The sequence below is a fragment of the Edaphobacter sp. genome, from assembly GCF_028283685.1.
GTDB lineage: Bacteria > Acidobacteriota > Terriglobia > Terriglobales > Acidobacteriaceae > Edaphobacter.
On the sequence record NZ_JAPWKF010000010.1, the window covers coordinates 115,344 to 230,686 of the forward strand.

Consider the following 115,343-nt stretch of genomic DNA (forward strand, 5'->3'; position numbering starts at 1 on the left):
TTCCCGCCGACTCGCTGCAGCCACTCGAGATCTCCGCCTCCGCCGCCATGACACCGGTCAGGCCAGAACTCTCGCTCGACGTCGTCTTCCCCGTCCTGCACGGGACCTTCGGCGAAGATGGCACCATCCAGGGACTCTTCGAGCTGGCCGACATCGCTTATGTCGGCTCCGGCGTCCTCGGCTCCGCCGTCGGCATGGACAAGGTCGCGATGAAGCAGGCCTTCGCCGCCGCAGGCATCCCGCAGACGCCTTACGTCGCCATGCTGCGCTCCGAGTGGCGCGACAGCCCGAAGAAGGCCGTAAAAAAGATTGAAGCCGAACTCAGGTACCCGGTCTTCGTGAAGCCCGCGAACCTCGGCTCCTCCGTCGGCATCAGCAAGGTGCACGACCGCAAGGAGCTGGCCCCCGCGATGGATCTCGCCGCCAGCTTCGACCGCAAGCTCATCATCGAGCAGGGCGTCGGCGGCCCCGGCGCCAAGCCCCGCGAGCTCGAGGTCGCCGTCCTCGGCAACGACAATCCCGAGGCCTCCGTCGTCGGCGAGATCGTCCCCGGCGCCGAGTTCTACGACTACGAGGCCAAGTACCTCTCCGACTCCTCCATCCCCATCATCCCGGCCCGGCTCTCAAAGGCCGAGTCGAACGAGATCCGCCGCATGGCCATCGCCGCCTTCAAGGCCTGCGACTGTGCCGGACTCTCCCGCGTCGACTTCCTGATGGAGCCCGCGCAACCGGCGAAGAAGGGCAAACCCGCCAAGAAGGCGAAGATCTACCTCAACGAGATCAACACCCTGCCGGGCTTCACCTCGATCAGCATGTACCCCAAGCTGTGGGCCGCCACCGGCCTGCCGTACAAGAAGCTGATCGACCGCCTGATCGAACTCGCGCGCGAACGCCACGGCGAGAAGCAGCAGACCAGCTTCAGTCGCAGCTGACAGTCACAACCGCCATCGCTTAGTACCTCCCTCGATACGGATGCGGTGCCCCACGTCTCGCCTCTGAGACGTGGGGCACCCACAAATCCCCTCCCGCCCACCAGATCCACCTCCAAAACCGTGGTCATCCCGGCCGAAGGCGCTTTAGCGCCGCAGTGGAGGGACCTGCTTCTCTACCGAAGAATCGTCTCAGCCACGCAAAGCACCCCATCCCAGCCACCGCTCCGGGAGCCAGAGCAATCGTCCTCGCAACAAACGCAGCGACCAATCGCCGCCCGCACCGTCTAAACTGGCACCAGACGAAGCGCCGGGAGAGGATCATGCCATCCATCGCCACATCCGCGCAGCAGAAGAGCTATCGCGGAACCGCCATCTCTGCCGTGCTCCACCTCGCCGTCTTTGCGATCATCATCCATCAGGCGCGTCACTTCATCGCGCCTGTCCGCCTTCCGGGCACCGCCAACGGCCACAATCTTGTGCTGAGCTATCTTCCCGGCCGCGCGCCCAAGCCAGCCGTCGCACCACCGCCCAAGGCGAAGCCGCTGGAGATCAAGTCGAAGATCGCGTTGAAGCACGAGCCCGACAAGATCGCGCCCACTCAGACCTCGCCTAACCGCACCTCGCCCGAGTCCGATCACCCCGACGCCGCCAGCGGAGCCGACGCCCTTGGCTCCGGCAACATCAGCATCGCGCTGGGCAAGTACTTCCCTCGTCCCAAGCCCGATCTCTCCAGCCTGCCTGACGGCACCAGGGGCGACGTCGTGCTCGACGTCACCATCGACGAGACCGGAAAGATCTCCGACCTCAAGCTGGTCCGCGGCATCGGCCGGCCTGTCGATGAGTTCGTTATCGCCACCGTCCGCCAATGGACCTACACCCCCGCCAACCGCGACGGACAACCCATCGCCAGCGAGCAGGAGCTGCACTTCCACTACGAGAAGGGCTGACGGACGAGCTTCGGCATCGGTCGTAACGCGCTTGCCTGCGACCCGTGCATGGCCGCTGACTTCATGGCCGCAATCTAGACCACCCGCGTGTGCTCGAAGCCGCCCTCGTTCAGCGCCGACAACAGCTCTTCCACCTGCTCGCGCCCGCGAGTCTCCAGCGTGATGTCGATCGTCGTGTTGCCCAGGTTCACACCGTAATAGGCACGGTTGTAGAGCGTGTCGACGATGTTGGCGCGATGCGCCGCGATCAGCCTGGTAAGCTCCGCCAGGGCGCCGGGCTTGTCCAGCAGCGTGATGCGCAGGCGAATCATACGGCCGTCCTGCACCAGGCCGCGTTCGATGATGCGGCTCAGCAGCGTGACGTCAATGTTGCCGCCGCCAATCACCACTGCGGTCCGCGCACCCTGCAACGACGTGCGCTTCTGCAGCAGAGCCGCAAGACCAGCAGCGCCCGCGCCCTCGGCCAGAGTCTTCTCGCGTTCCAGCAGCGTCAGAATCGCCGATGCGATCTCGTCTTCATCCACCGTAACGATCTCATCGACGTAGCGCTCGACGACCGGCAGCGTCACTTCGCCCGAGCGTCGCACCGCGATACCATCCGCGATGGTTGTCGCTGCGGGAATCGTCACCGGATGATGCTCCTCCACCGCGCGCGCCATCGAGGGCAGCCGCGAGGTCTGCACACCCACGACCTTGATCTTCGGGTTCGTCTCCTTCACCGCGCAGGCGATGCCGCCGATCAGGCCGCCGCCGCCGATAGGAACCACCACGGCTTCCAGCCCCTCCACCTGCTCCAGCAGCTCCAGGCCGATCGTTCCCTGCCCCGCCATCACCGCCGGATCATCGAAGGGATGGATGAAGGTCATGTCCTCGGCGGCGCAGATGCGGCGCGCCTCTTCGTAAGCCTCATCGTAGTTGGCGCCGTGCAGCACCACCTCGGCGCCGAAGTTGCGCGTGGAGGTCACCTTCACCAGCGGAGTCTGGATCGGCATCACGATGATGGATCGAATGCCGCGCTTGGTCGCGTGATACGCCACGCCCTGCGCGTGATTGCCCGCGCTCGCAGCCACCACGCCGCGCTTCGCCTGTTCCGGCGTCAGCAGCACAAGACGATTCAGTGCGCCGCGCTCCTTGAAGGCACCCGTCATCTGCAGGTTCTCGAGCTTCAGGTACACCTGCTGGCCCGTAATCGAGGAGAGCATCTGCGAGTACGCACACGGCGAAAGGTAAATGGAGCCGCGGAGCCGCTCCCGCGCGGCCAACACGTCTGCCAGGCTGATGCTCACTTCGCTCTTCAACTCCGTCGCGCCCAAAATACGCTCCTCACAATCACTACCTGCTGAACCACCAACAACCGCGTCATCCCGACCGAAGCGGCGAAGCCGCGCAGTGGAGGGACCTGCTTTTCCTACTGCCGCCGCACACGAAACTTGTTCGCCAGCGAGAACTCCTCGCGCAGCTCCGGCGTGCGCAGATTCTCGCGCACATGCGTCAGCCGCTGCTCCAGCGCCAGCAGCGTATCGGCGATCGGACTGGTATTGGTCATCGCCACATCACGCCACATGCTGTAAGGGCTTGCGCCGAGTCGCGTCGTCTCACGCAGCGCGCGTCCGCCGATCGCCGCAATCTCCGGCGCATCGCCGAAGCGTTCTTCCAGCAGCGCAGCCAGTGCGGTCGAAAGCATCTGCGGCAGGTGGCTCACCCAGGCGCACATCTCATCGTGACGCCCCGGCTCCATGTCGAGCGAGCGCGTGCCGAAGAGGCCCACCCACATGCGCCACTCCTTCTCCATCGGCGTAGGCTCTTCGCTCGCCGGGGTAAACAGCCACATCGCGTTCTGAAACAGCGTCGACTCCGCCAGCATCGCGCCGCCGGACTCCTTGCCCGCCATCGGATGGCCTGCAAGAAAGACAGCGTGCTCGTTGCTGCTGCCGATCGGAAACAGCTTCTCCGCCAGCTCCGTGATCTCGAGCTTCGTCGAGCCGACGTCCGTGATCAGCTGCCCGGCGCCGGTGACGCCCGCCAGCTTCTCCATCCAGTCCTTGATGGCGAGCACCGGCACGGCCAGCACGATCACGTCGGCCTGCCGCGCCAGCTCCAGCGCGCCCCACTCGTTGCCCGCCACGCCGTCCAGCGCGCCCACCGCCGTGGCCGTATTCAGCTCCAGCGAGCTCTGGTCCCAGCCATCGATGCGGCCAGCAAAGCCCGCGGCACGCAGCGCGAGACCGACCGATGCTCCGATCAGCCCCGTTCCGATGATGAGTACGCGCTCGATCACCTGCGTCCTTTCTTAAGCCGGCACCGGCGCGGCCACGGAACGGCCAACGACCGGAGCAAGCTGTCCCAGCTGCTTGATCAGTTTCTCCAGCTGCTCCGGATACATGCTCTGTGCGCCATCGCTCATCGCCTTATCCGGGTTTGGATGCATCTCCATCAACAAACCGTCAGCCCCTGCAGCAACCGCAGCCAACGCCATGGGCGGAACCAGATCGCGGATGCCCACACCATGCGACGGATCGCCCAGCACAGGAAGATGCGTCAGCTTCTTCAGCACCGGGATCGCCGAGATGTCCATCGTGTTGCGTGTCGCCGTCTCGTACGTGCGGATGCCGCGCTCGCACAGCATCAGGTCGTAGTTGCCGCCCGAGAGAATGTACTCGGCGCTCAACAGAACCTCTTCGATGGTGGCCGCGATACCGCGCTTCAGCAGGCAGGGCTTGCGCACATGGCCAAGCTCGCGCAGCAGGTTGAAGTTCTGCATGTTGCGCGCGCCGATCTGGAAGACGTCGATGTACGGCAGCATCACTTCAATCTGCGAGATCTCCATCACCTCGGTGATCACCAGCAGGCCGGTCTCGTCAGCGACCTCGCGCAGCAGCTTCAGGCCTTCCACGCCCATGCCCTGGAAGCTGTACGGCGAGCTGCGCGGCTTGTACGCTCCGCCACGCAGGAACTGTGCGCCAGAGGCGGCAACCTGCCTGGCCGAAAGGAGAATCTGTTCGCGCGACTCCACCGAGCACGGCCCCGCCATGATGACGACCTCGTCGCCACCTACGACCACACCGTTCTTGAACTTGATCTTCGTGCCCTCGGGGCGGAAGCTGCGACCCGCGAGTTTGTACGGCGAGGAGATGCGGTATGCATCGTGCACACCCGTCAGCACCTTGAACTCGGCCACGTCGAAGTGGTCCGGTGTTCCGACGCCGGCAAGAATCGTCTGCGCAGCTCCGGTGGTGCGATGCACGTGGAAGCCAAGCTCCACCATGCGTTCGATTACGGTTTGAATATTCTCTTCGCTTGCTTCGCCCAACATGGCTACGATCATCGTCTTCGCTTCGCTTTCTTCACTCTGGTACTGAAAACCTTCTCAAATCGCGGTCTACTGATCCTTCTTCTGCAGCGTCCGCATCACGTCTATGATCCGCTCATAGATGTTTACGATCTCGCTGTCGGTGAGCGGTCCCTCGTTGACCTTCCGCACCCGCGCAAACACAGTCTCCTCGCGATGCGGTTCGTAAACCGGCAGACCTGCGTTCTGCTTGAGCTTTCCGATCGCCCTTGCCGCTGCGGCACGCTCGTTGATAAGGCGAACGATCTGCTCATCGAGCACGTCGATCTTGTTCCGCCAGTCAGAGATCTCCATCGCTTGTCCTCTTGAAGCAGCCAGGCACCGCCCTGCAACGCCCGCCGCTGAGTTTTCGTGTACGCCCCATGATAAACGGCCACTCTCTGCCGCTCCGATAAGCTACTGAATTCAGGTCTCATGCACGCAGACCCGCGACGAACCTTCCGACTGCCGCCGCGGCCTCCTTCGCATCCGTCTTTTCAATCAACTGCACAATCGCCGAACCGATCACCGCCGCATCGGCAAACTCACCCACGGCCTTTACATGCTCCGCGTTCGACACGCCAAAGCCCACCGCAATCGGCAGCGTCGTAAACTTCTTCAACCGCGTAACGATCTCCGAAGCATCGCTCGTCAGACTCGACTGCGTACCCGTAATCCCCACCCGCGAGATCGCATACACAAACCCCTTCGAGTTCTCCGCAATCGCCTTCAGCCGCACATCCGGCGACGTCGGCGCCGCCAGAAACACCGGCGCTAACGAGTTCGCCTTCATCTCCGCGAGATACTCCCCGGCCTCTTCGACGATCATGTCCGTCAGCAGCACGCCATCCGCGCCCGCCTCCGCCGCCTTCGCCGCAAACTCCTTCATCCCCAGGCGAATCACAGGATTCAGATAGCTGAACAGGATCAACCCCGCCTCAGGCCGAGCCGCGCGAATCTCCTTCGCAATCCCCAGCACATCGGTAAGCCGCGTCCCCTTCGCCACCGCACGCTCACTCGCCCGCTGAATCACCGGGCCATCGGCCAGCGGATCGCTGAACGGCACACCCAGCTCAATCACATCCGCGCCGTTATCAATCGCCGCGAGAGCAATGTCCCGCGTAGTCGCCAGATCAGGATCGCCGGCAGTGAGATAAATAACCAGGCCGGGCTTCTTCTCAAACTTGATCGCCATAACTAAGCCTTGACCTCCGCCTTCGCACCCTTCACATCCAGCTCCTTTGACAAGATCCCCATATCCTTATCGCCGCGCCCGGAAAGATTCACCATCAGCACGGCGTCTTTGCTCATCGTCGGAGCCAGCTTGATCGCCTCGGCCACAGCATGCGCGCTCTCGAGCGCCGGAAGAATCCCCTCCGTCCGCGCCAGCGTCACCACAGCCTTCAACGCCTCGTCATCCGTAGCCGACGTATACGTCGCGCGACCCGAATCATGCAGCATCGCATGCTCCGGCCCCACGCTCGCGTAGTCCAGCCCCGCGCTCACCGAGTGCGTCAGCGCAATCTGCCCCGCATCGTCCTGCAGCACGTAGCTGTACGTCCCCTGCAGCACACCCGGAACACCGCCGCCGATCTTCGCAAACCGCGCCGCATGCTCGCCAATCGCCGAGCCACGCCCGCCAGCCTCAACACCAATCAGCTTCACATCCGCATCGTCGATGAACTCGTAGAACGCGCCGATGGCGTTCGATCCGCCGCCAACACACGCCACGACAGCGGTCGGCAGCTTGCCCTCCTGCTCCAGAATCTGCTGCTTCGCCTCGATGCTGATCACGCGATGAAAGTCCCGCACCATCGTCGGGTAAGGATGCGAGCCCAGCGCCGAGCCCAGGATGTAGAACGTCGTCCGCACATTCGTCACCCAGTCGCGCATCGCCTCGGAGATCGCGTCCTTCAGCGTCGCCGAACCCGCGCTCACGCCGCGCACCTCCGCGCCCAGCAGGCGCATGCGGTAGACATTCAGCTCCTGCCGCCGCATGTCCTCTTCGCCCATGTAGATCACGCAGTCCATGCCCAGCAGGGCGCACACCGTCGCCGTCGCCACGCCATGCTGCCCCGCGCCCGTCTCGGCGATAACGCGCTGCTTGCCCATGCGCTTCGCCAGCAGCCCCTGCCCCAGCGCGTTGTTGATCTTGTGCGCACCCGTATGCAACAGGTCTTCGCGCTTCAAATAAATCTTCGCGCCGCCCAGCTGATCGCTCAGCCGCTTCGCGTAGTACAGCGGCGTAGGCCGGCCGCAGTAGTTGTGCAGCAGGTCGGCCAGTTCGGCCTGAAACGACGCATCGTCCTTGGCCTCGTTATACGCAGCCTCAAGCTCTTCGAGCGCTGCCATCAGCGTCTCCGGCACATACCGCCCGCCGTACACCCCAAACCGCCCCACCGCCGACCTCACCGGGCTGACAGATCCCCCCGGACTCACCATCGCTGCCGTCGTGCTGCTCATACACGCTCCTTACAACGCCTTCTACCGCACAAAACAAAAGCCGCAACCTTATCGGGTCGCGGCTCGTGTGGACTTTGAATCTTGTCTGAACTTCAGCTTGTGCTGCTCAGCTAATCCGTCAGAAGACCCTACTCCGCCGATGCCGCTACCGGATACCAGTAGCGGTCAATAAAGCTAATAAAGCGGCTGGAGTTCGAGATCATCTTGCCCTCAAGCATACATGCGCACCCCGCTGACTGCAACCTGCTTGCTCAATCGAGCCGTCTCCCTCCGAAGAGGTCACATCTCCCTCGCAGCCCAGCATCGCGCCCGACGACCCGCCACCTTCGCTCAACATCTCACGGAATCACAATCGCCGTATCACTCTTCACGCGATCCAGCGCAATCAGCGTCCGAAAGCTCTTCACCAGCTCGTTCTCCGAGAACAGCCGCCGCGTCAGCCCCTCGTAGCTCCGCATGTCCGGCGCAAGAATCAACAGCACGAAGCTGACGCCGCCCGTCACATAGAAGCACTGCTGCACCTCGGCCGTCCCGCGAAACAGCGCCTTCGCGCCATCGACCGTCGCCGCCCGCTCGTCCCACAGCTGCACCTCGACGATCGCCGTAATCGTCGCCGAGACCGCATCGGGATCGACGATCGCGACGTTCCCTGCGATCACCCCGGCCTCCTCCATCGCTGCGACTCGGCGCTGCACCGCGGCGGCCGACAGGTTCACCTCCTCCGCAATCACTCGCTGCGGCGTCTTGTTATCGCGCTGGAGGATCCGAAGGATGGCCCGATTCTGTGGATCGAGCGCAGAGCCAAGATTGTTTGATTTCCTAGGCATAAACGATGATTTGTTGCGTATAACTCCCAAAAATCGAACGCATGGCCCGCATCGTCGAGAATATCCTTCGATCATGACATCCGTCACGTCCCACAGCAGCGCCTCCACCTCCTCCCGGCAGGCCACGCTGACAGGAGTTGCCTGCGGCATGGGAGCAGGCGCGCTATGGGGACTCGTCTTCCTCGCGCCAAAGCTGGCGGCAGAGTTCAGCCCGCTGCTGCTCTGCATCGGACGCTACCTCTGCTTTGGACTCATCGCCGCCGCGCTCGCCGCGCCGCGTCTCCGCTCGCTGCTCGTCCACATCCCACGACGTCAGTGGCTGAACCTGATCTGGCTCTCGCTCGCCGGCAACACCCTCTACTACATCCTTCTATCAGCGGCCGTGCAGACCGGCGGCATTGCGATGACCTCGCTCGTCATCGGCTTTCTGCCCGTCGCCGTCACCATCGTCGGCAGCCGCGACGAAGGCGCAGTCCCTCTCGTCAGACTGCGATTCTCTCTGTTGCTCTGCGGTTTGGGAACCATCTGCATCGGCTGGCAGGCGCTCGCCTCCCCCGCGCCGGGCGGGCGGCAGATCCTCGGCCTGCTCTGTGCCATCGGCGCCCTGGCCTCGTGGACCACCTACGCTGTCGGCAACTCCCGCTGCCTCGCCCAGCTGAAGCAGGTCTCCGCGCACGACTGGAATCTCCTCACCGGAATCGTCACCGGGCTGCAGAGCCTTCTCTTGATCCCTCTCGCGCTTGTCCTCGAGAAGGCACATCACAGCTCGCAGGGTTGGGCGCGATTCGCAGCCGTCTCCCTCGGCGTCGCCGTCCTGGCCTCCATCACCGGAAACTCGCTCTGGAACAGGATGAATCGCCTGTTGCCGCTCACGCTCGTCGGCCAGATGATCCTCTTCGAGACCGTCTTCGCGCTGATCTACGGCTTCCTCTGGGAGCGGCGCCTGCCGACGTTTCTGGAGATCGCAGCCCTTACTCTCGTCGTGATGAGCGTGCTCACCTGCCTCGCCGCCCACCGTCAGCCGGCTATGGCCGAACACAGCGCCTGAGCGAGGAGCCAGCCTCTACGGCTCCAGCACAAACTTCTTCACCGCCACCTTCGCGCCCATCCGCCCGCGCTCCGGCGCCGTCCGCATCACCACCGTAATCTCGTCGAACAGCGTGCCGTCCATCGCCGACGGCACAGGAAAACGCAGCGTCTCCTCCTGCACCTTGCCCGACGCATTCGGCCGCTGCGCGATCGGCAGCTCGCTCGACGGAATCACCACCGTCCCCAGGTAATGCGGCGCGGCCTCAGGAGCCACCGCGTTGATCCGCGCCTTCGCCGCCGTCTTCGCATCCGCCTGCTTCTTCACCCACAGCTCCAGCGAGATCGCCCCGCTCAGCTGATCGTTGTTCTCCACCACCAGCGCCATCGCGCTGCAGCAGCCAAGATCCAGCGGCTGCGCCAGCTTCTGGTGCGCCTCCATCGTCAGCGGGTAGCGGTCGCTCGAGCTCACCTGCGTCTTCGTCGAACTGCCCCGCACCACACGCGCCGTGGGCCGCGGCTTCTTCTCCGGCCACTTGAAGTACCAGTACTGCCCGTCGAACGGAATCTCCATCGGCTCCGCGATCTTCACGCCAAAGTGCGGCTCCAGATCGCGCTTCACCGGCGGGGCGATAATCTTCTTCTGCATCTCCGTCAGCGGCAGCAGGATCACGCCCGTATATCCGCTGCTCGGCGCGGCGCTCTTCGCTGCAACGGGACTCTTCGTCTCGATCCCGGAAAACGGATTGGCGAAGCCGCCTCGCGTCGACACCCTCAGATACGGCAGCAGCGCAACCAGCGTCACCATAAACGCCGCCACCGCGAGGATGTTCTGTCGCCCGGTCGAAAGAATCGCCCGCGTCTCCACTCCCGCAACGCTTGGACGAGCCGCACGCCACCCCAGAACCCCCGCAAAGACTCCCGCCGCAACCGACGACGCAATAAACCAGCGCGTCGCCACCAACGCAAACACGATGTCCAGCACCAATACCAGCACCAGCGACGGCAACAGCGCGCGAGCCAGCAGGCCCTCCTTGAAGAAAAACGGCGTCCCCGCGATGTGCGGAGCCGACTGCACACTACTCTCGGCAGCCTCCACCTCGCACTGCTTCAGAAAGACGCCCAGGCAGGCCACGCAGATCGCTGCAGCTGCAATCATCAGCAGCGAAGAGGTCTCCACGAACAGCACCCACGCCGGAACCCACAGCGCGGCCACGCACGCCGCGCGCACCACCGGCGTCGTCACTCTCCGCATCTTGTAAATCTTTGCGTAGATCGCGCGCACCACGGCTCCGCTCACCATCACCGCGACGAACATCAGCGACAACGCGATGAGCACCAGCCCAGTGCGCGGCATCGATCCGCGCCGCAGCCACGGCACCAGCATCTCCAGCGTCAGCCATGAAGCTCCGACGCCTGCCAGCATCGGCCAAAGCGCAACTCTTTCCAGGGAAACGTCTTCGTGGTCCAACGCATCGTGCAACGGCATACCAACCGCCTTTCGAACGCGAGATGGGACAAGGGAAGCATCGCACACTTAGTCGGAAACCGACTATCCCCGGGAAAATATTTTTTGCCCTCAGCCAACTCTTTCTCGATCTCCCCGAATTTTTCTTTTCACGGCACCACGGATGCAGACCAACCCAATGCATCCAATTTCCGAAGAGTGCGTTTCAGGAGAACCTCCCCAGATGTTCACCAGCCTGAACCGCGCAGCTGCACCAGACCGCACCGTCGGAACACGACCACATACGTTAGTCCGCTGACGGTGCAGTAGGCCTCGCGATTCTCAGAACCGATTGCCTTAACTTTGGCTTTCAATTTGCCGCCTGCCCAGGTTCTCTGCAGACAAATCCCTCCCATGGAGGTTTTACAGAATGGGAATGTATCGCGACACCATGCTCGGCAATGCACGCCCCGGCGTCACCACGTCGAAGGGCAAGCCCACATCTGCGAGCGCCTCAGCCGCGACGCCCAGGAGCAGGACCAGCGGGCGCTTTCGCCACGAAAATATTAAGTCGGAAAAACCCGCTAAATCTTCTGAACGCGATGAACCTCGCGTACCCCGGGCACGCGCCGCAGACGCTCCACCATCTTGTTCAGATGACGCACATCCACCGTCTCCACCACAAAATCGACGATCGCCGAACCGTCGGCCTCGCCCTTAGAGTCCATGCTGCGAATGTTGGTACCGTCTTCGGAGATGATCGCCGTAAACTCCTTCAGCATGCCGGAGCGGTCGTCGCACACGATCGTCACCTTCACCGGATAGGTCTGCTGCTTCGCCGCTGATCCAGCCTCCGACGGCATCGGAGCCCACTCCACCTGGATGCGACGGTCTGCTTCATACAACAGGTTCTGCACGTTAGGACAGCTTCTTGCGTGGACCGCCACGCCCTTGCCGCGCGTGACGTAGCCGATGATCTCTTCACCGCGAATCGGGTTACAACAACGTGCGCGGTACACCAGCAGGTCGTCCTGCCCCTCTACCTGCAGCGACTCCGAACCGCGCCCGAAGAAGACGCGCTTCACCGCGTCCGACATCTGGCCCAGCGTATTGCTGACCAGTCCAGGCTCAGCCGGTGCAGGCTCGGCGGCCATCGTCGATCCCGGCTCCAGCTTGTTCAGCACCTGCCGCGACGACAGCTTGCCGAAGCCGATCCCCGCCAGCAGTTCAGCCTCGCTCGTCAGGCCGTACTCCTGCGCCAGCTTGTCGTAGTCCGCTGTCGTGTACTTGCCCATGGAAAGCTTGTACTTGCGCGCCTCGCGGTCCAGCAGCTTCTTGCCGATCTCCACCGCGCGCTGGCGCTGGTGTTCGTTCAGCCAGTGCTTGATCTTGTTGCGCGCCTTCGAGCTCTTGGTGAAGCTCAGCCAGTCGCGGCTCGGCGTGTGGCCGGTCTGCGTCGAGATCTCGACGATGTCGCCGTTCTTCAGCTTCGTCCGCAGCGGAACGATGCGGCCATTCACCTTCGCGCCCGTCGTCGTGTTGCCCACCTCGGTGTGGATCGCATAGGCGAAGTCCACCGGGCTCGCGTCCTTCGGCAAAACGACGACCTTGCCCTTCGGCGTGAAGGTATAGACCTCCTCCGGGTACAGGTCGATCTTCAGCGTCGACATGAACTCGTTGGGATCGGTCATCTCGCGCTGCCACTCCACCAGCTGCCTTACCCACGCCAGCCTCTGCTCGTCCTTGGCGCTGACATTGTCGCTGGCCTTGTACTTCCAGTGCGCCGCGATGCCTTCCTCGGCGACGCGGTGCATGTCCTCCGTGCGAATCTGCACCTCGAACTGATGTCCGCCTTCGGCGATCAGCGTCGTATGCAGCGACTGGTACATATTCGGCCGCGGCATCGCGATGAAATCCTTGATGCGACCCGGCACCGGCCGCCAGATCGAATGCAGCAGGCCCAGCAGCGCATAACAGTCCTGCATCGTGTGCGTGATCACGCGGATCGCCAGCAGGTCATACACCTGGTCCACCGGAATCTTCTGGTCTTCCAGCTTCTGCTGAATCGAGTACAACCGCTTGATGCGCCACTCCACGCGGCCCTCGATGTGGAACTCCTTCAGCTTCGCCTCCAGCTTTTCGACGATGCCCTTCAGGAACTCTTCCCCGGCGCCGCGCAGCGCGTCCACTTCATGCGAGACCTGCTCGTACGCGTACGGATCGGTGTAACGAAATGCCAGATCTTCCAGCTCGCCGCGCAGCTTACCCATGCCCAGCCGGTGCGCCAGCGGAGCATAGATGTCCAGCGTCTCCTTGGCGATCTTCTGCTGCTTCTCCGGCTTCAGGTGCTCCAGCGTGCGCATGTTGTGCAGCCGGTCGGCCAGCTTGATGATCACCACGCGAACGTCCGTCACCATGGCCAGCAGCATCTTGCGGATATTCTCCGCCTGGTGGTCTTCGCGATTCGCGAACTTGATCTTGTCCAGCTTCGTCACGCCTTCGACGATGTGCGCCACCTGCTCGCCGAAGCGCTGCGCAATCTCCGCCGAGGTCACGTCCGTGTCTTCGACCGCATCGTGCAGCAGACCCGCCGCGATCGCCGTCGAATCCATCTTCAACTCGGCCAGCACCTGCCCCACCTCAAGCGGATGGATCACATACGGCTCGCCCGAGGCTCGCTTCTGCCCCTCATGCTGCTGCAGGCAGAACGCCCACGCCTTGCGAATCAGCTCAAGGTCGTCCCCGGGACGGTTCTCGTGCACCGTCTCCAGCAGCTTATGGAACTTTTCGTCGATGACCTTGACGTCTTCCGGCGCATAGCCGCTCAGGTGCGCGGCTGAGGATTCATTGGCCACGATAATCGCCCCAGGCACACTGCTCTCCGTACCCGCCGTCTCCGCAGAGGCCGCGACAGCCGGAGCCTTCTCAGGCTCACCAGCCGTGCTCGAAACAGGGCTCTCCGGTTGAACGTCAGGTTGGTTCTTCGACATGTGCTGCGGACCAGCCTGCGAAGAGGCCGGTTGAGCGGGTGCCATAGCTCATTATAGGCGGCAGCACGGCCCGCGTGCCGCACGGAGTAACCTCCACCGTTTATCAACTTTGTCATTCCACAACTCATGAAAACTAAAGCGCCCATCGACAATCAGAGATTGCCATTCCGTAGCGCAGAGGACGAATCTGCTTTTCTCGATCCCCCCCGGCTCAACGGCACGGCCCAACCCCCTCCCGGAAGGAACTCTCCTTCTCAACAAAAAACCTTGTTTTCCCCTTGCGCTCCATATCGGACTAAGTTAGTCTTACTTCATAATTCAGGGATCCCCGACCGGCTGTCTTTTGGCGAAGCGCTGGTCGTGTGGGTCCGAGATCGGCAGCCGCGACTTCCCCATCATGCAATGGTCGCGGCGGTGAAGGATGACGGACCATGAGCAACCGCACGAAGTTCAAGATGCAGCGCGCCCTCGGTATCGAGCTGCCCGGCCTGGGCAAGCCCGGCGCGCTTGAGAAGCGCAACTACCCACCCGGCCAGCACGGCAAGGCCTCCGTCCGCCGCAAGCTCTCCGAGTACGGCACCCAGCTCAAGGAAAAACAGAAAGTCCTCTTCCACTACGGCCTCCGCGAGGAACAGCTGCGCCGCTTCGTCCGCGACGCCCGCCGCATTCAGCCCATCAACTGGGTGGAGAGCCTGATCGGCCTGCTCGAACGCCGCCTCGACAACGTCGTCTTCCGCCTGGGCTTCGCCCGCTCCATGGCCTCGGCGCGCCAGCTGGTCTCGCACGGTCACGTCATGGTCAACGGCCGCATCCTGACCATCGGTTCAGCCGTCCTGCGCGTAGGCGACTTCGTTCGACTCACCGAGTACGCCTCCTCCATGCAGGCCACCGTCGACTCGCGCCAGAACCCGCGCCTGCCCCTGCCCGGTTACCTCCAGTTCGCCACCGAAGGCGTGACCGACCACGGCGTCGTCCGCATGCAGCCCGATTCTCAGCACGTTCCCTTTGCCTTCGACCCTCGTCAGATCGCCGAGTACTACGCCCAGCGAGGCGTCTAGCACCACGGCATTCACGGGCGGCGGGATTGTCTCCCCCGCTGCCCCGTCGAAGACACACCGCCACGCACAACCCACCCTGTTGGAGTGCCATCATGTGCGATGAACAGACCGTCCACGAAACCCTCGCCACCTGCCCTGGACTGGGCAGCATCACCGTCTGCCCCTGCGGCACCGTCAGCCTCCACGTCGGCGGCGTCTCGGTTCGGATGGAGATGACCGCCTACATGCAGGTCGCCAGAATGTGCCACCTCGCCATGCTCTCGCTCGACAACCAGATGCGCACCGTCGCCCAGGCCATTACCACCTCGGCCGTTACGCACTGAACGTTGTCGTTTAAAGAAGAGAAGGCCCCCCGCAGCTGTCTTTTTGGCGAAGCACCGCGAGGGACCCGAGATCGGCAACCTGAAAGGCTGACGACTGTGTTCAGTATAGATGCCGCCTTACGCGCATCCACGAAATTCCGCACGTCGTGCAGGTCTGCGGCCCGGGTTCTACGGCCAGACCCAGCGCGGCAGCCTCACGACGGCGCGGAATGCTCCTCCGCGAGCTCCCGCAACACCCTCCCGCCTCATCGAGCTGGCGCCCGGCCCCTGTTCCCCACCCTCCGCGACAGGCTATCGGGCGCCGGAGGCAGCAGCACCCGCTGAGACCGTGCTGCTGCCTCTTTTTCTCCTCCAACCTCTCCATCGCAGGCTCGATGCTTCGCCGTCTCCTGGAACACCGTTCCTCACGGCACCAGCAAACAAAGCCGACTGGCGATAAGCCTGCTTATCGGTACCAATCTGGGCTAGACGCCCACGTGGCAAGACAAGTAAGCGGGAGCAGCAGGAGAGGCACGCTGGAACATGCAACTTCCTCCTGTTTCCTAGTCTTTCTCCCGGATGGCGGACCATTGGCCATCCGCACGGCCTTCCACCTTCATACGGCCGGCAGCCTTGTCGTCGTCGATCCATCCAGCCAGCCTCGCCACGACAGGAACCAGGGTGGACGTTGCATCTTCCTGCCAGCCTCCCGTGAAGCTAAGTTCGACATAGCCGTCACGCCAGGTTCCGGTGACTGCCAGTTCTTTTCCGAACGCTCCACTCCATGTGCCAGCGATCTTCGTGCCATCGCGATGCAGCTTCATCGTGCCTTCGAAGCGCCCGTAGTCGCTTGCGAACACGGCGTGCCATATCCCGTCAGGTTCGGCGCCGTTCTTAATCGGGAGCGGATTCGAGTGAGAGATTTGAAGATTCGAGAAGTAGGACTCCTCGCCGGGATAGCCCCATAACGCAACACCGCCCCGTAGGTCCTCGCCTTTGAGCCCATTAACGACAAGGCTGGGAGAATTCGACCCGTTCAGGAATAACTGTGCGGTCCGTCCGTGGATTTCGATCTTCACATGTGTCCATGTTTCAGGTTTGAGGTCGGCCCAGGATTCGTAAACCCACGGCCACTGGCGGCGAAGCGGATACCAGTCGTAGTCGGGCTTGGCCACGTACTGGACCGAGTGATTGCGCATGGCCTGGTCGTCGGATTGGGCGTTCCGGGGACGAAGATAAAACATGTCATATTGCAAGCCGCCGGGGCGTGTACGGAAGGCGAGGCCCGTGAAACCTGGCATGCGAACGCCGGGAGGCGTGGTGATCTTGACCGCGATATCGACCTCGATTACGCCGTCTTGAATGGAAGAGCCGTTGACATAGGCAAAGATGTCGCTCTTGGCCTCTGTCGTGAGGCGAACGGCTCTTCGACCAAGGTATTCGACAGGTTCAGCTTTGCCGCCGACAACGGAAAGGGCGGCAGTGTCAGTTAGAGCAAAATTCTGCTGGGCAGGTGGAGCAACGCCGGAAGAATTCTGGGAACGGCAGGGACGCGCTGCCAACAGAAGAAACAGAAGAGCAAGAGTCAGAGCAAACCTACTCTCAAGCTGGCAGGAGAAAGCAGAACCAAAGAACACCACACGATGAATTTTCATTTTGCCTCTGAACCGACAGGAACTAAACCTAAACCGGTGCAGGAACCATGCCATTGGGCGCAAAAGATAAGCTGCTGATTAGATAAGGCTTGTTCGATCCGGCACACAGTGAGAACGCATACAGGTGTGCGATCCTGCACAGAACTGTTCAGAATTGAACAGAGACGAAGTGACCGGGCTTGTGCGCGCTGGGATCGTCATTCGTCTCGTAAACACCGTTGTCGTCATCGAGTGAGCCGAATCCCCGCGCCACAAAAAAAGGCCCGCCAGAGCGGGCCTTTCTCAACACAAACAGCCTTATCCCTTCGCCAGCAGCTGACGCAGCACGTACTGCAGAATGCCGCCGTTCTGGTAGTAAAGGATCTCCTGCGGGGTGTCGATGCGTACCGTCGCAGAAAGCTCCGTCGTCTTGCCCGAGTCGCTCTCCGCATACACCGTGATGGTCTTGCCATTGGCGAACTTCGAGTCCAGCATCGCCTTCAGCTCGCCCGCATCGCCCACGCGGAAGATCTCCTCGCCCGTCAGGCCAAGCTCTTCCACGTTCTGCCCCGTCTGGAACTGCAGCGGAAGGATACCCATGCCGACGAGGTTGGAGCGGTGAATACGCTCGTAGCTCTCCGCGATGACGAAGCGGATGCCCAGCAGCCGCGGTCCCTTCGCCGCCCAGTCGCGCGACGATCCCGAACCGTATTCCTTACCGGCAAGGATCGCCAGCGGCGTACCGCGGCGCGCATACTCGACCGATGCGTCGTAGATCGACATGCCCGTGCCCTCGGGCAGCAGGCGCGTCACGCCGCCTTCGGTTCCGGGAGCCAGCTTGTTACGCAGCCGGACATTGGCAAACGTACCGCGCACCATCACCTCGTGGTTGCCGCGACGGCTGCCGTACGAGTTGAAGTCCGCGGGCTTGACGCCGTTCTCCGTCAGGTACTTGCCCGCCGGTCCGTTCAGCTTGATCGAGCCTGCCGGAGAGATGTGGTCCGTCGTCACCGAGTCGCCCAGCACCGCCAGAACGCGAGCGCCGGAGATGTCCTTCACCGCCGAAGGCTCCTTCGTCATGCCGTCGAAGTAAGGCGCCTTGCGGATGTAGGTCGAGTTCGTCTCCCATCCATAGGTCTGCCCCGCGGGGAACTTCAGGTTCTGCCAGTTCAGGTCGCCCTGCGAGACAGTGCTGTACTCCTTGTGGAACATCGACGAGTCGATCGAGTTGGCCACCGTTGTGGCGACCTCCTCCTGCGTCGGCCAGATGTCCTTCAGGAACACCGGGTTGCCGTCCTTGTCCTTGCCCAGCGGATCGGTGTCGAAGTTGTGGCCGATGTGGCCGGCCAGAGCGTACGCCACCACCAGCGGCGGGCTCATCAGGTAGTTCGCGCGAACCTCCGGCGAGATGCGGCCCTCGAAGTTGCGATTACCCGACAGCACCGAGACCGCCACCAGGCCGTGATCCTCGATCGCCTTCGAGACGTCGGTGGGCAGCGGGCCGGAGTTGCCGATGCAGGTCGTGCAGCCGTAGCCGACGGTCTGGAAGCGCAGCTGATCGAGGTACTTCATCAGGCCTGCCTTCTCGTAGTAGTCGGTGACGACACGCGAGCCCGGCGCCAGCGAGGTCTTCACCCACGGAGGCGTGCGCAGACCCTTTTCAACCGCCTTCTTCGCCAACAGGCCCGCGGCAATCATCACGTACGGGTTCGAGGTGTTGGTGCAGCTCGTGATCGCCGCGATCACGATGGAGCCGTGATCGAGATACGGCTCCGGATCGACGCCGAACCTGCTGCGAATCGAGACTGCGGGAGCCTCCAGCACCGGAATGCGGCCACTGTCGGACTCCAGCGTGGCTACCGGAACTCCCGGAGAGACCACCACGGGAGACGGCGAACCCTTGGCTCCCGTTACATCGCCGGTCGCCGAGGCGTGTCCGCCCTCACCCTCCCAGCGCATCATCTGGCGCACGCCGTTACTCTGCGCGTTCGGTCCCAGCAGCGAAGGCAGCTGCTGCTTGAAGCTCTCTCCGGCCTCCGACAGCAGAACCTTGTCCTGCGGCCGCTTCGGTCCGGCCACGCTCGGCTGCACCGTAGCCAGATCCAGCGAAATCGTCGCCGAGTACTCCGCCTCAGTCGCGTCGGCCGAGTGGAACATGCCCTGCGCCCTGTAATACTCCTCCACCAGCTTGATCTGCTCCTCGGGACGGCCCGTCAGGCGCAGGTAGTTCAGCGTCTCCTTGTCGACCGGGAAGATGCCGCACGTCGCGCCATACTCAGGAGCCATGTTGGCAATCGTCGCGCGGTCGGCCAGCGGAAGCTCCGAGATGCCCGAGCCGTAGAACTCCACGAACTTGCCGACGACGCCCAGCTTGCGCAGCATCTGCGTCACCGTCAGAACAAGATCGGTTGCCGTCGTTCCCTGCTTCAGCTTGCCCGTCAGCTTGAAGCCGACGACCTGCGGCACCAGCATTGAAACCGGCTGGCCCAGCATGGCGGCCTCCGCTTCAATGCCGCCGACGCCCCAGCCCAGCACGCCCAGGCCATTGATCATCGTCGTGTGCGAGTCCGTGCCCACCAGCGTGTCGGGATACGCCAGGCCGTCATCGGTCGTAAAGACCACGCGCGCGAGATACTCCAGGTTCACCTGGTGGCAGATGCCCATGCCCGGAGGCACAGCCGAGAAGTTGCGGAAGCCCGTCTGTCCCCACTTCAGGAACGCATACCGCTCGCGGTTACGCTGAAACTCCAGCGCGGCGTTCAGGTCATACGCGCGCGTCGAGCCGAACTCATCCACCTGCACCGAGTGATCGATCACCAGCTCCGCCGGCTGCAGCGGATTGATCAGCTCCGGGTTGCCCCCCAGCGTCTTCATCGCATCGCGCATGGCCGCCAGATCCACAACCGCGGGAACGCCCGTGAAGTCCTGCATCAGCACGCGGGCAGGCATGTAGGCGATCTCGCGCGAAGGCTCGGCCTTGGCGTCCCAGTTGACGAGAAACTTGATGTCGTCCGCCGTCACGCTCGAGCCATCCTCGTGCCGCAGCAGGTTTTCCAGCAGAATGCGCAGCGAAAACGGCAGCCGCGAAAGCTCCACGCCCTCGGACTTCAACGCGTCCAGGCGGAAGATGGTGTAGTTTTTGGACCCCGACGTCAGGGTCGCTTTGCTCTTGAAGGAATCAGGATTATTCAAAGAAGTCGACATCTTTTTCTCCAATAACTGCCGCGTTGTGGGCGCGAGTTGGGAAGGCCCAAAGCCTCGAAGGCTCGGGGGCCGGACATGAAACAAGTGAGATGTGCGAGAGAGGAAGAGCGCCGGATCAGCGTCCGCGATCGGGCCGGCCGTGACGAAAGCGCTTGAGAATTGTGCATCGTGCTGCCATCGCCCTCCATTTTACGTCCAGAATTCTTGCCCCCTCAAGCGGATTTGTCTTTCTCTTGCCCGGCCCGGCCTTAATCGGGAGGATTTCGCTCGCCGACATGAATGCTCACCGTCTGGCGCGGCTCCGCCGTCACCATAAAAGTCGCCAACGTTCCCTCCACCTTATTCGGCTGTGGGTCCGAGTCGATCTGCCAGCCCTTCGGCACCGCCTGCTCCAGCACAAAGACCACCCGCTCCGTCGTCGGATTATGCAGCGTAAAGGTGTGCTCCTGAATCTTCACGTGGATGCGCTTTCGCTGCGTCGCCGAGATGTCCGTCTCCGTCCGGCTCGACATTTGAACCGCATCGACAGAGCATATCCCTCCATCCCGGTAGACATGTTCCCTCGATCCCTGCGGCGTCGCCACCATCTCGTGGATCCGGCATCTGCCATCCACGTGGAACTCGTTCGCCGAAGGGGTCTCCAAAACAGAGGCCGGCACAGAAGCCTGCTGCGCCCGCAGCAAAGTACAGCAGCAACCGACCAGCAGAAATTTCGCCATCTGCATGCTCATCCCATCCCTCTCCACGCACCCGCTCCACGCAACCAGGTGCAAGCATAGTAAACGCCCGCCGATGACAATCCCTTGAAGGATGCCTCAAGACCCGCAAATAGCCCTTTTGTGATCTCTCCCTGAGAAAATTGCGCATCTCATGCCTTGTACCTGTGTTAATGGATACTGAGGAGTTCAAAGGCACGATGCACACTTCCAAGGAACACAACCGACCGGGCGACCAGCCCGGCACCTCCCCCCGGCCCCGCAGCATCGTCTCCCTGGCGATTTTGACCTTCGGACTCGTCTTTGCAGGTGTAGCGCTGACCACGGGATGCCACCCTTCAGTCTCTGCCGCGCAGCAGGCAGCAGACGACTCCGGCCCAGACCCGGCGCTGGCCAACATGGCCCCCGCCGATCAGGCCGCAACACAGGCCGCCAGCCAGCAGCAGGCAGCCACGCAGCAGACCACCACCACGCAGCAGGCCGCTCCCATCGTCCGCCAGGCCCCCAGCGGCACCTCGAACGAGAGCCAGCAGCGCGCACAGGAATATCAGCAGACCGGCCAGCAGGCTGGCGCTCCTGACCAGTCCCAGCAGCAGGATCAGTCGCAACAGCAGGCAGACGACCAGTCCCAGCAGCAGGCCTACGACAACGGCGATGATTCCGTCACGCCCGACGAGAACGCCGCCTACGACGAGCTTGAGGCCGACCAGCCTCCCCCGGCACTGCCGCAGTACGACCAGCCACCCGCACCTGACCCGAACTACATGTGGACACCCGGCTACTGGTCCTACGCCACCGCCGGCTACTACTGGGTTCCCGGCGTCTGGGTCGCCGCTCCCTGGACCGGCGCCCTCTGGACCCCCGGCTACTGGGGCTTCTACGGTGGCCGCTACCGCTTCCATCGCGGCTACTGGGGACGCTACGTCGGCTTCTACGGCGGCGTGCCGTATGGCTTCGGCTACACCGGCTATGGCTTCTTCGGAGGCTACTGGCACGGCAACAACTTCTTCTACAACCGGTCGGTGACGCGGATCAACAACGTACGGATCACCAACGTCTACAACCGCACGGTCGTGATCAATAACGTGACCCGTGTCTCCTACAACGGCGGCCCGCGCGGCATCCAGGTGCGTCCGCGCCCGTCGGAGATCGCAGCCGGTCGTCAGCCCCGTCTCGCCCCGATGCAGAGCCAGATGGCAGTCCGCCAGCAGGCCATGCAGAACCGCAACCAGTTCTACAACTCCAACCGGGGACGTCCATCCATGGCCGCCGCAGCACGGCCGGTAGCAGCCGATCGCGGCGTCCAGCAGCCGCAGGCAAGGCCGGCCATGCAGCAGCAGGGTCGGCCGGGGGGCCAGCCCGGTCAGCAGCAGAGTCGGCCTGGTGGTCAGCCGGGCCAGCAGCAGAATAGGCCGGGTGGCCAGTCGGGTCAGCAGCAGGGTCGGCCTGAGGGTCAGCCCGGTCAGCAGCAGGCTCGACCCGCACAGCAGCAACACACAGGCACGCCCACAGCAGCAGGAGCAGGCACGTCCACAGCAGCAGGAGCAGGCACGTCCCGCCCAGCAGCAGGCACGTCCGGCGCAACAACAGCAGCAGGCAAGGCCGCAGCCTCAGCAGCAGTACCGCTCTGCGCCGCAGCAGCAGACCAGGCCTGCCCCCCAGCAACAATACCGTTCCGCACCGCAGCAGCAGTATCGCTCCCAGCCACAGCAGGCCCCACGCTCTGCACCCCAGCAGCAGTATCGTCCGGCACCGCAGCAGGCTCCCCGCTCCTCGCCTCAGCCCGGTGGCGGACAGCCCCGCGGTGGCGGTGGGGGTGGACAGCCTCACGGCGGCGGTGGCGGCGAACATCACGGACGCTAACCGAAGCCGCATCCCCGGCAGGCCCGTCTCCCTTGGAGCGGGCCTGCCTCATTTTGCGAAAGACGAACCGGCCCAAAATCCTGTCAACTCCCACCGGCTCTCTCACCCAATCCCCAACCCCCGATCCACCAACGACTTCCCGCCCCAATAAAAACCCGGCCAAAGCGCCGATTCCCTCCCCTCACTTTGTTAACCTGAATAGAGGGCATTTGCTCAAATAGAGGGCGTTCGCTCAAAAACAGCAGCTCGGCAGCAAGTGCCCTGAAATCAAGATTTTCCCGTCAAGTCCTTTTGATGGAAGATTTTACGAAACACTGCCTCCGCAAGCTTTTTACAATCAATAATTTACGTAAAAAGTACCGGGGGGAGGGGTCTATAAAGCAAGGAGCAGACAGCGACATGAAGGTTCTGGTTATCGGCGGCGGCGGACGCGAACACGCTCTCATCTGGGCACTCACAAACTCACCCTCCGTCACCGAGATCGTCGCCGCGCCCGGCAACGGCGGCATCGTCCAGATCGCCCGCTGCACCCCCGTCGACGTCAACAACGTCGAAGCCATGGTCAACCTCGTTGCCCTCGAGCAGCCCGAACTCACCGTCGTCGGACCCGAGGTCCCTCTTTCGCTTGGCCTCGTCGACCAGCTCCAGTCGCGCGGACTTCGCGTCTTCGGCCCCACGCAGGCCGCAGCCCAGCTGGAGTCCTCCAAGGCCTTTGCGAAGGCCTTCATGGATCGCCACGGCATCCCTACCGCAGCCCACGCCCTCTGCACCAACATGGACGAGGTCAACCGCGAGCTCGACCGCTTTACCCTGCCCGTCGTCGTAAAGGCCTCCGGCCTCGCCGCCGGCAAGGGCGTCGTCATCTGCAACGCCCGGCTTGAGGCTGAGCGCACCTGCGCCGAGATGTTCTCCGGCGCCCTGCTCGGCGCGCAGGAGACCGAGATCGTGCTGGAAGAATTCTTGACCGGCGAAGAGGTCAGCTTCTTTGCGCTGTGCGACGGCAAGCGCGCCGTGCCTATCGCCGCCGCACAGGATCACAAGCGCGTGGGCGAAGGCGACACCGGCCCCAATACCGGCGGCATGGGAGCCTACTCCACCGACGGCCTGGTCACCCCGGCCATGCGCCAGTGGATCACCGCCCACGTCGCCCAGAAGACCGTAGACGGCATGGCGGCGGAGAATAACCCCTTCCGCGGCATCCTCTTCATCGGCCTGATGATGACGCCACGCGGCCCCATGGTGCTCGAGTTCAACACCCGCTGGGGCGATCCCGAGACCGAAGCCATCGTGCTTCGCCTCGAAACCGACATCCTCGATCTCTTCAACGCCTCCATCGACCAGACCGCCGACTCGCTCGTCATCCGCCTCAAGCCCGGCGCCTCGGCGACCGTCATCGCCGCCTCCGGCGGATATCCCGGCAAGTACGCCTCGGGCAAAATCATCCACGGTGCCGAAAATAAAGAGGACGGCGTGATGGTCTTCCATGCTGGAACTGCCATCAAAAATAGGGAGCTTGTCACCGCCGGAGGCCGCGTGCTTGCCGTCTCCGCCGCCGCGCCCGATCTCAGGGAGGCGCTCGACAGGATTTATCGGCGCATGCAAGACATCTCGTTTGACGGGATGCAATATCGCCGCGACATCGGCCACCGCGCACTGGCCCTGTAGCGAACGACTCTTCCCGAGGTATCCCGCTTTGAGCACGGTTGTTCTACGCCAGGCAGACCGAAGCGATATCCCTGCCCTCGCCGCCATCCGTGCCACCGACTGGGGCACCACCGATTTCTGGACGCAGCGTTTCGCCTCCTACCTCGATGGCCTCTACAATCCGCTCGACGCCCTCGCGCCGCGCGTTATCTATACCGCCTCCCTGGGTGATGACGATCCGGTCGGCCTGGTCGCCGGGCACCTCAGCCGCCGCTACGACTGCCACGGTGAGCTGCAATGGATCAGCGTACTGCCACCCTATCGCGGTCTCGGCATTGCCTCGCGGCTCTTTCATCAGCTCGCGGCGTGGTTCGCCGAGCACGATGCCTTTCGCATCTGCATCAACTGCGACACCGACAACGAGAACATCGTGCGCTTCCTCAGCCGTCACGGAGCCGTTCCGCTCAGCCGCAACTGGCTCGTCTGGCCGGATATTCGCGTGCACCTCACCCTATAATTTGAGCCAGCGAAGGGAGGACCGCCCTGGAGACAACCTCGAACGCGGAAGCCGCAGCCGCACATACCCTGACCGCCATCCTGCCCTGCAACGATCTTGATGCCTCGGAGGCCTTCTACAACCGCCTCGGCTTCACCCGCGGCGATGGCGCCGTCTATGCGGAATACCGCATCCTCTCCGACGGCAAAGGCGCCCACCTGCATCTGAACCCCGCCGTCGAAGGCTGGGTGCGCCCCGAAGAGAATCCCTTCGGCATCTATCTCTACAGCGAAGAGGTCGATGCGCTCGCTGCCAGCTTTGTCGGCGAGATCCTCGGCTCCACGGGAGGCCCCGAAGACAAGACCTGGGGCATGTACGAATTCGCACTCTCCGACCCTGACGGCGTGCTGGTGCGCATCGGCTGGCCTACCCATCTACGGAAGGCGCCAGCGGCAGACAGACAATCAACGACACGCTAAGCTCCAGGTCACCACTACGCCCACAACGACATCGAAGGGCGTCAGAACCATCGAGATTTGCGAGCTACCGCAGAAGTTAGGCTCGGTTGACGCCCGCATATCAGCACCGCTAAAGTTTGCGCGTGAAAACTCTTTTCTTCTGCACGCTTCTCGCTGCGTGCGCTCCTCTCGCTGTAGCGCAGAAGCGGCCCGCCATCACCGGCGTCGCCTTCGTCCGCTTCTACACCGCCGACGCCACTGCCTCCGACGAGTTTTACGCGAAGACCCTCGGCTACAGCTCCAGCAAGGCCGGCGACATCACGCGCTACCCCGTCAACGATCTGCAGTGGATCGAGGTCGCGCCGCTGCCCTCGCCTGCCCCTGTCTCGCGCCAGGCCGCAGTCGGCTTCATGACGCGCGATGCCCGCTCGCTCGAGCGCTATCTCAAGGCTCATCACATCGCCATCGTCGACGAGCTTCACGACGGCCGCTTCAGCGTGCTCGACCCCGAAGGCAATCTCATCGTCTTCGTGCAGCAGGTCAAGCAAGCTGCCGTACCTCCGCCCGTCCCCGCAACCGCCGTCTCGCGTCGCATGATCCACGCCGGCTTCGTCGTGCAGGACCAGGCAAAAGAGAACGCCTTCTACCGCGAGCTGCTCGGCTTTCGGCCCTACTGGCACGGCGGCCGCGACGACACCAGCACCGACTACGTTGCCCAGCAGGTGCCCGACGGCTCCGACTGGCTGGAGTACATGCTCAACAACGGCCCGCACCCTTGCGCCCAAACAGCTCGGCTCCAGCGACCACATCTCCCTCGGCGTCGCGCATATGGCCGACGCCATCGCCGCGCTCGAGCGCAACGGCTGCACCGGCACCAACTGCACCGCCAGCCGCCTTGGCCGCGATGGCAAGGTCCAGCTCAACCTCTTCGATCCCGACCTGACCCGCATCGAGTACATGGAGTTCACTCCCTCGGGCAAGACCTGCTGCTCCGAGTACACTGCATCGCATCCCACTGCCACCGAGACCCGCTAACATAATGACCATGACCACACGCCGTGATTTTCTTCGTCTCTCCGCCGCAGCAGCAGCCGCCGGCTGCACCCTTCGCGCCACCAGCGCCTTCGCCGCCGGAGCCCACGACGGCATCGATTACGGTGTGCAGCTGTACATGGTGCGCAAGGAGGCTCCAAAGGATCTTGCCGGCGTACTGAAGAAGATTCGCGCGATAGGCTTCACGCAAGTCGAGCTTTACCCCATCGCTTACACGCACCAGGCCGCGGAGCTGAAGGCCATGGTCGAAGACGCCGGTCTCGGCCACGACTCCGCGCACTTCGACTTCGACAGCATCCCGGCGAGGATCGGCTATGCCAAGGAGCTCGGCCTCAAGTACATGGTCTGCAGCATCCTGCCCGAGAAGTACTGGGGCGGACCGGGCAACTTCAAAGCCGCGGCCTACAACCTGAACGAGTGGGGCAAGCTGGTACGCAACGCCGGCATGAAGCTCGTCTTTCACAACCATAACTACGAGTTCAAGCGCCTGCCCGACGGCGAAACCGGCTTCGACGTCCTGATGAAGAACACCGACGACGATCTGGTGAAGCTGGAGTTCGATCTCTACTGGCTGATCCAGGCAGGCCAGGACCCGGCCATGATGATGAAGAAGTACAGGAATCGCCTGGTGATGATTCATCTGAAAGATCGCGTCGCCGACTCACCCGTCAACTATCGTCCGCAGGACGAGCAGCACATCACCGAGCTGGGCAAAGGATCGATCGACTGGGCGCCGCTCATCTCGCAGGCCCGTGCGCAGGGCGTCAAGCTCGCCTTCGTCGATCAGGATGAGACCAAGCTCCCCACCTTCGAAGCCATGAAGATCGACTTCGATTACCTGAATGGATTGAAGCTGCGCTAAACGGTCTTACGCACACCACAAACAGAAAGGCCCGGCGGGAACATTCTCCGCCGGGCCCTTCTCGATTTACAGCCTGCAACTAAACCGTGGTCACCGCAGGCAGAATCTCACGCACATCCACCCAGTCCGTCGGGTAGTCGCCCGTGTAACACGCCGTGCAGAAGTCGCCCGGCGACAGGCCATCGACAGGCTCGCCCGTCGTGCAGGCGTGCGTCAGATCCGACCAGCGAGATGTACGCGAGCGAATCCGCTTCGATGAATTCGCGGATCTCTTCGACCGACTTGTTCGCCGCGATCAGGTCCTTCTTCGAAGGCGTATCCACGCCATAGAAGCAGGGCGAGATAGTCGGCGGGCACGAGATGCGCATGTGCACCTCGGTCGCACCGGCCGCCCGCACCATGCGGACGATCTTGCGCGACGTCGTCCCGCGGATGATCGAGTCGTCGATCAGGATCACGCGCTTGCCTTCGAGCAGCGAACGCATCGGGTTCAGCTTCATGCGTACGCCGAAGTCGCGCACGCGCTGCTCGGGCTGAATGAACGTACGGCCAACGTAGTGGTTGCGGATGAGGCCGAAGTTGAATGGGATGCCCGATTCAGCGGCGTACCCAAGAGCAGCCGTCACACCGGAGTCCGGCACCGGAACCACGAGATCGGCAGGTACGCCCGACTCACGTGCCAGCTGTCGGCCCATCTCGTCGCGGCTCTTCTGCACCCAACGGCCGAAGATGCGCGAGTCGGGACGCGCGAAGTACACGTGCTCGAAGACGCAGCTGGCCTTAGGCGTCGACGACTTGGCGAAGTGACGCGATGTCACGCCGTCCTCCGACACCATCACCAGCTCGCCCGGCTCCACGTCACGCTCGTACTTGGCGTGCAGCAGGTCGAACGCGCAGGTCTCCGACGCAAACACAAACGTATCCGGCTCGCCGTTTTCACCCTTGATGCGGCCCATCGAGAGCGGTCGCAGACCGTGGGGGTCGCGCGCCGCGAACAGACGGTTGCGCGTCATCATCACGATCGAAAATGCACCCTCCACCTGCGACAGCGAATCGGCGATGCAGTCCACCAGCGTCGTCGCCTTGGAGTGCGCGATCAGCTGAATGATGATCTCCGAGTCCGAGGTCGTCTGGAAGACCGCGCCATCGCGCTCCAGCCGCTCACGCGAGTTGCCGAGGTTCACCAGGTTGCCGTTGTGCGCAATCGCAATCAGGCCCTTGGTCGACTCCACCGAGATGGGCTGCGCGTTCAACAGCGCCGAGTCGCCGGTCGTCGAGTAACGCGTGTGGCCGATGGCAATATGCCCGGGCAGCTTGGCCAGCACGGGATCGGTAAAGATCTCCGAGACCAGGCCCATGCCCTTCATGTCGTTCACATTGTGACCATCGGCCGTCGCAATGCCCGCCGACTCCTGCCCGCGATGCTGCAGCGAGTAGAGGCCCCAGTAGGTCATGCGCGCCGCATCGGCGTGGTTGTAGATGGCCATCACGCCGCACTCTTCGCGGAGCTTGTCGAACGGGGTGGAGTCGTCTTCGTCCTGCGCGTCGATAGAGAGCGCGTTGTGATTGCACGCCGTCACACCAACCGTGGTCATGTCATTCCGTAGCGAAGCAGAATCTGCTTCCAGCCCCAACGCCATAAGCTTGTCCTGATTCAAAACGTCGCTCATGCCATCACCACTTCTTCTGCCAGCTGCGCATTCAGAGCCCCAGACCACACCGACTTCAGCTCGCTTACCGGAGCATGAATCAGTGTCTTGCCGTTCACCTCGACGGTGTAATCGCTACCCGTCACTTCGCCGATGGCGAAGGCCCAGACGCCTCCAACTTCCTTCAGCGCTGTCTGAATCTCCTCAACCTTCGCCGGATCCGCCGTTGCGATCACCGAGGAGCCAACCTCGCTGAACAGGCGTTCGACCAGAAGGAATGGATCATCCGACTCCATCTTCATCGCGACCTTCACGCCCAGGTTGCGCGTAAAGCAGCTCTTGGCAAACGCCGTCGCACAGCCACCATCGGAAAGATCCGTCGCCGAGTTGAGCAGCCCCTTCTTCGACAGAGCCACCAGCGCCTTGTGCAGCGCGGCCTCTTCACTAATGTCGAACGCGGGGGGAGCGCCCCAAAGCTCGCCCAGAACCGTCTTCGCGAAGTCGGTGGATCCCAGGTCCTGCTTCGCGCTGCGGCCTTTGCCCGTCAGCGCAGAGAGGAACAGCACCGTGTCTCCCGCCTTTTGGAATGCAGCCGGCACAGCCTTTGTCACATCATCGATGATGCCAACGATGCCGAGCACCGGAGTCGGATAAATGCCGACGCCCTTGGTCTCGTTGTAGAGCGAGACGTTGCCGCCGGTAATGGGTGTGCCCAGAGCGGTGCAGGCTTCCGCGATGCCGTCGATGGCGTTCGAGAGCTGCGCCATGATCTCCGGCTTTTCGGGATTGCCGAAGTTGAGGCAGTTCGTCGCGGAGACGGGTGTTGCGCCGGTACAGGCGACCTTGCGAGCGGCCTCGGCTACAGCATGCATCGCGCCAAGCTTCGGGTCGAGGTACGTCCAACGACCGTTGCCTGCGAGAGCCATCGCGAGACCGCGCTCGTGGCCCTTGGTGCCGGTGCCCTTGATGCGCATGACGCCGGCTTCGCCGCCGGGGCCCTGCACCGTGTTGGTCTGCACCATGCTGTCGTACTGCTCGTAGACCCAGCGCTTGTCGCAGATGTTGGCCGAGGCCAGCAGCTTCTTGAGGTCGGCGGTGTAGTCGCGCGGCTTCTCGAGCTCGGCCAGAACCTCTGCCGGAGGATCGAGCGGCACCGGAGCCTTCCACTCGCCCACAGGACGGTGATACACCGGAGCATCGTCGGTCAGGAACTGGTTCGGAATGTCGGCTACAAGAACGCCGCCCTGCGTGATGTGCATGTTCGGCGTCTGCGTGACGTGGCCGACGATCGATGCATCAAGCCCCCACTTCGAGAAGACGTCCAGCACTTCGGTGGCGCGGTCCTTGTCGGCCACCAGCAGCATGCGCTCCTGCGACTCCGACAGCATGATCTCGTAGCTGGTCATGCCGGTCTCGCGCTGCGGCACACGGTCGAGCTCCACGGTAAGGCCGAGGCCGCCGCGTGCGCCCATCTCGCAGGTGGAGCAGGTGAGGCCAGCCGCGCCCATGTCCTGAATGCCGAGGACGGCGCCTGTGGCCATCGCCTCGATACAGGCCTCGAGCAGCAGCTTCTCCAGAAACGGATCGCCCATCTGCACGTTGGGGCGCTTCTGCTCAGAGCCTTCGGTGAACTCTTCGCTGGCCATCGTCGCGCCGTGGATACCGTCGCGGCCGGTCTTGGCGCCGACGTAGATCACGGGGTTGCCGATACCGACGGCCTTGGCGTAGAAGATCTCGTCCGTCTTCACCAGCCCAAGCGCAAACGCATTCAGCAGAGGATTGCCGGAGTAACAGGGCTCAAAGCGCGTCTCGCCGCCGAGGTTCGGCACGCCGAAGCAGTTGCCGTAGCCTGCGACACCGTGAACCACACCCGTCGCCACCTGGTGGTTCTTGGCGCGGAGCACCGGGTCGGTCTCCGTCTCATCGAGCGGGCCGAAGCGCAGCGAATCCATGACGGCCAGGGGGCGTGCGTTCATCGTGAAGATGTCGCGCAGAATGCCGCCCACGCCCGTCGCCGCGCCCTGGTAGGGCTCGATGTAGCTGGGGTGGTTGTGGCTTTCGATCTTGAAGGCGCAGGCCCAGCCATCGCCCACGTCGATAATGCCGGCGTTCTCGCCCGGCCCCTGCACCACGCTGCCCGGTCCGCTCGTACGCTCGCCGCTGGTGGGAAGCCGTTTCAAATGAACGCGCGAGGACTTGTACGAGCAGTGCTCGGACCACATGACCGAAAAAATACCCAGCTCCGTAAGGCTGGGTACTCGGCCAAGGGCCTCTTCAATCCGTTTGTATTCGTCCGGGGTAATGCTGTGCTGCTTCAACAGCTCCGGGGTGATGGTCGCTGGAGTCGGTACCGTCTTGGGCTGTTCTGCCTGAAGATTTGCCATGATCGCTTACCTTCATTGTACGTGAGTTGGCAAGGACAAATGCCCTGCCCCCGGTGCACGCCAAACCCCGCTCCCATCCCCGGTTTTTCTTCGTCGCTCTCTACCGCAGTCCTGTGCTGCCGAACCCTCCAACGCCGCGCGTGGCTTCGCCGATCTCGTCCACCTCGACGAACTCCGCCTCGATCCGCCGCACGATCCTGAGCTGCGCGATGCGGTCGCCCTGCTTGATCTCCATCGCCTGTGCGCTCAGGTTCGTCACCACAATACGGATCTCGCCGCGATAGCCGGGGTCGATCACCCCCGCGAGCGTCGTAATCCCCTTCACCGCCAGCCCCGAACGGTCTTCTACCAGCGCCCCGTGGGTCGACGGAAACTCCATCGCAACGCCCGTCGGCACGGGTACTGTCGTTCCCGGCTCCAGAATCATGCCTTCGGAGGCATACATGTCGGCTGCCAGGTCACCATACTCGTCTGTATGGGCATAGCGCGGCAGCTTCGCCTCCGCCACCAGCCTCTTCACGCCAATTCGTACGTCGCTCAAAATCTTTACTCCTCTTCTCAAAAGAAACCTCTTCCATCATGTCAGAGACCGCCTATGCGCCCCGGTAGAATCAAAAGTGTGAAGCTCGAACGACTGTGGGCCTGGATGAAGGCCGGGGACGACTCCGAGGAAGGCTCCCGCCGCCTGCGCTGGCGTCTGTTCTGGGTCGGCCTCGCCATCCGCATCCTCTATATCCTGGTCGTACGGCCCTACCACGTCCGCCCGCTCAACGATCACTTCCAGTTCGGCTGGGAGGCCGGGCGCATCGCCCGCGCCCTGGTCACTGGTTACGGCTACGCCGACCCCTTCACCGGCCACTCCGGCCCGACCGCCTGGCTGGCGCCGCTCTATCCGCTGCTGATGGCCGCCGTCTTCAAGGTCTTCGGCGTCTATACCGCGCTCTCCGCCTTCGTCCTGCTGGCGATCAACAGCGTCCTCTCCGCCGCCATGGCCCCGGCCATCTACGAGATCGCCCATCGCTGCTACGACTCCCGCGGGCTCGGACGCCGCGTCGCCCTCTGGTCCGGCTGGATCTGGACTCTCTACCCCGCCGCCATGCAATACGCTGTGCGCTGGTTCTGGGAGATGTCGCTGACCACCTGCGCCTTCACCTGGATCATCGTCATCGCGCTGCGCCTGCGCCGCATCGGCGAGGACGACGAATCACAACGCCACAACGACCTCCTTCTCTGGAGCGTCTTCGGTCTCCTCTGGGCGGCCATCTTCCTCGCCAACCCCTCCGTCATCCTGGTACTGCCCGTCACGGCTATCTGGATACTGATGGGCTCGCGCAGCGGCTCGCAGCTGACCCAGGGCCTGGGTCGCGCCGCGCTGGCCGGAGTGCTCTTCCTCGCCTGCGTCACCCCCTGGGTCTATCGCAACTGGGTCGTCTTCCACGCGTTCATCCCCACCCGCGGCAACCTTGGCGCGGAGATGTACCAGTCGATGCTGCCCTCCAACGAGGCCTTCTCCTGGGGCACCACCATCCCCGCCGAGGTCGATGCCCCTGAGTACAAGCGCTACCGGCAGATGGGCGAACTGGCCTACGTCCGCGAACGCAACGTCGAAGCGAACGCTCTCATCGCCGCCAACCACGGCCGCTTCGTCCGCTACGCCATCAAGCGGGTCTACTTCTTCTGGTTCGGCGTTCCCAAGCCGGAAGACCACGGCATCCTCGTCGAGGCCACCCGCCGCCTGAACTATTGCTTCATCTGCACGGCAGCATTGATGGGACTCGCCCTCTCCCTGCGCCAGCGCGTTCCGGCCTCCGGCCTCTTCACCGCCATCTTCCTCATCCTGCCCGCGCCCTATTACATCGTCACGGTGCAGGCGCGCTTTCGCCATCCCATCGAGCCCATCATGACGGTGCTGATCGTCTTCCTCTTCCAATCGGCAACATCGTCAAAGAAACAGTCCCCGTCGCACGAAGCCACCGGAGCTCTCGCACGCTAATGCAGAAGCAGAAAAACATCCTCGTCACCGGCGGCTCCGGCTTCTTCGGCGGCGTCCTCAAGCGCCGTCTCCTCGCCGAAGGCCACACCGTCACCAACATCGACCTCGTGGCCGACACCGACACCCACCCCGCCCTCACCAGCATCCAGGGCGACATTCGTGACGCCGCGCTGCTCGACTCCCTCTTCGCCAAGGGCCGCTTCGACGCCGTCCAGCACTGCGCCGCCATGCTGGCGCACGACACCATCAGCGACCAGGAGCTCTGGAGCTCCAACGTCGACGGAACCCGCAACATCGCCGAGGCCTGCCGCACCCACGGCGTTCGCCAGCTCGTCTTCACCTCCACCAACTGCCTGTGGGCATCCAACCTCGGCCACGAGGTCCGCGAAGATGAGATTCCCGCGCCGGTCGAACTCTACGGCCGCTCCAAGCTGGCCGGAGAGCAGGCCCTGCAGCAGTTCCAGGCCGATCTCAATATCATTACCATCCGCTGCCCCACCATCATCGACAGCGGCCGCCTCGGCCTGCTCGCCATCCTCTTCGAGTTCATCGACGATGGGAAAAAGGTCTGGGTCGTCGGCTCCGGCGGCAACCGCTATCAGTTCATCTACGCGCAGGACCTCGCCACCGCCTGCATTCAGGCCATGGACTACCCACAGTCAGACCTCTTCCACATCGGCTCGGAGAACGTCTGCTCGCTGCGCGAGGTCTACGAGGCAGTCATCCAGTCGGCCGGCACCAAAGCCCGCGTCGCCCAGCTGCCTAAAGCGCCGACCATCGCGGCGATGAAGCTTGCGCACAAGCTCGGCGTCTCCCCGCTGGGGCCATATCACTACCGCATGATCGCCGAGGACTTCATCTTCGACACGACCCGCATCCGCGAGCGGCTCAACTGGCTCCCCACCGTCACCAATCAACAGATGATGGTCGAGGCCTACCGCTACTACTCCACCCAGCGCCAGGCCATCCACTCCCGCAAGGACGTCTCCGCCCACTCCAGGCCCGCCGAGATGGGCATCATTCGCCTGCTGAAGTGGCTTTCGTGAATCACGCCTGAGCTTTGCCTACGGCTCCATCTTTACGATGCGATAGCCCTCCGGCACCACGAACAGCTTCGGGTCCGGCTCGCTTTGGCTGATGCCGCTCAGGATGATGTTCTGCGCGCCGCTGCGCGGATCGAACCGCTTCGTCACCACGTTCAGCCCCAGCCGCTCCGAGTACCAGAACTCCTTCACCACCGGCTCCTCGCGCTCCAGCCCATCCACGCCCGCGTTCAACGTCGTGATCTCGCGTGAGCCCTCCGCGTCCACTCCATCGATCGACCGGTGGCCCAGGCTCTCCTCTTTCACCGATCCCCGGCCGCCGGGCAACGCCCCCGAGGCCATCGGCTTCGTCGCGGGGGGCTCCCGATACGAGCGCTCGTAACAGACCTTCGGCTGAGGACGGCAGACCTCGATCTCATGCCGGTTCGGGTCGACGTAATCGACCTCGTTCAGCGGCGTCGTCACCTTATCGCCGTCCGGCATAAAGTAGCGCCGCTCCTGAAAGACCCGCCCCGAGCTGTCGCGGGCGATCAGCCGATGATTCCAGCTGGTCTGCTTGCTTCCATCCACCAGGATCGTCGTCCACTCCGTGGTCACGGTGGCCGAGAATGGAGCGTTCGGCGTGGCGGGCACCGTCAGGCTCTCCAGCATCCTGCGCACGCCGCCGTCCGGGGCATGGGTCACCGCCTGCGGCTGCTGCGCCGCCAAGCCGCAGGAAAAAACCAGCGTTATCATGGAGATACGAAGAAATGGCAACGTTCGCCTCCTGCAACCACAGCAAAACCAATAGCGCCAACAGGCTCGGCTGATCGTCCAGAAAATCTTCTAGAAAAATCCGAACAGGAGTATATACTGTTATTGATCGTCGGATACTGACGTGGTTCTTGCTAGTTCTGGCTGCACCGCTCTACTCGCAAACAACACCACATGAGTTCAGCGGTACATTAATTCAGCAGCAAAGGAATAATCAACATGGAACAGGGAACAGTTAAGTGGTTCAACGACGCTAAGGGTTTTGGCTTTCTGAGCCGCAACGGTGGTGAGGATGTATTCGTTCACTACTCCGCAATCCAGACGAACGGCTTCCGTTCGCTCCAGGAAGGCCAGGCCGTTCAGTTCAACGTGGTCAAGGGACCCAAGGGCTGGCAGGCTGAGAACGTTCAGGTTCTCTAATCTCCTGAAATTGCAGTAAGAAAAGGGCGGCTATCGAGCCGCCCTTTTTCGTTCTTCGGTGATTTCTTCCGGGCACCGCCGCCCAGTTCGCATCTAACTTAGTAAAGGAACACACCGATGCCCATCATCCCTTCAGGTAAGTACCAGCTCAGGACGCTTCACGAGGAGATTTCACTCCTCGACCGAAAGCTGGCGCATGAACAAAACTTCGGGACATTCGCGTCGGAGGATGACAAGACGACGGCGATCGACAAGCTGAACTCCAAGCGCAGCCTGCTCATTCGCAAGGCGCAGCAGATGATCGATGAGGGCATTGAGTTCAACGCCGTCGAGCGACCCAAGTCGCTTCGGCCGGAGGAAACCGTCGAAGAGGAAGGCACGCCCATCCATGCGGAAGCCGTCCCCGAGCCCCCCGTCATCGCAGCAGCACAGGAAGAGATCCCCTCCCCCTATGCCGGTACGGCACTGGACTACAAATTTGGCATCGAGGCCTACAGCAAGCGCTCCAAGAGCAAGGCCAGCTAAGTTCCTCGACAGGCCATAGGCAACACGCAAGGGCGACCCAACGGGGTCGCCCTTGTCATCTTCAAGCATTGTCTTCTATGTGGCCGATATAACTGTCGTACTCGTCGCGCGGCCAGCTCGGGTCGCTCACACTCGACGAATTTCAATCCGTACTTCGCATGATCTTTCTTTCGGCATGATGGGAGAGCGAGCGCTGATGCTCTACGCCAGCCCGGTCGACTCCGCCTGCTCCTGCGCGTGGTAGCTCGATCGCACCAGCGGTCCCGACTCCACATGCTTGAAGCCCATCGCCATCGCCTCATGCTTCAGGAAGGCGAACTCCTCCGGCGTGTAGTAGCGGGCCATCGGCAGGTGATCGCGCGAAGGCCGCAGATACTGCCCGATCGTCAGGATATCTACCTTGCGGTCGGCGAGATCGCGGAAGACCGCCAGCAGCTCGTGCATCTCCTCGCCCAGACCGACGATGATGCCGGTCTTGGTGACGATCTGGTCGCCCTCGCGGTCGTTGAACATCTCCGCCGCAATCTCTTTGGCGTGCTTCAGGAAGTGCAGCGACTTCTCGTAGCGTCCACCCGACTTGGCCACGCGATACAGCCGCGGCACCGTCTCGATGTTGTGGTTCAGAATCTCCGGCCGCACGGCGACGACCTTGCGCAGCGACTCCTCGTTGCCCTGGAAGTCCGGCGTCAGGATCTCCACGCGGCATCCCGGAGCCTGTGCGCGAATCTCTTCCACCACTCTCACAAACGCCTGCGCTGCGCCGATGTTGTCATCGTCGCGGTTCACGCTGGTGATTACGGCGTGATTCAGTCCCAGCTGCGCGACCGCATAGGCCACGCGGCGCGGCTCATCCTGGTCGATCGGCTCCGGCCTGCCCTTGGGCACCGCGCAGAAGCCGCAGCGCCGCGTGCACAGGTTGCCGAGCATCATGAACGTCGCGGCCTTCTGGTTCCAGCACTCGCCGATGTTGGGGCACTGCGCCGACTCGCACACCGTGTGCAGGTTCAGATCGCGCGCCATCTTCTTCAACGAGTGGAAGGTCTCGCCCATCGGCGCCTTCGCCTTCAGCCACACCGGCTTCGGCGAGGGCTTCCTGGGCGAAAGGTCGATCTGGATCAGCTCGGATACGGGCGCCATGTCGTCTTTTATTGTAGCTGGCCGGTCAACAAAGGGCGTTTATCGGACTTCGGGGACGAGCCTACCCCAGCTCCCGCTCCGCTTCCAGACGCGCCTTCCGCAATCCCTCCACCGGATCGCCATCAGGGTAGAACTCCATCGCCACCATGCCCTTATAGTTCAGCGCCTTCAGCCTGCGGTAGATCACCGGCCACGCCATCTCGCCTGTTCCGGGATCGCTGCGCCGCGGCACATCGGCCACATGCACAAGGTCCACCTGGTCGATCACCTTCTCCAGCTTCTCCAGCAGATTTCCTCGCGTGCGCTGCTCGTGATACAGGTCGTAAAGCACCCGCACCCGCGGGCTGCCCACAGCGCGCGTGATTGTCGCCGCCTCCTCCACGCCATCCATCCAGTACGTTGGATTTTCGAGATGATCGATCGGCTCCAGCAATGCAGACATGCCCTCTGCCTCCAGCACCTCGGCCGCACGCTTCAACGTCGCCACCGACGCTGCCCGCTGCGCCGCATCTCCAACCGGCAGCACCTTGCCCGACATCAGAATCAGCCGCGAGCACCTCACCTGCTTCGCCGCCACGATCAGCTTCTTCAGCTCCGCGATATACGCATCGCCTGTTGCCGGATCAGCAAAGCCCAGCTTCATCCCCGTCGTTGCATCGACCGTGATGCCCAGCGCCGCCATCTTCGCCATGTAGCGCTCACGGTCGGCATCGCTCCACTGCCAGAACTCGCCGATCAGCTCGATGTGCCGGTAGCCTGCCTTCGCCACCGTCTCAAGGTTCTGTTCGAAGCTACCGCGCTTGCGCAGCACCCAGATCATCACGGAAAGACGATTTACCAGCGACGATCCCTGCGCCATCCCTACACGCGTCAACAACGCCGATGCGGCCAACACTCCGGCAAATTCTCTACGACTGAGCATGCGCCTCCTCTTCCGACGACAACACTCTAATCGAAGATCACCGTCTTGTTCCCATAGCGCAGAATCCGCCGGTCCAGATGCCACCGCACCGCGCGCGACAAGACCACGCGCTCCAGGTCGCGGCCTTTCGCGATCAGATCCTCCACCTGGTCGCGGTGCGAGATGCGCGCCACATCCTGCTCGATGATCGGGCCGTCATCCAGCTCTTCCGTCACATAGTGGCTGGTCGCGCCGATCAGCTTCACGCCGCGTTTGTACGCCGCGTGATACGGCCGCGCACCGATAAACGCCGGAAGAAACGAGTGGTGCACATTGATCACTCCGCCGGGATAACGCCGCACAAACTCCGGCGAAAGAATCTGCATGTAACGCGCCAGCACCACCAGCTCCACGTCCGCGGTCTCCAGCAACGCAAACTGTTTGGCCTCGCCCTCCGCCTTATTCGCAGCGGTCAGCGGGACATGATGGAACGGGATGCCATAGAACTTCGCCAGCGGCTCGCCGTCGGCGTGATTGCTGATGATGAGCGGAATCTCGCACTCCAGCTCGCCCATCTGGTGACGATGCAGCAGGTCCGCCAGGCAGTGCAGATGCTGCGAGACGAACAACGCCACCCTCGGCCGGATCTCGCTCACATGCAGCTGCGAATCCATGTTGTACTGCCGCGCCAGCGGAGCAAACGCCTCAGAGAAGGCCTGCAGATCGAACGCCTGCTCCTGTGCGCCCAGCGACCACTCCACCCGCATGAAGAACAGGCCCTCATCGTGATCGCGGTGCTGATCGGCGTGAATGATGTTCGCGCCAAAGCGATACAGCTCGTTCGACACAGCAGCCACCAGACCCTTCTGGTCCGGGCAGGTAATCAGCAGAACAGCAGAGTCCTTCATTGGTGGCAGCGCTTCCCTCTTTTGCGGATCGCGGCGGCTCACAAAAAATTAGCCGGGCGCATGCGGTCGATTCTACCTGTCCGCAAGCACCCGGCTCTCATCAGCAGCCTGCTTCCATCAGCCATTCGCCTTTTGCAGCAACACATCGATCGCCGCCGCGATCTCCTCCACGTGCGTCTCCAGCGCGAAGTGTCCTGTGTCCAGCATTGTTACGGTGGCGTTTGGATTGTCCTTCCTGAAAGCCTCGGCGCCCGGAGGAATGAAGAACGGATCGTTCCGCCCCCAGATCGCCAGCGTCGGCGGCTGGTGCGTGCGGAAGTACTCCTGGAACGCCGGGTACAGCGCAAGGTTCGAGGCGTAGTTCAGCATAAGGTCGAGCTGGATATCCGCATTGCCCGGCCGCTGCATCAGCGCCACATCGAGAGTCCAGGTTGCCGGATCGACCGGCCTGTCCGCAGGCGCACCGTGCGTGTACTGCCACCGGGTAGCCTCAACGCCCAGGAAGGCGCGCAACGTCTCGCGATGCTCCTCGGTCGGCTCCTTCCAGTACGCCTTGATCGGGTCCCAGGCATCGCCCAGCCCCTCAAGATACGCATTGCCGTTCTGCGAGACGATCGCCGTCACCCGCTCCGGGTGCGCCAGCGCCAGACGTAGCCCGGTCGGCGCGCCGTAGTCGAAGATATAGATCGCATAGCGCTCCAGTTTGATCGCCTCGACGAAGGCGTTGATCGTCTTCGCAATCGCGTCGAAGCTGTACCGGTAGCCGCGCTCCGCAGGCACCTCGGTAAAGCCGAAGCCCGGCAGGTCGGGCGCGATTACGCGATACTTCTTCGCCAAACGCGGAATCAGCTCGCGGAACATCGTCGACGACGTCGGATAGCCATGCAGCAGAAGGATCGCAGGCGCGGCCGCGTCGCCCGCCTCGCGGTAGAAGACGTTGACACCGTCGGCGCTGACGGTGCGGAGAGAGACGAGAGGAGCGGAGACGGGGCTTACGGCAGGTGTGGACATGATGAAACTCCTTCAGGCGATCTTTCAGGCAATTTTTATGTAACCATTAAATTTCTTTTACGCAGTTACAGATGCAATAAGCCCGGGAAAAGATGTAACTTTTAAAGTTGTTTTCAGGGGTTACAATAAAATTGTTGCTGGAGCCGGGTATTTCGAGGTCACAGAACTTTAAGATCAAGACCCCGGCAGCAGAAGGGCCCACGATGCCGTATCTCCCTGAAAATCCGCCTGTATTTCTCGCTGATCATCCGGTGCTCGATCTGTTGAACACCGTCTTCATCCCCGAGGCCACCGCGGTCGACGCACTCCAGAGCGACGCGGACGTCCTCTATTGGCTGGAGGAGGCAGGCATGGCCCCTTCGCAGACTCCCGCGCTTCCCCGAGGCGCACTCGTGCAGGCCGCGCATGAACTGCGCAGCATTATCCGCGCTCTCGTGGAGCGACGCAAGGCAGGCAAGCGCCTCGACCTCGGCCCACTGAACACGATCCTCCGCAACGCCGCGAGCTATCCGCAGCTTGCCGGTGCAGGCGCGAGCCTGCGTCTCGAACGCCACCGCCCCGCGCAGGCCGCCGAAGATGTTCTCGCCCCTGTCGCCGAGGCCGCGGCCGAGTTCCTCGCCACCGCGGACTTCGACCTCGTCCGCCCCTGCGAGGGCAAGGACTGCATCCTCTGGTTCTACGACCGTACCAAGAGCCATCGCCGCCGCTGGTGCAGCATGCAGGTCTGCGGCAACCGTCACAAGGTCGAGGCCTTCCGCGAGCGCCAGCGCGCCTAGGCCTCATGCCCTAGCCCACCTCTCCTATCATCGAGAGCATGACTTTGAAATCCGTGGCGGCTCTGCTCGCCGCCACCACGCTGCTCTCCTCCGCCTTCGCCCCCACTGTCGCCATCGCGCAGAGCCCAGCCTCCGACCTCATCTTTCAGACCGATAAGGGCTGGTCGCCCCGCGTCAACGTCGAGGCGCAGACCGTCATGGTCTACGGCATCGACCCCACGCTGCCCGACCGCATCAAGAGCTGGCGTGACCATGGCTACAACGTCGCCGTCATGACCGGCGTCGCCTGGGGACGCTACGCCGACTACCTGCGCGGCGACTTCGACGGCAAGGAGCACTGGAACGAGACCCAGCAGGAGAAGTCCGGCAAGCTCATCCTGCACACCGGCCGCGAGGTGCCCTACATCTCGCCCACCGAGAGCTACGGCAAGTACCTCAGCAAGGGCGTCGAACGCGCACTCGACGCCGGAGCCACCGCCATCTATCTCGAAGAGCCTGAGTTCTGGGCCCGTGCGGGCTGGTCCGACGCCTTCAAGGCCGAATGGCAGGCCTATTATCACGAGCCCTGGCAGGCTCCCGACAGCTCGCCCGACGCGCAGTACCGCGCCTCCAAGCTGAAGTATTTTCTCTATCGCCGCGCACTCGCGCAGGTCTTCGACTTCGTGAAGCAGTGGAGCGCAGCCCACGGCAAGGCTATCCCCTGCTACGTGGCCACGCACTCGCTCATCAACTACGCGCAGTGGGAGATCGTCTCGCCTGAGTCGTCGCTGCTCTCCGTCGGAGCCGACGGATACATCGCGCAGGTCTGGACCGGCACCTCGCGCCAGCCCAACTACTACGAGGGCGTCCGCAAGGAGCGCACCTTCGAGACCGCCTTCCTTGAATATGGCGCGCTGCAGAACATCGCCCGCTCCTCCGGCAAGCGCATCTGGTACCTCAACGATCCGATTGAGGACAATCCGAACCACTCCTGGACCGACTACCGCTCCAACTGGGAGTCCACCCTCGTCGCCTCGCTCCTACAGCCGCACGTCTCCAGCTACGAGATCCTCCCCTGGCCCGACCGCATCTTCAGCGCCCGCGGTCTCTACCCCACCACCGAACCCACTGCTGAAAATCCCACGCCGCAGCGTGCGCCCATCTCGCCCGACTATGAGGCCGAGCTGCAGACGGTCTTCCACGCTCTCGGCGAGATGAACCAGCCCGGCACGCGCTGGCAGACCGCAGGCACCGAGGGCATCGGCGTGCTCGCCAGCGACACCATGATGTTCCAGCGCGCGCAGCCCAACCCCTCTGACGCCGACCTCGGCAGCTTCTACGGCCTCGCGCTGCCTCTGCTCATGCGCGGCATCCCCGTTGAGCCCGTGCAGATTGAGAGCACCTACAAAGGTGAAGGCGCGACCGGATTCCTGGATAACTACAAGCTCCTGCTGCTGACCTACGAGGGACAGAAGCCGCCCTCACCTGCCTTTCATGAGGCGCTGGCGGCGTGGGTCAGCAAGGGCGGCGCTCTCGTCGTCGTCGACGACGACAAGGACCCCTACAACCGCGCCAGCGACTGGTGGAACTCAGGCAACATGCACCTCGCCACGCCGCGCGAAGACCTCTTCCACTCCCTGGGTATCGACGCCAAGGCCGAGGGCCTGCACCGCGTCGGCAAGGGTGTCGTTCTGTACGTGGCCAAGTCGCCCGCCGCGCTCACCCACGAGCAGACCGGCGCCGACAGCATTCGCACACTGGCGAAGCAGGCAGCCGACGCCATCCATCTGCCGTGGAAGGAGTCCGACACCTTCGTCCTGCGTCGCGGCCCCTTCGTCGTCGCCGCAGGTCTCGACCGCAGCGACGCCAAGCCGCTTGCGCTCAAGGGCAGCTTCATCAACCTCTTCGACGCGCACCTCAACGTCGAGCACAACCCCGAGGTGAAGCCCGGCAGCCGCATGCTTCTGATGGACACGAAGTTCTATCCCACCGCGAAGCCGCGCGTTCTGGCGTCGAGTGGAAGGGTGAGCGATCTGGCGGTCACGGCGCACAGCATCGCGTTTTCCGTCTCCTCGATCGACGGACGCGACGACCACGACCGCGCCTCGGTTCGCGTGCTGTTGCCTCGGAAGCCCGGTGTCGTCAACGTCAACGGCAGCCCCTTCGCAGCCGATGCCTCGAGCTACGACGACAACATGCTGCTGGTCGAGTTCCCCGCGCACTCCACACCGCAGAAGATCAGCATCACCTTCTAACCTTTCCGCACACGCCCGAGACAGACGAGCCGTTCGAAGCTTCAGAGCGCGCCTCGTCTGCCTCGGGCAGCAGCATGGAGGAGCGCCTCTCCTTTGAGCCGCGACCTCGACCATGCTACAAACCACTCAGGGAGAATGATCTTGTCGACCGGTAATGTGGAACTCGTCAAAAGCGTCTACACCGCAATGAAGGCTGGCAACATCCTCAGCCTGTTCACCAAGCTCTCGCCCGACATTCGCGTGTGGCAGACCGACGAGCTGCCGTGGGGTGGAACCTACGTCGGCCTCATGCAGGCCAAGACCTTCTTCGGCAAGGTCAGCGCGCACCTCACGCCCGAGGTGACGCTCGAGCGCTTCATCGACTCGGGCGACTACGTCATCGGCATCGGCCGCACGCAGGGCACCACCAAAGACACAGGTAAGCCCTTCGACGTTCCGCTGCTCCACCTGTGGGAGGTGCGCGGAGGAAAGGTGATCGGCCTGCAGGTCTTCCTCGAAAACGCACCCATGCTGGCGGCGCTGACCGCAGGCTGAGGCAGACGAAGCCACGCTGCTCCGCTGCCACGTCTCAGCCATTTACCATGACACGATGCCGATGTTGACGATGCTGGTATTGACGATGCGTTCTCTCTTTCCTTCCGTTGGTCTCCGCCGCCGCACGTCTCTTCTCTTCCTGCTTATGGGCGCAGCCGCGCTGCCACAGGCAGCAAACGCGCAGACCATGACCGCCGGTGAGGCGTGGCTGAAGATCCAGCACAGCTATGCCCCCGCCCCGCCGCCCGACACCGTCGACACGCTCAAGGCAGGCGATCCGTCGACGCCCGTCACCGGCATCGCCACCACCTTTCTCGACACCATGGACGTTCTCCGCGAGGCCGCCAGCCGCAACGAAAACCTCATCATCAGCCACGAGCCCACCTTCTACAACCACCGCGACGACACCAAAGACTTCACGAACGACCCCGTCTACAAGGAAAAGCTGGCCTTCATCCAGCAGCACCACATGGTGGTCTACCGGCTGCACGACGAGATCCACTTCTCGCCCTCCGGCGACCACATCCTGCTGGGCCTCTACAAAGCGCTCGGCTGGCAGAGCTACCCGCACCCTGCTGGCCCCTTCGGCGCCTACTTCGTTACCATCCCGCCCACCACGCTGGGCCAGCTCGCCGAGACCCTGCGTCAGCAGCTGCACATTCAGACCATGCGCGTCGAAGGCAATCCTGACCTGCCCATCGCGCACGCCGCCGTCCTGCCGGGAGCATCGGGCCTGTCGAAGCAGGTGATGGCGCTCAACCAGCCGCAGGTCGATGTGCTGCTCGCCGGTGAAGCCAGCGAGTGGGAGACGGTCGAATACGTCCGTGACGCCGTCGCCCAGGGCCGTCCCAAGGCGATGATCCTGCTCGGCCACGAGGTCTCGGAAGAGCCCGGCATGGAACAGTGCGCCGAAGAACTCCGCGTGCTATTCCCCGGCGTGAAGGTCGATCACATCGTCGCAGGCCAGCCCCTCTGGAACCCGGAGCATCAGCCGAAGAAGTAACCTCTTCGGCCGATCCTTCCAACCGAAGCGCGAAGTGGAACCTGCTGTTCGCGCCGACGTCCTCCAGACAAAAGCAGGGCGACCTCAATCAGAGATCGCCCTGCCACCACATCATCAAAGAAGACGCTTAGAAGGTCTCGCCGACCAGCTCCTCGCTCTTCTTCCAAAGAGCCTCAGCCTTCGCCGCATCCAGCGCATACGAGTAGACGCCGCCCGACATCAGATCCTCGCTGGGCGAGACCAGCTTCGCCACATGGCAGTCCTCGCAGTAGTGTGCGCCGACGGCATCGGCATCCGCCACAACCGCGGCCCACACGCTCGTCGCCGAGCCTTGTGGAATCGTCTTGAACTCGAACGGCGGAAGCCCCGCGGCCTCACGCTGCTTTCTCATGTTCTCCAGAAAGCCGTCGAAGTCCGCCTGCGACATGTGCCGCCCAAGCTCCGTCTGAATACCGCCGGGATGCACCGCGGTCGCACGCACGCCGCGCGCCTTGTGACGGGCATCGAAGCCTACCGCGAACTGGATGTTCGCCGTCTTCGAACGCCCATATGCCAGAAACGGGACGTACTCGCTCTTCTCGAAGTTGATGTCATCCAGGTTCACATCGGAGAAGCGATGTCCTGCCGACGACAGGTTCACCAACCGCCCGCCGTCCTTGATCAGCCCCGCAATGCGGTTCACGAAGACGAAGTGGCCCAGGTGGTTGGTGCCAAACTGCGTCTCGAAGCCGTCACTGGTGAAGCCCTTGGGAGTCGCCATGACACCGGCGTTCGCGATCACCACGTCGAAGGTGTCGCCCTTGGCGTTCAGGGCGTCGGCGCACTTGCGCACGCTCGCCAGGTTGGCCAGGTCCATCTCGACCACGGCAAAGCTGCCGCCATTCTCCGCCGCAGCCTTGCGCACCTCCGCCGTCGCGCCTTCAGCCTTCTTCAGGTCGCGTGCCGTGCCCACCACATCCGCGCCGTGCGCGGCGAGCGCACGCGCCGTCTCCACACCCAGGCCAGCCGAAACACCGGTCACCAGGATGCGCTTGCCCTTGAGGTTCACGCCCTCCAGAACCTCGTCCGTCGTCGTCTTTGCACCGAATTCCTTTGCCATCTTCTGCTCCTTTGCGGTCGCTCTCGGCTGCCTGCCTGCAAACTGCCACCTTGACCGGCAGCCGCAAAAGCGGTAGAAACGGAGAGCGTCTCCGCAAGGTGGATAATAAGCGGAGACAGTCTCCGCTTGCAAGCTGCCCCGTGTTAAAAGATCAGAAACAGACCGCCACCCCTCGGAAGCCGCGCGCAGATGCGCAGCGTAACCGCTCCCATTTGCTGGAGATAGCCCGTCAGGCCTTCACCCGCTCCGGCGGCGATGCCAGCATGGACGAGATTGCAAAACTGGCAGGAGTCGGCCCCGGAACCCTCTACCGTCACTTCCCCAACCGCGATGCTCTGCTCGAGGCCGTCTACATCACCGAGCTGCAGAAGCTGGCCGTCGCCGAAAAGGAGTTCGCCGCGACCCTGCCGCCGGTCGAGGCGCTGCGTGCGTGGATGAAGCTCTTCGTCGACTACATCGCTGCCAAGCAGATCATCCACTCGGCGCTCGATGCCCTGGTCTCTCGCGGGTCGAACGTCTTCGACTGCAGCCTCTCGCTGATCCAGGGATCCATCACCGGACTGTTAAGCCGAGCCGTCGCCAGCGGAGACATACGCGGCGACATCGACGGGATGGACCTGCTGCGCGCGCTCTTCGGCGTCTCCAACACGGCCTCCAACCCGGACTGGCCGGTGAGCGCGAAGCGGCTGGTCGATATCCTCATCCTCGGCTCAAGACCAGTGGAATAGTCGTCGCTACCGCAACCGGTCCCTCACCGAACCGCGCACCAGGTAGAGGAAGAAGACCAGCACCAGCAGGGCGCGGATCAGGAAGAAGGCCACCTTCGTCCTCTCGAAGAAGTAGAAGTCGCCGGAGCTCAGCAGCAGGCAGCCCGCCGTGACGATCGCCCATCCCCACTTCCTCAGCGTCAGCAGTCCGAAGATGCCCACGCCCAGAATGGTGCAGACGCCCAGCACGCTGTACTTGGCCGTGCCCATGCCAAAGGTGCCGCGCAGCGCGGCGAAGACGTTGAGGATGGTCATGAAGATCATGAACATGCAGATACCGGCGATACCGGGCAGCATGCCGCCGGCGCGGGCCTCCAGCCGACGGATCTCGGCGGCGTCCTTCGAATCGATCTGGTTCTCGTCGTTCATAGCGTGTGCAGGTATGCCAGCAGGTCGCTCAGGTCCTCGTCGCCAAGGACGTTGGCCTGCGCCGGCATCATACCCCTTCCGTGAAGAATCGTGGCCGTGACGCGCTCATCGGTGGCTGCTGCGCCGCTCGGCAGGTACTGCTTCTTGTACACGCCCATCAGCGGAGGCCCAACGATATTGCTGTCGTTGCGGTCCGCATGGCAGATGACGCAGTGCTGCTGAAAGACGTTGTAGCCGCTCTTCTCATGGGCGGTCAGCTGGTTCAGAGGCTTGGGCTGAGGCCCGGAAGGCTTACATCCCGCAAGGCCACAGGTCATCATCAACAGCAAACACAAACGACGCATATCGTTATTCTCTCACTTATCCGCGCGCCGCCTGAGCAAGCAGCAATGCCGCGATGCCGATAAGGCCGGCATAGACATAGCGAAGAAAGTGATCTCCGTGCATGCGGTGATTCACGGCTCGGCCGAGCCAGATCGCCGGCCAGAGCACCGGCAGGCACAACAGGTAATAGCGGGTGACCGCCGGCACCCACAGGCCAGCCAGCCAGTAGCCCACCATGCCGACGATGCTTGCGGGGAGAAAATATCCCTGGAGCGTCGCGCGAAACTGCTGCGCCGTCCAGCGTCGCATGGCGCCGTAGATCACCAGGGGCGGTCCATTCATCCCCCAGGCTCCGCCGAGTACACCGGCGAAGAATCCGCAGCCGAACAGCAGGCCTCGATGCTCTTCCTTCAGCTCCGGCGGCCGGCGGCCGAGGAGCGAGTAGAAGGAGAACGCCAAAATAAAGATTGCCAGGCAGACCTTGACTGCGCGTTGGTGGCTGCTGGTCAGCAGCAGGAGGCCTGCCGGAATGCCTAACAGGGTGGAGGCGAACAACCACCCCGCACTACGCACGTGGATCTTGCGCCAGTCCTGCACCACCACCACGGCAGCGATGGTAATGGAGACAAGGACCGCTAAGGGTGCTGCCACAGTAATCGGGATATAAAGCGCAAGCAGGGGGACGGCAACCAGCGCCTCGCCAAACCCAAAGGCGGAGCGGATGAATGTGGCAAAGAACACCACGCCCACCACCTCCAGCGCGACGCCGCTCACGACACTCGCGATCACTACTGGAAGACCTTCCGCATGCTTCTATTCTAAAGGATGCCGGACCATCATAAACCTTTTATACGCAATGATTTAGAAGGACAAATTTCTCTGATTTCGTGCCGGATTTATGCCATCTAGTTCGCTGCGGCGATCAGCCCGACGATCTTATCCATCGCCTTCATGTCCTCACTCGAGTGCGGCGAGTGGGTCGAGTCCATGATGGAGAAGATCACCGTCTTTCCGCTGGCGCACTCGATGAAGCCGCCCAGGGCACGTGCCTCTCCCAGCGTACCGGTCTTGGCGAAGACGTGATCCTTGAGCGCTGTCCTGCCGAAGCGCGCGACCAGCGAGCCGTCTTCGCCGCCGATCGGCAACGTCTTCTTCCAGTCGGCGAACCAGGGCTGCGTCGTCGCATAGTGCAGCAGCTTCACCGTCGCCCGTGGGGCCAGCAGATCGTGGCCGCTGAGGCCCGAGCCATCGAAGAAGACGAAGTCGTCGGGGTCGATGCCGACGCGCGTCGTAAGGAAGGCGCGGACCACGCGGGCTCCGTTCGCCGTCGAGCCATCACCCAGCACGGCAGCGCCGACGTTGTGCAGAAACATCTCGGCATGCAGATTCTGGCTGACCTTGTTGGTTACGGTCATGTCCTCGATCAGGGCGGGCGAGGTGTGCGTAGCCAGCACGGTCTCCGGCGCAGGCGCAGCGCAGTTGCTGACGCATGCGGTGGGCGTGCCCTTGGCGATGGCGTAGCTGCGGTCTTCGAGCGTCACGGTCTCGTGCGAGGCAGCATAGTAGCCGCGGGAGTCTGTCGGGAGACGGTGCTTCGCCTTCGCCACGCCGGTGACGAGGATGCCGCGCTGCTCCAGCAGCGATTTGAAGACCATCGCGGCGTACTCGGCGGGATCGTGGATGGCGATCTCCTCATCGTCCGGCTGCGCGTCAACTGCAATGGAGCCGTAGAGCCGCAGAGCCTTCGAACCCATCGCACGGTCGATCTGCACATGGCTTCCACTTTTTGCTGGACCGGTGATCAGCGCCGTCGCATCGACGGTGTAGTAGGGCGCGATGGGATCGAGCGTGATGACGGCAGGCTGGCCCGGAGCCGCTCCGGGAGCGACCTTGAGCACGAGCTGATTGTCGGTGATGGTGAGCGCGGAGACGGGCGCGCCATAGCCCCACAGCGAATCGTCGATCGACCATTCCTCGGGATAGGGTTCCCACGGATAGAGCGTGTCGTCGCCGACGATGTCGCCGTTGACCACCTTCAGGCCGGTCTTCGCAACATCGTCGGCCATCTGCTTCAGGTAGCGCAGAGCGTCGGGCTCAGGCAGCGCAGGGCCGCCCGGTGTGGGCTTGGGACGAAGTGCAGGCGGAACGTACGGGATGGTGCGTCCGGAGAGGTTGGCGTCGCCGCCACCTACCAGCACGACATCGCCTGCAAGGTTCGCGGGCGTGTTGAAGCTGCCACGCGCAACCACCCTGGTCTCAAACGTCGCCTGCGAGCCGAGCAGGGCGAGCGCGGTAGCCGTGGTGAACATCTTGGTGTTGCTGGCGGGCTGAAAGAGCTGGCCATCGTTCAGCGAATAGATCGGTGTACCGTCCATCGCCGTGACGTCGATGCCCCAGTGTGCGCGAGCGACTGCGGGCGCGGAGAGCACCTCGTCGATCTGCTTCGCCAGTGGCGTGCACGGGCCGCTGCGTCCCGCCTTCGCCGCTACCGCACCATCGCATCCCACGTCGGCTGTCTGCGCCATCAGAGGACACACCGCCGCCGCCAAAGCCGCCACCACCAGCACTTTGTTCATATCCGCGCAGTCTAGCATCTTGTGGCGGCGTGGTTGTGGATGGCGGATGCTTTGGGAGCTGTGGCTAGCAGAGTGCATTTAGGGCTGGGAGGCATTGCGGCCGAAAAGCAGGTTCCTCCACTGCGCTCTGCGCGCTTCGGTCGGAATGACAGTTTTTGGGTGGCGTGCTGTGAAGAAAAGCAGACGCCTCAACTGCTCTGCGAAATGGCAACGGGATTTAGAAGGAACGAAATCGAAGATGCAACGGGCATAGACTTCTGTTAATGCCTTTTGCTCCTCGATCCTCGTTCGTGTGGAAGCTGCGCTCGCGCTCGCTGGAGCTTGGCGCACGCACGCTGGTGATGGGGATTCTGAACGTGACGCCGGATTCCTTCTCCGACGGCGGGCACTTCTATGACGCGGCCTCGGCCCCCGAACGCGCGCTGGACCACGCGATCCACATGCTCGACCACGGCGCGGACCTGCTGGATACAGGCGGCGAGTCGACACGTCCGAACGCGACGCCGGTCTCGACGACAGAGGAGCAGCAGCGCGTGCTGCCGGTGATCGAAGCCGTCCTGCGCGAGAGGCCGCGCACCGTCATCTCGATCGACACCTTTCATGCGGAGACGGCACGCGCCGCAGTGGCAGCAGGAGCCGAGATCGTCAACGACGTCAGCGGCCTGATGTGGGACGATGCGATGGCGGCAATCTGTGCTGAGCTGCGCTGTGGCGTGGTGCTGATGCACGCACGCGGAACGCCACAGCAGTGGAGCACACTGCCTGCTCTCGACAAAGCGGAGATTATGCCGACGATTACGCATGGCCTGGAAGAGTGCCTTGCGAAGGCCTCCGCCGCAGGGATTGCGCGTGAGGCGATCGTGCTTGATCCGGGCCTTGGCTTCGGCAAGCGCGGCGATGAGAACTACACGGTGCTGGCACGGCTCGACGAGATGAGGCACTTCGATCTGCCGCTGCTGATCGGCCTGTCGCGCAAAGGCTTTCTGGCACAGACGCTGGCGACAGCACCGGGGCTTGGCCAGATTTACAAAGAACTGCCCGCGCCTGCTGACCGCCTGCATGCGACCGTTGCGGCAGATGTGGCAGCGATTCTCGCAGGGGCGCATATCGTGCGCGTGCATGACGTGCAGGCGGCAGCAGAGGCGGCGGCGATCGCGGACAGCATCCTGCGTCGCGGCTGAGCCAGATCCCAGATCAATGATGCGTGATGGATCGCAGCACGCAGATCGAATAGAGTGGCTGGCATGCCTTTCACTCGCAGACAGTTGATCGCAAACACGGCTCTCGCCTCTGGCTATTCCCTGATGCCCCGCACGATGCATGCTTTTCAGCAAGGCGCACCTGCCGGTTCCCCCGATGCCTACGCCACGCCGCTGCCCGATCTTGCAGGGCCGGTGCAGCCGACGTGGGAGTCGCTGCGCGAGAGCTGGCACGTGCCCTCGTGGTTCAACCAGGCGAAGTTCGGCATCTTCATTCACTGGGGGCTTTACTCGATTCCGGCGCACGGGAGCGAATGGTACGAGCGCCATATGTATAAGGATGCGGACGGCATCGCGTGGCACGCCAAGACCTATGGTCCGCAGGACAAGTTCGGATACAAGGAGTTCATCCCCCTCTTCAAGCCGGACAAATATCACGCCGAGGAGTGGATCTCGCTCTTCAAACGCGCCGGTGCAAACTATGTCGTTCCCGTAGCGGAGCACCATGACGGCTTCCCGATGTACGACTCCAGGCTGACGCCGTGGTGCGCGGGAAAGATGGGGCCGAAGCGTGACCTGACGGGCGAACTGGAGGCCGCGGCACGAAAGCAGAACATGATCTTCGGCCTCTCGTCGCACCGCATGGAGCATGCCTACTTCGCCTATCCCGCGAAGGGCCTGAAGAACGACCAGTTCGACCCGAAGTATGCGGGCTTCTACGGGCCGCCGATCGACCAGGAGTTTAACTCCGGCAACAACTCGAAGATCTTTCAGATGGACTGGCTGGCAAGGGTGCAGGAGCTGGTGGATAAGTTCTCACCGCAGCTGCTGTACTTCGACAACGGCGTGAACTCGCGCGCCTACGACGAGGTAAAGCTGCGTGCAGCGGCGTATCTGTACAACCGCGCCAGCGAGCGCGGGTACGAGACGACGCTGGCGACCAAGGATGACGCATTTCTTTATGGCACGGTGCAGGACTTCGAAGGGACGCACCATGCTCCGAAGTGGCCGTACGCCGGGGCGTGGCAGTGCGACAGCCCTATCGGCAACTCATGGGGCTACATCGAAGGCCTGAAGGTTGCGAGCGGCCTCTCGCTGATTCACCAGTTCATGGCGGTAGCCAGCTGCGGCGGCAATCTTCTGCTCAACGTCTCGCCCAGGGGGGACGGTTCCATCCCGGAAGACCAGCAGGCGTCGCTGCGTACGCTGGGCGACTGGCTGGCAGAGAACGGCGAGGCAATCTACGGCTCACGCGCCTGGATCAGGCCGGGGGAAGGGACGGGAGTGACTGCAGCTCCGAATGGCGACTGGAAGGGCCGCTCGACGGCCATCCTCGACTGGCCGCGAGTCGAAGCGGAGAAGCAAAAGCCATATACGGAGGCCGACTTCCGCTTCACCACCAAGGACAGCAAGCTCTACGCCATCGGCTACAAGTACCCCACGGGTGAGGCAACGCTGAAGAGCTTTGCCTCCGGCAACGCGAAGATCGAGCGCGTCTCACTGATCGGCAAGAAACCCATAACGGTGAAGTTTCGGCAGACGGTCGACGGGCTGGTATGCCCTCTGCCCTGCCCGCACTGCGGCAGCGGACGAGCCTTATGTGCTGCGGATCGAAGGGACGATGCCGCTAGGACTTTGATTGCCTATCGAGTGCTGCCTCGTCGCCGTAGATGACTTCAAGCAGCTCGGCGGCGAGCTTGTGTAGAGGGCGAAGGAAGGGATTTCCCGCGAGCTTGATGCCGGTCATGACCATCTTCAGCGTCTTGTCATAGAGCACCATAGTGCGCCTTTGCCCGGCGCTGCGGTCGTAGACCCAGAAGAGGATCAGGCCCATCTGGTACATCCAGAGGAGGCGGGGAAGGTAGGGGGTGAGGTTGGAGGGCAGTTTGATGCCGGCCTGCGTAACTGCCTTTTCGAAGAAGGCGATGTCCTGCTCGCGGATCGCCGCGGTTTCCTTGCTGAAAGGCGAGAGAGGATGCTCAGGATCGGCGTGTGCGGAGAGGGCGCCGAGAAGCTTGCGGTTAGGCGCAAAGACCTCGAACTTGGTGGAGATGATGGCGCGGAGCAGCGGTTCGAGCAGCTTGTTCTTGCCCATCTGTTCCGCGATGAGTGACAGCATCTCTGCCTGGGAGCGCTCGTAGAAGGCCATCACGATGGCCTCCTTGGACTCGAAGTAGTAGTAGGCGGCGCCAGCGGCGACACCGGCGGCGGCTGCGATCTCGCGCATGGTGGCACGCTCGAAGCCGCGCTCACGGAAGATGTTCAGCGCGGCATCGAGGATGCGGGTTCGTGTCTCTTCTGATTTTCTGGTCTTCATGCTTCAGGGTTCATCTTAGCTCTGACGACCTGGCGTACCGCGGCTCTAACGATCTGGCGTGCCTCATCCTGCTCCCTTTCTTCAACGTTGCCAGGACCAGCAGGTCGAAGGAGAAGAGGACGCCGAGCAGCATCAGGCCAAAGCCCAACTTTATTAGCACCATATCCACCAGCTGCGTGCGCGAACTGAGATAGTCCTGCGTCAGCAGCGTGACGCCGAGATAGCCCGCACTGACGATTACCAGTCCGGCGATCAGCAGCCTGCCGACCCAGGCTTCCACGGATGGCCGATCGCCTGACGAGGGCTTGCCGGCAGGCTCACTTGCCAGATACAGCATGCGTGCCAGGAACGCTGTCACGACAAACAGAAGAATCGGGTAGGTCCAGTAATAGGCTTCGAGACTGATTCTCATGATGGTTCTCCCTTCTGCTTTCTTGAACCGGCATTTGTTATTCAGGCGATGCGGGGCGGCGGGATGACTTCCGGCTGCGTGGAGCGGTGGCGCATCTTGGCGAAGATGATGATGTTGAAGAAATGCATGCCGCCGAGGATGAGCAGGACGACGCCGATCTTGGTGCTCTCCAGCTCGATGGCCTCGCGGAGAGTCGCCAATGGCGCATGCGTGGTGAGGGCCAGGGCAATGTAGCCAATGTTGATGAGGTAGAAGCCGACGACGAGCAGGTGGTTCACGGAGTCGGCCAGTTCGGCGTTGCCGTGGAAGGCGTCGACCAGGAAGACACGGCCGTTTTCATGCAGCGTGCGCGCGACCCAAACAGTAAGTGCAACGCTGATGGCGAGGTAGACGAAATAGCAGGCTGCAACATTCATAGCTGTACTCCTTCTCTATTTTTGAACGCGTTCGAAAATAACCTATCTCAATAGATACCAGCTTTCCAGCCCGGGTTGCAGATATTTTTGAACATGTTCGAAAATATTTAGGCTGACGTTCTGGCTCATGAAATAACGCGATGCTTCGCTTTCCACATGGCGGATAGCGGCTGGCTAACGGGTCGGTGCTATTCTTTGGCGAAGGAAAGACGAATGTTCATCATCCTCATTGCCTGCCAGATCGTGACGCTTCTTGCCGTTGTTGTGCTTTTGCTGCGTAAGCCTGCGGCTCCGGCGGTCGATCCGCGGCTGGCGCAGGTACCGGACCAGCTGACGCGGATGGACGCACGCAGCGAGGCGTTGCAGCGCAGCTTCGAGACGCTGGACCGCGGCCTGCGCGAGTCGCAGGGGCAGATGCGCGGCGAGATGGCGGTCGAGGCACAGCGGACGCGCGAAGCAAATGCGAAGGACTTCGGCAGTCTGCGCGGCGAGGTGACCGAGAACATCGCCGCTCTGGGCAGGACGCTGCAGGAGGGGCTGGGTGGCTTCCGCGCCGACAATAAAACCTCGGACGACATGCTGCGCAAGGCCGTGCTGGACCAGATGGACGCGATCGCGCGGCGGATCATGGCGTTTACGACAGAGATGAATCAGCAGCAGCAGGAGCTGCGCGAGGCGCTGAACGCGCGGCTGAAGGAGCTGATGGCGAGCAATACGCTGCTGCAGGAGCAGCTGCGGACGGCGGTCGAGGGGCGGCTGAACAAGCTGAACGAGGACAACAGTAAGGAACTCGAAAAGATGCGGCAGACGGTGGACGAGAAGCTGAACTCGACCCTGCAGACGCGGCTGACCGAGAGCTTCGGCCAGGTGACCGACCAGCTGAACAAGGTGCACACCGGGCTGGGCGAGATGACGAAGCTGTCGGATGGCGTGAACGATCTCAGCCGCATCTTCACCAACGTGAAATCACGCGGCGGCTTTGCCGAGGTACAGCTGGGGATGCTGCTGGAGCAGATGCTGGCTCCGAGCCAGTTTCTGCGCAACGCCAAGGTGAAGGACGGCTCGCTGGAGGTGGTGGAGTTCGCGGTGCGCTTCCCCAGCCATGCGGGCGAGACGCTGCTGCCGATCGACGCGAAGTTCCCGCGCGAGGACTGGGAGCGGCTGGAGTCGGCGTATGAGAGCGGAAAAACCGATGAGATTACTGCCGCGGGCAAGGCGTTCGAGCAGGCCATCCGCACCGAGGGTGACCGCATCTCGTCGAAGTACATCAACCCGCCGAAGACGACGCCTCACGCGATCATGTTTCTACCCACCGAGGGCCTTTACGCCGAGGTGATGCGGCGCGACGCGCTGCAGGCGGAGATCCAGTCGAAGTGCAGGGTGACGATCGCCGGGCCGAGCACGCTGTCGGCGATCCTCACCAGCTTCCAGATGGGCTTCCACATGCTGGCGATCCAGGAGAAGGGCGACGAGGTGTGGAAGGTGCTTGAGGGGACGAAGAAAGAGTTCGGCAACTTCGAGCAGCTGATGGGCAAGATGGAGGCGCAGGTGGGCACGGTACAGAACACGATTCAGAAGCTGGGCGTGCGGACCCGGGCAATCAACCGGACGCTGCGCGAGGTGGGCGAGACGGACAAGTCGCTGCCCGGCGCGATGCCGATCGATTTTGACCAGGCGGCAGGCATCACAACGTTTCTTGCTGCATCGAATGACGAGGATTGACAAATGGCTTTTTGCCATGAATTCATGGGCGGGGCGTAGCTTTACACGCTGGTAGACCGTCAGTATGCTTTAGATTGGTTCAGCGGAAAGGCCCCCGGGCCAAAACGCGACAGTTTTGACCCAAAAGGTACATAGGAGAACGTGATGGCAGCAGTTGATGAAAAGGTGAAACAGATTATCGTCGAGCAGCTTCAGGTGGATGAGGCCGAGGTCACCCCCGGCGCCTCCTTCCAGGAAGATCTTGGAGCTGACTCTCTCGACGTTGTAGAGCTTGTCATGCAGTTCGAAGAGGCCTTCGACATCCAGATTCCCGATGAGGATGCGGAGAAGATCAAGACTGTTAAAGACGCCATCGACTACATCGAGAAGAACCAGAAGGCGAAGTAACCCATGCTTGAACGTCGTGTCGTTGTAACCGGCCTCGGCCTTATCTGCGGGGTCGGTAATACTGCGTCTGAGGTTTGGGACGGACTGTTAGCTGGCAAGAGCGGTATGGCGGAGATTACAGCCTTCGACCTGACCGGTCATCCGGTGCGGTTCGCAGCCGAAGTGAAGAACTTCGATCCGCTGCAGTTCGTCGAGAAGAAGGAGTCCCGCAAGATGGGGCGCTTCATCCACTTTGCGCTGGCGGCATCGGCGGAAGCGATGAAAAGCTCCGGGCTTGAGGTGACCAACGAGATCGCCGATCGCTTCGGTGTGCACATCGGCTCCGGTATCGGTGGATTCGACGTCATCGAGCGGGAGCACTCTGCGATGCTCGCAGGGGGACCGCGCAAGATCTCGCCGTTCTTCATTCCCGGTTCGATCGTGAACCTCGCCGCCGGTCACGTCTCCATTCGCTACAACGCGAAGGGGCCGAACGAGGCCACGGCGACGGCCTGCACCTCGAGCGCGCACTCCATCGGCGACGCCTTCCGCATCATCCAGCGCGGCGATGCCGACGCGATGATCGCCGGAGGCACCGAGGCCGCCATCACTCCCATGGGAGTCGGCGGATTCGCTGCGATGAAGGCACTCTCGACGCGCAACGATGATCCCCTGCACGCCTGCCGCCCCTTCGACAAGGACCGTGACGGGTTCGTGGTCGGCGAGGGCGCGGGAATCCTGATCATGGAAGAGCTGGAGTTCGCCAAGGCTCGCGGCGCGAAGATTCTCGCCGAGGTGATCGGCTACGGCATGTCCGCCGACGCCTATCACATGACCGGCATGGCACCCGAGGGCGAAGGCTGCTTCCGCGCGATGTCGGCCGCGATCAAGGTCGCGGGAATCTCACCGGACCAGATCGACTACGTGAATGCGCATGCCACGTCGACGCCTTTGGGCGACGCGCTGGAGTCGCAGGCGATCGAGAACGTCTTCGGCGAGCGCGCCAGGAACGGCACGCTGCTGGTGACGCTCCACCAAGTCGATGACCGGCCACCTCCTGGGCGGCGCGGGCGGACTTGAGGCAGGCATCACCATTATGGCGATGCTTAACCAGACGGCGCCTCCGACGATGAATATCGTCGAGCTGGACCCGCAGTGCCGGTTGAACTACGTGCCGAACAAGCCGCAGGCAGCGAAGATCGACTACGCGCTGTCGAACAGCTTCGGCTTCGGCGGAACCAACGGCTCGCTGGTCTTCAAGCGCTGGATGGAATAAGCCACCAATACCGTTACATACCAGCAGGGGCGCGGAATTATCCGTGCCCCTGCTGCTTTTAAGGCACTTTTTGGCCTGGAGCAGAGCGACTGGGCGTGGGCTGCGGAATGCATGGTTCGCCGCAGACTGTGCGTTTTTCGCACATCGTATAGATCTATCGATCCATAATCGTCGAAAATCGTAGCAAGGGATACTCCGACCTCGTCTCCCCATGAGAGCGATGCAGTGAGGCGGAGATCTGACGAATGGGCCGCCAAGCGCCCAGAAGTAATTGCACAACTTATTGGAGACGGGATGACCATCACATCGAAGTGGGGCCGGCGCGGGTTTGCGCTGGCCGGAGGAGTACTTGTTGCGGCCTGCGGGCGCTACGGCTCCGCGCAGAGTGCAACAGAGAAGCAGCAGCCGATCCAGGTGAAGAGCTCGGTGACGGTGACGGCGCAGGCGGACGGCTCGGCCGACGCAGCCTATGCGACGCAGGCGGTGGACCCGGGCGTGATGGGGACGCAGCCGGTGGTGAATCAGCCGTTTACCCTGACCACATTGCCGACGCAGATGATGGTGAACACGCAGGTGAAGAGCTTCAAGGACGCGATGGCATATATGCCGCTGGTCTCCTACACGGAGCAGCAGGGTCCGGAGGTGCTGCGTCCTGCGACCCGCGGGTTCCAGGGCTCGATTGCGCAGAACATCCGCATGGACGGCATGGCGATGGCGATCACCGGCGGCAATCCGATGGAGCAGTACCAGAAGCTGCAGGTGGAGAACGGCCTGGGCGCGGCGATGTACGGCCCGGCAAATCCTTCGGGCATGTTCGACTTTGTGCTGAAGCGGCCGACACCGGAGCGCACGACGAACGTGTATCTCGAACAGGACAGCCGCTCGGTGGGCACGTTGTGGCTGGATGCGGGCGGACGGATGGGCGCACGCAAATGGTTTGGCTACCGCACGAATCTTTTATTTGGCGACGGCACGATGTGGGTGGACCAGAGCCGCCTGCGGCGCAGGTTGGCGATGTTCGCCTTCGATGCGCGGATAACGGACCGCACAACGGTGGACGCACACTACAGCGCGTACGATCTGGTGCAGCGCGGCTATCCGGGGTGGTTCAGTTATGGGCAGAACACGGCGGCGGGCGGCACGACGCAGAACCCGGCTCCATCGTTCGTCCTGCCGAAGGCGCCGGACCCGACGGTAGTGGGCTTTGGGCAGGCGTATGCCGGTGTGAACCTGACGACGCAGACGACGAGCGCGCGGCTGCTGCATGAGTTCAATCCCAACTGGCACGCCATGATGGGCGGCCTGGCGCAGCGGCTCGACCGCTTTATCGACACGCCGGTGAACAAGATCACCTCGAACAACGGCGATTACAGTTCGTCGCTGGCGACGGGATTTGCGCCACGCTTCGGCGTGGAGAGCGACCTGGGCTACATCACCGGCACGGTAAACCGCTGGGGCATCCGGCAGGATGTGGTGATTGCAAGCGAGGGCTATCGCTTCAACCAGTACAGCTACCAGACGCCGTCGGCCGCCTCGGTGCTGCTGGGCACGGCGAACGTGAACGCGCCGAAGATCTTTGCTCCTCCGGCGGCGGGACTGCCGCAGAACAAGGGGCTGTATCAATCGGCGGTGGTGCACCAACAGGGCATCAGCGTAGCCGACATGATCATGCTGCCGAAGCGGTTTGCGGTGCGTCTGGGCGCGAGCCAGGACTGGATCGGCGTGGACAACTACAGCTCGGTGACGAAGCGGTCGGGCGGATCGAACAAGAACGGCATCAGCCCATCGGTGAGCGTGATGTACAAGCCCACCGAATCGATGACGGCGTATGCCACGTATGCGAGCAGCCTGCAGCAGGGCGATATCGCTCCGGGCGGCACGGTGAACGCGGGGCAGGCGCTGGCGCCATATCGCAGCAAGGAGTGGGAGGTCGGCTACAAGACGGCGCTCCCGGGTGTGACGCTGACGACGGCGCTGTTCCGGCTGGAGCGTCCGTTTGCGAATACGGTGTCGTATAACGGCACGTCGCAGACGATCTTTCAGATTGTGGGCCAGCAGGTGAACTACGGCGCGGAGATCTCCGGGCAGACGATGATCATGCATCGCCTGCTGCTGAATGGAGGCTTCACGGCTCTCAACGCGCGGCTGAACGACACGGGCGTGGCGGCGACGAACGGCAAGCGGTTTGTCGGCATTCCGGGATACCACTCCAACCTGTACGGCGAGTACCGCATGCCGTGGGTCGCGAATCTTTCGATCACGGGCGACTGGCAGTTTACGGGGCGCAGGACGGACGATGACGAGAACCTGCATACGACTGAGGGCTTCCAGACAGTGAACCTCGGCTTCCGCTACGACCACCGCATCTGGAAGAAGATGGCGACGCTGCGGTTTACGTCGAACAACATCGGCAATGTACGGTACTACTCGACGATTGCAGCGGGAGATATTACGGGCACGAATGCGAGCGCGAACACGGCACACCTGGGGGCGCCGCGGACGATCTCAACTTCGCTGCAGTTTGCGTTTTAAAAGCGGTGGCGACGGGCTGCGGAGGGAAGCGCAGATTCCTCCGCTCTGCTGCTGCGGAATGACAATGTGTACGAAGGAGAAGAGGCCCGGCAAAATGCCGGGCCTCTTCGTTTTGCTGCTGACGGTGCTACCGCTGACGGTGCTTAGAAGTTCCAGGAGACCGTGCCACGGATGACGCGGGGTTCGCCCGGCTTCACGTAGACGTCGCTGTAGGAGCCTGCCCAGTAGCGCTTGTTGCCGAGGTTGTTGGCGTTGACCTGCCACTGCGTTGGGCCGCGGCGGTAGGTCATCGACGCATCGACGACACCGTAGCCGGGCAGCTGGAAGGAGTCGGCGAGATCGCCTCCCTGGGTGGTGTAGTGGCGTCCGCCGATGCCGAAGCCCAGGCCGCGCACGGGGCCGCGCGGGACCTCGTAGGTGGACCAGACACTGAAGATGTTCTTCGGCGCGTTAAGCGTGGGGGTGCCATAGGCCAGCGAGGTGTCATCGGTGACGATGGCATTGATGTAGGAATAGGCAGAGGTAATGTTCCATCCGGCGAGTGGGTGAACAGTGGCCTCCAGCTCGACGCCTCGGCTGCGCTGCTGGCCGGTGACGAGGTAGAAGTTGGGGTGGCCGGGATCGCTGGTAGAAACGTTGCCGCGATTGAGCTGGAAGATGGCCACGGTGGTCATGAGGCGGTTGCCGAGGAAGGCGCTCTTGATGCCGCCCTCCCACTGCTGGCCGCGCTCAGGCGCGATGAAGTGGCCGGTGGTGGTGCCGTCGTAGACCATGCCGGACTGGGGAAGAAAGGACTTGCTGAAGCTGGCGTAGACGGTGGTGGACGGGATGGCCTGCCAGGTGACGCCGATGCGCGGGGTGAGGCCGGTGTCGTTCTGGTTGGCCGTGCCCTTGCTTTCGTTCTTTGCCAGGTCCATGCGGCCTCCGGCTGTGACGGTGATGCTCTTCGGCAGGCGGATGTGGTCCTGCAGATAGATGCCGGTGTACTGGGTGACGGTATCGCTGGAGGTGTAGAGCGAGAGCGCCTGGATGGGGTTGGCTCCGTAGACGGGGTTGTAAAGATCGATGCCCTCGTAGACGGGATTGCTGAAGTCGATGGAGTAGCCGCGCGCGGTGGTGGGGTTGCGGTAGAAGTCGACACCCAGCAACGCGCTGTGGTCCATGTGCAGGAAGCTGCCGCGCGCCTCCACGCTGGTGTCGGCCTCATGCGTCTGCCAGGGGCCATGCCAGCTGAGGGGATAGCGGTAAAGCGTGCGCTGGTCCGCGTCGAGATAAGACGGGTAGTAGATGCGGTTCCAGTCCTGCGTGTACCAGGCGAAGCGGGCGTTCTCGCGCAGGGTGAAGTGCTCGCTGAGGCTGTGGTTCAGCTGCACACCGAACTGACGGTTAGCCTGCGCAAGCTTGTTGGCGTTGGCCTCCAGTTCGCCGTCGTAGGTGCTGATGGCGATGGGGCCATTGATGTTGGGCAGCGCGGTACCAAGCGCGGGCAGCGGCATGCCGTTGCGTCCGTTGTCGCGCTGGATGCGGCCGATGAGCGTGAGCGTGGTGCCGGCACGGGGCTTCCAGGTGAGCGACGGCGCGAAGTAGTAGCGGTGACGGTAGGCGTAGTTCACGTAGGAGTCGGACGAGTGATAGAGCGCCGCGAGTCGACCGTAAAGGGTGTGCGAGGAGTTCAGCGAGCCGCCCATGTCGATGGCAGGATCGACGAAGTTGAACGAGCCTGCGTTGAGCTGCGCGTGGATGAAGCGGTCGGGCACGGGCTTGCGGGTGACGATATTGACGATACCGCCCAGCACGCTCTGTCCGTAGAGCGCGGACGATGGGCCTTTGAGCACCTCGACGGACTCGAGGCCCCAGGTCTCTTCCATCATGCCGTTGCCGCCGCGCAGGCCATCGATGTAGGTGTTGAAGGAGGCGTCGAAGCCGCGGATGCGGTAGTAGTCCCAGCCGTCGTAGTAGCCGCCGGGCATGACGCCGGCGACGTTTTTGAGGGCATCGTCGAGCTTGACCACGTTCTGCGAGTTCATCAGGTCGCGGTTGACGATGCTGATGGCCTGCGGCACCTCGTTGAGCGGGAGATCGGTCTTGGTGCCGCCGCTGGACTCGGTGACGGCGTAGGCATTGCCAGCGGAGACGGTGACGGCGCTCGAGACCTGGCCGACGCGCAGGACAGCATTCAACTCGGTGGCAGTGTCGGTGTTGGCGATGCGAAGCTGCTGCGTGGTGCTGCCGAAGTTGGGCGCTTCGATGCCGAGCAGGTAGGCGCCTGCGGGCACGATGAAGGTGTAGGCGCCGGTGGCAGAGCTGGTGGCCTCAGCGTGGAAGCTGTCGCCGCAGGTGAGCGTGAGATGCGCGTTGGGGATGGCCGCACCGGAGGGGTCTGTGACAACGCCGGTGAGCTTCCGCTGCGGTCCTGTGGAGGTGCTGCAGGAGACCGGCGCCCCCTCAGCACCAGCGGTGCCCTCGGAGCTCTCGGCCGCGCCCGGGAGTTTGCCGTCATCGGCCCGCACGGGGACTGCGATAGCCGCCGTGGTGAAGAGGGAGGCGGCGAGAGCCAGGAAGAGGAGGCGAGTTGAGCGCATGCGTTCCTTTCATTTCTGCCGGCGCGACCGGGATGGCCGCACGAAGGCATGCGCTCATCGGCCGGACGTGCGGCGACGGCGCAGGGGGTTGAATCTGAGGGTTTTATGGAGACGAGGGCGTCAGGTCTCTGCCGGGCGCACGATACTTAGAGCGCCGGAAACTCCTCAGGAGGATCTCCTCAGAGGCGCAGCGCTTCGCCAAAAGACAGCCGCAGAATCTGAGTCATAACTTGCAAATAGGACTAAATAAGTCCGCGTTCAGTGTAACGTGATTCCGCCGATGACGGCAATCCTTTTTGCCGCTGCCTAGTGAGCGGCGAGGTGCTGCCGGAAGAAGGGCAGCACCTCGTTGCGGATGCGTCCGTCGGTGCTCCAGTAGGAGTCGCCGGTGCCGTTGTACTCTTCCGCTTCATGCGGGATGCCGTACTCGTTGAGCAGGTGGGTGAGGGCATGGTTGGAGTAGATGTGGTCGTAGATGGAGTCGTTGCGCGACCAGTCGAACTTGAGGCCGCGGAGGGTGCGGATCTTCTCGGCATTGGCCGGGACCAGCTCGGCGATGAAGAAGTTCGCGCGGAGGCGGCGCGTCTGCGCGGCGTCGATGGTGAGCGTGTCGCCACTCTTTGCAGCGGGAAGATCGACGAAGAGAGGAGGTCTCGAGGCATCGGGCAGGAAGGCCTGAAAGATGGAGAGGAAGAGCGCGGAAAAGCCTGCGTTGCGCACCTGGTCGATGGAGGTGGCGTGACCGAGGAGATCCCAGTCCGGTCGCGAGGTCATGGCCTGGACACCGGAGCCGGTACCGACAGGGTGCATGCCGTAGACGGAGCCGAAGACGTCGGGGTGCAGCATTCCCAGGCGTAGCGCGCCGTAGGCACCGATGTAGTTGCCGGTGATGCCGCGGGATGCGCTCGTGGGCAGGGTGCGGAAGTTGGCGTCGATGTAAGGCACAAGTTCCTTGACGACGTAGTCATCCCAGTTGCCGGTGACAGGCGAGTTCGCGTACCAGGAGGGACCGATGGGCGTGTTGAGATCGGGAGCGACGACGATGCAGGCGGGCAGCGCACCGGAGGCGATAGCTTCGTCGAAGACAGTATCGGCATGGTGCTGGTCGAAGTCGCCGCGAAAGCTGCCTATGGGATTTGGCAGCATGTAAATGACGGGATAGTGCTGCGCCGATCCTTCATAGCCAGGAGGCAGATAGATGGCGACCCGGCGCTCCGTGGGCGTGCCGATGGTGCTGCCGCGCAGGCTTGCAGCGTCGATGTGGCGTTCGATGACTGCCCCATACGCAGCAGGCGCAAGAGTGAGCAGGATGAGGCTGAGAGCGGATCGCGTGATGAGTGCGTTGTGAAGGGGCATCGTCTACTCCGTGCGCAGGCGTTTTATGTGACCCATTACTACTTCAATGTAGAACTAATAGCTCATCCTGTCTACGAAACGACTTTAATAAAGGACTCGAAGACGAGGTATTCTTCCCTGCCCTGTCTACGGGTGACGCTGCTTCGGGCTTTTCAGGGTATAAAGGTTGGCGTTGGAGACATGTGCCGATGATGCTGCGTTCCGCCCTGATGCCTCGATGCTTTCTGATGCTTGCCGCCGCCACCTGCTGCCTCGCCGCTGCTCACGCCGAGGTTACGCTGCCGAAGATCCTCTCGAGCCACATGGTGGTGCAGCGCAATATGCCGATCCATGTATGGGGCACAGCCGCGCCGGATGAGAGCGTGACGGTGACCTTTCACGCGAGTACCGGGACGGCGAAGGCGGGGCCGGATGGGCGCTGGAGCGTCTACCTGCCTGCCGAGCCTGCGGGCGGAGGTCCGTACACGCTGACGGTGAAGGGCACCAACACCATCACGCTCGACGACATTCTGTTGGGCGATGTGTGGATCGCCTCCGGGCAATCGAATATGGAGATGCCGCTGATGGGCTTCAACGGCGCTCCGATCAAGGACAGCGAAAAGGTGATCGCGGCAGCGACCCGTCCGGAGATCCGGCTGCTGTTTGTGGAGAAGGACTCGTCAGAGTACCCGCTGGACGATGCGAAGGCGGTGAAGGGCGGCTGGTCGCAGTGCACGCCGGAGACGGCGAAGACATTCTCAGCGGCGGCTTACTTCTTCGGCCTGGAGATTCAGCAGCGGGAGAAGGTGCCGATCGGGCTGATCGACACGACATGGGGTGGCACGCCGGCGGAGGCGTGGACGAGCCTGGAGACGCTGTCGTCGGATGCGGGGCTGATGCAGGTCTTCGCGGGACGAGCGGCCCATATGAATCGTGAGGCCTCGGAACGCCGCTACGGCGAGATTGCCAAGGCGGCGGTGGCAGCAGGCAGGCCAGCGCCTGCGCCGCGTGGATGGAAACCCGATCCGACGTCGTGGGAGCCCGCGGGACTGTACAACGCGATGATTGCACCCTTAACCCCAATGCCGATTCGCGGCGCCATCTGGTACCAGGGGGAGGCCAACCGCGAGGCTGGTTACGCGGAGACGTACAGCCGCCTGTTTCCGGCGATGATCCAGGACTGGAGACGACAGTGGAGGCAGGGCGACTTCCCTTTCCTGTTCGTGCAGCTGTCGTCGTACAGCATCCCCGGTGACTCCGGCTGGGGACTGGTGCGCGATGCGCAGCGCCGCACGCTGGGCCTCACGCAGACGGGCATGGCCGTGACGCTGGATATCGGCGAAGAGAAGAATATTCATCCGCCGGACAAGGAGACGGTGGGCAAGCGGCTGGCATTGGCCGCACGCAGCGTCTCCTATGGCGAGAAGCTGGTGGCGAGCGGACCGCTGTATCGGCTGGCGTATCCCGTGGGCGACCAGATGCACGTGTGGTTCGACGAGGCCAAGGGGCTGAATGCGAAGGGCGGCGCGCTAACGGGCTTTGAGCTGGCAGGCACAGACGGCAACTTCGTTGCAGCGACGGCGAAGATCGAGGGCGACACGGTGGTGGTCAGCAGCCCGCAGGTGGCGCAGCCGAAGTTCGTGCGCTACGCATGGGAGAGCTACTCGACTGCGAATCTTTACAACGGCGCGGGGCTTCCGGCGAGCACATTCACCTCGTTCCCCGTACCGTAGCGATTAGCTGAAGGCTGTGGCCATACCGACACTAAGCAGAAGGCCGAAGACCCACCATCCGATGATGACGGCGGCGGCCTTGCCGCGTGAGACCTTGGCCACGATGGACGTTCCGAGGATCAGCAGCACGAGCACCCAGATGCCGATGACATCGAAGAAGCCAAGCGCTGCTCTCACCGCCGCTCCAGCGTCGGGCAGGTAGTAGGCGGGGTTCGTGCCGACGGGGTTGCGCAGATCGAAGCCGTCGGGGTCCGCGCCAAAGACGAGCGACAAGATGGAGAGCAGGCCTGCGATGAGCCTGGGCAGCGAGGCGTACACGCAGATGGCAAACATCTGCATGTAGGTGGTGCGCGCGCCAAGACCGAAGTTGAACGAGACCCAATAGAGAAGCGCCGTGATGGCAACGAAGATGAGGATGATGACGGGTGAGGCGTAGCTGGTGTAGCGATATCCACCCGCCATACCGCGAAGCTGCGCGGCGCGCTGCTCTGGTGTCAACTGGCTCAGCTTCTCTTCCTGTTGCGGACTCTGGTGGATCTGGTTTTCGACGACACGCGGCCAGCCGACCTGCTTTTCGATGACGAAGCTATTGGCCAGCGTCATGACGACCATCAACAAAAAAGGCAGCAACCACTTCGCGCTGCGCAGGATGTCGGTGAACGTCTTCGAGGGAGCGATGAAGACATCGACGACGCGCTCCACTTCGCTTAAGCCTTTCGTAGTGCTAACGGCCACGTCTTCGCTCATGAGAGCCTCCGCCTCGCGCTGATCGTAACGACAGATTTTTTACTTTGCGAGGATTGTAGACCCTCCTTCCTGCGGGGACGAAAAGAATATGACTACTCGCTGCGCAGCACAGTGGCGGGATCGACTTGTGTGGCCGAGCGCGCGGGAAGGAGCGATGCCATCATCCCTGTTGCGGCGAGCAGGAGGAGCACGATGGTGTAGCTGAAGGGATCGTGCGGGCCGACATCATAGAGCATGCTGCGCAACAGGTGCGAGAGGCCGAGCGCGGCACAGAGTCCAACGGCAGCTCCGCATACGATGAGACGCAGGCTGCGGCCGAGGATCATGCGCAGGATACTCTCACGGCTGGCACCGAGCGCCATGCGCACCCCGATCTCGCGCTCGCGCTGCGTGACGAGATAGGCGATGACGCCGTAGAGGCCAATGACGGCCATCAGCAGTCCAGTGGCTGCGAAGAAGCCGACCAGCACAGTCGCGAAGCGAGGCTGGTCGGCGAGCTTGCTCACTCTCTGCTTGAGAGTTGCAATATCTACAGGAATCGTAGGATCGAGAGCTGAAACCTGTGCGCGAATCCACTTTGCGGTCTCATCGGTAGTCAGCGAGCTTCGGACAACAATCAATGAAGTCGGGCCCCAGACTCCATGACCGGCCCAGTCCTCTTCGCGGTTCCGTCGCAGATGGTAGTACTCCGGCATCTGCTCGCCCGAGAGCCCACCATTTTTCACGTTGGCGGCTACACCGATAACGGTGTACCAAGGCGCATTAGGATTGTTAACGTGATTGAAGTTCAATCTCTTCCCAATCGCATCATGAGATGGAAACAACATCTCCGCCAGACGCTGACTGAGGACGACGAAACGATCGTTGGAATTCAGATCCTCTTCGTGGAAGCCTTCGCCCTGCACCATCGAGATATCCAGAGCACGGAAATAATCCGGTGAAATCAGGCGATATTTCACAACAACATCTTCTCCACCGATCGTTCGAGGTCTACCCGAGACAAAGATCTCCCCATAACGCACGCCGTCATGCCCATCCGCAGGAGGCAGACTATCGCTTACGGAGACGACACTGATTCCTGGGCCAAAGCGCAGTCGCGTTGCCAGCAACTGGAAGAAGTTCATCTTGCTTACAGGGGTGGAGTAGTTGCGCGCGCCCAGCGTGATGCTGGCTGTGACCGTGTTGTCTTCACGCATTCCAAGCTGCTGGCTCTGGAGACTCCAAAAACTGCGCAACAGCAACGCTGCTCCTGTCAGCAGCACGACGCTCATCGCAAGCTGTATAACAACGAGCCACTGACGAATCGCAGCATGTGACGTCGATGTAACGGAGCGGCCAGTGAGGACATCTTCGCGTGGTCGCTGCAGCGCCGGGATCAATCCGAAGACCAGGCCGGAGATCAACGAAAGAACAACGGTGAACGAGATGATTCGCAGATCGAGCTGAGCCTTGTGAATATAAGGAATACTCGCAGGCGAGAGGGCAATGAACACTCGCAACAGGCCCTGTGCCAGGAGAGTGCCGGCAATGGCACCGGCAGCGGAGAGAAGCAAGGCCTCGGTCAGCGCCTGACGTATTAATCGAGCTCTGCTTGCACCAAGCGCGGAGCGTACCGCAAGCTCACGTTGTCTTACAGCTCCTCGCGCCATCAATAGGCTCGCCACATTCGCACAGGCGATAAGCAGCACCGCAAACACCGTTCCCAGAAGTACCCAGGCCGTTGAATGCACGTTCTGCATCTGACGATCGCGAAGCGATCGAATTCTCAGGTGAAAATCAGCGCGGATCTCTGCTGGAATCCACTTTTGCGTCTGCTCGAAGAGCGGCCCCAGCTGGGCGTATGCCTGCTCCACTGTGACTCCCGGCTTCAGCCGTGCAAAGACGCGCTTTGGAGATCCAATCCCTTCGTTGGATTTACGGTCCGCCGCCTCATCCATGGTCATGGGAAAGATTACGTCGGCCTCTTGCAACCGCGGCATCTCGAAGTCGCGTGGCAGGACGCCGATCACGCGGACGGGCTTCCCATCGATCTCGATAGTTCGGTTCAACACACTGGGGTCGCGGTTGTAATGCCGCAACCATAAGCCATAGGAGATCAGTGCGACATTCGGTCCTCCCGGGCGCCCCTCTTCCGGAAGGAAATTACGGCCCAACACAGGAGAAACTCCAAAGGTCGGAAGATAATTGACCTCGATAGTGGGGCAGCTCAACTGTGCGGGATTGCCCTCCGTCAGATCGCACTCTCTTGTAACAGCTCCCTCCGATGTCATTGCCTCGAAGGGTTGCTGATTCCTCCGCCAATCGTAGTAAAAGCCGCCGAGCATAAATTCTTCCGTCTCCATCGAATGCACCAGTCCCACTGAAACCAACCGGTCCGCATGCGTGTAAGGCAGAGTACGAAACAAGATTCGATCCACAACGCTCAAGACTGCCGTAGTCGCTCCTATTCCAAGAGCCAGGATCACGATGGTAGTAATCGTGAAGCTCCGACTGCGAGAGAAGCCGCGCAAGGCATAGCGGACGTCCTGAAGAAAGATCTCGAGCCAGTGCATGGGACTGACTTCGCGGGAGTGCTGGCGTGTGCGGGAGAGGCTGCCGAAGGCGATCATGGCCTGGCGGCGTGCCTCGTCGGGTGACATGCCGCGGGCGATGTGCTGCGCGGTCTCCTGCTCGATGTGGAAGGCCAGCTCGTCGTCGAAGTCCGTGTCGCTGCGGCGAAAGATCATGCGCAGGCGGGTGGTCCACAGTCGCAACGTCTCTCGCAGCGTGTCCATCGGCTTCAGGCCTCCTTGAGGACGAGGGCGACGGCGACGGAGAGGCGCTCCCAGTTTTCGAGCTCAGCGGCGAGCTGCTTCTCACCCTTCTTTGTGAGCGAGTAGAACTTCGCCTTGCGATTATTTTCGGAGTCGCCCCATTCCGCCTTGATCCAGCCCTTATATTCGAGACGGTGCAACGCGGGGTAGAGCGAGCCCTGCCCTACCTGCAACACCTCGCGGGAGACCTGCTGGATGCGCTGCGCGATGCCCCAGCCGTGCGCCTCGCCGGAGGAGAGCGTGCGCAGAACGAGCAGATCGAGAGTTCCCTGTAATAGATCGGATGATGGCGGCATGCGTCGGCGACTCCCCTTGATGATCGACAAGAGTGCATGCTTTTCCTGTCGATTGTCAAGGGGAGAGTTTTATTCGATGACGACGAGGATATGTCCGGTACCGACGGCGTCTTCTGCTGCCACGGCGATACGGGAGATGCGGCCTGCCCTGGGGGCCTTCAGCTCGTTCTGCATCTTCATGGCCTCGATGACGATGACGCCCTGATGCTCTTCGACCTGCTCGCCTTCAGCGACGAGGATGCGCACGACGCGACCTGGCATGGGAGCCTTGACCGCGCGAGGGCCGGAGGCGGCGTCTGCCTGGCTGCTTCTTCCGCGCAGGGAGCGGGGATCGTCAATGGTGAAGGGATAGGTTCGCTGGCCAATGCGCAGGGTTTCGCCGTCGAGCGTGCAGAGATACTGGCAGCCGCTGACGAGGAGCGAGAGGACGCCGGGCGCGATGAGCTTCGCGTCCGCGAGAATATTGTTGCCGTCGACGAGGCACTCATGCTCGCCGCCTACAGAAAGTTCAGCGGGCAGCTCTACACGATGCTTCGCTCCGGCGATCTCAACCCAGACGGTCATGCGCGCAGCCCTTCTCGCCGTGCCGTGGAGGTCCAGCGGGTGGCAGGTGTCGCCGCAGGCACCGATGCAGTGACGCTTGCGCTGGAGAGGATGGCAGCGGCTAAGGCGACGATCTCCGGCGGCGGGGACACTGACTCTGATGCCTGCTGCTGAACGAGCAGGCGCTCGAGGTAGCCGGTGTCGATGGCGGCGGTGCGGAAGCCTTCGTCGAGCAGGATGCGGCGGAAGAGTGCGATGTTGGTGCGGATACCGCCGATGGTGTATTCGTCCAGGGCGCGCAGCATGCGGTCGATGGCGGCCGCGCGTGTGGGGGCGTAGGCGACCAGCTTGGCCAGCATGGGGTCGTAGTCGAGCGGCACGGTGAAGCCGGCGTAGACGCCGGAGTCGAGGCGGATGCCGGGGCCGGATGGCTCCAGGAGTCGCGTGATGAGGCCGGGCGAGGGGAAGAAGTTGTTGTCGGGATCTTCAGCGTAGATACGGCACTCGATGGCGTGGCCGCGCAGGGCGACGTCGCTCTGCGTAAGGCCGAGGGGCTGGCCCATCGCGACGCTCATCTGCAGATGGACGAGGTCGAGGCCGGTGACCATCTCGGTGACGGGATGCTCGACCTGGAGACGCGTATTCATCTCGAGGAAGTAGAAGTTGCGCTGCGCGTCGACGAGGAACTCGACGGTGCCCGCGTTGACGTATCCGGCGGAGAGCGCGAGGCGCACAGCGGCCTCGCCCATGCGACGGCGCAGATCCTCATCGACGATGGCTGAGGGCGCCTCCTCGATAACCTTCTGGTGGCGGCGCTGCACGGAGCACTCGCGCTCGCCCAGGTAGATGCAGTTGCCGTGCTGGTCGGCGATGATCTGGATCTCGATGTGACGCGGCTGTTCGATGAGCTTTTCGAGGTAGACCTCGCTGGAGCCGAAGCTGCGCTCGGCCTCGCTGGAGGCAGCAGCGAAGGCTGAAGGGAGGTCGGTGGCAGAGGTGACGGCGCGCATGCCCTTGCCTCCGCCGCCTGCCGCGGCCTTGAGCATGACGGGATAGCCGATCTCCTCTGCGACGTGAAGCGCCTCCTCAACGGAGGCGAGGCCGGTGACGGTTCCGGGGACGCGGGGCATCTGCGCCTTGTCGGCGGCCTGACGGGCCAGCGTCTTTGAACCGAGAGCGCGCATCGCGGAGCCGGGAGGCCCAATAAAGTTGAGCTCCGCAGCGAGGCAGGCGTCTGCGAAGGCGGCGTTCTCGGAGAGGAACCCATAGCCTGGGTGAATCGCATCGGCCTCAAGGATGCGTGCGGCAGCGATGATGCGATCGCCGCGAAGGTAGCTCTCTGCGGCAGGCGCGGGGCCGAGGCGGACGGCCTCGTCGGCAGCAAGGACGTGCGGCGCCATGCGATCGACGTCGGAGTAGACGGCCACAGTGGCGAGGCCCATCTCGCGGCAGGCACGGATGATACGCAGAGCGATCTCGCCGCGATTGGCGATCAGAACTTTTTTCATAACCGACGCAATCTTACCGGCCCGGTCGCCGCGCAGCAATACGGCCGCTGCTGGTATGCAGGGTCGACGGTGAAACAATGATGGGATGAAACGACTGCTGAACAAGGTCGCCTTGATTACCGGAGCGGCTGCCGGGATCGGCGAAGGCATTGCACGGGCGTTTGTGGCCGAGGGCGCCAGGGTATGGCTGACGGACGTGGATGACGAGCGCGGTGTGCGGCTGGCTGCGTCGCTGGGCGACAGCGCGAGCTACCTGCACCTCGATGTGCGTCAGGAGGCGGAGTGGGCTGCGGTGACGGAGCAGATCCTCGCACAGCATGGGCGGCTCGACATTGTGGTGAACAACGCAGGCATCACCGGCTTCGAAGGCAACGCGGCCTCGCACGACCCGGAGCATACGGCACTGGCGGATTGGCACGCCGTCATGGCGGTGAATCTGGATGGAACCTTCCTGGGCTGCAAGTATGCCCTGCGGGCGATGCGGACGCAGACCGCGGGGTCGATCATCAACCTGTCCTCGCGCTCAGGACTGGTAGGTATTCCCGGAGCGGCTGCGTACGCTGCGAGCAAGGCAGCCATCCGCAATCACACGAAGACCGTTGCCCTGTATGCGGCACAACAGGGCTGGACGGTGCGCTGCAACTCGATTCATCCGGCGGCGATCCTGACGCCGATGTGGGAGGCGATGCTGGGCAGCGGCGAAGACCGCGAGGCGAGGATGAAGGAGATGGTGAAGGACACCCCGCTGCATCGCTTCGGTACGGTGGAGGAGGTGGCCGCGGTCGCTGTCCTTCTGGCCTCGGACGAGGCGAGCTTTATGACCGGCAGCGAGTTCAATATCGACGGTGGACTGCTGGCCGGATCGGCGGCTTCGCCGGGTCGGGCGGAAGACTGAGACCTGCGCTACATCGTAGCGACAAAAAGAAGGGCCTCCCTTGCGGGAGGCCCTTTGTACTGCGCGATACGGAGGAGATCCGCGGCTACTGCATGGTTACGCCGCCAGAGTTCTTCTCTTCCTTCTTCTTCTCGTTTTCCTTGCGGGCGCCCATCGACTTCTGGACCCAATCGTCAGCCTTGGCGAGATCGTCCTTACGGGCGTTATCGTCAGTGCACTCGAGATCGGCCTTGCGGCGCCAGGTGAGGTTCAGGTACGACATCGCATCGTCATAGTTGGGGTTGATCTCGACGGCCTTGTTGAGGAACTCGAGGCCTTCGCTGATCAGCGGACCATTCTGCTCCTGCAGCTTCTGGCAGGCAGCCTTACTCTTCTTCACGTTGCCGTTGCCGTCATCGGTGACGCCCTCGGCGGCGAGGATGGTGCGGGCATTCTGATAGGCCTGCATCCAGTCGACGACACCGACAGTGTAGTAGGCCTCAGAGTCCTTGGGATCGAGCGAGATGACCTTCTTCTGATAGTCCTTCGCCTCGGAGAGCTTCTTGGTGTTGAAGTAGATCGACGCGATCTGCTTCAACGCCGCGAGATCGTTCGGATCCTTGGCAAGAATCCCCTGGAAGCCATCGAGCGCCTTCTGCGCGATCTTCATGTTCTCTGGCGTGTCGAGATTCGGAACCACCTGGTAGGAGTACGACGTCGCAAGGTACAGCTTGGCCGTCTCATAGTCCGGGTCCAGCTTAATGGCGGTCTCGAAGTGATCGACCGCTTCCTCGTAGCGTGCGTTCTTGAATGCCTGCACGCCCTTGGTGAGCTGGTCACGCGCCTTCAGGCGGCTGCATCCGGTGACAGAACCAAGCATAAGCGCCAGCAGAGCTGCCGTAACCGGAATCCGTGCGGTCAATTTCATGGGACGTGATATCTCCTTCAAATGGGCGCGTATCTACAGACGGGAATAATAAAACAATAAAGCCAGAATGTGGGCTTTCGGGTTGATTGTAACGGTATACAACCCCTGTTCGCCAGAGCAGAACAGCAAATGCTCTTCAGAAATTATGAACCGCACAGAAAATTCATTGGATCGTCTTTGTATACGTCATGCCAAACCCATGCGTATCAAGAGGACCTTCCCCTGTGCAGCAAAGTAATCGGGCGGCCGTTGATAGCCGACCGCCCGAGATGACATGTTGCAACGAACACCGACTACTGGCCGGCTTCGACGCGGGGTGTGATCAGGCCGATATTGTCGACGCCGGCCTGGTGGCCATAGTCGATGACTTCAGCAACCTTGCTGAAGTCAAGATCCTTGTCGCCCTTGACGAACATGACCTTCTCCGAACGTGCAGCGAAGATCTCAGCCAGCTTCGGCTCGAGGTCCTGCTTGTTGAAGGCGTTGTCGTTGATCTTGTACGAGGGCGCGCCAGCGCCGTTCGACAGGACCTGAACCACGATCGTCCGATCGTTCGGCGTATCCTGCGTCTTGTTCTTCGGAGGCTGGGGGACCAGCGTATCCAAGCCCTTCGGGGTGACCGGCACGATGACCATGAAGATGATCAGCAATACCAGCAAAACGTCGATCAGCGGCGTCACGTTGATCTCAGAGACCGCTCCGCCTGTTCCTCCACCGCCCATTCCCATAGCTAATTCTCCTCAATCCCTGTACGACTCCGCCTTGTCGGCGAGTCTTTACTTCTTCACTGGTGGTTCTTCGGTCTCGCGCTTCTCGGTCAGAAGGCCGAGCTGGCTGACGCCGGCGGCGCGAACGCCGTCGACCGCATCCATCACCTTGCCGTAGTTGGCCCGGGCATCGGCGCGCAGGAAGACCTCTTTGTTGGTCTTGTTCTCAAGCTTCGATGCGATCTTCGGACCCAGGTCATCGAGCGTCACCTGGTCGCCACCCAGAAAGGTCCTGCCATCGCGGGTCACGGCAACCGTTACCGCATCTTCCTTGTTAGCGTCTTCCATGACGACTGCCGAATCCGTCTTCGGAAGATCGACGTTCACCTTGTTGTTCAGCATCGGGGTAATAACCATAAAGATAATCAGCAGCACCAGCATGACGTCCACCATCGGCGTCACGTTGATGTTGGAGTTTACCTTTTTACCCTCGTTCCTATTTGCCATTGCCATGTGTCTTTACTCCATCCAGCGTATCGGTCTTGAGGCGATCCGCCCTCTCAGGTCCGATTCCTTCGGTCCCGGATGCCAGCTGACTGGCACCCGGGACGTTCAGGCTGTCATTCCCGCGAATGCGTTTCTGATAAGACACCCGGAGGTTGCCGGGGTGGATCTTACCGGTGGCTCTGCTTGATGAAGTAGTCCAGCAGCTCGGAGGAGCTGTTGTCCATCTCGACGTCGAACGACTCAACCTTGTTGGTGAAGTAGTTGAAGGTCATAACGGCCGGGATGGCGACGAGCAGACCGAAGGCGGTCGTTACGAGAGCCTCAGAGATACCGCCGGCGACTGCGCCGATACCGGAGGTCTTCTGGGTAGCGATCTGCTGGAAGGCGTTGAGAATACCGACCACGGTACCGAAGAGGCCGATGAACGGAGCCGTCGAACCGATGGTGGCGAGACCGCCCAGGCCGCGCTTCAGCTTGGCGTGAACGATGGCCTCGGAACGCTCAAGGGCGCGCTTGGAGCTTTCGATCTGAGCTTCGGTGATGGCGCCACCGGAACCGAAGCTGCGGAACTCCTGCAGACCAGCGGTAACAACCTCAGCAAGGTGCGACTTCTTGGAGCGGTCGGCAACCTTGATCGCCTCGTCCAGACGGCCGTCCTTCAGAGCGCCGGCAACCTTGGGAGCGAACTCACGCGACTGCTTGCGGGCAGCCGAGAAGTAGAGCGCGCGATCGATGATCACGGCCAGCGACCAGATCGACATAATGAACAGGATGATGACGACGGCGCGGGCCAGATTGCCCATGTTGCCCCAGAGCTGGAGAGGGCTGAAGCCGACCTGGCCGCCCTCCTGGAAGAAGAGAGCCAGCGTTGCGGGAACATGAGCGGTTGATGCGAGGTGAGCGAGAATCACAGAATTTCCTCCTGATTAGGAACTCTAAACTTACGAATGTCTTAGCCGATACTCCCCGAAAGCGTCACGCTCGCGGGTCATGGATTCATGCGCAGGGTTCGGTCTGGGGTCGCACCATCTTCCCCTAGGAAAGATGGTGGAACCTCGGATCGAGTTAGCTGCCGAAGTTGAAGTTGACCGTGATCGTCGTCTCCACCTCAGTGGGGTCGCCGTTCAGGACGTAGGGCTTGTATCTCCAGTTGCGCACCGCGTCAAGGGCGCTGGCGCGAAGCATTTCAGGACCGCTGATCACCGACAGCTGCTCGATGGTGCCCTGCTTGTTGATGACGGCGTGCAGGACGACGGCACCCGAGACGTGCGCTGCACGGGCGATCGGCGGATAGACCGGGTGTGGCTGCGAGATCGCGTTACCAGCGACGACACCGCTCGATACGCGAACCGGCCCCTTGGGCTTTTCAACGGCCTTGACGACCGGAGCGGGAGCATTGCCCATGCCGCCCATGACACCACCGGGGACGCCAGAACCGGAGCCCATGCCCGACATACCGGCTACGCCGGCTACCTGCGGCGGAGGTGCGGCATCTTCCTTCAACATCTTGATGTCCTTGGGGATCTTGGTCGGGGCATGGAGGCCCTGATCGATCTCAGACACCATCTTGATCGGCTTAACAATCTGCGCCGGGGGTGGAGGTGGCGGTGGGGGTGGCGGCGGAGGCGGGGCCGAAAGCATGGCAGTCATCGCCGTCTTTGGCAGCGCCTCGGGATAAAGCAGCGGGATCAGGATCATCGTCCCCAGGATGGCACCGTTAAAAACAAAGGTGCCGATCATCCAGTACTTGGACTTGGTCTTGAGCTTGCCGCCGGACTCCATCAACGAATCTTCAAACATATCCAGCCTCGGTAAAGAAGAGCTATTTTGAGTTAGACACCGCGACTTTTTACTTTGTTCCCGGTTTGGAGTCTGTTCCCTAAAAAGATTTCCACCGAATGTGGAAAAGGCGCCCCCGACTGTGGGAGCGCCTCTCTAACCTTTTGCAGCTTAAGGACTACGCGCGAGCCTTGCGGCTGGCAGGCAGCTGCGCCGACTTGCCGTTCTTCGAGCGCCACTCCTGATAAGCCACCAGCATGGGGGCGGCGACGGCGATCGACGAGTAGGTGCCGATGAGGATGCCGACGACCAGGGCGAAGGAGAAGCCGTGGAGCACCTCGCCGCCGAACAGGTACAGGCAAAGGACGGTGAGGAAGGTCAGGCCGGAGCTGAGCACGGTTCGGCTCAGAGTCTGGTTGATGGACCTGTTGACCACCTGGGCCAACGTCTCGCGGCGGCTGGTGACCAGATTCTCGCGGATACGGTCGAAGACGACGATGGTGTCGTTCATCGAATAGCCGATGAGTGTCAGCAGCGCGGCGATCACGGTGAGGGTGATCTCCTTGTTGGCCAGGCTGAAGGCTCCAATGGTGATCAGCGTGTCGTGGAAGACGGCGACCACGGCAGCCAGACCATAGATCAACTCGAAGCGGAACCAGAGGAAGATCAGCATACCGAGCAGCGAGTAGAGGGTCGCGAGCACGGCCTGGTTACGCAGCTGCTTTCCGGCGGTCGGCCCAACAGTGTAGGAGTCTTCGATCTTGAAGGAAGAGTCCTTGTAGTTGTTGGTGAGCGCATTGATCACCGCCTGGCGGGGCGCGTCGTTGCCGGCGTCGGTATGGGTCTCAGGCAGGGTGACGACGACCTGATTGCCGGCGCCCGTGAGGCGCTGAATGGTGAAGTCCTTGACCCCGGAGGAGTCCATGGCCGAGCGGAGATGGTCTTCATTGGGCGTCGAGGGGAAGGAGACCTTCACCTGGGTGCCGCCCTTGAAGTCCACGCCGAGCGGAATGTGATTGATGAACAGCAGGCTGATGAGGCCCGCGATTGAAAAGATCAGCGAAAAGCCGAGGAAGTACCACTTCTTCCCCAGCCAGTCGATGTTGGTATTCCGAAATAGTTCCACGATCCCAATCCTCAGGCGGCGGCCCTTCTGGCCACCGCGCTCTCTAAAATTCCACTAAATCGACAGAGCGGCTCCGCGCTCCTTGCCCTTCAGGTGCGAGTCGAAGATGACGCGCGAGACGTAGACGGCCGTAAACAGGTTGGCCAGAAGACCGAAGGCCAGCGTGACGGCGAAGCCGCGGACCGGTCCGGTTCCGAAGACGAACAGGATCAGTGCCGAGACGATGGTGGTCACGTGGGTGTCCATGATGGTGATCCAGGCGTGCGCGAAGCCCTCCTGCACGGCCATGGCGGCGCTCTTGCCGTTGCGCAGTTCTTCGCGGATACGCTCGAAGATCAGCACGTTGGAGTCGACGCCCATACCGATGGTCAGAATGACGCCCGCAATTCCGGGCAAGGTCAGCACCGATCCGGTAAAGCCCATGAAGCCAAGCAGGATGACCAGGTTGAGGATCAGCGCGAGGATAGCGTTGATGCCCGATCCCTTGTAATAGATGAGCAGAAAGACCATGACGGCGATCATGCCGGCAAGGGCGGCGACAATGCCCTGGTGAATGGAGGCGGCACCGAGCGAGGGTCCGACGGTGTGGGTCTCGATGAAGGAGATCGACGCGGGCAGAGCGCCGGTGCGAAGCATCAGCGAGAGGTCGGCTGCCTGCTCCTTGGTGAAGGCTCCGGTGATCTCGCCGCGATCGCGGATGGCGGACTGGATGCCTGCGACCTCGCGGACCTTGTTATCCAGCACGATGGCCATGGAGCCGGGGGTGGCGCCGGTGGCCGAGTGCTCGGAGGTGTACTTGTAGAAACGGTCGCCGGCCTCGGTGGTCAGCGTGAAGGTAATGTTGGGGCGGCCGTTCTGGTCGGTCGAGGGCTGAGCATCGCGGAAGTCGACGCCCTCAACCTCGCTGGCGCGCTTGAGGAGCCAGAACTGCTCGGGGGCATTGGCCTGCGATGCGCCCTTCAGCAGGATGGAGTCGGCCGGAATTATGCCGCCGTTGGCCTGCATGGCGGCCTGCTCGTTCTCGAAGGGGCCGCCGGTGACGGCGTGGATCTCGAGCTTGGCGGTGGACTGGATGATCTCCTCGACGCGGGCCGGGTTATCGAGGCCGGGCAGCTCAACGAGGATCTGATTTTCGCCGAGGCCGTACTTCTGGATAACGGGCTCGCTGACGCCGAGCTTGTCGACGCGCTCGCGGATGGTCTCGATGGAGGTCTCGACCGTACGGTCGGACATGTCACGCGCAGCTTGCTGCTTCATGGTCAGCGTGGTGCTGCCGTCGGCATTGGTGGTGGCGTCGTAGCTGCTGTAATTGACGTTGCCGAAGACGGTGCGCGCATCGCCGACCTTATCGATCGGAATGCCGGTGACGACGATCGTGGTCGGCCTGGAGGCGTCGGAGCGGGCTGCGCCAGCGCCAGCGATACCGGCAGACTGCAGATCGCTGGCCAGGCGTACGGCGTCGCGATCGACCGCAGAGGCGACTGCTTCCTCAACGTGAACCTGCAGCACCAGGTGAACACCGCCCTTAAGATCAAGGCCGAGATGGATGCGGTTGGTGATGGCCTGCTTGAAACCACCCTTGGGGATGCCTACGATGCCGTAGACAAAGACCAGCAGCACACCGATGATGAACGCCGTTTTAGCGGCCAGATTCTTTCCCATGATCTCTTTTCACAAGGTCCGGCAAGCCTTGTTGCTGCCGCCGCGATCCCTGATCGTCCTCAAATTCCTTGAATATCGTTCTGGATATCTTTTCTGTGGAGCTTTACTGCTCCTATGCCGGCGCCTGGTCTTCGGTGGTGACGGCTGCGATGGCGCTCTTGACGAACTCGAGCTTCACGCCGTCGGGCTGCACGCGAAGGATAACGGAGTCGTCCTTGACGGTGAGCACGGTGCCGCGAATGCCGCCGTTGGTGGTGACGCGGTCGCCCGACTTGATCTGCCCCAGCATCTCCTGCCACTTTTTCTGCTTCCGCTGGTTGGGGAGGATCATCAGAACGTACAGCACGATAAAGAACAATACCGGCAGAGCCAGCCCGCCCAGACTACCCAGGCCGCCGGACGCACTCTGCAACCAAATCGCAAACATCAATGCTTCATCCCCTTGGTGACAGGCCATAAGTGCCCCGGCAAAGCGCGAAGAGGCGCGACTCCGCTTGAGGGCCCAAAGATGTGCCTAGCCTCTAAGCATCGCTGTTGGCGCAGGACAATGTCAAGAAAATGCCGGTTTGTCGTACCTCCCCTCCGCGGAATTCCGGCTTTCGGCCCGGCGATGTGGTTTCAGATCGTCACGGGAAGAGCCTCCGTGCGGAAGCGATCTTCCTCCGGCAGCCGGAACTGCTGTGTTTAGAATGCGTTTATGCAAACCAGAACCGTCGTGCCCTCGCTGCGCTTTGGGCTGATCCTTGTGGCACAGCTGTGGCTGGCGCACGCCATGGGATACCTTGTCCACGAGTATGCGCATACGGTGGTGGCGTGGGTACTGGGACATAAGGCGAACCCCCTGGCCCTGGACTACGGGCATCTGGACGCGGTCAACCTGCTGATTCAGGCCGAGATTGACGAGAACGTCGACTATGCTCCGATCTTTGCCGCAGGCAAGGGAGCGCACGCCGCGCTGATTGCCGTGGCCGGAGTGCTGTTCGGCAACGGCCTCTGCTACCTTCTGTCGCGGCGGCTGTATGGCCGGTTTCTGGCGCAGGGAAGACGCTGGCTGACGTTGTTTTTCTTTCTTTTGTGCCTGATGAACGTCGGCAACTTTATCGCCTATGTTCCCTGCCGAACCTTTACGACGCATGCGGACATGGCGACGGTGGCAAAAGGACTGAACATCTCACCGTGGTGGATCGCGATGGTGATGGGCTTGCCGTTCTGCGTGGCGGTGTGGCACTTTCTGGCGAAGATTACACCGGAGGCGGTTCGCTTCATCGCGCCGGAGAGCCAGCGCACGCAGATCGGGCTGGCGCTGCTGGCAGTCTTCATGATCTTCCGCTTCTACGGCAGCTCGGGGATTCGCAACTACGGCGAGGCGTCGCACTGGATCTCGTTCGCCTTCATGAATGTGCTGGCGCCGCTGTCGCTGCTGCTGTGCTGGCCACGGCAACAGGGGATCGATGCCGCGCCGCGGTAGCCTTCTGCGGAGTGTCGCTCTCTATACTTCTGAGGTGAACGTACCTGAGGTGAACGCGCCCCGATCGCTGCCGCTCTTAGATTCCACCTTCCGCCCTGCAAAACGGAGTGGAGTCAGCCTGCTCTTCGCACTGCTTGCTGCCCTGCTTCTCAGCACACCGGCAAAAGCTCAGACGGCGGCGCAGGGGCCGCTGGTCGCGGTTGATGTGCTGCTGGAGGTCGACGCCAACATCGCAGCCAGGGCAAAGGAGACGAATACGCGCCTGCGTACCGCGTATCCGCAGGGCTATGGTCTGGATGCCGCGCACACGCCGCACATCACTCTGGTGCAGCGGTTCGTTCCCGCGTCGCGGATGGACGAGGCCAGGGGCGCCGTTGCGCGGGTCTTCGCTGAGCAGAACCTCGCCGCAATGAAGCTGGATGTTACGGGATACATCGTCGGCGGCTGGAGCGGCACGGCCATCGTGCTCTACAAGGTGGAGCTGACTCCGGAGCTGCGGCGGCTGGAGAGCGCCATCGACCGCGCCATACAGCCTTATGCCGCGAGTGGCGGCACAGCGGAGGCTTTCGTCCGCCCACCAGGCGGCAGCATCAGTGCGCAGACCGTGCAGTGGGTGGAGGAGTTTATCCCGGCGCACTCGGGCGAGCACTATGAGCCGCACATTACGCTGGGGCTGACGACGCCGGAGTTCGCCGCGAAGCTGAAGGCCGAGCCGTTCCAGCCGATCGCCTTTCGCCCAGCGAGCCTGAGCATGTATCAGCTGGGCGATGTGGGTACAGCGCAGAAGAAGCTTGCGGGATGGGCGATACGGTAGCGCGAGCGACGAAGGATTCTTGCGCCCTTTTCCGCGAACTATAATCCGCGCATGTCCAGTCCCACGGAAGAACCGTCAGCCGCAGAGCGCGATCCGCGCATCTACTTCGCCGCAGAGCGCACGCAGCTGGCGTGGACGCGCACCGGTGTGGCGCTGATGGGCTTCGGCTTTGCGATTGCACGCTTCGGGCTGTACCTGCGGCAGCTGCAGGCGGTCTCCGGTGCACCGGCGGTGGCGCGGCTGGGGTCTGCGTTTACGGGCGCGACGCTGATGGCGATCGGGGTGCTGAGCATCGTGCTCTCGACGGCGCACTATGCGATCAGGGTGCGGCAGCTGCGCGAGGGAAGCTGGGTGCCGGGAAGGCTGTCAAAGCCTGCGGTGGCACTGGCGGTAGTGCTGGTGGCACTTGGCGTGTACATGGTGACGCAGCTGGCGAAGATCTCGTAGAAGAACTACCAGAGAAAGCTACTCGGGCTGACAGAGCAGGCGCTGCGAAAGTCCGTCGATGACGTCGTGCGGAGCGCCCTCGCACAGGCCGGTATGCACCGGCGAGACCTGGATGATGGTGGAGCGCGGCGAGACGAGCCAGTGGAAACGCTCGCGCTGCGAGAGGCGCGCGATGGGTCCGGCAGCGGGATCGCCAGCGGCGACGCGAGGGATGGCTTCGAGATGTCGGCGCACCAGGGCGAGATCGATTGCGGGCCAGAGCGCCTTCAGGCGTGGCTCGTCGACGATGACGCGGGCTTCGAGGAACTTGTGTTCGAGGCAGAAGACGATGACGCCTGCATTGATGAACTCGCCGCGCTCGACGCGGGGCACGACGCGGACGACGGCGTAATCAAACGAGCTGGTGACGGGCATCGGCGGCCTCCTTGACGAAGATGGCGGAGGCGGCGAGACGGCGGGTGAAGAAGTCGAGGTAAACGGCGCGCTTTTCGGCGGCGCTGATGCCGTCGTTATCGCGCGTGAGCCACTGGCCGGGGACGGCTTCGAGGATTTCGGCCAGCTTGTCCGCCGTGATGAGCCTGCGCGCCGTCGCATCGGCCTCTTCGAGCTGCGTGGCCCATGGCAGAAGGACGTGATTCTTCGATTCGCGGAAGGGCGATTCGGCGCGCTGCGGCATCGACTCCCAGTCGTGATGCACGTAGATGGCGGCGCCGTGGTCGATGAAGTAGAGCTCCCTGTGCCAGACGAGCAGGTTGGCGTTGCGCGGGGTTCGGTCGACGTTCATGACAAAAGCGTCGAACCAGACGGCGAGCGAAGCGGTCTTCGCGTCGGCCTTGTCGCCGGCGGCGTGGTCGAACATGGTGGAGCCGGGGAGGTAGTCGAGCGCGAGGTTGAGGCCGATGCTGGCCTTGAGCAGCTCGCGGATCTCCTGATCGGGCTCGTTGCGGCCGAGGGCAGCGTCGACCTCGACGAAGACCAGCTCGGGGACGTTGAGGCCGAGGGCACGGCCGATCTCACCGGCGACGAGTTCAGCGACGAGCGCCAGGGGGCCTTGTCCGGCGCCGCGAAACTTGACGACGTACATGCCGAAGTCGTCGGCTGCGACGATGGCGGGCAGGCTGCCGCCCTCGCGGAGAGCGGTGACGTACTGCGTGGCTCGGATGGTGCGGAGTTGCATCGGGTCTTAGTGTAGTGGAGAGGTGGGACCCCCTCCCCCCCATTTTCCTGCAAAATCTTCCAACGACAGGAGTTAAGTCTGGACTTCGAGCGCACGTTGGTGGCCAGACGTTTTCTCTGCTGCTTTCCTTAATCTGCTGCTTTCCTTAGTTCGCTGCTTTTCTTATTCTTCTGCTGCTTTCTTAATTGTAGTGAAGTGAGTGGGGTGTTTGGCCACTTGTGGCTTGTGGTGGAAGTGGCCTGGTTTGTGGTGGTTAGGCTGGGATGGCGGGTTTTGATAGCTTGACAGGATTAAAGCGGTTCGAGCTTCGCTCGAATGCCCACTCATGTCGCGATGAAACTGCGCCATGAATGGGGCACCCGCATTGGTGGCTGGTTTGTTTGATGTGGGGCGCCAGCACCCGTCCAAACGCAGGTCCCTCCACTGCGGCGCTTTGCGCCTTCGGTCGGGATGACACTTTGTTGGGAAGGTGTGGAGGCTGGCTGCGTGTAGTGAGGGTGGCTGCGCGTGGTGTTGTGCAGCCGCAGGCAAAATGCGGGGGTTCCTCGCTGCGCTCGGAATGACACCCTTTTTCGAGACACGTTTTACAGAGGGCGAGTGATGGTCTTCAGGTGCTTGTAAGCGGTTCACGGGCGTGGAGGCCCGTGAACCCTGGCTGATTTTGCGGAGTACAAAAACTACTTCGTCGACTACTACAAACTGCTTTGTCGATTACTTCGCTGCCTTCATCCCTTTTGTCTCGAACTGTTCGTTCATCCAGGTCTTGAGGGCGTCGAGGCTTTCGGGACGGCCTAAGAAGTCGTGGACGAGCTGGGCGGCGGGTTTGGTGGCTCCGGGTTCGAGGACGGTTTTGCGGTAGCGCATGGCGGCGGGGCCTCCGAGGAGGTTGGTCTTGTCGAACTGCGCGAAGAAGTCGACCGCGATCACCTTGTCGAGCATGTAGGTGTAGTAGTTGGACGAGTAGCCGGTGAGGTGGGTGAAGCTCGTGTAGAAGTGGTCGCCGTCGAGGAAGGTGAGGGGCGAGAAGTGTTCGTAGTCTTCGCGCCAGAGCTTGTCGAAGTCGATGGAAGCGGGCGGCTGGTTATGCACCTGGAAGGAGTAGGTGGAGTAGAGGAGCTGGGCCTGCACCCAGCGTCCGCGGCCGAAGGCGTCGGCGGCGTTCATCTTGTCGACGAGGGTGCGGGGGATGACGGCTCCGGTCTTGTAGTCCTTGCCGAAGGCGGCGAGGATGTCGTAGTCGCGGAACATCTCTTCGAGCATCTGCGAGGGGGCTTCGACGAAGTCGCCTTCGACGTTGAAGCCGCCGGCGTTGGACCACTGTCCCTGGCCGCCGAGGATGTGGTGCATGAGGTGGCCGAACTCGTGGAAGAAGGTGACGACTTCGCCGTACTCCATGAGGCCGGGATCGCCTGCGGTGCCGCCGGAGAAGTTGCATATGAGCGCGCCCTCGGGCAGCTGCTTGCCCTTGATGCCGGGGACGACGGGCGCGGCGGAGAACCACTTGTCCTTGCCCTCGCGCGGATGCATGTCGAGGTAGATGCGACCGAGCTTGTGGTGATCGCTGCCTGCGGCGTCGTAGACGTCATAGACGGAGACGGAGGCATCCCACGGCTTTGCGTCGGTGACGGTCTTGAACTCGACGTGGAAGAGCTTCGAAGCGGTGGCGAGGATGCCCTCCTGCACCTGCGTGTAGGGGAAGTAGGGACGGGCGGACTGGGCGTCGAAGTCGTACCTGGCGCGGCGGTACTGTTCGGCCCAGAAGCGGCCGTCGGCGGCGGAGATGGACTTGAGCCCGGGCTCCTGCGACTGCGCGAAGGCGAAGAGGTCGGCGTACTCCTTGTCGGCGATGGGGCGTGAGGCCTGCGAGACCTCGTCGAGGAAGGAGCGCAGTTTGGTGGCCGAGCCCATCATCTGGTCGGCGGTGGCGAGGTCGGCCCAGGTCTTGTAACCGAGGATGGTCGCCAGCTCCTGCCGCGCCTCGAGGATATTGCGCAGCACCTCGGTGTTCTTGGGATACGCGCGGGTGTTGTAGGCGATGAACATGCGCTTGCGGAGGTCGGCGCTCTTGGCGAAGTTGGACACCGGCGTCATGTCGGGCGAGTCGGTGGTGAGGGTGTAGGTGCCGTCGGCGTTGGGCTTGTGGCGGGCGATGTAGTCGTCGGGCAGGCCGTCGAGCTCAGCTTTGGTGGCGGTGATCTCCTTCTTACCGTCGGCGACGTTGCGGCCAAAGACGAGCGACTGCTGGGTGATGCGGTCCTGCAGCTCGCGGAGCTTCTTGCGGGTGGCATCGTCCTTGTCGACACCGGCGAGACGGTACTCCAGCAGGGTGCGTTCGACGTAGTGCTTCGTCGCTGCGTCCACGCCGGTGAGCGGCACGGCGGCCAGCGCCTTGTAGACCTTCTGGTTCAGATTCAGATCGGTGGAGATGGAGGAGATCTTCGCGACCAGCGCCTGGCCCTTGTCGCGCAGCGGAGCGGCGTCGCCGACGGAGTACATCAGGTAGCTCTCGTTGCCTGCGATGGAGAGCTGATTGAGCGCCTCGTCGTAGGGGCGGACGGTGTTCTCGACGGTGTGCGCGCCGGAGACGGCGGTGACCTTGTCGATCTCGGCCTGCGCGGCGGCGAGGCGGGCGTTGACCCAGCTCTCGAGCGAGGCGGGATCGGCGCCCGCGGTCCATGCGTGCAGCGGGTCCTGCGCCGAGAGCGTTTGTGCGGAGAGCGGAGCGGTCGCGGTAACAGCCATCATGCAACCCATGATGACAGCTTTCGCCAGTACGTTGCGATCCTTGGCCAAGGGGAGGTCCTCCTATGTAAGCTCAATATCTTTGCGGGGCGCTGTAAACAATTGTAGAAATGCAGCGTCGCCGGGGCGAGATCCGCCTGTCACATCGTATAGGCTTTTCTTGAAGAAACGAGGTTCAACGAGCATGAGCATTCCCCCGCAGGACGACCTGGCCCGCGTTATTCACCAAGAGGCCGAGCTGCGCCTGACGCACTTTGACAACAACGACGCCTGGAGGCTGGGCACGCTGGTGCGCGAGCTGGCGGTGGAGCGCGGCCACACGATGGTGATCGATATTCGCCGCTTCGGCCATCCGTCGCAGCAGCTCTTCTTCTGCGCGCTGCCGGGCACGACGCCGGACAATGCACGCTGGGTGCAGCGCAAGTCGAATGTGGTGGCGCGCTTTCATCGCAGCAGCTACCAGCTGGGGCTGTTCCTGGCGAAGAGCAACATCGGCTTCGCGGAGAAGTACTCTCTGCCGGACGAAGACTATGCGTGCCATGGCGGGAGCTTTCCGATTCATGTCGCGGGAACGGGGATTGTAGGCGCACTGACGGTGTCGGGCCTGCCGCAGCGGCAGGATCACAACCTGTGCGTGGAGGCGCTGTGCCTGACGCTGGGCCGCGATCCGGAAGAGTTGAAGCTGCCGTAAGCGAGGATTCTGCTTCGCGTGGCTGGGTAGAGGTGGCGGTGGAGAAGCGGGTCTCTCCACTGCGGCTTCGCCTTCGGTCGAGATGACAAAATTTTGGAGCGCTTGTACCGAGCTTTGGCCGGGATGACGATGGATTGCGGGAGTGCTTCCATGGCGTCGAGGTGAGACGCGGAGTAGCGACGCTGGTGGGCGCTACCCACGTCGCCGAAGTGAACCGTTCGGGCCCTGTCTCACTCCATGAACGTCGCGGCTTCGTTGTGATACCGTCCCTGAATGTACCGCTTTGCGATTGCACTTCTTGCAGCAACCCTCTCTCCCTTCAGCTATGCCCAGATGCCGGTCTCCAGCGAGACGCGCGCCACCGTCAGCCGCATCGTCGGCGATGTGATGGTGAACGGGCAGGCCTATGAGTACGACCGTCAGCTTGCCGATACCGTCGGACCGCGGCTGACCGGCTCCTCCAACTATGTTCATGCCGTGGCGTGGGCGCAGGACCAGTTCAAACAGCTGGGTCTGAGCAACGTTCACACCGAGGCGTGGAAGATGAAGGCGACGTGGGAGCCCGAGACCGCCGCGACCGGGCGCATCATTACGCCGCGCGAGCAGACGCTGCACATCTACTCGATGGGATGGAGCCCTTCGACGCCGGGATCTGGCGTGAAGGGTGATGTGGTTTACCTGCAGCACCTGACGCCGGAGGGCCTGGACGCGCAGAAGGACAAGATCGGCGGCAACGTCGTGCTGCTCGACAACAAGAGCATGGCCGATCTGGAGCTGACACAGCTGCTGCGCTCGCTGGACAAGCTGGGCAGGCTGGGGCCGCGCGCGGTGATGATCGTGGGCGGAGCAAACGGCACGGAGAGCGCCTCGGCGCTGAGCTTCGACGGAAGCATCGCGCCGGTGCCGATTGCGCAGGTGGGCTATGAAGATGTTCAGCTGATGAAGCGCATGCTGGAGCACGGCCCGGTGTCGGTGGAGTTCTCGTTCAAGAACCGCATCCGCAAGGACGTTGAGGTGAACAACGTGGTCGCCGAGATTCCGGGCAGCGAGCTGCCGAACGAGGTGGTGATCGTGGGCGCGCATCTCGACTCGTGGCATCCGGCGACGGGAGCGCAGGACAACGGCACCGGCGTGGCCACGGCTCTCGATGTGGCACGCGCCATCAAGGCCAGCGGCAAGGCTCCGCGCCGCACGGTGCGTTTCGTTCTCTTCGGAGGAGAAGAGCAGGGCCTGATCGGCTCGGTAGCTTACGCCAAGGCGCATGCCGCGGAGATGCCGTCGATCGATTGCGTTCTGATCTCCGATACCGGCGCGCAGCCCGCGAAGGGCTGGTACGTGATGGGCCGCGAGGATGAGACGCCCGCGCTGAGCAATGTCGAGCCGCTGCTGGCGGGACTTGGATCGAACCAGACGACGACCTCGGTGGAGTTTTTGTACGAGACCGATCACATCGGCTTCGACGTGCAGGGTGTGCCGACGCTGGTGCTGTGGAACGACACGGACAAGTACTTCAAGCTGCATCACAAGGCTTCGGACTCGTTCGATTCGGTCAACCAGGCCGACCTGAACCAGGGCGTGGCGACGACGGCTGCGACGGCGTATGCGATCGCAGACTCCGCACAACGCATTGCACCGCACGACACGCCCGCGCAGGTGGAAGAGTTTCTGAAGAAGGCCAACCAGTGGGACGACTACCAGTACTTCAAGTCGACCGGTGTGCTGCCTTAGTCGGGCTGTGGGAGATCTGCTTGGCTGTGGGAGATCTGCTTCGCGCGGCCGGGTGAGATTTGCTGGTTGAGAAGCAGGTCTCTCCACTGCGGCTTCGCCTTCGGTCGAGATGACACTCTTTTGAGGGTTGAGAAGAGGTGGATGGGGTGAGAGTTGTGCTTCGCGTGGCCGGGTGAGGTTGGCGGTAGAGAAGCGGGTCTCTCCACTGCGCGACTTCGTCGCTTCGGTCGAGATGACAAGTTTATGGGGGTTGGTGAAGGAGAAGCAGGCTCCTTCACTCAATGACAAGTCTGTGGGTTTGGTGAAGGAGAAGCAGGTTCCTTCAATCAATGACAAGGTTGTGGGGTGTGGTGAAGCAGATTCCTTCACTCACTGCGTTCGCTATGGAATGACAAGACGAAAAATTTCGGCCGGCTGCTATGAGCCCCGCTTCGGATGAGAGCCAAGAGCCGCTTCAACCGATCTCGAACCTCCAGTCGCCTTCTGCGACCGGAGCGGTCGAGGTCAGCAGCACGCGATAGAGCGCCGGGCCCCAGGAGCGGCGGAGGCTGGCGTCTTCCAGCTCGATCCTCTCGGATTTGAAGGCGAGTGCTTTGGCGTCGAAGCGGATGGCGACGTCTTTTACTCCGGGCTTTGCGGAGTGCAGGGTGACGGCGCCGTTGCTCTCCGATGGCGTGCGCGGCGTCATGAAGGAGAGCGCGATGGAAGTGGGTTTGGCCAGCTTGAACTGCTCGTGCAGGCGCACGGCGTTGGCCTTGCGATCGAGCACGATCTCGCGCATCCAGCGCGTGGCTCCGGCCTCGGGCGGATAGGCGGTGGCGAGGTTCATGGCGATGCGCGCAGCATCGTCGCCGGTGGAGTAGGTGATGTCGCTGGCGGCGTAGGGCCTGCCCTCGTGCTGCATGACGCCGCCGATGGTGGGCAGGTTGTGATATGCCGACTGCATGGTCCAGATGGTGTAGCGCTGCGGGCTGAAGGTCTTCGCGGTGTAAGCCTCGACGCCGGGGTCGATGATGGCGGGCTCGCCGTCGTGAAAGACGATGAAGCTGCCGGAGTCGTTGTGCCCGTGGCTGCGGCCGTTGCTGGCGGCCTGCACGGCGAGATAACAGCCGTCGACGCTTCCCTGTTTGAGGCGCGCCGTCATCAGGTGCAGATGCGGATACCAGGCATCGCGACCGAGCGCATCTTCTTTCTTCGCGGCGCGGATCTTGTTGGTGAAGAGCACGTCGGGCAAGGAGCGGGCGAGGCTGGGCAGGCGACGCGGGCCCAGGACTTCTTCCATAGCCTTCTCGTCGCCGGTGGCACCGAGGCCGTGCTTCGAGGAGTTATACGCGCCGAAGGCCATCAGCGACGGAACGTTTGCGGCGACGCCGTAACGGTAGATCAGCTCTGCGGGAGCGACGTCTTCCATGTGCGCATCGCCGTAGTTGACGTAGGCATTGTCCGCGATGTGAACGTCGGCGATGTACTGGCCCATGCGCTGCATGAAAGGGTTCGTCATCACATCGGCCGCGCCGCTGACGGCGGAGGAGAGGGTGCGGCAGCAGTCGAAGTACGCGCCGGGCGACTTCTGCCAGTAGACGGGGCCTTCCTCGCAGCCGCCATCGGGCGAGTAGTCGTGCAGGTACTGGTCGAGGCTGCGGCAGCTCTTCATGAGCGACTGCATGCGGCGGTCGGCGTCGTCTTCGAGCAGCATGATGGTGACGAGCCAGTTGGAGTTGATCCACGTGTTCCAGTTGTTGAGCGGAACGCGTTTGGGATAGACGACCTTGGCGCCGAAGTCGATCCATTTGTCGGAGTGGACGGGATCGTCCTGCAGGCCCATCCACGAGAAGTCGTTGCGATGGAGCAGAGGATCGAGGATGCGGCGGCGCGTCTCGACGCGGATGCGCTGCGGCACGAGTGGGGAGACTTGTGCGAGCTGATCGGCTAACAGGTAGTGCGTCCAGGAGAGCGAGGCGGAGGTCTCGGCGGCGAAGAGATCGACGATGGGCTCGGTGACGTCGGGCAGGCCGACGCCGGCCTTCTGCGCGCCGAGGTGCGCGGGTACGCCCCAGAAGGTCTCCTCGCAGATGAGCCAGATGCCGTTGGCGATCTCATCGAGGAAGCGGCCTTTGCCTTCTGCGCATTCACCGAGGACGAGATCGACGAGGCGAACGCGGCGGCCGAAGCTGAGCTCCTCAAAGCGGGTGCGGTTGCCGTTGCGCTTGAAGTCGAGGGCGGTGACGGCCTCGAGCTGCGGCCAGGGCTTGCCCACCCATTGCCCGGCGTTCTTCACCATCAGCGCGCGCAGGTCGGCGGGGACCTTGAGCCATGCGTCGCGATCCGTGACCTTCGGATAGGGACTCCACTGGCCGATGGGGACAAGATGGGAGCGCAGCAGCTGTTCGGAAAAAGTGGTTGCGAGGAAATGGTCCGATGGCTTGGTGACGGCAGAGGCCGTGGCCTGCGACTGCGCGATGGAAGCAAGAGGAGAGAGATGGCTGATGCCCGCAAGTGCGGCCGTGCCGCGCAGAAGTTCCCTTCGGTTCATGCGCAACACTATCTCATCTTCGCGGCGCGTGGATCAAAGGCCCGGGGCGCGAGAGATGCCTTTGCGTGGCCGGGCGAGGTTGGCGGCAGAGAAGCGGGTCTCTCCACTGCGGCGCTTTGCGCCTTCGGTCGAGATGACAGTTTTGTTGATAAGTGGCCTGTGCTCGCGAGTCGAGATGACAGCTTGTCGGGTGTAGTGGCGTGGCGGGCGAGAGGGCAGGTTCACGGAGTGCGGCGGTGGGCAGGCTTGTGGGTGTTGATGCGTCAGCCCTGCGCCAGCTCCGCGCGCACGCGATCCATCGTCGCGAGATAGAAGTGCAGATTGTGGATCGAATTCAGCATGAGGCCCAGCGGTTCGCCTGCGACAAAGAGGTGCCGCAGGTAGGCGCGGGTGTAGCGGGCGCAGACCATGCAGCGGCAGGAGGTGTCGATGGGGTCCTGGTCCTCGGCATACTCCTTGCGCTTGATGTTCATGCGCTCGATGGCACCGTCCTCGTTGCGGCGGAAGACGAGGCCGTGGCGGCCGGCGCGGGTGGGCAGGACGCAGTCCATCATGTCGACGCCCATCTTTGCGTACTCCTCGATCTCGTCGGGATAGCCGACGCCCATGACGTAACGCGGCTTGTCTTTGGGCAGCCATTCGAGGGTGCGGGCGATCATCTCGCGGGTGACCTCGCGGGGCTCGCCGACGGCGAGGCCGCCGATGGCATAGCCGGGCAGATCCATCGCGACGAGATGCTCCGCCGATTCTTTGCGCAGGTCGACGTACATGCCGCCCTGCACGATGCCGAAGAGGCTCTGGGTGGCGCCGTTGCGCTCGCCGAACCACGGCACCTTGTGCTGATTGGCTTCGAAGTGATCCTTCGAGCGCTGCGCCCAGGAATGGGTGAGGCCCATCGACTCCTTCGTACGCTCCCAGCTGGCGGGGGTTTCGACGCACTCGTCGAAGACCATGACGATGTCGGCGCCGAGCGCGATCTGCACGTCGATGGAGTGCTCGGGCGAGAAGAAGTGTTTGGAGCCGTCGAGGTGGGAGCGGAACTCGACGCCGTCGGGCGTGACCTTGCGCAGGCTGGAGAGGCTGAAGACCTGGAAGCCGCCGGAGTCGGTGAGCATGGGGCGGTCCCAGCTCATGAACTTGTGCACACCGCCGAGGCGGGCGATGAGCTCGTGGCCGGGGCGCAGGTAGAGGTGATAGGTGTTGGCGAGGATGATCTCGGCGCCGCGCGGCGTGCCGTCGGGCTTCGGGGGTCCGATGTGCTCGAGCACACCCTGTTCGACGGTCTTGACGGAGGCTGCTGTCCCTACCGGCATGAAGACGGGGGTCTGAACGATGCCGTGCGGCAGCGTGAGTGCGCCGCGGCGGCCTCCTGCGGCCGCTGTTGCCTGGATCTCAAACGATAAAGCCATTCCTACGATTGTATCGGCCCGCGCTTGACCGGCTGAACTCGCGCACAAAAGAAGACCGGCCACACGCGTGGCCGGTTGAGGAGGACATCGATGACGGGTCTTTAGAACAACGCCTTCAGTCCAAACTGGATGATGCGCGGATCAAACGTGCTGGTGATGGTTCCACCGGTGAGGCCCGAGGTGGAGGTTCCGATGGAGCCTCCGGGCTGGGTGAAGTTGGTGTGGTTGAAGGCGTTGTAGAGCTCGCCGCGGAACTCGACCTTGAGCGACTCCACGGGTGTGGCGAAACGCTTGTTGATGGCGAGGTTCAGCGTGGTGAAGATGGGGCTGCGGCCGGGATCGCGGGAGATGTTGCCGAAGGGCGAGGTGGCCCCGGCGACGCTGGTGGGGAGCTGGATGGCGGCCAGGTTGATGTACTGCAGCGAGGTGCCGTTGGACTTCGACTTATCGAGCGCGTTGAGCGATTGGCCCACGACACGATTGGGGCGATAGAGGTTCGAACCGCGGTAGCTGGCCGAGATGCCCGAGACCTGGAAGGCGGCCGGACGGCGTGTAGGTGATCTGGTAGGGGAAGCCGCTCATCACCTGGTTGACGGCCGAGACCTGCCACTGGCCGAGCACCTGGTTGACGATGCCGCCGGTGTTGAGCCAGCGGCGGCCGCGGCCGAAGGGCAGCTCGTAGACCAGCGAGGTGGTGTTGACCACCGGCTGGTTGTACTCCGACTGGCTGTAGTCGGCGGCGAGGTTACGGATGTCCTGCGGCGAGGGCGTGTTGGCTTCGAGCGAGGCACCGGCGTTGTCGAGCGCGTGCGACCAGGTGAAGGAGTTCAACAGCGTAAGGCCGGACACCATGCGCTGCTCGTAGCGCACCTGCAGAGCGTCGTAGTGCGAGTAAGCGGAGTGCAGGGCAACCGTGATGTCGCCGTAGGTGGGGTACGGACGGGCGTAGTTGCTGGCCGGGTCCTTCTGATTGAGGTTGGCCAGCTGCAGCAGCTTCAGGCCGTGGTTGCCTACGTAGGCCACGTCGAAGAGGATGTTCTTGGCCAGGCTGCGCTGCACCTCGACGTAATAGTTATGCACGTAGCTGTCGCGGTAGCGGTTGCTGTCGATGTAGGTGACGTTGGCCGTGAGCGGATTGAAGGTCAGCGTGGAGGAGGGAAAGCCCTGGTCCATGCGGACGTAGTTTGCGTTGGAGCCTCCCGCCTGCGGCGCGGTCTGGGAGACCGTTACGAAGAGCGCCTCGGGAGGATTGATGGCGAGGATGTTGCCCGAGCCTGCGCGATCGTAGTGCGAGAAGCTGATGCCGTAGCCGCCGCGGATGACGGTGTTGTCGTCGGCCGAGTACGCAAATCCGAATCGCGGGGCAAAGTCGTCGCGGTCGGGCTTATAGCCGTACTTGTTGCCGGTGGAGCTGACGGGCACCATCGCGCCGGCGGGGTTTGAGGCGGCAAGCGAGGGATCGAAGTTGGATTGGCGGTTCTGCGCCTCCCAATAGGGCGTGGTGTATTCGTAGCGCACGCCCATATTGACGGTGAGCCTGGGCGTCACCTTCCAATCGTCCTGCACGTAGGCGAAGTTGGACCGGTTGCGGAGCTGCGCAACGAAGTAGCTGGAGAGGTTGTACTGGCTGGTGGCTCCCCAGAGGAAGTCGGCGAAGGTGTTGTCGCTGGTGGAGGTCTCGGTGGTCTTGCCGCCGACGTAGTTGCGGCTGAAGCCGCCGGCATAGGTGAAGCCGCCGTAGAGCGGATTGGTATCCTGCACGTCCATCCAGATCTGCTGGTACTCGTAGCCCGCCTTCAGGGAGTGGTTTTTGACCACCCAGGTGTAGTTGACCTTGGGGTTGAGCAGCGAAGGATTCTGGAACTGCGGGTTGGTCGCCAGGCGGCCGAGCGAGTTGAAGCCCGTAATGCCGATGGACGGAATGCCTCCCGCGACGGTGGGATCGGTGGGCAGGCCGGGAAAGGTGAATCCGGGGTCGGTGCCGATCGAGAGGGAGTATTTTCCGGCGCGGGTGCGCGAGAAGCCAAAGCGTACGTCCAGCAGCTGGGTTGGGCTGACGACGCGGGTATAGCCGCCGGCGATCTGCTGGTCCAGGATGCGCTGCTTTCCGTTGGAGCCGCCGTCCAGCGGCAGACCGAAGATGGGGAAGTCGGTCGCATTGGTCTTAAGGTGCGAGGCGCGGACGAAGACGGAGTTCTTCGAATCGATGGTGTAGTCGAGTCGCAGGTCGCCCTTGTCGGTGTAGTTGTTGGAGCGCTGGAAGGTGGTGAAGTTGCTGGTGGTGGCGTTGCTCTGGCCCAGGCCGCCGATCAGGCCGGCCATCGTGCGTGCCGAGGACGAGATGTTGGGCGAGTTCAGAATCGAGGTGCCGGCGGCGTACGGTGTGCCGGTGTAGGGGTCGTAAACCGTCTTCGAGAAGATGCCGTTAGACTGCGCGACGGTGGGCACGGTCGCGGTCGAGACCTGCTTGCGCACCTGGCGGAAGCCCTCGTAGTCGAGGAAGAAGAAGAGATGATCTTTGACGATGGGGCCGTTGATGTTGCCGCCGAACTGGTTGCGGTTGTAGGAGGGCTTCTGGCCTCCCGGCGGGCGGAAGAAGCCGACGGCGTTGAGGTCGGTGTTACGCAGGAACTCGTAGACGCGGCCGTGGAACTTGTTGCCGCCCTGCGCGAAGGCCACGTTGACCACGGCGCCGGAGGCACGGCCGTACTCGGCGGTCTCGTTGTTGGTCACCACCTGGAACTGCGCGATGGAGTCGGGCGCAGGCTGGATGATCTGGTTCGAGAAGCCCTGGTTGGATTCGCCGTAGGCGTTGTTGTCCATGCCGTCGAGCAGAAAGTTATTGAAGATGGAGCGCTGGCCGTTGACGTTGAACGATCCCTCGCGAACCAGGCCGGTGTTGGAGGTGGACGACATGCCGCTGAGGTTCTGGCGGACGCCCGTGGCAAGGCCGATGAGGTCGGAGTAGTTGCGGCTGACGAGCGGAAGCGCCGCGGTCTGGTACTGGGTGACGATCTGGCTGCGCTGGCTGGTCTCGGTCTCAACACTGAGCGAGACGCCGGAGACCTCGACGGTCTCGCTGGTGCCGGAGATGTTGAGCGTGAGGTCGATGCGCTGGCGGGCACCGATCGAGAGCGTGATGTCGGTGGCATGGCTTGCGGCAAAGCCCTGCTTGGTGGCCTCGACGTTGTACTGGCCAACGCGCAGCGCGGGAACTTCGTAGTCGCCGCTGTCGTTGGTCTGGCGCGTGCTGACGATGCCGGTCGCACTATTTGTCACCTTGATGGTGACGCCGGGGAGAACAGCACCCGAGGAATCGTGCACCGTACCGACGATGCTGCCGTTTTCAAACTGGGCAAACGCACGGCCTGAGGAGATCAGAAGGCACACGAGCGCCACTGCAAGCAGGGAGAGCTTTTTACGCATGCATTTGAAAGTAGGCAGATTTTGTATCGACGCGATTACAGAAACGTTACAACGGCATCAATAGAAAACCGTCGCCTGTCGGGGGTGGTGCGACGGGCGACGGTGGTGAACCATGCGTGTGTTAGCGGGCCGCGGGGCGCAGCGACTCCGGCACCAGCGGCGTTGTCAGCATTTTTGTCGGGCCTGTGAGGTAGTAGGTGGGGATGCGCGGGAACTGCTCGGCGACCAGCAGCAGAGTGCGGAAGTCGAAGCTCTGCACCTCGGCGCGCGACACCATATCGTTCTTCACGATGGCTCCGCAGAGTGCATCGACGAAGGCCTGCGGGCCGACGGTGTGATTGCGGTGCGCCTCGTCGGTGGCGATGCCGTCGGGCATGATCTTGGTCTCGATGTTGAAGCGAGCCTTCGCGGCATTCTCCGCGCGCTCCTTCGCATGCGGCGTGGCTTTGCCCTCGCCGGTGCTGTAGTACTCGACGTAAAACTTTACGAAGCGGAAGAGCTGCGCGGCGTAGGTGGGCACATAGGGGCTGATCAGCCCTTCCTTCTTTGCGAAGGCGACAGCCACAGGCGAGAGGGCGAGATCGTTCTTCTGCGCATCGCCGAAGTGCACCTTGTCGCAGATGAAGGTCTTCTGCGCTTCGGTGCTGGAGATGTCTTTGGTGAAGACGCGGTTCTCCAGCGTGTAGGGTGAGCCATCGGCCTTGCGGCAGCTCTCCGGGTTAAGGAACTGGTCGTGCCAGATGAGCGAGACGCCGTCGGTGGTGACACCGGTGTCGGTCTCAAGCGTCGAGACCAGCTGGTCGAGTCCGCTCTCAAAAGATGGCAGCGTATTCTCGGGCCGCAGGCCTCGTCCGCCGCGATGCGCGGTGACGTCGAAGTGCGTGAGCTTCTCTTCCCTGACCACCTGCTGCAGCAGGTCGGGGCGATCGCTGATGAGGCCGTCGACGCCGGTGCGGATGATGGCACGCATCTTGTCGGGATCGTTCGTCGTCCACGGCACCACCTTGAAGCCCCTGGCCTGCAGCTCCTTCACCGGCACTTCGCCGTTGAGCACGGTGGCATCTACGGGCGAGAGCACGGGCTGCACCGCGCCGTGCTGTGCGGCATGCGCTCCGGCCTTCTCCATCAGCTGCAGGTAAGGGTTCACGCTGGCATCCTGTGCGTTCATCGTTCCGGCAGCGCAAGCGCATGCCAAAACACCGTAGACGATCTTTGAGGTCATAAACCTCACGATCTTACACAATCGTTACCCTCAGATTACAGAGTGGGTCACTCGCCGGTTGTGGTCTGTCCGTTGATCCACGCGCGAGCCACACGCATCTGCGGCAGGTCGGCGTCGGCGCTGGCCCAGACGTGCAGCAGCTTTGCGTAGTCGGAGGTGGCCTGGCTGTGGCGCCTGGCCGCGGCATCGGCCTGCGCGATCCCGAACAGCGGATAGCCGGAGTTGGGGCGATCCTTCAGCGCAGCCTCGTAGGCTCCCTTCGCCTCGTCGGGGCGACCGGCACGCAACAGGGCGTCGCCGCGCGTCTCGCCGACGGGACGGATATACATGGGCGGCTCGCGATAGCCCAGGTCGCGCTCGGCGTCGGCGGCCTTGTTGAACATCGTGTCCGACTCGACGCCACGGCCTTCGGCCAGCAGCACACTCGCGGTGAGCTCCATCGAGGCCACGTCCATGAAGCTGTGGATCGGCGCGGCCATCGCATCCTTCGCCATGAACGCCATCATGCCCTGCGGCATGGATTCTGCCGGGGTCTGCGGCTTCGTCTTGATGTAGGCATCCAGCGCGTCGGCCGACTGCCGCGCAGCCTTCACGCCGCCGTGCTCGAGCGCCAGCATGCCCTCGGTGTAGTTCAGCATCGCGCTGCGCAGTGCGACGAGGTTCTTCAGCTCGGGATCGGGCGTGCTCGCCTGCAGTGCGTTGGTCGCGTCCTTCCAGTCGCCGGCGCGCAGCATCACGGGAAGCTGCACGTTGAGGCGCGTCAGGCCATCGCGCGGCGTCTGCCGGTAGAGTGTGGCTCCGGCCTCGCCGCGAGCGTGGGTGAGCTTAGCCGAGATCTCGGTCGCCTCGCTCAACCGTCCCGCCTCGGTGAGATCGGCGATGAGGTACATGAGGTTGTGGACGTAGTTCCAGTCGTTGGCGACGGTGACGTTCTGCGCCTTCATGTACGCCTCGTCGACGTGCATGGAGGCCTCAAACGACTGCCGCGCGGTCTCGTAGTCGCCGGTGCGGTAGAAGATGTGGCCGGGCATGTGCACCATGTGGCCGGAGGAGGGCGTCAGGCCTCCCAGCTTGCGTGCGCTCTCAAGCGCCAGCTCGGGATGATTGCCCGGCTCGACGGCGTGAATCCAGTAGTGGTTGGCTGCGGTGTCGTCGGGATGCTCCTTGAGGATAGCGACCAGCAGCTGCTGGCTCTGCTCCGTTCCCGCCTTCGGCTCGCCCTTCTTGTCGAAGCCATCCCGCATGGAACCGGACAGGAAGATCTTCGCCTGCACATCGTCCGGCTGCAGCCTGACCAGCTCGCGGAGAATCTTCGTCTCCTTCGAATCGCGGTACGCCTGATCCTTGCCATTTTTTGAGGGGTGTCCGGCGCTCTTCGCCTCTTCCTCCGCCGCCACGACGGAGGCCTTGATGTAGAGCTTCTCCGCCTTGCTGGCGTGTTTGGAGAGCTTCTGCGCCTTCTTCAGCGCATCGGCTCCCCACGCTACGCCATTGCCGCGAAAGGCGGCCGACTGATAGAGGCCCCAGTAGCACATGGCGCACTTTGGGTCGGAGCGCACGGCCTGCTCGAAGGCGCGGGTAGCCTCGTAGTCCCAGAAGTCGTGCAGCAGGTTGAGTCCCTGGTTGAACCACATCTTCGCATCGTCATTGGCCGCGGTGATGGCGATGGAGCCGTTGCCGATGCCCTGCATCTTCAACGGCGGAGCCAGCTTTGCCGGGTCGTCGATGACGCCGGTCATCTCCGGCATGTGGCAGAGCATCGTCTTCTGCTGCTGCGCCCCGGTGGCGGCACCGGTTGCCACCCACAACGTAAAAGCACCCACCCAGAACGACCGGCGCAGCCAGCGACAACCCATTGCGACTCCTTGATCCGGCGGACGGCGCGGATGCCTAAGGATAGACGTCCGGCAGAGCGCTTACCAAAGATTCGGGAGCTTTCCCATAACCGGACAATTGCCCAGACGTTGCGAAAGCTACCCCCGAGGATGTATTGCGCAATGACGGTTCGTCCCTAATGATGGGAGCAGCAGATGCTCCTCGACGCAACACTTCTTATCCAAGATATTCAGCTACTGTGCTTCACCATCGTCTTTGGCGTTCTGGCGATGCAGCGGTGGAGCGATCGTGTACGCCGGTGGCTCTGGTACAGCTTCCTGGCCAATACGATGGGAGCGACCCTGGATATTCTGGGCCACCACATGCCTGCGTGGTTCGGTAATGGAATCAACGAGGAGATGATTCCCCTGTCGTACGCTCTGCTGAACGTCTCGCTGGTGTACTTCAACCGCCGCAGCCGGAGGCCGATCTGGATCTCGGTACTGATTCTGGCGGCGGGACTACCCTTCTTTCTCGCCTGGAGCAGCTCGCCGAACCGCATTCCCAGCAACACCCTGGCCGACCTGCTGATCGCGCTGGTGTGCATGGTGACGGCGGAGCTGCTGTTCAACAGCAGGGAAAAGTCCACGCGGGCGCCACGGCTGCTGATGGGACTGTTCCTCGCGTTCTTTGTGGCAGTCGAGCTGGCGCGGGTGTGGGTGGTCTTTGTCCGGCACGTCGACCCGGACGCGGCGGGCTCACGGCTGGCGATCGTCTCGGTGGTCACCTATATCGTCAACGTCTCGCTGCTGCCGCTGGCGTATGTGTGGATGATTCAGGCACGGCAGGAGTGGGAGCTGGTGCAGCAGAGCATGATCGATCCGCTGACCGGGGTGCTGAACCGCCGCGGCCTGGAGCAGACGCTGGATCGCGAACTGGCGCGGAATCATCGGTTTGGCGATGAGCTGACCGTCGCCATGCTCGACCTGGACCACTTCAAGAACCTCAACGACCAGTACGGCCACGCCGTGGGAGACACCATTCTGATGAGCGTGGCGCAGCTGATCGCGGCCCAGCTGCGGGGTACCGACGTGATCGGGCGCTTCGGCGGCGAGGAGTTCGTGCTGCTGTTTCCCAACGCCGATCTTGACCAGTCCGGCCCCGTGCTGGAGAGACTGTGCGAGATCCTGCGCGAGGAGACCTCGCTGCTGCCTTCGATCGACATCCGGGTGACGGCCAGCTTCGGCGCCACCAGTCTCCGTGGCCGCCGTGGAGTTACCGCGGCCGCACTCCTGAATGAGGCCGATATCGCCCTGTATCGCGCCAAGGCCAACGGCCGCGACAGGGTCTGCTTCTTTTGAGCCCCACCCTGCCCTCCCGGCGACAATCCTGACCTGATTCCCCCCGAATCACTCCCTCTAACTATGTGTCGAAAAGCCCCATTCGTCCCAGATAAATGGCTGTAAGTGACGGTTGGTCAATTAAAAGGCCGTTTGCACAACATATGTTGATTAGTTTAGGCTTCCCTGACCTAACGAAGAAGCATCACACACGCTCACAGGCAGGTAAAAGGTACATGAAAAAGATTGCTCTCCTCCCCGAGAGCATGGCCCTGAAGATCTTAGGACTTCTGGCTATGCTGGTATTAACCCTCCCCTTCGCCAGTGCGCAGATGGACCAAGGTGCTATTGCAGGCACCGTCATCGACTCCACAGGAGCGACCATCCCCAACGCGAAAGTAAAACTTGTTAACGAGCAGAATGGCTTCACCCTGGAGCGCACCGCGGACGGCGGCGGAGCGTATGTCTTTACCCCGCTGAAGATCGGCGTCTATACGCTGACGGCATCGGCGGATAACTTCCGCAGCTTTGAGCAGCGCGGGGTGAATGTGACGGCGGGCTCGCGAGCTGACGTGACGCTGACGCTGGGTGTGGTGTCGGCGGACCAGAGCATTGAGGTGAGCGCAGAGGCTCCACTGCTGCAGACGGCAGAGGCCTCGACGGGAGCGACCGTCTCGGCTGAGGCGATCGTGAAGACGCCGCTGCTCAACCGCAACCCGATCTTTGTGGCACAGCTGACGCCGGGCGTGGTTCCGGCGGAGCAGGGATCGCGCGGCGCCAACAAGGGCGACTTCTCGGCCAACGGCCAGCGTTCGCAGCAGAACAACTACATCCTGGACGGCGTGGATAACAACGCCGTGCTGGTCGACATCCCCAACGGCGCCTCGTACGTGTTTAAGCCGGTGCCGGATGCGCTGGCGGAGTTCAAGGTGCAGACCAGCAACTACAACGCCGAGCTGGGACGCGCCGCCGGTGCGGTGGTGAACATGTCGATCAAATCCGGCTCCAACGGCCTGCACGGCTCGCTGTGGGAGTACTGGCGCAACGACATGCTGAATGCGCGTGACTTCTTCCAGTCGACGAAGCCGAAGTACCGGCAGAACCAGTTCGGCGGCACACTGGGCGGACCGATCATCAAGGACAAGCTGTTCTTCTTCGGCGACGCCGAGGCCAACCGCATCATCTTCGGACAGACGTCGATCAACTCGGTGCCGACGCTGAAGATGCGCGGCGGCGACTTCAGCGAACTGCTGAGCCCGAGCCTGACCAACAACAACGTGCGCACGCTGTACACACCGGGTTCGGGCGGCGCGACGCTGCAGCAGTGCAACGGGCAGCAGAATGTCCTTTGCGCCAGCCAGATCAGCCCCACCGCGCAGAAGGTGGCGAATGCCCTGCCCGCCCCGAACCTGGGCGTGGACGGACAGACCTATAACAACTACCGCTTCCAGAGCTCGGCCAGCGACAACACGGTGCAGTACGAGGGCCGTATCGACTGGAACGCCAGCGCCAAGGACCAGGCGTTCACCCGCTACAGCGTCTTCAACCAGTCGCAGGGCTTCCCCAGCCCCTTCGGCATCCTCGACGGCAGCGGCTTTGGCTCCGGCGGCACCATCCAGGACAAGGCGCGTAACTTCACGGTGAGTGAGAATCACTTCTTCTCGCCGACCCTCTCCAACGAGTTCCGCTTCGGCTACAACTGGATCAACGCACGGTACACGCAGGCGTATTCGGGTACGGACGTCTCGTCGCAGCTCGGGCTGGGCGGCATTCCGTTCTCGGACGGCAACGGCGGTACACCGCACTTCAACCTGACGGGCATGACCTCGTTCGGCTCGCCGGAGTATGTGCCGACCGATGAGTATGAAAACGTCGCGCAGCTGCTCGACAACGTCTCGAAGGTGATCCATCGCCACACGCTGAAGATGGGCGTGAACTTCCAGCGCATCCGCGTGCAGACGCTGCAGCCGACGACGCCGCGCGGCACGTTCAACTTCACCGGCAAGTACACGCAGGTTCCGGGCGAGTCGTCGACGACCGGCTTTGGCGCGGCCGACATGCTGGCCGACCAGATGGAGAGCGCCTCGATCTCGAACAGCTCGACGGTGCGCAACCAGCGCTGGTATCGGTCAGCCTACTTCCAGGACGACTGGCAGGCGATGCCGAAGCTGACGCTGAATCTCGGCATGCGCTGGGAGTACTTCCAGCCGGTCGAGGAGCTGAATGGGCGGCAGGCGAACTTCCTGGTCGACTACAACACCAACACGGCGCAGTTCCTGCTGCCGAACGCGGCGAAGCAGTACACACTGCCGACGTCGCTGCTGAACTCGCTGGCGACCAATAACGTTCCGGTGGTGTACACGAGCAACAACTCGCTGGCCAACGCGCAGAAGATGAACTTCTCGCCGCGGTTCGGCTTCTCGTACGCGGTGAACGACAAGACGGTCGTCCGCGGAGGCTTCGGCCTGTTCTTCGGCGGCATCGAGGCGGTGGGCTTCTACCCGAACCTGGGCGCGAACGCACCGTTCCTCTATACGTCGAACATCACGAGCGGATCGTGCTCGGCCGGTAACTGCCCGACGAGCGGCGTGACGCTGGAGAACGGCTTCTCGGACGCGATCGCGCAGGGACTCTCGAACTACGTGCAGACGCCTGACTTCCGCATGTATCCCAAGAACATTCAGACGCCGTACACGGAGATCTACAACCTTTCGGTGCAGCGTCAGATCAACAACAACACGACGATGACGCTCTCGTATGTCGGTTCGCTGGGCCGTCACCTGACCTCGAACCCGAAGGCCAACCAGATTCCGACGCTGTTGACGCCGGGCGCCAATGTGCAGGCGGCGCGTCCGTTCAACCAGTTTGGAGGCAGCAGCCTGGAGTCGTACTCGGCCGTGAGCAACTACAACGGCGGACAGGCGACGCTGGAGCACCGTACCTCGAACGGTCTCTACTTCCTGGCGACGTACACGTTCTCGAAGAACCTGGACGATGCGTTCCTTCCGCTGGGCGCCAGCGGCCAGTCCGGCTCGGGCTATCGCAACTGGCGTCAGCTGGGATACGGCTATGACTACGGCGCTTCATTCGCCGATACCCGTCATCGCGCCGTCATCAACGTGCAGTATGACCTGCCGTTCGGCATCGGCCGCAAGTACATGAACAAGTCGCACGTCGCGGACGCCCTGCTGGGCGGCTGGGGTGTGACGACGCTGTTCCGTGTGCAGTCGGGCCAGCCGCAGGTGGTGCAGCCGAACAACGATCCGACCAACGGCTCGGCGCAGGCGCAGGGTATCCGCGTGGGCGACGTGAACTCGACCAACCTGACGAACCCGGGGACGGGCGTAACCTGCGCGACGCAGGTGAAGACCGTGAACACCTGGTTCAACCCCTGCGCCTTCACCAATCCTCCCGTCGCCACCGGCCCGAACGACATCGCGGCCTACGGCGGGTATGGACGCTCGATGGTGTATGGACCGGGCTATAACCGCGTGGACCTCTCGTTGTTCAAGAAGTTCACCCTCTACCGCGACACCGCGCTCGACATCCGCGCCGACCTGTTCAACGCCCTGAACACGCCGGCCTACGGACAGCCGAACGCAACCATCGGCAGCGGCTTTGGGCAGATCACCAGCACGCGCTTCGGAGGTTCCGGCACAGCAGCCGAGACTCCTGACGCGCGCGTGGCGCAGCTGTCGGCCCGCTTCCACTTCTAACCCGCACCCGGTCGGCAAGACCGGACGCAAACGCAGACTGCCCGGACCGCTGACGAAGCGAGCCGGGCAGTTTCTTTTAAGCGACTCGTTGTGCGTGGGGCTACTTTGTGCGTGGGGCTACTTTGTGCGTAGAGCTACAGACCGCGCAGCAGATCGGCGACGGTCTTATGAAGTGCAGGGTGCGTCCAGTCGCCTGCAATCTCGGCCAGCGGCTCCAGGACGAAGCGACGGGTGTGCATCTCGGGGTGAGGCAGGGTCAGCTCGACGGTGCTCATTATGCGATTGTCGTAGAGCAGAAGGTCGAGATCGATGACGCGCGGCCCCTTGTCGATGAGGCGCTCGCGGCCCATGGCATGCTCGATGGCCAGCAGGGCACGCAGTAGATCGAGCGGATCGATCGAGGTCTGAAGCAGGGCGGCGGCGTTCAGGAAGCGTGGCTGATCGATGTAGCCGACCGGCTCGGTGTCGTAGAAGGAAGAGACGGCGGTGACGTCGCCCAGGTCGCCGAGACGGCGGATGGCCTCACGCAGGTTGGCCTCGCGGTCAGCCTCTCGATCACCGCCAGTGTTGCGGTCACTGTAAACAGATGCGAGGTTCGACCCCAGAGCAATTGCTGCCGTATGTCTCACGTTGCCGAGGTGTCCCTTTAAACTGTGACGGGATGCAGACGCGCGGTGGCCCTGACGGGCTCGGGCTCCGAGATCTCGTCGTAGCCATGCGCCATCTCCCACAGACTGCGGTCGCGCAGCAGGCGCTGCACCAGGGCTGTGTGCATGGCGTGGCCTGCACGCTCGGCGACGACGCGGCCTTCGATGCGACGACCAGCCAGGGCAAGGTCGCCGATAAGATCGAGCACCTTGTGGCGGACGAACTCGTCGGAGAAGCGCAGCGGGCCGTTTTCGACGCCCTTGCGCGAGAGGATGATGGCGCTGTCGTCGGAGACGCCGCGGATCAGGCCCATGTTGCGCAGCATGGCCTCGTCTTCCTTGAAGCCGAAGGTGCGCGCCGGAGCGATGAGCCTGGAGTAATCGCCGGTGGCGAGATCGCCACGGAAGGTCTCATAGCCGATGGGCTCGGGGAAGTCGATGGTGTAGTCGATGGCGTAGCCCTTGCCGGGATAGACGCCGATGAACTTGGAGCCGTCGCGGACCTCGACCTCTTTGAGGATGCGCATGTACTCGCGCTTGCGGCGCTGCTGCTTCAGGCCGGTCTCGTCGAAGGCGCGGATGTAAGGCAGGGAGCTGCCGTCGAGGATGGGGACTTCAAGATTGTTGATCTCGACGATCACGTTATCGACGCCGTAGCCGATAAGCGCGGAGAGCAGATGTTCGGTGGTGGAGATGAGCACCGAGCCGCGCATGAGGCTGGTGGCGTAGCTGACCTTGGCGACGTTGCGGCCGGTGGCGGTGATCTCGAAGTTGTCGAGGTCGGTGCGGCGGAAGACGATGCCGGAGCCCGCTGGCGCGGGAACCAGCCGCATGGAGACAGGAGCACCGCTGTGCAGACCAACTCCGCTGAACTCGACCGCCGACCGGATTGTGCGCTCAAAGTGAGGCTGTGCTGCCACGAAGATCTATCCCCGTTAGAGGGCCCCGGCAGTGATGCTGCTTTGCCCTTTTCGGCGTGGCAGAGTCTACTGAAATACGGAACTGCTCTAAAATCCTCTACAAGATTACAGACGATTGCTGTTGTGTCGATGTTGCAAATCAGACACAGTTTCGTTTCTTATTCGATAGGTAAACACCAATAAATCAAACAGGTACCTACACTTAGCATGAACATCGACGATCTGATCCCCCGTACCGAGTTGAAGACCCCCTGGCTACTTTCCCGGCTGCGCGAGCTGGTGGAGCTGGAGAGTCCAAGTGAAGATCCTGCCGCAGTTAACCGGGCCATGGAGATGGTGGCCGGGTGGGCGGAAGAGCTTGGCGGAAAAGTGAAGCGCCACAGGCAAAAAGGCTTCGGCGATGTGTACGAACTACGCTTTGGGCCGCGTTCTTCACGCCGGAGACCGGTGCTGCTGCTGGGTCATCTGGACACGGTGTGGGCGCACGGCACGCTGAAGACGATGCCGTGGCAGGAGAAGGACGGCAAGATCTACGGCCCGGGAACGCTGGATATGAAGGTCGGCGTGATGATGGCGCTGGCGGCGATCGCGATCCTCAAGGAGCTATCGGTGAATGCGCCGGTGACGCTGCTGCTGAACCCGGACGAGGAGGTGGGCTCGCCGGTCTCGCGGCCCATCACGGAGAAGGTGGCGCTCGAATCGTCGGCGGTCTTTGTGCTGGAGCCGGCGCAGGTGCTGGCTCTGAAGACGGCGCGCAAGGGCATCGGCAACTACCAGGTCCACGTCGCGGGCGTGGCGTCGCACTCGGGTGTCGACTTCGAGCGCGGCCACTCGGCGGTGCTGGAGCTGGCGCGGCAGATCGAACGCATCTCGGCCTTTACCGACCTGCCCAGCGGACGCACGGTGAACTGCGGCGTGATCAGCGGCGGCACGCGCTCGAACGTGATCGCGGCGGAGGCGGCGGTGGAGGTAGATGTGCGCATCGCGCGCGCATCGGACGCGAAGAAGGTGGACCGCTTCTTTGCCGGGCTGAAGCCCTTCGACAAGGCCTGCAAGCTGACCGTGACCGGAGGCATCAACCGTCCGCCGATGGAGCGCAAGGCAGGAACGATTGCGCTGTTCAGGCAGGCGAAGAAGCTGGCCGCGCAGCTGGGATTTGAGGTCGACGAGGCAGCGACGGGCGGCGGCTCGGATGGCAACTTCACCGCCGCGTTGGGCGTGCCGACGCTGGACGGCATGGGAGCCGTGGGCGCGGGGGCGCACGCCAGTCATGAGCACTTCGTGGTCGAACACCTGGTTCCGCGGACGGCGCTGCTGGCGGCGATGATCGCAACGACGGCCTGACGCGGAACGCGCGACAACGGGATTGGCTGCGGCAGCAAAAAAAGTCCGAGCGCAAAGCGCGTTCGTGCGTCTGCCACAGTAGAAGACCCCTATGGCATCGTTTGAGGAAAGCCTGGCATTGCTGTCGTCCACCAGAAGCGACGAGTCGCAGATCGACGTCGCCGCGCTGGTGGAGATGCACTCCCGGCTGCTGTTTCGCGTCGCTCACTCGCTGCTGCGGTCGCGCAGCGAGGCCGAGGACGTGGTGCAGGATACCTTCCTCCGCGTGCTGGAGCATCCGTATGCCATGTCCGGCGTGCGCGAGCCGCGCCTGTGGCTGGCGCGCATCGCCTGGAACCTTTCGCTGGACCGCATCCGGCGGCGCAAGACGAGGCCGTCGGATGCGGAGTTTGTCGATACGCTGATCGCACCGGGCACACCGGCCGACAGGGCGCTCGACGAATCACGCCGTATGCATGCCGCGCTGCGCGAGATTGAACGCCTGCCCGCGCAGGAGCGGCATGTGCTTCTCCTCACCTCACTCGAAGACCTGGACACAGCGGAGATCGCGACCGTCATCGGACGCAGCGACTCCGCCGTCCGTTCCCTGCTGTTTCGCGCACGCACGCGGCTGCGCGAACGGCTGGAGAAAGCAGGCTACCGATGAATCCTGAGAACAACATGAATCCCGTCGATAAAATTCTGGGCGCTATGCGCGATGCCGAGCCTTCTGCAGGTATGGAAGCCCGCATTCTTCAAACGCTCGACACCCGCAGCCGCGATGGTTATCGCGAGCATGAGCAACGGCCGTCGCTGCTGGCGCGACTGCGCTGGGTTCCTGTCGCCGCGCTTGCGGTGCTGGCTGTGGCTGTCGTCGTCAACCGCAGTGCTCATCGCGACGATCAGACATCAGCGACGACGACTCACCGATCAGCTGCAGCCACTCCGCGTTCAGGCAGCGTGATCGCTCCGCAGACCACTGCCGCTCTACCGGCGGCGGTATCCGCGCCGCGTCGTCGCATGCCTGCGGTGAAGGCCGATGCGGCGCAAGTGCAGGCGGCTGCCGAACAGATGAAAGATGCGAGCGTTGCGGTCAGCCATCCCGCGCCACCAATCCCCGTCACGGCGCAGGAGCGGCTGCTGCTGCGTTATGCGCGCGGCGGCCACACCGACGATCTTGCCCAGATCAGCAACGAACGCAGAGCCGCCGAGGACGAGCAGGAGAAGACGGCGTTCCAGGCGTTCTTCAAACCACCACCCCCCATCAAGATTGGAGAGTAAATGACAACCCTACGTACTCCGCTTCGCCTGCTTGCAGGTGCTGCCTTTCTCTCGGCCATCACGCTGACCGCCACGGCACAGACGCCTGAGCCGCAGAAGCCTGCCGTTACGGCTGCACCGGCAACGACTGTTGGCCCGCACGATCCGAGCCGCCGCATGACGGTAGCGTCAGTGCATACTTTTTATCTCAAAAACGCGACCAGCCAGCAGGAGCAGAACGAGATTCTGACCGGGCTTCGCAATATTGTCGATCCAACCACGAGACTTTTTCTCTCTCCGGCGCAGAACGCAATCGTGGCGGGTGGAACAGATGACCAGGTCGCGCTAGCTCAGTCGATCATCGAAGCACTCGACAGGCCGCGCAAAACCTATCGACTGACTTATACGCTGATCGACTTCGATGGAATGAAGCGGGTGGGGGATCAGCACTACAGCACGGTGGCCGTTCCAGGGCAGCACGTCAGCTTGAAACAGGGCAACAAGGTGCCCATCATCACTGGGAGCTACCTGAAGGGAGAGCCGAATATGCAGGAAAACCAGGTCACCTATCTCGATGTAGGCATGGATTTCGACGTTACTCTCGACGACTCCGCAGATACGCTTCGTCTGAAGACCAAGGTCTCGCAGTCGAGCGTGGTTGAGGATCGAACCGTAGCTGCAGCGATGCAGGACCCAATTCTGCGTCAGTCTGTCTTTGAGGGCAGCGCTGCGCCGATGCTGGGCAAGCCGCTGACTATCGGCTCGCTCGACATCATCGGCACGACGCGGCGCATCGAGATCCAGGTGCTGGTCGAGCCGATCTCGTAGTCTTGCTGTTCTGTGGCGGGAGGCTCTGCGTTCGCGCATCATGCACGAGGCTCCCGCTACAATCTCCCCCATGATGTTTCTTCTCGCCGACGCGCTTCCGCAGGCATGCATGGCAGGCACCTTTCACTCCAAGGGAGGGATTCCTCTCGCCATTACGATCTGCGGCCTTGTGGTTGCCGTCTTCTCTCTGGCGAAGGGGTTGGCGTGGCTGCGGGAAGAGGTGTTGGCCGACCGCATCGGCCATACTCCGCCTGACCGGCATGCAGCGAAGGGATGGCTGCTGGGCGCATGGGTGCTGGTGCCGCCCGCATGGCTCTTTATCGAGGATGTCTTCCTCTTCCGGCTCTTCGGCAAGGCGGAGTGCTTCGCGTCGTTTCAGTACGCGCAGGAGATCGTCTTTCGCGGATGGTTTGTGCTGGTGGCAGTGCTGACGATGCTGTACTTCGGGCGGACGATCTTCGGCAGGAAATAGCCTAGCTGCGCCAGTGCAGCGTGACCGGGCCGGGCAGCGGATGCTCGCCGGTTCCCTTCAGCCTTGCCTGCTTGAGTGCGAAGTACCACTTGGCGGGCTTGTCGGCGTCGTCGATCAGCATGAGGCTGGGGTGGTAGCGCAGGCCCTGCGCCTGCTCGATCATGGTCTGCTGGTCCTGCCGCACGAACTTCGCGCCAAAGTAGGTTGCGATGGGTTTGACCAGCGGCACGTGATAGAAGATGTTCCACGCCGCCAGCACGTCGATGCGGCAGGTGGAGGGCGTGATGGGCGTGACGGTGGTCAGGCTGGCGAACCACTTTTCTCCGGCGCGGATGGTCTCGTAGCGGCGGTTGGGAAGGACGAAATCGATGGTCGTGGTGACGTCTTCGCCATAGACACCGAGCAGCTTGTAGGGCGCGGAGTTTTTGCTGGGCGCGTGCGAGGACATGCGGAAGCCCGCGTTGCGGCCGTTGTGCGAGGGGTCTTCGATGGGCTCGAAGTGCTTGGTCTTCTCGTGGATGCTGGCGGCGGAGCGCCACCACCATGCCTGGTGGACGAAGGGGCCGTGCGCGGGGTCCATGAGGCCGATGATGCCGTGGTCGACGTTGCAGGGCAGGTCGGCGACGAGGTGCGCGGAGCGATACTTCCCGGAGAACTTAGGCAGTTCGGGCACGGGCGGCAGGGCACCGAGAGAGCGTCCGGCACCGGCCTCGGGCACGTAGACCCAGGCGTAGCCGTCGCGCTCCTCGCAGGGATAAGCCCCGGCGTAGATCTTGCCGGGTTCGAGGCCGTCGTGGCTGGTGAGCGAGGGAATCTCGGCGCACTGGCCGCTGCAGGGTTCGAACTTCCAGCCGTGATACTTGCACTGCACGTGCTCGCCATCAAACCAGCCGGCAGAGAGCGGAATGCCGCGGTGCGGGCAGAGATCGCGCATGGCGAAGAGCTTGCCGTCCTTCTTGCGGCCCAGCACGAGCGGCACGCCGAGCAGCAGAGCGGTGGTCATCTTGCCGACCCGCAGCTCACGCGAACGCAGTGCGGGATACCAGTCGCCGAAGATGAGTTCGGCGGCCGGACCGGGAGTCTGCGAGTTGAGCTGAACGAGATCGCTCATGAAGGAACCAGTCACACTCTACGATAAAGCACCGTGATGCAGGGCACGGGTGGCGCTTGCGTGCAGAAATAGGCGAAGCATGAGGCAGGGCTTCTACCTGAGACGAAACGGCATTCGCATCTGTCCATGGGGCAAGCTATCCATGGGGCAAGCTCGGACCTTTGCTGCAGCAGCGTCTCTCCCGGTGCGCCGCCGATCTCCGGGGCTGTTTCGCAGCCAGATAAATGCGGCCCTCGAAGGGGCCGCATTTATTTGGAACAGGGCTGCTTTTGCTCGTTTACCAGAGTCCCCACGCGCGGCTCATGTAGTCGCTCAGCGTCATGGTGATCAGGACCAGGAAGGTGAAGAAGCCGGCGGTGACGGTCAGCTTGATCAGTTTGGACTGATAGAAGACGTGCATGAAGAACAGGATCACGACCGTGCCCTTGACGCAGGCGATGCCAACGGCGAGAACCGGGTTGAGGATGCCGAGGTCGACAAACGCCGCGGCCACCGTAAGACCAGTGAGGATGAGCAGCGAGACGTAGACCAGGATATAGGTGCCCGGGCCGATGATGTGATGCTCAGAGTGCTCCGGATTGGTCACGTTTGCCGGGTCATGGTATTGAGACGACATGATCTTCTCCTATAAATGCGGCTACGTGCCGGGGTGTCGATTGATGAGATAGAGCAGCGGGAAGAGGAAGATCCACACAATATCGACAAAGTGCCAGTACAGGCCAAAGTTTTCTATCGGTGCGACGTACCCTTCGGTGAACTCCCCTCGATTCGCCCTGTAGGTCAGCCAGAACAGCAGCACGATACCGATGACCATGTGCAGCGCATGCATTCCGGTCATGGCGAAGTACAGAACGAAGAAGAGCTGGGTCTTCTGCGCCATGTCTGGCGAGAGCGGCTCTTCAACAGGCTTGCCGGTCTTGGGGTTCAGCGGAGGATTGACGAACTCCGTGATATCGAAGTGGGCTCCGGGGATGTGATGCTTATCCCACTTCTCCTTGTACTCGACGGCCTTGACACCAAGGAAGGCGAGACCCGCGATGTTGGTGAGGATCAGGAAGAGGACAAGCAGGCTCTTCTTGCGAACCTCTGCTGCCCAGACGCCCAGCGCCATGAAGAAGCCTGAGCTGATCAGCACCGCCGTGTTTACCGTTCCCAGGGGAATGCTGAGCTGGTTCGACGCGGCGACGAAGGCCGGGTTGTACCAGTTGCGGTAGAGCAGGTAGGCGAAGAACAGACCGCCGAAGAACATGATTTCGGTCAGCAGGAACAGCCACATGCCGAAGGTACCCGCTTCGCGCTGCTGCTCCTCCGTCTCGAAGTGATGACGGAGCTGCGGCAGTTCGACGTGGTGCTCCTCTACGTGAGTATCGTGTGTCGCTACGATCGCGTTATCCAACGGTCGTCACCTCTTGTTCCGTCTTGTGGGCAAGCCACTCGTAGTCATAGGCCTCGTGATCCATCACGGGCATCTCGATGAAGTTCTCGGTCAGCGGCGGGGACTGGATCTGCCATTCCAGGCCAGTCGCCTGCCAGGGATTATTACCCGCGATCTTGCCGTATTTCAGCGACCAGAGCAGGTACAGAACCGGCATCAGGAAGCCAAATCCGAGAACCGTGGCGCCAGCCGTCGAAAGGACGTTGAGCACCTGGAACTCCGGCGGATAGGAATGATAACGACGAGGCATGCCGAGATAGCCCAACATAAACTGCGGCATGAAGGTCAGGTTGAACCCGATAAAGCTGGTCACCGCGGAAAGCTGCGAGATCGACTCCGGGTACATCCGGCCCGTCAACTTCGGCCACCAGAAGTGCAGACCTGCCAGGAAGGCCATCAGCATGCCGCCCACCATCACGTAGTGGAAGTGCGCGACGATGAAGTAGGTCTCGGTGAGATGGATGTCCATGCCGAGCGAACCGAGGAAGACGCCGGTCAGACCGCCGATGGTGAACAGTCCGATGAAGGCCAGGGCATAGAGCATCGGGGTCTCAAAGGTGATCGAGCCCTTTTGCATCGTGAAGGACCAATTGAAGACTTTGATCGCTGACGGAACAGCTACAAGCATGGTCAGCAGGGAGAAGACGAGCGCCGAGTAGTTCGAGACACCCATGATGAACATGTGGTGCGCCCAGACAAAGAAGCCGAACAGCGCGATCGCCACGGAGGAGAACGCGACCGCCGAATAGCCGAAGACGCGCTTGCGGCTAAACGTCGACATGACCTCGGAGATGACGCCGAACCCCGGCAGAATCATGATGTACACGGCAGGGTGCGAGTAGAACCAGAACAGATGCTGGAACAGCAGCGGATCGCCGCCCTTGGTCGGATCGAAGACGCCGATGCCGATCGTGCGCTCAAGAACCACCAGCACCAGGGTGATCGCCAGAACCGGAGTGCCCAGAACCATCAGGACCGAAGCCGCATAGTTCGACCAGACAAACAGGGGCAGGCGGAACCAGGTCATTCCCGGGGCGCGCATGCGATGGATGGTGACGATAAAGTTCAGGCCGGTAAAGATCGACGAGAATCCGACGATGAAGACCCCAAGCCCAGCCGTGACCACGTGCGTGTTCAGGTAGTGAGTCGAGAGCGGCGTGGTGAACGTCCAGCCGGTATCGACACCGCCGAGGACGATGGCCGCCGACAGGAAGATCGCGCCGAACATGTACAGGTACCAGCTCAGCAAGTTGATCTTGGGGAACGCAAGATCTCTGGTTCCGATCATGATCGGGATCAGGAAGTTGCCGAGGGTCGCGGGGATCGAAGGCACCAGAAACAGAAAGATCATGACGATGCCATGCATCGTGAAGAGCTTGTTATAGGTATCGGAGGCGACCAGGTCCGGCTGGGGCGTCAGCAGCTCCAGGCGGATGAGGCCGGCAAAGGTGCCGCCAACGAGGAAGAAAAAGGTGATCGAAATCAGGTACAGGATTGCGATCCGCTTGTGGTCGGCAGTAAACAGCCAGCTCAGGATGCCGTCCTCAGCGTTGATATAGTTCTTCTTCGGGATTACGGCCGTCTTTTGATCCGGCAGATTCACAATGGTTGCTGCGCTCATGGCTTCACCACCCCCGTGGTATCTTGCGGAGTCACCTGGTTGGACTCCGACGTGGTCAGCGTCTGCTGCACACGATAGTTCGTCTTGAGGGACTTAATGAATTCCACCAGATCGATCAGTCCCTCTTCGCTGATCTGCCCCTGGTAGGTGGGCATGATGGGCGCGTAGCCCACAGGAACGTGCTGCGACGGGTTGAGGATCGTATCGCGGAGGAAGGCCTCGTTGACCAGAACCTCGCTGCCGTTGGCCAGCTTCAGTTTACTTCCGTAGACGTTGGCCAGGTTGGGACCGCGGGAGGTCGCCGAACCGGAGTGGCAGGAGTTGCAGCCCATGCTGGCGAAGAGACGCTCGCCGTTCTGCGCCAGCGACATGCCGCTGGTCGACTCCTCGGTCCACTTCTTGTAATCATCCGGGGTCAGTACGGTGACTTCGCCGATCATGCCGGAGTGCTTGGTGCCGCAGTACTGGGTGCAGAAGATATGGTAGGTGCCGGGTGTCGTCGCCTCGAACCAGACGGTTGAATAGCGGCCCGGGATGACTTCACGCTTCACGCGGAAGTCGGGGATCGAGAAGCTGTGGAAGACGTCCTGCGAGATCATCGTCAGCTGGATGGGCTGGCCGGTGGGAACATGCAGCGAGTTGATCTCGTGCTGGCCGCCCTGGTGCTCCGCCTTCCACATCCACTGCTTGCCGACGACGTAGATGTTCATCGCATTGGCCGGAGGATTGAAGATGCGGAAATAGAGCAGCGCGCCCCAGACGAAGCAGATGAGGAACAGCGCCAGCGGGATAATGGTCCAGGTCGCTTCGAGCAGCGTCGAGCCCTCAACCTGCGTGGCGATGGGGCTGCGCTCCTTGCGGTAGCGGATGGCGAACCCAAAGACCAGCGCACCCACCAGCGTCAGGCCGACGATGGTGATCAGCAGCAGGAAGAAGTAGAGCGCGTCGGTGTACGGAGCGATCGTCGACGCCTCGCGCGGGAACAGCGCCGAAGCGTTGAGCCACTTCACCAGAAATTGCCACAGTACGGGACTGATATGCATCGTTACCCTTTATCCATTCTCTTTCTTCGTCAAATCGTGGTCACGTCCGAGCTTCGCGTCCTTGCGGAACATCAGAAACATGAAGCCTCCCAGCCCTGCCACCGTCACCATGCCCCCAAGCTGGACCACGCGCGCGATCACCAGGGAATGCTTGTTGGTCTGCGGATCGTAGTGATAGCAGTAGGTGAGAATGTTGGCGACCGGTGACCCAATCTTGTTGTCCGAGGCCTCGATCAGCCCCAGCAAAATATCCTTCGGCGAGTACTCCACGCCGAGGTAGTACTGCGCCAGCTTGCCCTCGCTTGTAACCACCTCGATCGAGCTGGCGTGCGCGAACTGCGTCAGCCTGCCGTCGGGACCGGGGACGCGGACGTAGCCAAAGCCAACCGCGTCGGTCACCTTGTCGATGGCCTGGCGCTGGCCGGTGAGAAAGTGCCATCCGTTGGCAGTCTCAGGTTGGCCGTAGCGCTTCAGGTAGAAGGCCTTCTTCTTGGCGGCCATCTCCGGCGTCTCCGCCGGGTCGATGGAGATCACCACGATGTTGAAGTCCTTGCCCGGCGTAAGGTGCACCATCTCCAGCGCACTGGTCAGGCCGTCCATCTCCTCCGAGCAGAGCATCGGGCAGTTGTAGTACACCAGCGTGACGATGGCGGGGTGCTTGCCGAAGTAATCGCCAAGCTTAACCGTCTTGCCGGTATCGTCGACAAACTGCGCGTCGAGAGGCAGCTGCTGATTCAGCTTCTGCGTCACGCCGACCTTCTGCAGCACCTGCGGCAGCTGATCTCCCGAGTTCTCGCCCGAAGCCTTGTCGGCGTAGCTGGCAACCTGCGCCGTGAGCGGAGCCGACAGGAACGCGCAGGCCAGAGCGGCTACTGCCACCCGTCCCACCTTCCGTGCTGTCATCCAATCGCTCATCGTCTGCCTTCGCTTCCTGAATCGCCTGTTGTACCGGTACGGCCTGTTGCTCTACGTGCGGCTTACTTGTTTACCGGAGCAAGTGCTGCGTGCTCGGCGTTCTCAGCCCTGCTGAAGTCCATCTTCTGCTTACGCTCTTCGATCTGATCCTGCTCGTAGCCGGTGCGCGCAAAGCCATCGGTCAGCGGTGCGGTCACGACCGGA

99 protein-coding genes and 2 pseudogenes (2 of these 101 cut by a window edge) are annotated in these 115,343 nt (G+C 62.5%); 40 read left to right on the top strand and 61 right to left on the bottom strand.

Annotated elements, in window-relative coordinates; translation table 11 throughout:
• Window positions 1-932: the 3' portion of a D-alanine--D-alanine ligase family protein gene (locus PW789_RS18550; RefSeq protein WP_299379563.1), read on the top strand. Its footprint begins 286 nt before the window's first position; 932 of the gene's 1,218 nt are visible here — the last part of the coding sequence; the start codon falls outside the window, past its left edge; its stop codon occupies window positions 930-932.
• A gap of 320 nt (window positions 933-1,252) precedes the next feature.
• Window positions 1,253-1,879, top strand: coding sequence for an energy transducer TonB (locus PW789_RS18555; protein ID WP_299379566.1), 627 nt, complete (start codon window positions 1,253-1,255; stop codon window positions 1,877-1,879).
• A gap of 74 nt (window positions 1,880-1,953) precedes the next feature.
• Here PW789_RS18555 and PW789_RS18560 read toward each other — a convergent pair whose 3' ends face one another.
• From PW789_RS18560 to PW789_RS18590, 7 genes are all read right to left on the bottom strand, one after another.
• A complete protein-coding gene (locus PW789_RS18560; RefSeq protein ID WP_299379569.1) occupies window positions 1,954-3,192 on the bottom strand; it encodes a threonine ammonia-lyase in 1,239 nt (412 codons plus the stop codon).
• Window positions 3,193-3,287: 95 nt separating this feature from the next.
• Window positions 3,288-4,157, bottom strand: coding sequence for a prephenate dehydrogenase (locus PW789_RS18565; protein WP_299379572.1), 870 nt, complete (start codon window positions 4,155-4,157; stop codon window positions 3,288-3,290).
• Window positions 4,158-4,169: 12 nt separating this feature from the next.
• Window positions 4,170-5,204, bottom strand: a complete 1,035-nt coding sequence (gene aroF / locus PW789_RS18570) for a 3-deoxy-7-phosphoheptulonate synthase (RefSeq protein WP_299379575.1) — start codon at window positions 5,202-5,204, stop codon at window positions 4,170-4,172.
• 54 nt (window positions 5,205-5,258) lie between these two features.
• On the bottom strand, window positions 5,259-5,522 hold the full coding sequence (gene pheA, locus PW789_RS18575) for a chorismate mutase (protein ID WP_299379578.1): 264 nt from the start codon (window positions 5,520-5,522) through the stop codon (window positions 5,259-5,261).
• Window positions 5,523-5,640: 118 nt separating this feature from the next.
• Complete coding sequence (gene trpA, locus PW789_RS18580; protein WP_299379582.1) at window positions 5,641-6,402, bottom strand: tryptophan synthase subunit alpha; 762 nt, start codon at window positions 6,400-6,402, stop codon at window positions 5,641-5,643.
• A gap of 2 nt (window positions 6,403-6,404) precedes the next feature.
• Window positions 6,405-7,649: a tryptophan synthase subunit beta gene (gene trpB, locus PW789_RS18585; RefSeq protein ID WP_299380375.1), complete on the bottom strand. Its 1,245-nt coding sequence runs from the start codon at window positions 7,647-7,649 to the stop codon at window positions 6,405-6,407.
• A 359-nt stretch (window positions 7,650-8,008) separates the two neighbouring features.
• Entirely contained in the window at window positions 8,009-8,497 is a 489-nt protein-coding gene (locus tag PW789_RS18590; RefSeq protein WP_299379585.1) for an Lrp/AsnC family transcriptional regulator, read from the bottom strand.
• Between the two features lie 73 nt (window positions 8,498-8,570).
• On the opposite strand from PW789_RS18590, the gene PW789_RS18595 reads away from it, so the two are divergent.
• Entirely contained in the window at window positions 8,571-9,545 is a 975-nt protein-coding gene (locus tag PW789_RS18595; protein ID WP_299379587.1) for a DMT family transporter, read from the top strand.
• Window positions 9,546-9,560: 15 nt separating this feature from the next.
• Here PW789_RS18595 and PW789_RS18600 read toward each other — a convergent pair whose 3' ends face one another.
• A complete protein-coding gene (locus PW789_RS18600) occupies window positions 9,561-11,012 on the bottom strand; it encodes a hypothetical protein (protein ID WP_299379589.1) in 1,452 nt (483 codons plus the stop codon).
• Window positions 11,013-11,554: 542 nt separating this feature from the next.
• Window positions 11,555-14,005 carry a RelA/SpoT family protein gene (locus PW789_RS18605; RefSeq protein ID WP_299379591.1) on the bottom strand — a complete coding sequence of 817 codons (2,451 nt, stop codon included), beginning with the start codon at window positions 14,003-14,005 and terminating at the stop codon, window positions 11,555-11,557.
• A 386-nt stretch (window positions 14,006-14,391) separates the two neighbouring features.
• Between PW789_RS18605 and rpsD the strand changes: the two genes are divergently transcribed.
• Together rpsD and PW789_RS18615 are read left to right on the top strand one after the other, a co-directional pair.
• Entirely contained in the window at window positions 14,392-15,018 is a 627-nt protein-coding gene (gene rpsD / locus PW789_RS18610) for a 30S ribosomal protein S4 (protein ID WP_299379594.1), read from the top strand.
• Between the two features lie 92 nt (window positions 15,019-15,110).
• Window positions 15,111-15,341 carry a hypothetical protein gene (locus PW789_RS18615; RefSeq protein WP_299379597.1) on the top strand — a complete coding sequence of 77 codons (231 nt, stop codon included), beginning with the start codon at window positions 15,111-15,113 and terminating at the stop codon, window positions 15,339-15,341.
• A gap of 542 nt (window positions 15,342-15,883) precedes the next feature.
• On the opposite strand, the gene PW789_RS18620 is transcribed toward PW789_RS18615, so the two are convergent.
• The 3 genes from PW789_RS18620 to PW789_RS18630 form a co-directional block, all read right to left on the bottom strand.
• On the bottom strand, window positions 15,884-17,029 hold the full coding sequence (locus tag PW789_RS18620) for a hypothetical protein (RefSeq protein ID WP_299379601.1): 1,146 nt from the start codon (window positions 17,027-17,029) through the stop codon (window positions 15,884-15,886).
• Window positions 17,030-17,272: 243 nt separating this feature from the next.
• On the bottom strand, window positions 17,273-20,158 hold the full coding sequence (locus PW789_RS18625) for an aconitate hydratase (RefSeq protein ID WP_299379604.1): 2,886 nt from the start codon (window positions 20,156-20,158) through the stop codon (window positions 17,273-17,275).
• Between the two features lie 248 nt (window positions 20,159-20,406).
• Entirely contained in the window at window positions 20,407-20,889 is a 483-nt protein-coding gene (locus PW789_RS18630) for a hypothetical protein (protein WP_299379607.1), read from the bottom strand.
• A gap of 185 nt (window positions 20,890-21,074) precedes the next feature.
• On the opposite strand from PW789_RS18630, the gene PW789_RS18635 reads away from it, so the two are divergent.
• The 6 genes from PW789_RS18635 (at window position 21,075) to PW789_RS18660 (ending at window position 27,250) form a co-directional block, all read left to right on the top strand.
• Window positions 21,075-22,958 (top strand): hypothetical protein, encoded by a 1,884-nt coding sequence (locus tag PW789_RS18635; protein ID WP_299379610.1) that lies wholly within the window; start codon window positions 21,075-21,077, stop codon window positions 22,956-22,958.
• Between the two features lie 178 nt (window positions 22,959-23,136).
• A complete protein-coding gene (gene purD / locus PW789_RS18640) occupies window positions 23,137-24,402 on the top strand; it encodes a phosphoribosylamine--glycine ligase (protein ID WP_299379613.1) in 1,266 nt (421 codons plus the stop codon).
• Window positions 24,403-24,430: 28 nt separating this feature from the next.
• Window positions 24,431-24,898, top strand: a complete 468-nt coding sequence (locus tag PW789_RS18645; RefSeq protein WP_299379617.1) for a GNAT family N-acetyltransferase — start codon at window positions 24,431-24,433, stop codon at window positions 24,896-24,898.
• 80 nt (window positions 24,899-24,978) lie between these two features.
• Complete coding sequence (locus PW789_RS18650; protein WP_299380378.1) at window positions 24,979-25,356, top strand: VOC family protein; 378 nt, start codon at window positions 24,979-24,981, stop codon at window positions 25,354-25,356.
• Between the two features lie 122 nt (window positions 25,357-25,478).
• Window positions 25,479-26,375, top strand: coding sequence for a VOC family protein (locus PW789_RS18655; protein ID WP_299379621.1), 897 nt, complete (start codon window positions 25,479-25,481; stop codon window positions 26,373-26,375).
• A 5-nt stretch (window positions 26,376-26,380) separates the two neighbouring features.
• Window positions 26,381-27,250: a sugar phosphate isomerase/epimerase gene (locus tag PW789_RS18660; RefSeq protein WP_299379624.1), complete on the top strand. Its 870-nt coding sequence runs from the start codon at window positions 26,381-26,383 to the stop codon at window positions 27,248-27,250.
• Window positions 27,251-27,329: 79 nt separating this feature from the next.
• On the opposite strand, the pseudogene purF reads toward PW789_RS18660, so the two are convergent.
• From purF to dut, 3 genes and pseudogenes are all read right to left on the bottom strand, one after another.
• A pseudogene (gene purF, locus PW789_RS18665) lies at window positions 27,330-28,737 on the bottom strand (amidophosphoribosyltransferase).
• 179 nt (window positions 28,738-28,916) lie between these two features.
• Window positions 28,917-31,283: a phosphoribosylformylglycinamidine synthase subunit PurL gene (gene purL / locus PW789_RS18670; protein WP_299379630.1), complete on the bottom strand. Its 2,367-nt coding sequence runs from the start codon at window positions 31,281-31,283 to the stop codon at window positions 28,917-28,919.
• A gap of 100 nt (window positions 31,284-31,383) precedes the next feature.
• Window positions 31,384-31,824: a dUTP diphosphatase gene (gene dut, locus PW789_RS18675; RefSeq protein WP_299379633.1), complete on the bottom strand. Its 441-nt coding sequence runs from the start codon at window positions 31,822-31,824 to the stop codon at window positions 31,384-31,386.
• 78 nt (window positions 31,825-31,902) lie between these two features.
• Here dut and PW789_RS18680 point away from each other — a divergent pair, with 78 nt between their 5' ends.
• Both PW789_RS18680 and PW789_RS18685 read left to right on the top strand, forming a co-directional pair.
• On the top strand, window positions 31,903-33,276 hold the full coding sequence (locus PW789_RS18680) for a hypothetical protein (protein ID WP_299379636.1): 1,374 nt from the start codon (window positions 31,903-31,905) through the stop codon (window positions 33,274-33,276).
• Entirely contained in the window at window positions 33,276-34,322 is a 1,047-nt protein-coding gene (locus PW789_RS18685; protein ID WP_299379639.1) for an NAD(P)-dependent oxidoreductase, read from the top strand. The genes PW789_RS18680 and PW789_RS18685 overlap by 1 nt, the downstream gene beginning before the upstream one ends.
• An 18-nt stretch (window positions 34,323-34,340) precedes the next feature.
• On the opposite strand, the gene PW789_RS18690 is transcribed toward PW789_RS18685, so the two are convergent.
• On the bottom strand, window positions 34,341-35,075 hold the full coding sequence (locus PW789_RS18690; RefSeq protein ID WP_299379642.1) for a hypothetical protein: 735 nt from the start codon (window positions 35,073-35,075) through the stop codon (window positions 34,341-34,343).
• 216 nt (window positions 35,076-35,291) lie between these two features.
• On the opposite strand from PW789_RS18690, the gene PW789_RS18695 reads away from it, so the two are divergent.
• Both PW789_RS18695 and PW789_RS18700 read left to right on the top strand, forming a co-directional pair.
• Window positions 35,292-35,492 carry a cold-shock protein gene (locus tag PW789_RS18695; protein ID WP_299379645.1) on the top strand — a complete coding sequence of 67 codons (201 nt, stop codon included), beginning with the start codon at window positions 35,292-35,294 and terminating at the stop codon, window positions 35,490-35,492.
• Window positions 35,493-35,609: 117 nt separating this feature from the next.
• Window positions 35,610-36,017: a hypothetical protein gene (locus PW789_RS18700; protein WP_299379648.1), complete on the top strand. Its 408-nt coding sequence runs from the start codon at window positions 35,610-35,612 to the stop codon at window positions 36,015-36,017.
• A gap of 201 nt (window positions 36,018-36,218) precedes the next feature.
• Here PW789_RS18700 and lipA read toward each other — a convergent pair whose 3' ends face one another.
• The 4 genes from lipA to PW789_RS18720 form a co-directional block, all read right to left on the bottom strand.
• On the bottom strand, window positions 36,219-37,154 hold the full coding sequence (gene lipA / locus PW789_RS18705; protein WP_299379650.1) for a lipoyl synthase: 936 nt from the start codon (window positions 37,152-37,154) through the stop codon (window positions 36,219-36,221).
• Between the two features lie 61 nt (window positions 37,155-37,215).
• Window positions 37,216-38,076, bottom strand: a complete 861-nt coding sequence (locus tag PW789_RS18710; RefSeq protein WP_299379652.1) for a TIM barrel protein — start codon at window positions 38,074-38,076, stop codon at window positions 37,216-37,218.
• Window positions 38,077-38,102: 26 nt separating this feature from the next.
• Window positions 38,103-38,963, bottom strand: a complete 861-nt coding sequence (gene purU / locus PW789_RS18715; protein WP_299379655.1) for a formyltetrahydrofolate deformylase — start codon at window positions 38,961-38,963, stop codon at window positions 38,103-38,105.
• 117 nt (window positions 38,964-39,080) lie between these two features.
• Complete coding sequence (locus PW789_RS18720; protein WP_299379656.1) at window positions 39,081-39,974, bottom strand: alpha/beta fold hydrolase; 894 nt, start codon at window positions 39,972-39,974, stop codon at window positions 39,081-39,083.
• Between the two features lie 203 nt (window positions 39,975-40,177).
• Between PW789_RS18720 and PW789_RS18725 the strand changes: the two genes are divergently transcribed.
• The 4 genes from PW789_RS18725 (at window position 40,178) to PW789_RS18740 (ending at window position 44,521) form a co-directional block, all read left to right on the top strand.
• Entirely contained in the window at window positions 40,178-40,750 is a 573-nt protein-coding gene (locus PW789_RS18725) for an ABATE domain-containing protein (protein ID WP_299379657.1), read from the top strand.
• A gap of 38 nt (window positions 40,751-40,788) precedes the next feature.
• Window positions 40,789-42,984 (top strand): hypothetical protein, encoded by a 2,196-nt coding sequence (locus tag PW789_RS18730; RefSeq protein WP_299379659.1) that lies wholly within the window; start codon window positions 40,789-40,791, stop codon window positions 42,982-42,984.
• A 141-nt stretch (window positions 42,985-43,125) separates the two neighbouring features.
• Window positions 43,126-43,518 carry a nuclear transport factor 2 family protein gene (locus PW789_RS18735; RefSeq protein WP_299379662.1) on the top strand — a complete coding sequence of 131 codons (393 nt, stop codon included), beginning with the start codon at window positions 43,126-43,128 and terminating at the stop codon, window positions 43,516-43,518.
• 55 nt (window positions 43,519-43,573) lie between these two features.
• Entirely contained in the window at window positions 43,574-44,521 is a 948-nt protein-coding gene (locus PW789_RS18740; protein ID WP_299379665.1) for a Nif3-like dinuclear metal center hexameric protein, read from the top strand.
• A gap of 127 nt (window positions 44,522-44,648) precedes the next feature.
• Here PW789_RS18740 and PW789_RS18745 read toward each other — a convergent pair whose 3' ends face one another.
• On the bottom strand, window positions 44,649-45,620 hold the full coding sequence (locus PW789_RS18745) for an SDR family NAD(P)-dependent oxidoreductase (protein WP_299379668.1): 972 nt from the start codon (window positions 45,618-45,620) through the stop codon (window positions 44,649-44,651).
• Window positions 45,621-45,760: 140 nt separating this feature from the next.
• Between PW789_RS18745 and PW789_RS18750 the strand changes: the two genes are divergently transcribed.
• Complete coding sequence (locus PW789_RS18750; RefSeq protein WP_299379670.1) at window positions 45,761-46,348, top strand: TetR/AcrR family transcriptional regulator; 588 nt, start codon at window positions 45,761-45,763, stop codon at window positions 46,346-46,348.
• A 6-nt stretch (window positions 46,349-46,354) separates the two neighbouring features.
• On the opposite strand, the gene PW789_RS18755 is transcribed toward PW789_RS18750, so the two are convergent.
• The 4 genes from PW789_RS18755 to dacB form a co-directional block, all read right to left on the bottom strand.
• Entirely contained in the window at window positions 46,355-46,756 is a 402-nt protein-coding gene (locus tag PW789_RS18755; RefSeq protein WP_299379673.1) for a hypothetical protein, read from the bottom strand.
• Entirely contained in the window at window positions 46,753-47,100 is a 348-nt protein-coding gene (locus tag PW789_RS18760; RefSeq protein ID WP_299379676.1) for a cytochrome c, read from the bottom strand. Before PW789_RS18760 ends, PW789_RS18755 begins: the two co-directional genes overlap by 4 nt.
• 16 nt (window positions 47,101-47,116) lie before the next feature.
• A complete protein-coding gene (locus PW789_RS18765; RefSeq protein WP_299379679.1) occupies window positions 47,117-47,869 on the bottom strand; it encodes a sulfite exporter TauE/SafE family protein in 753 nt (250 codons plus the stop codon).
• A gap of 116 nt (window positions 47,870-47,985) precedes the next feature.
• Window positions 47,986-49,656 (bottom strand): D-alanyl-D-alanine carboxypeptidase/D-alanyl-D-alanine-endopeptidase, encoded by a 1,671-nt coding sequence (dacB, locus tag PW789_RS18770; protein ID WP_299379682.1) that lies wholly within the window; start codon window positions 49,654-49,656, stop codon window positions 47,986-47,988.
• A gap of 263 nt (window positions 49,657-49,919) precedes the next feature.
• Here dacB and folP point away from each other — a divergent pair, with 263 nt between their 5' ends.
• Window positions 49,920-50,837, top strand: a complete 918-nt coding sequence (folP, locus tag PW789_RS18775; protein ID WP_299379685.1) for a dihydropteroate synthase — start codon at window positions 49,920-49,922, stop codon at window positions 50,835-50,837.
• A gap of 63 nt (window positions 50,838-50,900) precedes the next feature.
• Window positions 50,901-52,529, top strand: a complete 1,629-nt coding sequence (locus tag PW789_RS18780; protein ID WP_299379689.1) for an alpha-L-fucosidase — start codon at window positions 50,901-50,903, stop codon at window positions 52,527-52,529.
• Here PW789_RS18780 and PW789_RS18785 read toward each other — a convergent pair.
• The 3 genes from PW789_RS18785 to PW789_RS18795 are packed head-to-tail and all read right to left on the bottom strand — an operon-like array spanning window position 52,483 to window position 54,000.
• Window positions 52,483-53,172 carry a TetR family transcriptional regulator gene (locus tag PW789_RS18785; protein WP_299379692.1) on the bottom strand — a complete coding sequence of 230 codons (690 nt, stop codon included), beginning with the start codon at window positions 53,170-53,172 and terminating at the stop codon, window positions 52,483-52,485. The two genes, PW789_RS18780 and PW789_RS18785, sit on opposite strands and share 47 nt — an antisense overlap.
• Window positions 53,173-53,182: 10 nt before the next feature.
• A complete protein-coding gene (locus PW789_RS18790; protein WP_299379695.1) occupies window positions 53,183-53,584 on the bottom strand; it encodes a hypothetical protein in 402 nt (133 codons plus the stop codon).
• A gap of 41 nt (window positions 53,585-53,625) precedes the next feature.
• A complete protein-coding gene (locus PW789_RS18795; protein WP_299379698.1) occupies window positions 53,626-54,000 on the bottom strand; it encodes a hypothetical protein in 375 nt (124 codons plus the stop codon).
• Between the two features lie 213 nt (window positions 54,001-54,213).
• Between PW789_RS18795 and rmuC the strand changes: the two genes are divergently transcribed.
• The 4 genes and pseudogenes from rmuC (at window position 54,214) to PW789_RS18815 (ending at window position 59,896) form a co-directional block, all read left to right on the top strand.
• Window positions 54,214-55,722 (top strand): DNA recombination protein RmuC, encoded by a 1,509-nt coding sequence (gene rmuC / locus PW789_RS18800; RefSeq protein ID WP_299379701.1) that lies wholly within the window; start codon window positions 54,214-54,216, stop codon window positions 55,720-55,722.
• Between the two features lie 144 nt (window positions 55,723-55,866).
• Window positions 55,867-56,109, top strand: coding sequence for an acyl carrier protein (locus PW789_RS18805; RefSeq protein ID WP_022842623.1), 243 nt, complete (start codon window positions 55,867-55,869; stop codon window positions 56,107-56,109).
• 3 nt (window positions 56,110-56,112) lie between these two features.
• Window positions 56,113-57,364, top strand: a pseudogene (gene fabF / locus PW789_RS18810) (beta-ketoacyl-ACP synthase II).
• A gap of 294 nt (window positions 57,365-57,658) precedes the next feature.
• On the top strand, window positions 57,659-59,896 hold the full coding sequence (locus tag PW789_RS18815; protein ID WP_299379708.1) for a TonB-dependent siderophore receptor: 2,238 nt from the start codon (window positions 57,659-57,661) through the stop codon (window positions 59,894-59,896).
• Between the two features lie 143 nt (window positions 59,897-60,039).
• Here the strand turns inward: PW789_RS18815 and PW789_RS18820 are convergent, their stop codons facing one another.
• Together PW789_RS18820 and PW789_RS18825 are read right to left on the bottom strand one after the other, a co-directional pair.
• On the bottom strand, window positions 60,040-62,478 hold the full coding sequence (locus PW789_RS18820; RefSeq protein ID WP_299379711.1) for a TonB-dependent siderophore receptor: 2,439 nt from the start codon (window positions 62,476-62,478) through the stop codon (window positions 60,040-60,042).
• 306 nt (window positions 62,479-62,784) lie between these two features.
• Window positions 62,785-63,834, bottom strand: a complete 1,050-nt coding sequence (locus tag PW789_RS18825; protein WP_299379716.1) for an alpha/beta hydrolase-fold protein — start codon at window positions 63,832-63,834, stop codon at window positions 62,785-62,787.
• 188 nt (window positions 63,835-64,022) lie between these two features.
• Between PW789_RS18825 and PW789_RS18830 the strand changes: the two genes are divergently transcribed.
• Window positions 64,023-65,546, top strand: a complete 1,524-nt coding sequence (locus PW789_RS18830; protein WP_299379721.1) for a sialate O-acetylesterase — start codon at window positions 64,023-64,025, stop codon at window positions 65,544-65,546.
• Window positions 65,547-65,549: 3 nt separating this feature from the next.
• Here the strand turns inward: PW789_RS18830 and PW789_RS18835 are convergent, their stop codons facing one another.
• The 5 genes from PW789_RS18835 to accC all read right to left on the bottom strand — a co-directional run bounded on the left by PW789_RS18835 (window position 65,550) and on the right by accC (window position 71,453).
• The gene (locus tag PW789_RS18835) at window positions 65,550-66,293 is read right to left on the bottom strand and encodes a YIP1 family protein (RefSeq protein WP_299379725.1); all 744 of its coding nucleotides are present in this window, start codon (window positions 66,291-66,293) and stop codon (window positions 65,550-65,552) included.
• A gap of 92 nt (window positions 66,294-66,385) precedes the next feature.
• Entirely contained in the window at window positions 66,386-69,067 is a 2,682-nt protein-coding gene (locus PW789_RS18840; protein ID WP_299379730.1) for an ABC transporter permease, read from the bottom strand.
• Window positions 69,068-69,072: 5 nt separating this feature from the next.
• Entirely contained in the window at window positions 69,073-69,402 is a 330-nt protein-coding gene (locus PW789_RS18845) for a PadR family transcriptional regulator (protein ID WP_299379733.1), read from the bottom strand.
• A 69-nt stretch (window positions 69,403-69,471) separates the two neighbouring features.
• Window positions 69,472-69,966: an acetyl-CoA carboxylase biotin carboxyl carrier protein subunit gene (locus PW789_RS18850; protein WP_299379736.1), complete on the bottom strand. Its 495-nt coding sequence runs from the start codon at window positions 69,964-69,966 to the stop codon at window positions 69,472-69,474.
• A complete protein-coding gene (gene accC / locus PW789_RS18855; RefSeq protein ID WP_299379739.1) occupies window positions 69,963-71,453 on the bottom strand; it encodes an acetyl-CoA carboxylase biotin carboxylase subunit in 1,491 nt (496 codons plus the stop codon). Before accC ends, PW789_RS18850 begins: the two co-directional genes overlap by 4 nt.
• An 85-nt stretch (window positions 71,454-71,538) precedes the next feature.
• Between accC and PW789_RS18860 the strand changes: the two genes are divergently transcribed.
• Complete coding sequence (locus PW789_RS18860; protein WP_299379742.1) at window positions 71,539-72,348, top strand: glucose 1-dehydrogenase; 810 nt, start codon at window positions 71,539-71,541, stop codon at window positions 72,346-72,348.
• Window positions 72,349-72,433: 85 nt separating this feature from the next.
• Here the strand turns inward: PW789_RS18860 and PW789_RS18865 are convergent, their stop codons facing one another.
• The 8 genes from PW789_RS18865 to yajC form a co-directional block, all read right to left on the bottom strand.
• Window positions 72,434-73,255 (bottom strand): tetratricopeptide repeat protein, encoded by an 822-nt coding sequence (locus tag PW789_RS18865; protein WP_299379745.1) that lies wholly within the window; start codon window positions 73,253-73,255, stop codon window positions 72,434-72,436.
• Between the two features lie 293 nt (window positions 73,256-73,548).
• A complete protein-coding gene (locus PW789_RS18870) occupies window positions 73,549-73,983 on the bottom strand; it encodes a biopolymer transporter ExbD (protein ID WP_299379748.1) in 435 nt (144 codons plus the stop codon).
• A 48-nt stretch (window positions 73,984-74,031) separates the two neighbouring features.
• Entirely contained in the window at window positions 74,032-74,475 is a 444-nt protein-coding gene (locus PW789_RS18875) for a biopolymer transporter ExbD (RefSeq protein ID WP_299379751.1), read from the bottom strand.
• Between the two features lie 161 nt (window positions 74,476-74,636).
• Window positions 74,637-75,380, bottom strand: coding sequence for a MotA/TolQ/ExbB proton channel family protein (locus PW789_RS18880; RefSeq protein ID WP_299379754.1), 744 nt, complete (start codon window positions 75,378-75,380; stop codon window positions 74,637-74,639).
• Window positions 75,381-75,534: 154 nt separating this feature from the next.
• A complete protein-coding gene (locus PW789_RS18885; protein ID WP_299379757.1) occupies window positions 75,535-76,269 on the bottom strand; it encodes an energy transducer TonB in 735 nt (244 codons plus the stop codon).
• A gap of 157 nt (window positions 76,270-76,426) precedes the next feature.
• Window positions 76,427-77,374 carry a protein translocase subunit SecF gene (gene secF, locus PW789_RS18890; RefSeq protein WP_299379760.1) on the bottom strand — a complete coding sequence of 316 codons (948 nt, stop codon included), beginning with the start codon at window positions 77,372-77,374 and terminating at the stop codon, window positions 76,427-76,429.
• Between the two features lie 54 nt (window positions 77,375-77,428).
• On the bottom strand, window positions 77,429-79,036 hold the full coding sequence (gene secD / locus PW789_RS18895; RefSeq protein ID WP_299379763.1) for a protein translocase subunit SecD: 1,608 nt from the start codon (window positions 79,034-79,036) through the stop codon (window positions 77,429-77,431).
• A 112-nt stretch (window positions 79,037-79,148) separates the two neighbouring features.
• On the bottom strand, window positions 79,149-79,463 hold the full coding sequence (gene yajC / locus PW789_RS18900; RefSeq protein ID WP_299379767.1) for a preprotein translocase subunit YajC: 315 nt from the start codon (window positions 79,461-79,463) through the stop codon (window positions 79,149-79,151).
• A 270-nt stretch (window positions 79,464-79,733) separates the two neighbouring features.
• Here yajC and PW789_RS18905 point away from each other — a divergent pair, with 270 nt between their 5' ends.
• Genes PW789_RS18905 through PW789_RS18915 form a run of 3 tightly spaced genes read left to right on the top strand, consistent with a single transcriptional unit; the run spans window position 79,734 to window position 81,765 of the window.
• A complete protein-coding gene (locus PW789_RS18905) occupies window positions 79,734-80,504 on the top strand; it encodes a hypothetical protein (protein ID WP_299379770.1) in 771 nt (256 codons plus the stop codon).
• Between the two features lie 49 nt (window positions 80,505-80,553).
• Window positions 80,554-81,318 (top strand): 2'-5' RNA ligase family protein, encoded by a 765-nt coding sequence (locus PW789_RS18910; protein ID WP_299379773.1) that lies wholly within the window; start codon window positions 80,554-80,556, stop codon window positions 81,316-81,318.
• Between the two features lie 51 nt (window positions 81,319-81,369).
• Window positions 81,370-81,765, top strand: coding sequence for a DUF202 domain-containing protein (locus tag PW789_RS18915; protein ID WP_299379777.1), 396 nt, complete (start codon window positions 81,370-81,372; stop codon window positions 81,763-81,765).
• Window positions 81,766-81,783: 18 nt separating this feature from the next.
• On the opposite strand, the gene PW789_RS18920 is transcribed toward PW789_RS18915, so the two are convergent.
• The 3 genes from PW789_RS18920 to PW789_RS18930 all read right to left on the bottom strand — a co-directional run bounded on the left by PW789_RS18920 (window position 81,784) and on the right by PW789_RS18930 (window position 85,735).
• On the bottom strand, window positions 81,784-82,179 hold the full coding sequence (locus PW789_RS18920) for a DUF3037 domain-containing protein (protein ID WP_299379780.1): 396 nt from the start codon (window positions 82,177-82,179) through the stop codon (window positions 81,784-81,786).
• Window positions 82,157-82,942 carry a HipA family kinase gene (locus PW789_RS18925; protein ID WP_299379783.1) on the bottom strand — a complete coding sequence of 262 codons (786 nt, stop codon included), beginning with the start codon at window positions 82,940-82,942 and terminating at the stop codon, window positions 82,157-82,159. Before PW789_RS18925 ends, PW789_RS18920 begins: the two co-directional genes overlap by 23 nt.
• A gap of 711 nt (window positions 82,943-83,653) precedes the next feature.
• Window positions 83,654-85,735, bottom strand: coding sequence for a M3 family metallopeptidase (locus tag PW789_RS18930; protein ID WP_299379786.1), 2,082 nt, complete (start codon window positions 85,733-85,735; stop codon window positions 83,654-83,656).
• A gap of 133 nt (window positions 85,736-85,868) precedes the next feature.
• Here PW789_RS18930 and PW789_RS18935 point away from each other — a divergent pair, with 133 nt between their 5' ends.
• Both PW789_RS18935 and PW789_RS18940 read left to right on the top strand, forming a co-directional pair.
• Window positions 85,869-86,375: a heme-degrading domain-containing protein gene (locus tag PW789_RS18935; protein WP_299379789.1), complete on the top strand. Its 507-nt coding sequence runs from the start codon at window positions 85,869-85,871 to the stop codon at window positions 86,373-86,375.
• Window positions 86,376-86,648: 273 nt separating this feature from the next.
• Window positions 86,649-88,103 carry a M20/M25/M40 family metallo-hydrolase gene (locus PW789_RS18940; RefSeq protein WP_299379792.1) on the top strand — a complete coding sequence of 485 codons (1,455 nt, stop codon included), beginning with the start codon at window positions 86,649-86,651 and terminating at the stop codon, window positions 88,101-88,103.
• 454 nt (window positions 88,104-88,557) lie between these two features.
• Here the strand turns inward: PW789_RS18940 and PW789_RS18945 are convergent, their stop codons facing one another.
• The 6 genes from PW789_RS18945 to PW789_RS18970 form a co-directional block, all read right to left on the bottom strand.
• Window positions 88,558-90,636 carry a heparinase II/III family protein gene (locus PW789_RS18945; protein ID WP_299379795.1) on the bottom strand — a complete coding sequence of 693 codons (2,079 nt, stop codon included), beginning with the start codon at window positions 90,634-90,636 and terminating at the stop codon, window positions 88,558-88,560.
• Between the two features lie 263 nt (window positions 90,637-90,899).
• A complete protein-coding gene (tgt, locus tag PW789_RS18950; protein ID WP_299379798.1) occupies window positions 90,900-92,045 on the bottom strand; it encodes a tRNA guanosine(34) transglycosylase Tgt in 1,146 nt (381 codons plus the stop codon).
• A 101-nt stretch (window positions 92,046-92,146) separates the two neighbouring features.
• Window positions 92,147-92,518: a hypothetical protein gene (locus tag PW789_RS18955; RefSeq protein WP_299379801.1), complete on the bottom strand. Its 372-nt coding sequence runs from the start codon at window positions 92,516-92,518 to the stop codon at window positions 92,147-92,149.
• Complete coding sequence (locus tag PW789_RS18960; protein WP_299379805.1) at window positions 92,490-95,471, bottom strand: TonB-dependent receptor; 2,982 nt, start codon at window positions 95,469-95,471, stop codon at window positions 92,490-92,492. The genes PW789_RS18955 and PW789_RS18960 overlap by 29 nt, the downstream gene beginning before the upstream one ends.
• 121 nt (window positions 95,472-95,592) lie before the next feature.
• Window positions 95,593-96,693, bottom strand: a complete 1,101-nt coding sequence (locus PW789_RS18965) for a glycerophosphodiester phosphodiesterase family protein (RefSeq protein WP_299379808.1) — start codon at window positions 96,691-96,693, stop codon at window positions 95,593-95,595.
• Between the two features lie 47 nt (window positions 96,694-96,740).
• Window positions 96,741-98,549, bottom strand: coding sequence for a hypothetical protein (locus PW789_RS18970; RefSeq protein ID WP_299379811.1), 1,809 nt, complete (start codon window positions 98,547-98,549; stop codon window positions 96,741-96,743).
• 174 nt (window positions 98,550-98,723) lie between these two features.
• Here PW789_RS18970 and PW789_RS18975 point away from each other — a divergent pair, with 174 nt between their 5' ends.
• Window positions 98,724-99,869 (top strand): GGDEF domain-containing protein, encoded by a 1,146-nt coding sequence (locus tag PW789_RS18975; RefSeq protein WP_299379814.1) that lies wholly within the window; start codon window positions 98,724-98,726, stop codon window positions 99,867-99,869.
• Window positions 99,870-100,084: 215 nt separating this feature from the next.
• Window positions 100,085-103,564 carry a TonB-dependent receptor gene (locus PW789_RS18980; protein WP_299379817.1) on the top strand — a complete coding sequence of 1,160 codons (3,480 nt, stop codon included), beginning with the start codon at window positions 100,085-100,087 and terminating at the stop codon, window positions 103,562-103,564.
• A gap of 134 nt (window positions 103,565-103,698) precedes the next feature.
• Here PW789_RS18980 and folK read toward each other — a convergent pair whose 3' ends face one another.
• Entirely contained in the window at window positions 103,699-104,193 is a 495-nt protein-coding gene (gene folK, locus PW789_RS18985; RefSeq protein ID WP_299379820.1) for a 2-amino-4-hydroxy-6-hydroxymethyldihydropteridine diphosphokinase, read from the bottom strand.
• A gap of 17 nt (window positions 104,194-104,210) precedes the next feature.
• Window positions 104,211-105,131: a UDP-3-O-acyl-N-acetylglucosamine deacetylase gene (lpxC, locus tag PW789_RS18990; RefSeq protein ID WP_299379823.1), complete on the bottom strand. Its 921-nt coding sequence runs from the start codon at window positions 105,129-105,131 to the stop codon at window positions 104,211-104,213.
• Window positions 105,132-105,338: 207 nt separating this feature from the next.
• On the opposite strand from lpxC, the gene PW789_RS18995 reads away from it, so the two are divergent.
• From PW789_RS18995 to PW789_RS19015, 5 genes are all read left to right on the top strand, one after another.
• A complete protein-coding gene (locus PW789_RS18995) occupies window positions 105,339-106,475 on the top strand; it encodes a M20 family metallopeptidase (protein WP_299379826.1) in 1,137 nt (378 codons plus the stop codon).
• Between the two features lie 91 nt (window positions 106,476-106,566).
• Window positions 106,567-107,121: an RNA polymerase sigma factor gene (locus tag PW789_RS19000; protein WP_299379829.1), complete on the top strand. Its 555-nt coding sequence runs from the start codon at window positions 106,567-106,569 to the stop codon at window positions 107,119-107,121.
• Window positions 107,118-107,735 (top strand): hypothetical protein, encoded by a 618-nt coding sequence (locus PW789_RS19005; RefSeq protein WP_299379832.1) that lies wholly within the window; start codon window positions 107,118-107,120, stop codon window positions 107,733-107,735. The genes PW789_RS19000 and PW789_RS19005 overlap by 4 nt, the downstream gene beginning before the upstream one ends.
• Window positions 107,736-108,542: a secretin N-terminal domain-containing protein gene (locus PW789_RS19010; RefSeq protein WP_299379835.1), complete on the top strand. Its 807-nt coding sequence runs from the start codon at window positions 107,736-107,738 to the stop codon at window positions 108,540-108,542.
• Window positions 108,543-108,612: 70 nt separating this feature from the next.
• On the top strand, window positions 108,613-109,014 hold the full coding sequence (locus PW789_RS19015) for a hypothetical protein (protein ID WP_299379837.1): 402 nt from the start codon (window positions 108,613-108,615) through the stop codon (window positions 109,012-109,014).
• 1 nt (window position 109,015) lies between these two features.
• Here PW789_RS19015 and PW789_RS19020 read toward each other — a convergent pair whose 3' ends face one another.
• The 7 genes from PW789_RS19020 to PW789_RS19050 all read right to left on the bottom strand — a co-directional run.
• Complete coding sequence (locus PW789_RS19020; RefSeq protein WP_299379840.1) at window positions 109,016-110,125, bottom strand: Rieske 2Fe-2S domain-containing protein; 1,110 nt, start codon at window positions 110,123-110,125, stop codon at window positions 109,016-109,018.
• Between the two features lie 277 nt (window positions 110,126-110,402).
• Complete coding sequence (locus tag PW789_RS19025) at window positions 110,403-110,741, bottom strand: cytochrome C oxidase subunit IV family protein (RefSeq protein WP_299379844.1); 339 nt, start codon at window positions 110,739-110,741, stop codon at window positions 110,403-110,405.
• Window positions 110,742-110,762: 21 nt separating this feature from the next.
• Window positions 110,763-111,521 carry a cytochrome c oxidase subunit 3 family protein gene (locus PW789_RS19030; protein WP_299379847.1) on the bottom strand — a complete coding sequence of 253 codons (759 nt, stop codon included), beginning with the start codon at window positions 111,519-111,521 and terminating at the stop codon, window positions 110,763-110,765.
• Window positions 111,514-113,181: a cytochrome c oxidase subunit I gene (gene ctaD / locus PW789_RS19035; protein WP_299379850.1), complete on the bottom strand. Its 1,668-nt coding sequence runs from the start codon at window positions 113,179-113,181 to the stop codon at window positions 111,514-111,516. Before ctaD ends, PW789_RS19030 begins: the two co-directional genes overlap by 8 nt.
• On the bottom strand, window positions 113,178-114,224 hold the full coding sequence (gene coxB, locus PW789_RS19040) for a cytochrome c oxidase subunit II (protein ID WP_299379853.1): 1,047 nt from the start codon (window positions 114,222-114,224) through the stop codon (window positions 113,178-113,180). The genes ctaD and coxB overlap by 4 nt, the downstream gene beginning before the upstream one ends.
• Window positions 114,225-114,233: 9 nt before the next feature.
• Window positions 114,234-115,127, bottom strand: coding sequence for an SCO family protein (locus tag PW789_RS19045; protein WP_299379856.1), 894 nt, complete (start codon window positions 115,125-115,127; stop codon window positions 114,234-114,236).
• A gap of 74 nt (window positions 115,128-115,201) precedes the next feature.
• Window positions 115,202-115,343 carry the end of a hypothetical protein gene (locus tag PW789_RS19050; protein ID WP_299379859.1) on the bottom strand. It continues 527 nt past the right edge of the window, so the window shows 142 of its 669 coding nt (coding positions 528-669); its start codon lies beyond the right edge, outside the window — the gene reads right to left on this strand; the stop codon is at window positions 115,202-115,204.

Bases quoted from the DNA above. Each gene is read 5' to 3' on its own strand.
- PW789_RS18555 (WP_299379566.1), top strand. From the start codon at position 1,253: ATGCCATCCATCGCCACATCCGCGCAGCAGAAGAGCTATCGCGGAACC.
- aroF (WP_299379575.1), bottom strand. From the start codon at position 5,204: ATGATCGTAGCCATGTTGGGCGAAGCAAGCGAAGAGAATATTCAAACC.
- pheA (WP_299379578.1), bottom strand. From the start codon at position 5,522: ATGGAGATCTCTGACTGGCGGAACAAGATCGACGTGCTCGATGAGCAG.
- trpA (WP_299379582.1), bottom strand. From the start codon at position 6,402: ATGGCGATCAAGTTTGAGAAGAAGCCCGGCCTGGTTATTTATCTCACT.
- trpB (WP_299380375.1), bottom strand. From the start codon at position 7,649: ATGGTGAGTCCGGGGGGATCTGTCAGCCCGGTGAGGTCGGCGGTGGGG.
- PW789_RS18590 (WP_299379585.1), bottom strand. From the start codon at position 8,497: ATGCCTAGGAAATCAAACAATCTTGGCTCTGCGCTCGATCCACAGAAT.
- PW789_RS18595 (WP_299379587.1), top strand. From the start codon at position 8,571: ATGACATCCGTCACGTCCCACAGCAGCGCCTCCACCTCCTCCCGGCAG.
- PW789_RS18600 (WP_299379589.1), bottom strand. From the start codon at position 11,012: ATGCCGTTGCACGATGCGTTGGACCACGAAGACGTTTCCCTGGAAAGA.
- PW789_RS18605 (WP_299379591.1), bottom strand. From the start codon at position 14,005: ATGGCACCCGCTCAACCGGCCTCTTCGCAGGCTGGTCCGCAGCACATG.
- rpsD (WP_299379594.1), top strand. From the start codon at position 14,392: ATGAGCAACCGCACGAAGTTCAAGATGCAGCGCGCCCTCGGTATCGAG.
- PW789_RS18615 (WP_299379597.1), top strand. From the start codon at position 15,111: ATGTGCGATGAACAGACCGTCCACGAAACCCTCGCCACCTGCCCTGGA.
- PW789_RS18620 (WP_299379601.1), bottom strand. From the start codon at position 17,029: ATGGCATGGTTCCTGCACCGGTTTAGGTTTAGTTCCTGTCGGTTCAGA.
- PW789_RS18625 (WP_299379604.1), bottom strand. From the start codon at position 20,158: ATGTCGACTTCTTTGAATAATCCTGATTCCTTCAAGAGCAAAGCGACC.
- PW789_RS18630 (WP_299379607.1), bottom strand. From the start codon at position 20,889: ATGAGCATGCAGATGGCGAAATTTCTGCTGGTCGGTTGCTGCTGTACT.
- PW789_RS18635 (WP_299379610.1), top strand. From the start codon at position 21,075: ATGCACACTTCCAAGGAACACAACCGACCGGGCGACCAGCCCGGCACC.
- purD (WP_299379613.1), top strand. From the start codon at position 23,137: ATGAAGGTTCTGGTTATCGGCGGCGGCGGACGCGAACACGCTCTCATC.
- PW789_RS18660 (WP_299379624.1), top strand. From the start codon at position 26,381: ATGACCACACGCCGTGATTTTCTTCGTCTCTCCGCCGCAGCAGCAGCC.
- purL (WP_299379630.1), bottom strand. From the start codon at position 31,283: ATGGCAAATCTTCAGGCAGAACAGCCCAAGACGGTACCGACTCCAGCG.
- PW789_RS18685 (WP_299379639.1), top strand. From the start codon at position 33,276: ATGCAGAAGCAGAAAAACATCCTCGTCACCGGCGGCTCCGGCTTCTTC.
- PW789_RS18695 (WP_299379645.1), top strand. From the start codon at position 35,292: ATGGAACAGGGAACAGTTAAGTGGTTCAACGACGCTAAGGGTTTTGGC.
- PW789_RS18700 (WP_299379648.1), top strand. From the start codon at position 35,610: ATGCCCATCATCCCTTCAGGTAAGTACCAGCTCAGGACGCTTCACGAG.
- lipA (WP_299379650.1), bottom strand. From the start codon at position 37,154: ATGGCGCCCGTATCCGAGCTGATCCAGATCGACCTTTCGCCCAGGAAG.
- PW789_RS18710 (WP_299379652.1), bottom strand. From the start codon at position 38,076: ATGCTCAGTCGTAGAGAATTTGCCGGAGTGTTGGCCGCATCGGCGTTG.
- purU (WP_299379655.1), bottom strand. From the start codon at position 38,963: ATGAAGGACTCTGCTGTTCTGCTGATTACCTGCCCGGACCAGAAGGGT.
- PW789_RS18720 (WP_299379656.1), bottom strand. From the start codon at position 39,974: ATGTCCACACCTGCCGTAAGCCCCGTCTCCGCTCCTCTCGTCTCTCTC.
- PW789_RS18725 (WP_299379657.1), top strand. From the start codon at position 40,178: ATGCCGTATCTCCCTGAAAATCCGCCTGTATTTCTCGCTGATCATCCG.
- PW789_RS18730 (WP_299379659.1), top strand. From the start codon at position 40,789: ATGACTTTGAAATCCGTGGCGGCTCTGCTCGCCGCCACCACGCTGCTC.
- PW789_RS18740 (WP_299379665.1), top strand. From the start codon at position 43,574: ATGCCGATGTTGACGATGCTGGTATTGACGATGCGTTCTCTCTTTCCT.
- PW789_RS18745 (WP_299379668.1), bottom strand. From the start codon at position 45,620: ATGGCAAAGGAATTCGGTGCAAAGACGACGACGGACGAGGTTCTGGAG.
- PW789_RS18755 (WP_299379673.1), bottom strand. From the start codon at position 46,756: ATGAACGACGAGAACCAGATCGATTCGAAGGACGCCGCCGAGATCCGT.
- PW789_RS18760 (WP_299379676.1), bottom strand. From the start codon at position 47,100: ATGCGTCGTTTGTGTTTGCTGTTGATGATGACCTGTGGCCTTGCGGGA.
- dacB (WP_299379682.1), bottom strand. From the start codon at position 49,656: ATGAACAAAGTGCTGGTGGTGGCGGCTTTGGCGGCGGCGGTGTGTCCT.
- folP (WP_299379685.1), top strand. From the start codon at position 49,920: ATGCCTTTTGCTCCTCGATCCTCGTTCGTGTGGAAGCTGCGCTCGCGC.
- PW789_RS18780 (WP_299379689.1), top strand. From the start codon at position 50,901: ATGCCTTTCACTCGCAGACAGTTGATCGCAAACACGGCTCTCGCCTCT.
- PW789_RS18785 (WP_299379692.1), bottom strand. From the start codon at position 53,172: ATGAAGACCAGAAAATCAGAAGAGACACGAACCCGCATCCTCGATGCC.
- PW789_RS18790 (WP_299379695.1), bottom strand. From the start codon at position 53,584: ATGAGAATCAGTCTCGAAGCCTATTACTGGACCTACCCGATTCTTCTG.
- PW789_RS18795 (WP_299379698.1), bottom strand. From the start codon at position 54,000: ATGAATGTTGCAGCCTGCTATTTCGTCTACCTCGCCATCAGCGTTGCA.
- rmuC (WP_299379701.1), top strand. From the start codon at position 54,214: ATGTTCATCATCCTCATTGCCTGCCAGATCGTGACGCTTCTTGCCGTT.
- PW789_RS18805 (WP_022842623.1), top strand. From the start codon at position 55,867: ATGGCAGCAGTTGATGAAAAGGTGAAACAGATTATCGTCGAGCAGCTT.
- PW789_RS18815 (WP_299379708.1), top strand. From the start codon at position 57,659: ATGACCATCACATCGAAGTGGGGCCGGCGCGGGTTTGCGCTGGCCGGA.
- PW789_RS18820 (WP_299379711.1), bottom strand. From the start codon at position 62,478: ATGCGCTCAACTCGCCTCCTCTTCCTGGCTCTCGCCGCCTCCCTCTTC.
- PW789_RS18825 (WP_299379716.1), bottom strand. From the start codon at position 63,834: ATGCCCCTTCACAACGCACTCATCACGCGATCCGCTCTCAGCCTCATC.
- PW789_RS18830 (WP_299379721.1), top strand. From the start codon at position 64,023: ATGATGCTGCGTTCCGCCCTGATGCCTCGATGCTTTCTGATGCTTGCC.
- PW789_RS18835 (WP_299379725.1), bottom strand. From the start codon at position 66,293: ATGAGCGAAGACGTGGCCGTTAGCACTACGAAAGGCTTAAGCGAAGTG.
- PW789_RS18840 (WP_299379730.1), bottom strand. From the start codon at position 69,067: ATGGACACGCTGCGAGAGACGTTGCGACTGTGGACCACCCGCCTGCGC.
- PW789_RS18845 (WP_299379733.1), bottom strand. From the start codon at position 69,402: ATGCCGCCATCATCCGATCTATTACAGGGAACTCTCGATCTGCTCGTT.
- PW789_RS18850 (WP_299379736.1), bottom strand. From the start codon at position 69,966: ATGACCGTCTGGGTTGAGATCGCCGGAGCGAAGCATCGTGTAGAGCTG.
- accC (WP_299379739.1), bottom strand. From the start codon at position 71,453: ATGAAAAAAGTTCTGATCGCCAATCGCGGCGAGATCGCTCTGCGTATC.
- PW789_RS18860 (WP_299379742.1), top strand. From the start codon at position 71,539: ATGAAACGACTGCTGAACAAGGTCGCCTTGATTACCGGAGCGGCTGCC.
- PW789_RS18865 (WP_299379745.1), bottom strand. From the start codon at position 73,255: ATGAAATTGACCGCACGGATTCCGGTTACGGCAGCTCTGCTGGCGCTT.
- PW789_RS18870 (WP_299379748.1), bottom strand. From the start codon at position 73,983: ATGGGAATGGGCGGTGGAGGAACAGGCGGAGCGGTCTCTGAGATCAAC.
- PW789_RS18875 (WP_299379751.1), bottom strand. From the start codon at position 74,475: ATGGCAATGGCAAATAGGAACGAGGGTAAAAAGGTAAACTCCAACATC.
- PW789_RS18885 (WP_299379757.1), bottom strand. From the start codon at position 76,269: ATGTTTGAAGATTCGTTGATGGAGTCCGGCGGCAAGCTCAAGACCAAG.
- secD (WP_299379763.1), bottom strand. From the start codon at position 79,036: ATGGGAAAGAATCTGGCCGCTAAAACGGCGTTCATCATCGGTGTGCTG.
- yajC (WP_299379767.1), bottom strand. From the start codon at position 79,463: ATGTTTGCGATTTGGTTGCAGAGTGCGTCCGGCGGCCTGGGTAGTCTG.
- PW789_RS18905 (WP_299379770.1), top strand. From the start codon at position 79,734: ATGCAAACCAGAACCGTCGTGCCCTCGCTGCGCTTTGGGCTGATCCTT.
- PW789_RS18915 (WP_299379777.1), top strand. From the start codon at position 81,370: ATGTCCAGTCCCACGGAAGAACCGTCAGCCGCAGAGCGCGATCCGCGC.
- PW789_RS18920 (WP_299379780.1), bottom strand. From the start codon at position 82,179: ATGCCCGTCACCAGCTCGTTTGATTACGCCGTCGTCCGCGTCGTGCCC.
- PW789_RS18925 (WP_299379783.1), bottom strand. From the start codon at position 82,942: ATGCAACTCCGCACCATCCGAGCCACGCAGTACGTCACCGCTCTCCGC.
- PW789_RS18935 (WP_299379789.1), top strand. From the start codon at position 85,869: ATGAGCATTCCCCCGCAGGACGACCTGGCCCGCGTTATTCACCAAGAG.
- PW789_RS18940 (WP_299379792.1), top strand. From the start codon at position 86,649: ATGTACCGCTTTGCGATTGCACTTCTTGCAGCAACCCTCTCTCCCTTC.
- PW789_RS18945 (WP_299379795.1), bottom strand. From the start codon at position 90,636: ATGAACCGAAGGGAACTTCTGCGCGGCACGGCCGCACTTGCGGGCATC.
- tgt (WP_299379798.1), bottom strand. From the start codon at position 92,045: ATGGCTTTATCGTTTGAGATCCAGGCAACAGCGGCCGCAGGAGGCCGC.
- PW789_RS18960 (WP_299379805.1), bottom strand. From the start codon at position 95,471: ATGCGTAAAAAGCTCTCCCTGCTTGCAGTGGCGCTCGTGTGCCTTCTG.
- PW789_RS18965 (WP_299379808.1), bottom strand. From the start codon at position 96,693: ATGACCTCAAAGATCGTCTACGGTGTTTTGGCATGCGCTTGCGCTGCC.
- PW789_RS18970 (WP_299379811.1), bottom strand. From the start codon at position 98,549: ATGGGTTGTCGCTGGCTGCGCCGGTCGTTCTGGGTGGGTGCTTTTACG.
- PW789_RS18975 (WP_299379814.1), top strand. From the start codon at position 98,724: ATGCTCCTCGACGCAACACTTCTTATCCAAGATATTCAGCTACTGTGC.
- PW789_RS18980 (WP_299379817.1), top strand. From the start codon at position 100,085: ATGAAAAAGATTGCTCTCCTCCCCGAGAGCATGGCCCTGAAGATCTTA.
- PW789_RS18995 (WP_299379826.1), top strand. From the start codon at position 105,339: ATGAACATCGACGATCTGATCCCCCGTACCGAGTTGAAGACCCCCTGG.
- PW789_RS19000 (WP_299379829.1), top strand. From the start codon at position 106,567: ATGGCATCGTTTGAGGAAAGCCTGGCATTGCTGTCGTCCACCAGAAGC.
- PW789_RS19005 (WP_299379832.1), top strand. From the start codon at position 107,118: ATGAATCCTGAGAACAACATGAATCCCGTCGATAAAATTCTGGGCGCT.
- PW789_RS19010 (WP_299379835.1), top strand. From the start codon at position 107,736: ATGACAACCCTACGTACTCCGCTTCGCCTGCTTGCAGGTGCTGCCTTT.
- PW789_RS19015 (WP_299379837.1), top strand. From the start codon at position 108,613: ATGATGTTTCTTCTCGCCGACGCGCTTCCGCAGGCATGCATGGCAGGC.
- PW789_RS19020 (WP_299379840.1), bottom strand. From the start codon at position 110,125: ATGAGCGATCTCGTTCAGCTCAACTCGCAGACTCCCGGTCCGGCCGCC.
- PW789_RS19025 (WP_299379844.1), bottom strand. From the start codon at position 110,741: ATGTCGTCTCAATACCATGACCCGGCAAACGTGACCAATCCGGAGCAC.
- ctaD (WP_299379850.1), bottom strand. From the start codon at position 113,181: ATGAGCGCAGCAACCATTGTGAATCTGCCGGATCAAAAGACGGCCGTA.
- coxB (WP_299379853.1), bottom strand. From the start codon at position 114,224: ATGCATATCAGTCCCGTACTGTGGCAATTTCTGGTGAAGTGGCTCAAC.
- PW789_RS19045 (WP_299379856.1), bottom strand. From the start codon at position 115,127: ATGACAGCACGGAAGGTGGGACGGGTGGCAGTAGCCGCTCTGGCCTGC.